Here is a 105,586-nt window from a genome sequence, read left to right as displayed (position 1 = left end):
TTTAATACTTTTGTGCAACTTGCGTTGCTAGCATCAAGGCACCCACACCTATCGGTTGTTCAAGTTGTTAAAGATCAGTTCCGCCGCGCCGTTACTTGCGTTTCGTCAGCAGCGAAGGGGGCGTATTATGTAGATTTAAATCGCCGCTGTCAAACAAAATCTAAAAATAATTCAAAAATTCAAAAAATATGACATTGAACTTATTTTGACACTACTGCTCATGCGTCAAAGAAACTGCCAGCATCTCGCCTATCTACCAAGCGAGTACGCCGCTATGGGACCACATGAGAGAAAAGACTTGGTGCGTCCTGACGGATTCGAACCATCGACCTCCACGATGTCAACGTGGCGCTCTAACCAACTGAGCTAAGGACGCACTGAAATAAGTTGGTTGCGGGGGCAGGACTTGAACCTGCGACCTTCGGGTTATGAGCCCGACGAGCTGCCAACTGCTCCACCCCGCGTCCGTATAGACACTGTCTTTAATACACAATTGCCAGGTGGTAATAACCTGGAGCGGCAGAAGAGTCTCGAACTCTCGACCTATACCTTGGCAAGGTATCGCTCTACCAACTGAGCTACTGCCGCTCTGTACCCTGCTAAAAACCGATGTTGGCGGAGTGGACGGGACTCGAACCCGCGACCCCCGGCGTGACAGGCCGGTATTCTAACCAACTGAACTACCACTCCAGTTTGCTAAAACTGTTCTGCCAGATACTTGGCGTCCCCACGGGGATTCGAACCCCGGTTACCGCCGTGAAAGGGCGGTGTCCTAGGCCTCTAGACGATGGGGACCCTGGACTATCATTTCCAACGTTGGTGGAGGTACGCGGGATCGAACCGCGGACCTCTTGCATGCCATGCAAGCGCTCTCCCAGCTGAGCTATACCCCCACAACCTCAACAATACTGGTGCCCAGGAAGGGACTCGAACCCCCACGGAGTTACCCGCTAGTACCTGAAACTAGTGCGTCTACCAATTCCGCCACCTGGGCACAGGTGCTGAGGGCGCGAATTATAGGGAATTGGCAAAATATTGCAATCAAAAAATATATATTTTTAACTAATGAAAATAAAAACGCCGTTGCAGCCACCTGCGCAAGCCCTGTAAGGCCAGAAAAAAGAGACGCATCGCATATCAATCGGCTGACAAATCTACAGCATGGGATAGGAACTCAAATGGATGAAAAAAAGCCCCTAGATTTCTCACGGGGCTTTCTAATCTCAAATTAATTTATGACAATAAAATTAATTAAATATCGACCCTTGCGCTTAAGGCGTTGGTTTCGATGAATGCACGGCGTGGCTCTACCAACTCACCCATCAGAGTAGTGAAGATTTCATCGGCAGCGATTGCATCGTCGATTTGGACCCGGAGCAGGCGGCGAACCTTCGGGTCCATCGTCGTTTCCCACAATTGACCGGGATTCATTTCGCCCAGACCTTTGTAGCGTTGCTTGCTAATACCACGTTCAACGTCGTTGAGTAGCCACTTCATGGCATCGCCGAAATTGCTGACCGGCTGCTTCTTTTCGCCGCGTGCCATGTAAGCCCCCGGACCAAACAGATCTGCCAAGGTTTCAGCCGTGCGACGGAGTTGAAGGTAATCGCCGGAAAGCAGCAGATCATCGTCAATCATGCCAACCTTCAAATTGCCATGGTGCATCTTTTCAACGCGCAGGGTCCAGCGTTCCTGAATATCGTCATATTTCGGAACGATGCGGATGTCTTTGTCCAAATGGCTGCTGACCAACTCGGCGCTGGTTCTGGCCGCTGCTTCAGAAGTCAGGTCGAGCTTGAGATTGTGCTGAACCAACGTTTTCAGAACTTCCGGATTGACCAGATGCGAGATGCGATCGATCACTGCTTCGGTCAACAACCAAGAACGGGCCAATTCCTCCAGGGCCGGGCCCACCATGGGTTCGGCATCGGCGCGCGGCGTCAGGCTGGCTTCATCCATCGCCATGCGCAGCAGGAACTGGTGGTATTCCTGATCGTCCTTCAGGTAACGCTCGGTCTTGCCGTGCTTGACCTTGTACAGTGGCGGCTGGGCGATATAGACATAGCCGCGCTCGATCAATTCCGGCATCTGGCGGTAGAGCAGCGTCAGTAGCAGGGTGCGGATGTGCGCACCATCAACGTCCGCGTCGGTCATGATGATGATGCGGTGGTAGCGCAGCTTCTCGATCTTGAACTCGTCCTTGCCGATGCCGGTGCCGAGGGCAGTGATCAGCGTGACGATCTGTTCGCTGGAAATCAGCTTGTCGAAACGGGCTTTCTCGACGTTCAACACCTTGCCGCGCAACGGCAGAATGGCCTGGAACTTGCGGTCACGACCCTGCTTGGCGGAACCGCCGGCGGAGTCGCCCTCGACGATGTACATTTCGCACTGGGCCGGGTCTTTTTCCTGGCAGTCAGCCAGCTTGCCGGGCAAACCGATACCGTCGAGAACCCCCTTGCGACGGGTCATTTCGCGAGCCCGACGCGCTGCTTCCCGGGCCCGGGAAGCTTCGACGATCTTGCCGGTAATGACCTTGGCGTCGGCCGGACGTTCCAGCAGGAAGTCAGCCAGCTTCTGGGCAACAACTTCCTCGACGGCCGGGCGGGCTTCGCTGGAAACCAGCTTCATCTTGGTCTGCGAGGCGAATTTCGGGTCCGGCATTTTGACCGACAGCACACAGGCCAGGCCTTCGCGCATGTCGTCGCCTGCGATCTCGACCTTGGCCTTCTTGGCAATCTCGTGCTCGTCGATGTACTTGTTGATGACCCGCGTCATCGCGGCACGCAAGCCGGTCAGGTGGGTACCGCCATCGGACTGCGGAATGTTGTTGGTGAAACAGAGTACCTGTTCCTGATAGGAATCGTTCCACTGCATCGCCACTTCGACACCGATGGTGACGCCGGTATCGCCGACCTTGGCTTCGCCGGCCGAATAGAAAATATTCGGGTGGAGAACGGATTTGGTGCGATTGATGTATTCGACAAAACTCTGCACACCGCCGGCAAAGGCGAAGAGCTCATCTTTGCCGCTGCGCTGGTCGACCAGACGGATGCTGACGCCGTTGTTCAGGAAGGACAGTTCGCGCAGACGCTTGGCGAGAATTTCGTAGTGAAATTCGACGTGACCGAAGATTTCCTCGTCAGCTGAAAAATGCACTTCAGTACCGCGCTTCTCGGTATCGCCGAGTATCTTCAACGGCGAGATTTCAAAGCCATCACGGACTTCAAGGCAGCGGTCGACCGGTACGCCACGCTGGAATTCCATGAAATGCTTCTTGCCGTCGCGACGAATGGTCAGGCGCAGCCATTTCGACAAGGCATTGACGCAGGAAACACCGACCCCGTGCAGACCGCCGGAGACCTTGTAGGAGTTCTGGTTGAACTTGCCACCGGCGTGCAACTCGGTCAGTGCGATTTCGGCGGCCGAACGCTTCGGTTCGTGCTTGTCGTCCATCTTGACGCCGGTCGGGATGCCCCGGCCGTTGTCAATGACGCTGATCGAATTATCAACGTGGATGGTTACGGTGATGTCGTCGCAATGACCGGCCAGCGCCTCGTCGATCGAGTTATCGACGACCTCGAATACAAGGTGGTGCAAGCCGGTGCCGTCGGAGGTATCGCCGATGTACATGCCCGGACGTTTGCGTACCGCCTCCAGACCTTCGAGAATCTGGATGCTGGCTTCGCCGTAAGCAGGCGATACGCCTTCCTGGCCGCTCATTTGCGTACTGTCTTCGCTCATTGAATGTTCCACGTGAAACTTGTCATTAAATCAGGGATCAAATCCGCATCGGCATGACAACGTACTTGAATCGCTCGTTGCCCGGTACGGTGATCAGAGCGCTCGAATTGGCGTCGTTGAAACTCCACTGAATTTCTTCGGTGTGGACGTTATTCAAGACGTCGAGCAGGTAGCCAACGTTGAAGCCAACGTCGATGGCATCGCCCTGATACTGAACTTCGATTTCTTCCAGCGCTTCTTCCTGCTCGGCATTGGCAGCAATCAGCTTCAGGCTATTGTCGCCCAGAACGACGCGCACACCGCGGAATTTTTCGTTGGTCAGAATGGCGGCACGGTTCATTGCCTGCATCAGGGTCTGCCGACCAACGGTCATGTGATTCTTCAGCGTCGCCGGAACCACGCGCTCGTAATCCGGGAACTTGCCATCGATCAACTTGGAAACCAGCACCACCGAACCGAAGGCGAAGCGCACCTGATTCGCGGCCAGCGTGATGCTGAGCGGCTCTTCGCTATCGACCAACAGACGGTTCAGTTCGAGCACGGTCTTGCGCGGCAGGATCATTTCCTGGCGCGGCAATTCAGCTTCGATTTCAACGCTGGCAAAAGCCAGGCGATGACCATCGGTCGCCACGGCACGCAATTCCTTACCTTCGACCAGCAGCAGCAAACCATTCAGGTAATAACGGACGTCCTGCGCGGCCATGCTGTACTGGGTCTTGCCGAGCAGTTGGCGAAAGGCCTTTTGCGAAATCTGGAACTGCTTGGTTTCGCCTTCGCTCATCGTCATGCGCGGGAAATCGTCGGCCGGCAAGGTCTGCAGGCTGAACCGACTCTTGCCGCCGCGCACTTGCAGGCGCTTGTCTTCGAGAATCAGGCTGACTTCGGTGGTGTCGGGCAACGAGCGCAGGATTTCCTGCAGCTTGCGGGCACCGACGGTAACGGCGCCGTCGCCTTCACCACCGGCACCATCGGTTGCCGTCGTTATCTGGATTTCAATGTCGGTCGCCAGCAGAGTGAGACGGTCACCCTTCTTTTCCAGCAGGACATTGGACAAGATAGGCAGGGTATGACGACGTTCAACAATCCCCGACACCGACTGCAATGGCGCCAGCAGTGTGTCTCTTTGGGTTTTAATAAGAATCATAAATTAAATTCCTTAATAGACTATATCGGGAACAGATCTGTGGATAACAATAAATTAACGTTTATTTTCAGACAATTATTTTGAAAATCTGGGTCTGCAAAAAGCTCTGAATTGCCTGTGGATGAAATCTGGACAATTTTCCCACAAACGACTAATGCCCAGTTAGCTCACATTCGCCTGACAAGTTGTGCACAGGCTTATCGACAGGCCTTATCCCTTCAATACTTGCAGCAATACGTGCAGGTCGTGATTCAGTTCGTTTTCCTTGGTGCGTAGCGAATCGATGGTTTTGACGGCATGAATCACCGTGGTGTGATCACGACCGCCGAAGGCATCACCAATTTCCGGAAAACTGTGTGACGTCACTTCGCGGCATAGCCACATCGCGACCTGGCGCGGCCGGGCGATGGCTCGCGTCCGCTTCTTGGAAAAGAGATCGGCAACCTTGATCTTGTAATAGTCGGCGACCGTTTTCTGGATGTTGTCCATGCCGACGTTGCGTACCGAGCCGATCAGATCCTTGAGGGCTTCCTTGGCCAGGTCGAGGGCGATAATCCGCCCATGGAAGGACGAATAAGCGAGGACCTTCTTCAGCGCGCCTTCCAGTTCGCGAACATTCGAACGCAAATGCTTGGCAATGAAAAAAGCGACTTCGTCGTCGAGTTGCAGTCCTTCGGCCTCCGCCTTCTTTTTCAGAATGGCGACCCGCATTTCCAGTTCCGGCGGTTCGATCTGGACGGTCAGACCCCAGTCGAAGCGGGTGACCAGACGGTCGTCCAGGCCGTTGATGTCTTTCGGATAGGTATCGCAGGTGATGATGATCTGCTTGCGGGCTTCGATCAGCGCATTGAACAGGAAGAAGAACTCTTCCTGCGAGCGGTTCTTGCCATTGAAGAACTGCACGTCGTCGAGCAGCAGGACATCCAGCGTCCGGTACATGCGCTTGAAGGTATCGAAGGATTTCTGCTGATAGGCGCGCACGACGTCGGAGTAATAGTCTTCCGCATGCACGTAGCGGACGATCTTTTCCGGGTTTTCCTTGAGGATGGTGTTGCCGATTGCGTGAATCAGGTGGGTCTTGCCGAGACCGGCACCGCCATAAATGAACAAGGGGTTGTAGGCACCCCCCGGATTGTTGGCGACCTGTACGGCGGCTGCCCGGGCCAGGTCATTGGCCTTGCCGACGACCAGATTGTCGAAAGTGAACGACGAGAAGAGCCGGGATTTCTCGTAATTGCTGCCCTTGCCGCGTCCTTTCTCCACAGTACCGCCCTGGGTGGCCGGTGTAGACGACGAAGCGGGGATTCCGGCCAGGATCGGGCGCGGTGCATCGGCGGTGGCGGCGCTGACCTTGCTGCTGCCGATGATCAGGTCGATGCTGATCGGCTCGGCAAAGAACGTACGGCTATATTCTTCAATCCGGCCGAGATAGCGGTCGCGAATCCATTTCAGGATGAAGCTGTTCGGTGCGATCAGGCGCAGACCTTCCTGCGGCGCATTTTCACCTTCGAGCCGCAGTGGCTTGATCCAGGTATTGAATTGCTGCGCGGGCAATTCCTGCTCAAAACGCAGTAGACAAGATTCCCAGAAACCGGCCATCGAAACCTACACTCCTTGCCGCATTGCCCAGGCGGCCTGGATTGCGGTTTTAACTATATGATTTATTTGTTATTTTTATAACAAAATCGGCGGCCGATTGGCCGCCTTGGGAAGGCCGTATTCTACTCGTCATCCACACGGTTATCCACAGCTTTGGCAAATAATTGATCTTGACAAGACAAGTGAAAACACGGTGTAATCACGTGTTTTTCTTAGCACATCAAGGGATTACCAACATGAAACGCACGTATCAACCGTCGGTCGTGCGCCGCAAGCGCACCCATGGCTTCCTGGTTCGTATGCGCACCAAGGGTGGCCGTGCAGTTATTGCTGCTCGCCGCGCCAAAGGTCGCAAACGTCTGGGCGTTTAACCCGGACGTTCGGCGGGGTGGCACAAACCTTCGCCAGACGCTATCGCCTGACAAAAACGGATGAGTTCTCATCCGTTTTTGGTTTTAGGAAGGCGATTCGCGGGAAATTGCTGATGCTGCATTATCAACCTCGGGCTGAAGGCTTTACGGAGCCAAGGCTCGGGTTGGTGGTCGGCAAAAAGCTGCTCAAAAAGGCAGTCGACCGCAACAGGGTCAAACGCATCGTCCGCGAGCAGTTTCGCTGTCTGCGCGAGAGCCTGCCGGCCTGTGACCTGATCGTTCGATTGGCAGTAAAACCGTCATCACTTGACGGTAAACTGCTGGCCGGCGATTTTGTCGCCCTGCTGGACAGACTGCGTCGGCCAAAACCGAAGCGGGATGAATGATGAAACGCATATTGATCGGCCTGTTTCGTGTCTATCAATATGCGATCAGTCCCTTTTTGGGGCGACGCTGCCGTTATTTTCCGAGTTGCTCGGAATATGCGGTGGAAGCAGTACAGAAACACGGTGCCATTAAAGGTGGCTGGCTTGGCGCCAAGCGCGTCTGCCGCTGTCATCCGTGGCATCCCGGCGGGTACGATCCCGTACCCTGATTCAAGAATATTTACGTAGGCCGTTCATGGACACTCGACGCCTGATACTGGTTTTGATCTTCACGTTCTCCAGCTTCATGCTGTGGGAAAACTGGCAGAAGTACAACCAGCCGAAGCCGGCCGCCGATACCGTAGCCGCCACTCAGGCCGCCGGTGCTGCGCCCAAGCCTTCCACTACCCTGCAGCCTGGTGCCGCGCCTGGAACGCCCGTCGTTCCGACAGGCGTTGCCGCCACTGCCGAAACCTTCGCGATCAGCACCGATCTGCTGAAGGCCACCATTTCGTCACAAGGTGGCGACCTGGTCGGTCTCGAATTGCTCAAGTACAAAGAGCACGACGACAAGGAAAAAACCTTCGTTCTGTTTGACGCCAAGCACCAATACATGGCGCAAAGCGGCCTGATCGGCGACGGCTTGCCCACCCACCGCTCGGTATTCAAGCGGGTTGCCGGGGCCACTACCCTGGCTGACGATGCCCAGGAATTGAAGGTTCGTCTGGAAGCCGAGGCGGCCAATGGCGTCAAGGTTGCCAAGATCCTGACCTTCAAGCGCGGCTCCTATGTCATCGACGTTGCCTGGGAAATTACCAATGGCAGCGACAAGCCGCTGGCACCGCATGCCTACTTTCAGTTGCAGCGTGACGATGTGGTCCCGGCCGGCGAAACCAAGATGGTGTCGACCTTTACCGGTCCAGCCGTCTATACCGAAGCCGACAAGTATCAGAAGGTCGACTTCAGCAATATCGCCGACAACAAGGCCAAGTTCGCCAAGACGGCCGACAACGGCTGGCTGGCCATGGTCCAGCACTATTTTGTCTCGGCCTGGGTACCGAAGGACAAGACGCCGCGCGAGTTCTACATGCGCAAGCTGGAAGGCAGCAACGCCTATCAGGCCGGCCTGATCGTTCCGGTCAACGAAATCGCGCCCGGTGCCAAGTCGGAGACCTCGGTCACCCTGTATGCCGGTCCGCAGGAACAGGCCGCGCTGAAGCAGATCGCGCCCGGTCTCGACCTGGTCGTCGATTATGGTTGGCTGACCGTTGTTGCCGCCCCGATTTTCTGGGCCCTGCAGGCAATTCACAGCCTGGTCGGCAACTGGGGCTGGGCCATCGTCGTCCTGACCATCATCCTGAAGGCGATCTTCTTCCCGCTCTCCGCCGCTTCCTACAAGTCGATGGCCAAGATGCGCGTCCTGACGCCGCGTCTGATGCAGCTGAAGGAGCGCTACGCCGACGACAAGCAGCGTCTGAATCAGGAAATGATGAAGATGTACCAGACCGAAAAGGTCAATCCGCTCGGTGGCTGCCTGCCGATCGTCGTCCAGATTCCGGTCTTCATCGCCCTCTACTGGGTGCTGCTGGGTGCCGTCGAAATGCGCGATGCACCGTGGATCTTGTGGATCAAGGATCTGGCTTCGGCTGACCCGTATTACATCCTGCCAGTGCTGATGATCATTTCGATGTTCATCCAGACCAAGCTCAACCCGACGCCGCCGGACCCGATCCAGGCCAAGGTCATGATGCTGATGCCGCTGATCTTCGGTGTGATGTTCCTGTGGTTCCCGGCTGGTCTGGTGCTGTACTGGGTGGTCAATAACGTACTGTCCATCGCCCAGCAGTGGCATATCACCCGGGCGATCGATGCCGGTAGCAAGGCTGCCAACGACGCCAAGGCCTAAAGTGTGAAGTCCGACACCATCGCTGCCATCGCCACGGCCCCCGGCCGTGGTGGTGTCGGCGTTATCCGCATCTCGGGCAGCAATTTGCTGCCCTTTTCTTTGGCGCTGACCGGCAAGACGCCGAAGCCGCGTTATGCCACCCTGGCCGACTTCAAGGCAGACGACGGCACGGCGATCGACAGTGGGCTGCTGCTCTACTTCCCCGATCCGCATTCCTTCACCGGCGAAGACGTACTCGAACTGCAGGGTCATGGCGGCCCCGTCGTCATGCAGATGCTGCTTGCCCGCTGTCTGGATCTCGGCGCCCGCCTGGCCGAACCCGGCGAATTCAGTCGCCGTGCCTTCTTGAACGGCAAGCTCGATCTGACCCAGGCCGAAGCCGTCGCCGATCTGATCGACGCCGCAACGACCAGCGCTGCCCGTTCGGCGGTTCGTTCGCTGCAGGGCGAGTTCTCAAAGGCCATCCACGGCCTGACCGACGAACTGATAAACCTGCGCATGCTGGTTGAAGCGACCCTCGATTTCCCCGAAGAAGACATCGATTTCCTCAAGGCGGCCAATGCCTTCGGCCGCCTCGAAAACCTGCAGATCCGGCTGGCCGAGGTCTTCGACCGGGCCGGTCAGGGCAAGCTGCTGCAAGCGGGCCTGCACGTCGTTCTGGCGGGGCAGCCCAATGTCGGCAAGTCCTCCCTGCTCAACCGACTGGCCGGCGACGATCTGGCCATCGTGACGCCGATTGCCGGTACGACGCGCGATGCCCTGCGGTCGACCATCCAGATTGAGGGAATTCCGCTGCATATCATCGATACCGCCGGTCTTCGGGAAACCGAGGACGAGGTCGAGAAAATAGGTATCGAGCGCAGCTGGCGCGAAATCGAACGTTCCGACGTCGTTCTGCTGCTGGTCGATGCCCGCAGCGGCGTCAGCGCTGCCGACCGCGAAATCCTCGAGCGGCTGCCGGAACGCCTGCAGCGCATCACCGTCTATAACAAGATCGATCTTTCCGGCGCCCAGGCCGAACGCCACGACGAACCGGAAACCACCGCCATTTCGTTGTCGGCCCGTTCCGGCGAAGGCATCGAATTGCTGCGCCAGGAGCTGCTGCGCATCGCCGGCTGGCATCAGGCAGAAGATGTCTTCATTGCCCGCGAACGTCACCTGCGGGCGCTGGCGACGGCCCAGGAGCATATCGCAGCAGCCCGCAGCGTCGTCGAAAGCGCCCTGCCCGCTCTCGAACTGTTTGCCGAAGAACTCCGGCTGGCCCAGCATGCCTTGGGCGAAATCACCGGCGAATTCACCGCCGACGATCTTCTGGGTGTGATTTTCAGCCGTTTTTGCATCGGCAAGTAGTCTTTCCCACTGGTCCACAAAGCCCGTTTTCCGTCGCCTTCAAAGCCTGTGCATAACTTGTCAGTGCTTTGGGGGTTAAAGCGGACTTTGTGGATTGTGGAAAAACTGTCCACATTTCATCCACAACTGATTCAGAGCTTTCTGAAGAGCCAAAATTTCATTTCAAGTGACTGAATATAAATTGAATATTTGACTTATCCACAGAACAGTTCCTGAGATAGTCTTCGTAGACTGTTTTTATATAGTTCTTATTAAAGAACAAAGGCAGCGACTTTCCGCTCCTTGAAAGCAGCCTTTCCCAACAACCCTTATTTTTCAGGCAAAACCTGGAGTTTTTAGAAAGCGCATTGCTGGCTCTGGTCCTGGCTGCTGTTCTGGCGGGTGCGATCGATGCGGTGCTCGTCGTCGGGGTCCTGATCGTCAATTTCGCCTGGGATACCGTTAGGCTTTGGTAATACTTTTTCCTGAACCGGTGCCAGGAAACTATTTCTAATAAAATTCAGCCACTTCGTTCGGGGAAGAATTCATGCGCATCACACTCGTTCATCCTGCCGGTTTCAATTTTGTCCCCGGCCAGCCGGACTTTTCAGTGCTGGCCAACCGGATGGCACCGATCGGCATCATGCAACTGGCGTCCTGGTTGGAGAAGTTCGGCCATAGCGTGCAACTGCACGACTGTCTCGGCCCTTATGCGCCACCAACGATTGCCGAAAATGCCGAAATCGTGCTCGCCACCGACCCGGAAATGGTCGGTTTTTCGGCGACGACTTCCGGCTTCATGGATGCGTTCGAGATTGCCGCCTATATTCGCCAGCGGCGGCCGGAGATCAAGATCACCTTCGGCAATGTTCACGTCTCGTCGATCGGGGCGCCGATCCTCGAACATTTCCCGGAAATCGACTATCTGGTGATCGGCGAAGGCGAAGGGGCCTTCCTCGACCTGGCCGACGGCAAGCCACTGAAAGAAATCGGCAACCTGATCTACCGTGACGAGACTGGCAAGATCCGCATCAACCCGCGCCGCGACCGCATTCTCGATCTCGACGAACTGCCCTTCCCGGCCTACGAAAAACTGGCCGGTTTTCCGCACGCTTACCATCTGCCACTGTTCGCCTACGAAAAGCGGCACGGGGCGACGATGATCACCTCGCGCGGTTGCCCCTATACCTGTTCCTTCTGCGACCGCACGGTGTTCGAGCGGCTCTACAAGACCAACTCGGCGCAATACACCTACGACCACATGAAGTACCTGCGGGATAACTTCGGGGTCTATCACATCAACATGTACGACGATCTGTTCACCGCCAAGAAGCAGCGGGTGATGGATCTGTGCCAACTGTTGATTGACAAGCCCCTTGGTATCCAGTGGAACTGTGCGATCCGCACTGGCCATACCTCGGACGAAATGCTCGCCAAGCTGAAGCAGGCCGGCGTGCTGATGGTCTCGATGGGCATTGAATCGGCCGATCCGGGGATGATGGAGCGCCACAAGGCCGGCGTCACGCTCGACGCGGTGCGCGACACGGTGCGCCAGATCCACGCCGCCGGCATGCGCGCCAAGGGCCTGTTCATTTTCGGTATGCCCGGCGAAACGCCGGAAACCGTCAAGGTGACCAGCGATTTCATCCTGTCGCTCGAACTCGACGAAATGAACATGACCAAGTTCAGCCCGTTGCATGGCGCGCCGATCTGGGACGAATGCGTTTCCGGAGTTTCCGGCGAGATGATCGAAGACTGGCGGCTGATGAACTGCCTGAATTTCGTCTTCCTGCCGCATGGCTTCAAGTCGCGCGAGGAAATGGATGCGCTGTACAATTGGCACGTCAAGCGCTTCTACAACAGCAAAGGCTATCACCGCCGCTTCGCCAAGCGCCTGTGGGCACACCGCTGGAGCCTGTGGCACGTCCTCAAGCACCTGCCGGAAACCATCGCCGCCGCCCGCTACTTCAGCGCCAACAAGGAGCAGCTTGAAAAGGCCAAGCGCGAATTCACGCTGCACCCGCGTCAGCCGGTCGGCCTGCAACCTTTCCTCAGCCCGGAACTGCAAGTCGATAACATTGTGTCGATGTCGCCGATCAAGCTCTCCCGCCGCGAAGTGATGAAAACGGTGCTGTCGGCCGTCGAAGAGGGATCCGCCTGTTGTACGCCGCCGGAATTGCAGGCAGCGGTATAATTTCGGCCCCGGGGGGTTTCAAAATGATAAACAAAAGCATTTTTGGCCATTTTTCACTGTTAACCGCAGCACTCGTGCTGGCATCGCTGGTCGGCTGCAAAGGCTCCGATAGCAAGCCGGATGATGGCAAACCGGCAGCAGCGGCCAAGCAAACCTTCCAGCGCAGCGGCTATGCCTGCTGCAATCTGCATTACGAAGGCGACTGGATCAGCGATTCGAACCTTGCCCAATTGGCTTTCATCCCGGCTGGCACGCCGATCAATGTCAAGAAGATCGACGGTTACCGGGCCTATGTCGAAGTCGATGGCAAGCCGATGCGCCTCGGCCACGACTATGGCCGGGCCCAGGAAACGACCGAACAGTGGGTCAGCAAGATCGTCGTCCTCGATGACCCGAAGGCCAGGATCGCCAAGTTCCCGCCGACCGTCCGCAAGGCGATCGAAGCCGGCAAGCTGATGAAGGGGATGACCAAGGAACAGGTCGTCATCGCGGTCGGGTATCCGCAGACCAATGAAAACCCGAATCTGGACGGTCCTTACTGGCGTTACTGGTGGTCGAGTTTCGGCCCCTATTACGTCTATTGGTCCGGCAACAAGGTCAGCAAGATCGACGGTCACTCGGAAACCGTCGGCTACATGACTTACAAAGGCAAATAATAATTCTTCGCCACCACAGAGAAACGAACAGGCTCTAACCCATGGAACAGCAAGCGAAGAAAATTGAACGCCAGACATGCGATGTGCTGGTCATTGGCGGCGGCCCGGCCGGGACGACCGTCGCGCCGCTGCTGGCCGAAAAAGGCTACAAGGTGGTGCTGCTCGAAAAGGCGCGCCACCCGCGTTTCCATATCGGCGAATCGCTGCTGCCGGCCAACCTGCCGCTGTTTGAGCGGCTGGGCATCGCCGACCAGGTGAAGGCGATCGGCATGGAAAAATGGGGCGCCGAATTCGTTTCGCCGCAGCACGACATGTCCCAGACCTTTCATTTCGCCGATGCCTGGGACAAGTCGATGCCTCACGCCTACCAGGTCAAGCGCGCCGAGTTCGACACCATCCTGATCCGTAATGCCGCGGACAAGGGCGTCGAGGTACATGAAAACTGCAAGGCCAAGGCGGTTGATTTCCAGGCCGACGACACGGCCGTGGTTAGCGCCCAGCATGACGACGGCCGCGAAGTCGAATGGCAGGCCCGTTTCGTGGTCGATGCCTCGGGGCGCGACACTTTCCTGGCCAACCGTTTCCAGATCAAGCACCGCAACCCGAAGCACAACAGTTCGGCGATCTACGGCCATTTCAGCGGCGCCAAGCGGCACGACGGCCAGGCCGAAGGCAATATCACCATTTTCTGGTTTGACCATGGCTGGTTCTGGTTCATCCCGATGATGAACGACGTCACCAGCATCGGCATGGTGACTTGGCCGTACTACATGAAGACGATCGGCGAGCGCAGCCTGGAGCAGTTCCTGCGCGATGGCATCGCGATGTGCCCGGGGCTGGCCGAACGCTTGAAGGACGCGAAACTGGAGACCAAGGTCGAGGCGACCGGCAATTTTTCGTATGTCTCCGAACGCAATCACGGCGCCAACTACCTGCTGCTCGGCGACGCCTACGCCTTCATCGATCCGGTGTTTTCGTCCGGCGTGATGCTGGCGATGAACAGCGGCGTGATCGGTGCCGAGGCGATCGATACCTGCCTGAAGACCCCGGCCAAGGCCGCCGCTGCGCTGAAGCGTTTTGATGCATTGATGAAGCACGGGCCGAAGGAGTTCTCCTGGTTCATCTACCGCGTTACCAACCCGATCATGCGCGACTTCTTCATGTACCCGAAGAACATTTTCCGGGTCAAGGAAGCGCTGCTCTCGGTGCTGGCCGGCGACATTTTCGGCAAGACGCCGATCTGGCGTTCGATTTGGATGTTCAAGGTGCTTTACTACCTGGCCAACATCTTTCAGCCGAAGCGCGCCTTCATGGGCTGGAAGCGTCGGAATTTCAACATCCGTCCGGTCGACGTGCCGCCGGTCTATAACGCCTAGTGAATCTCCAGCTTTTTTCCGATCTGCCGCTGGCCGATCTGCCCGATGCCGTAGCCGGCGGGGCGGATCGGGTGCTGGGCGGTGCCCGGCTCGGTCAGGCCAGCCCCGGGCTGGCCCCCGGTTGGCCGGTGCAGGCCATTGCCGCGCCGCTGCTCGGCAAGCCCGACGACAGCCTGCAGGAAATCTGGCGTTGCGATGCCGCCTGCGCGGCGGGCGAAAGCGAGGGCATCCGCTGGCGGCGGGCCGGTAATCTGCTGTACGGCGTGATCGAACTGGCGGAAGCCGATTTTTCGCCGACCCCGGCTGTTTCTGCCTTGCAGGCAGCCAGTGCCGAAGCCTACCGGCGCATTTTCCGGCTGCTCGATGCGCAGCGCCTGCCCAATCTGTGGCGGGTCTGGAATTATCTGGCCGGGATCAACCAGGAGGTCGACGGCCTGGAGCGCTATCGCCAGTTCAATATCGGCCGTCAGGACGCCTTCCTCGAATTCCGGCGCGGCGCCACCGGCAACGTACCGGCCGCCTGTGCCCTCGGTGTCGCCGAGGGGCCGCTGAGCATCGCTTTCATGGCCGGCGATACGCCGGCGGTGCCGGTCGAGAATCCGCGTCAGGTCAGCGCCTACAACTACCCGGCCGAATACGGTCCGCGCAGCCCGACCTTTTCGCGGGCGGCGCTGGTCTATCTGCCGGGTCAGGAAATCCTGTTCATTTCCGGCACGGCGAGCATCGTCGGGCACCGTACCGTGCATCCGGACGATGTTGTCGGCCAGTGTCGCGAGTCGCTGGCCAACGTTGCGGCTGTGGTCGCCGAGGCCAACCGGCTGGCGCGAACGACGGCCTACGGGCTGGACGAGTTGTCCTATCGGGTCTATGTCCGCCAGGCCGAGGATTTTCCGCTGGTGCGCGAAACGCTGGCCGGGCTGATCGGCGACACGGTCGAGATTGTCTATGTCCAGGCCGATATCTGCCGGCACGACCTGTTGCTGGAAATCGAGGCAATGGCCTCGCACACTCTGGAGACTTGCGCATGAATGCGGCCGGCAAAACCCTTCTGGCCGTACTGGCCGGCCTTGCCCTGATGCCAAACGCGGTACGCGCCGAGCAGCAGGAAAAGCCGCTCTGGGAAGTCGGGGCCGGGGTGGCTGCCTTCAGCTTTCCGGCCTATCGCGGTTCGGACCAGACCAACAACTTCCTGCTGCCGGTGCCGCTGGTCACCTATCACGGCGACTTCTTCAAGGCCGACCGGCACGGCATTCGCGGCAGTTTCTTCGATTCCGACCGGGTCGACCTGACGGTTAGCCTGGCCCTGTCGCCGCCGGCGAGCAGCGAGGATATCAAGGCCCGCAGCGGCATGAAGGACATCGAAGGCACCTTCGAAATTGGGCCGCAGATGGACTTCACCTTCTGGCGCTCGGAAAATCGGGCCCGCTTCGTCAAGTTGCTGATGCCGCTGCGCGCCGCCTTCACGGTCGAGAGCTCGCCCAAGGACATCGGCTGGGTGTTCCATCCCAAGCTGAACATGGACATCACCGACCTGCCCAACATGCCGGGCTGGAACCTCGGCCTGCTGGCCGGCCCGCTGTTCGGCGACAAGCGCCAGCACGCCTACTACTATTCGGTCGATCCGCAATACGCGACGGCCGGCCGCCCGGCCTACGAGGCCAAGGCCGGTTATGCTGGCATGCAGTACCTGGTCGGCCTGTCCAAGCGTTTTCCAAAATTCTGGGTCGGCAGTTTCGTCCGTTACGACAACCTGAGTGGTTCGACTTTCGAAGACAGCCCGCTGGTCCGCCAGAAGGACTATTTTGCGGCCGGCCTGGCCATTTCCTGGATCATCAGCGAGTCGTCCACCCGTGTGATGGTCAATGACTGAGTTGCGGCGGCCGGGCAATCCCTGGTGGATTGCCTACGAATATGGCGCCATGCTGCTCGGCCTCGGCACGCTGGCCCTGCTCTGCCTGAGCTGGTTGCCCTTCGCCCTGCTGCTTTACCCGCTGCTGCCGCGCCGGCTCGGCCAGGCGCTCGGCCGGGCGACGATTTCATTCGGCTTCCGCCTCTATTTACGCATCCTGACGCTGTTTTGCGGCTGCCGCTTCGACCTGTCGGCGCTCGACCAGCTGCGCGATGAGGGGCCGCTGATCCTCGCCGCCAACCACCCTTCGCTGCTCGACGCCGTGCTGATCGTTTCGCGGCTGCCCAATGTCGTCTGCGTCATGAAGGCGGCGCTGATGGACAACCTGCTGTTCGGCGCGGCGGCGCGGCTGGCCCGCTATATCCGCAACAATGCGCCGCTCGAAATGATCCTCGGGGCGCGTGAGGAACTGCAGGCCGGGGCGCAATTGCTGATTTTTCCCGAAGGGACGCGCACCGCCCATTTCCCGCTCGACCCCTGTTCGCCGAGCGTCGGCCTGATTGCCGGGCGCAGCAAGGTGCCGGTGCAGACGCTGCTGATCGAGTTTTCCACCCCTTACCTAGGCAAGGCCTGGCCGCTGTTTCGCCGGCCGACCCTGCCCCTGCACGTGCGCATCCGGCTCGGCCGGCGTTTTCCGCCCGCCGCCAATGCCCAGGCCCTGGCTGTCGAACTGGAAGCCTACCTGCGTCACGAGCTGGAAAATGCCCCACCCAATATGTCGACCGCAGCTGTTCTTGCCTGACCTCATTTGATGCCCGAAACCTCCGCCACCCACCTCGTTCTGATTCCCAGCTACAACCCGGGGCCGAAAGTGCTCGCCACGGTACGCGCGGCGCGGGCGCAATGGACGCCGGTCTGGGTCGTGGTCGATGGCAGTACCGACGGCAGCGCCGCCCAGTTGCAGGCGCTGGCCGCCGAGGATGCCGGCTTGCGGGTCATCGTGTTGCCGGAAAATCGCGGCAAGGGTGCCGCCGTGCTCGAAGGCATCACGCAGGCCGCCGCCGCCGGCTTCACGCATGCGCTGACCATGGATTCCGACGGCCAGCATCCGGCCGAGCTGATTCCGACCTTCATGGCCGCCTCGCAGGCGCAGCCGGCGACGATGGTGCTCGGCAAGCCGGTTTTCGCGGCCGATGCGCCGGCGCTGCGTGTCAATGGCCGCAAGGTGTCGAATGGCTGGGCCAACCTCGAAACGCTGTGGATAGGCATCGGTGATTCGCTGTACGGTTTCCGCGTCTATCCGATCGCCCCGCTGCGGGACATCATGCTGCGCAACCGTTTCATGCGCCGTTTCGATTTCGATCCGGAAGCGGTGGTCCGTCTGTGCTGGGCCGGCGTCAGGCCGCTCAACATCGACGCACCGGTGCGCTATTTCCGGGCCGATGAAGGCGGTGTATCGCACTTTCGCTACCTGCGCGACAATACGCTCTTAACCTGGATGCATACCCGGCTCTTTCTCGGCTTCCTGGTCCGCCTGCCAGTGCTGCTCTGGCGCCGCTTGCAATCAACCACCTGAATGCTGAAGACATGAGCGATTCCTCCAGCCGCGCCGCGGCCATCAAATCCGATCCCCGCCTGCAAGCCTATTTCGACGGCGAGGATGAGCGACGGGCGGCGACCCGTGCCATGTTCGACCAGGCGGCCGGCGGCTATGACCAGGCCGAGCGGATCACCGCCTTGGGCAGCGGCGCCTGGTACCGGCGCGACGTGCTGCGCCGCAACGGCTTGAGCAAGGGCATGACGCTGCTCGACGTCGCCGCCGGCACCGGCCTGGTGGCCGCCGAAGGGCAACGCCTGATCGGGCCGGAAGGCCGCCTGCTCGCCCTCGACCCGTCGCCCGGCATGCTCGCCGAGCTGCGCAAGAAGCTCGATGTCGAAACGATCGAGGCCTACGCCGAGTCGATTCCGCTGCCCGACAATCATGTCGATTTCGTCTCGATGGGCTACGCGCTGCGCCATGTCGGCGATCTCGACCTCGCCTTCGGCGAATATCACCGCGTGCTGTGCCCGGGCGGACGCGCCTGCATCATGGAAATCAGCCGGCCGCAGAGCCGCCTTGGCCGCCTGGCGCTGCGCGCCTACATCGGCGGGGTGGTCCCCTTCCTGGCCCGGCTGACGCGCAGCCAGGCCGACGTCAAGCTGCTCTGGGAGTACTACGGCGACACCATCGAGCTGGCCATCGAGCCGGAACGCATCCTCGACGCTATGCGCCGGGCCGGTTTCGTCGATGTCGAGTGCTCGGTCACTTTCGGCGTTTTCCGCGAATACCTCGGCCGCAAGGCCTGAGCATTTTTGCCCTTTTTCAGGTGTTGACCGCCGGAGTCCATAATTTTCGATGAATACCACCGAAATCTTCCTGATCGCGATGACGATCATCTTCACCGTGCCCTACCTGATCTGGCGGCTCGGCAAGACCGACTATTACGCGCCGCTGGTCGTCGTCCAGATCATCACCGGCATCCTGCTCGGGCCGGGCGTGCTCGGCCGCGCCTTCCCCGATTACTACAGCTTCGTCTTCACGCCGGCGGTGATCCAGTCGCTGAACGGCATTGCCTGGTGGGCGGTGATGCTGTTCGTGATGATTGCCGGCATCGAACTCGACCTTAAGAAAGCCTGGGCGCATCGTCGGGAAAGCTCGATCACCGCCGGCCTGGCACTCGGCATGCCGTTGCTCTTCGGCTGCGTAGCCGCCGGCGTGCTGCTGCTGAACGACGGCTGGATGGGGCCGCGGGCGCTGACCTGGCAATTCGTGCTCGGTGTCGGCATGGCCTGCGCGGTGACCGCGCTGCCGATCCTGATCCTGCTGATGGAAAAGCTCGAAGTACTGCGCCAGCCGATCGGTCAGCGCATCCTGCGCTACGCCAGCCTCGATGACATCGCGATCTGGGGCGTGCTGGCGCTGATCCTGATGGACTGGGAGCGGATCGGTCGCCAGGGCGCCTTCCTCGTTGCCTTCGCGGTCGCCGCTTGGCTGTTCCATCACCTGATGCAGCGTCTGGCCGAGCGCGACCGCTGGTACGTCGCCCTGATCTGGCTGGCCGTGGTCTCCTTCGGTGCCGACTGGGCCGGCCTGCACTTCATGGTCGGCGCCTTCCTGGCCGGGGCGAGCATGGAAGCCGAATGGTTCAATCAGGAAAAGATGGACCAACTGCGCCACCACGTGCTGCTCGTCATCATGCCGGTCTTCTTCCTGAGTACCGGCCTGCGCACCAACTGGGCGCTCGGCGGCGAAGCGGTCTTCGTCGGCGCCGCGCTGCTGCTGTTCGCCTCGATCACCGGCAAGCTGCTCGGCGTCCGGCTGGCCGGCCGCATCCTCAACTGGGCGCCGGGCGAAGCCAGCATCATCGGCTGGCTGCTACAGACCAAGGCGCTGATCATGATCATTTTCGCCAACATCCTGCTCGACAAGCAGATCATCACCAGCGAAGCCTTCACCGCGCTGCTGCTGATGGCGGTGGTCAGCACCATGCTGACGGTGCCGGTGGTGGCGCCGAAACTGGCGCGGCTGAAGGAACTGATCTTCCGCACCAGCTGAGGCTTTTGAGGGGCGCTTGCCGCCCCTATCCGGCAGTTGCCAGACAGGGCAAGCGGACCTTCAACCTAGAAGTGAAGGACAGCCGGAGCGCCAAGTGTGACCTGTCGCGCGAGGAAGACCGGTGAAGTGGCACAAACTCGGCTCAAGCCTGACAGTCGGACCAAATTGGGTTAGCTGTGTTTTCACTTGCCTTGGCCCCCATACAAAGAAATTGCTGTCTTCACGCCGAGCAAACTAGATTGCCCTTCAAGATTGGTGATCTCAGCCACGTAGTTGCCTGTTGCAAGCGGGAGCCAGCCGATAGTTCTTGTCTTTGCGTTTTTACCGTCGTGGGATGTTAGGCAAAGCGATACGAAGATGCGATCGATAACAATGGCGTGATCTGCTGCCTTTCGTACAACAACCCTAAATGGAATTGGCTGTCCTAAGCCTTTTCGCTGACCTTCTGGGATTGCGTCGTACCGAACATCACCTTGGCAGTGTTCGCTATATCTCTCGCCGACGATTTGGTCACTCAATCGCGCCTCAACCGATGGAAACTCAAATCTCACCGCTAAGGGGTAACTCTTCTCGACGGGTACCTCAAAAGATTTTGTGACCGATGCACCGGTGGTGCTGAGATCGATGTTCTGCCCCGAAAAAAGCGGCGGGAAGGCGCACAAACCTGTAATCCACATGGCATGGCCAAGGAAAGATTTTTGGCAGAGTGCGTAAGTAGTGGGTCCCATATGGCTAACGTGCTAGCGCAGCTTTTTGACGGTCGGCGGGAGCGGGATGTTATGCAATGCGTTTGATTGCATAAGCGATTGAGATCAGGATCAAGCAACCGATTGAAAGCCATGGAGTAAACCAAAGCGAAATTGCGAAGGCGCAATCGGTGGCAGCAATAACTCCAGGGCGAGAGCTAAGCTTCTTATGTTGTGAAAGAAGGTAATCACAAAGCCAAACGAGCGGTAACGCGATGGGTAGGAAAAACGACCACATTGCCCAAAATGTGGCGCCTACATCATGGATGTAGTTCGCGTAAATTATGGTGCTGCTAATTGCAAAAATAGCCCAAGCAGCGCAAACGGTGAGTAGGCGATTGCGCCTCAGAAAAATTGGCGGGACAGAGATTACGTCTGTATTCACGACAGGGGCTTAATTCATAACTTATTAAATAAGCCTCCCAAACCAGCAGGCTTTTCCGTCAATCAATAAATACGAAAATACGTTGAATCATTGGGATGGTCTGAAATTAGGCCTCCAAAACGACTGGTTTTTATCGCTATGACTCAGCCTCCCAAGTTGCTGGATCACCTTTGCGAGCGGATTCGTGGCCAGCACCACAGCATAAGGATCACCGATTTCTATGTCCAGTAGATAATGTGTTGCATTCTTTTCGACAGAAAGTGTCATTAGGTCGGGATGGGGCGGCTTTAAGGCAAAATTACATATAACAGGCGGTAGACCGCAGGTTTTGCTGATAAACCATGCCCGGCCCCCATTTTTTCCAACGAGGAGAGCGCGATGCCCTACACCCCGGATTTTGCCGAAACCGAACCTAGCCGCGCCGAGCTCGACGCGCAGGCCGGTCCGCTGCTGATCGAATTCGGGGCACCGTGGTGCGGCCATTGCCAGGCTGCGCAGCCGTTGCTGGCCGAGGTGCTGGCCGCTTACCCGGCGCTGCCTCACGTCAAGATCGAGGATGGGCCGGGGCGGCCCTTGGGGCGGTCGTTCCGGGTCAAGCTGTGGCCGACCCTGGTCCTGCTCAAGAACGGCAGTGAAATCGGCCGCCTGGTGCGGCCGGTGGCCAGCCGCGACATTGCGTTGCTGCTAGCGCAGGGCTGACAACCGCTTTTAGTAGCGGTAACGGTTCTTTTCGGCCTCGACCTGGCGCAGGTAGGCCTTTTCGCGGGCCAGGGCGCGTTCCGCTTCGTATTCCTTCTGGCGTTCGGCATTGGCCTTGGCTTGTTCTTCGCGTTCTGCCGCTCGCCGGGCGTCGGCCTCGGCTCGTTCGAGGTTACGGCTGACCTGGTTGCCGTAGGCGATATCGCGTTCCCGGTTGGCCCGCTCCATGGCTTCGTCGCGCTGCCGCTGGCGATCTGCCCGCTCGGCGGCAATCCGCTCCTCGGCCGCCTTGCGTGCTTCGGCTTCGGCCAGCCTGGCGTCGGTTTCGGCGGTCTTGGCCGCGGCAACAACGCGTTCGGCTTCGAGGCGGGCCGTTTCCTGCGCCGTCTGGTATTTCTTGTAGGTGATGCCGAAGAAGCCGACGATGCAGGCGATGACGATCAGCTTGACGAAGGGCCGGCCGGCCGGTTCGGCCTCGACTTCCTGGTCGCGAGCGGCCAGGCTGTCGTCGTAGCGCTGGCGGCGGCTCGGCTCGGACAGGGTGGTGAAGGCTTCGCGCAGCGCAATCATCCGGTTGGTCGCGTCCTCGTCGCCCTTGGCCGCCGATTCGGCATATTGGGCATGGAGACGCTTGTAGCCGGCGGCAATGGCGTCGGCGCTGGCGGACTGACTGACTTCGAGCAGGTCGTAGAGGGTGTTGGCCATGAAAGTTGAGGTCTGCAGGGCGGCCTTCAGCGGCGCCGGTATTGTGGGGCATCGGCCGGGTTCATGCTGTCGATGCTGTTGAAACCGCCTTTGACGTTGCGATCGCGGGCGTTGCGGTATTCCAGTTCGGAAAGCTGGCTCTGGTTGCGTTGATGCACCAGTTCGGCCTGCCGCTTCTGGCTGCGCTCGATCTGGTCGGCCGACTGGTCGACGCGACTGGCGCCGGCCATGCAGGGTGTGTCGGAAATCACCGTCTTGCCGCCCTGGCTGCATTTATAGGTTTCGGCCTGGGCGTGCAGGCAAAGGCCGAGCAAGGCGAGCAGAGCGAGGTGGTGCAGGCGGTTCATGTCTTTTCCGGGGCGTTGGGCGAACTGGAGGATTCTATGTGTTTTGGGTAGCAGCGCCAAAGGATAAGTGCCGGGCGTTCAGATCATCGCGCCGTTGATCGATATGACCTGCCCGGAAATGTAGGCGGCCCGCTCGGAGGCCAGGAAGGCGACGAGATCGGCGACTTCTTCCGGCTGGCCGGCGCGCTGCATCGGGACCAGCTTCTTGATCGCCTCGGCGTCGAAGCTGCCGTCGATCATCTCGGTGGCGATGATGCCGGGCGCCACGCTATTGACCGTGATGCCGCGGCTGGCCAGTTCGAGGGCCAGCGATTTGCCGGCCGCATGCAGGGCGCCCTTGGCCGCCGCGTAATTGACCTGGCCGCGGTTGCCGGTCAGGCCGGCGATCGAGGAAATATTGATGATGCGGCCCCAGCGGGTGCGGATCATCGGCAGGGTCAGCGGCTGGGTGACGTTGAAAAAACCGTGCAGCGAGACGTCGATCACGCTATGCCACTGTTCGGCGTTCATGCCGGGGAAGACGGCGTCGGCGTGGATGCCGGCGTTGTTGACCAGGATCTGGATCGTCCCGCTTTCGAGCAGCTTGTCCAGCGCGGCCGCTGTCGCGGCGCGCTCGGTGACGTCGAAGGCGACGGCTTCGGCGCTGCCGCCGGCGGCGACGATGGCGGCAACGACTGCGGCCGCCTTGTCGAGGCTGCGGTTGGCATGGACGATGACGTGATGACCGTCGGCGGCAAGGCGCTGGCAGATGGCGGCGCCGATGCCGCCGCTGCCGCCGGTGACGAGGGCGCGTTTCATGGGTTTTCCTTGGTCAGGGCGGCGGCGTCGAGGGCGGCGGCGTCGAGGACGACGGCGGCACGGCCGTCGAGCAGGCAGCGGCCGGCGTGGCTGAGCGAGAATTGGTAGAGGATGTGGTTGGCGTCGCCGGACAGCCGTTCGGCCTGAACCAGCAGTTCGCCGGGCAGGTCGTCGAGGCGGGCGACATGCAGGCTGACGCTGCGCACGCTGGTCAGGTAGCCCTGGCGCGGCGGCGCCTCGGCGCCGGCGAGCAGCGCGCCGTGGATGGCCATCGCCTGCGCGGCGTATTCGATGCCGTTGGCGGCGCCGAGCCGGCCGTCGGCACGCAGCGGGTTGGCCGGATCGGTGTGGCTGGTCGCCCGGCAGGAAATCGTGCTTTCCGACCAGTCGACCGCGGCATCGAGCAGGCACATGCTGCCCTGATGCGGAATGCGGGCGGCGATCCCGGCGTGGTCGAGCGACGGCGTCAGCATGTTTGCAGGTCGACGTTCAGTTGCATCGGCGGCAGGTAGTCGAGGCAGACGCGGCCGCTTTCACCGCGCGCCAGCAGTTGCAGCAAGGGCAGGCTGCGCAGGGCCGGGATGGCGTTGCGCAGCTCTTCCAGCGCCGGTTCGGCCAGCCGGGCAGCGCTTGCGTTGCTCGGGCTGACGGTGAGGCTGGCCAGCGAGCGGGCCGTGCGTTCTGGCGTCAGCAGCAGCGCGACGCCGCCGCAGTCCGGCGTGTCGCGCTTGGCGTGCAGCGGTTCCGGGTATTCGCTGTCGTAGGCGATGAGCAGGGTCGGCTGGCGGTCGATGACGACCTGGCCGAGCGCGTCGAGCAGGCCGGCGCCGAAGCTGGCATCGAAGCCGCAGATGACCTGGCAGGGCGCCATCGACTTGGTGGCGATGCCCCAGTAACCGGCGGCGGCGTTATGCACCGAATTGTGGAAACGGGTCGGCGAAATCTGGCGGTCGTCGGTTGCCAGTTGCTCGCATAGGGCGTGGCAGTTGTGGCCGTCGGCACCGGAGGCGGAAAAGACCGTGGCCAGCGTGCCGACATCGGCTTCGGCATGGGCGGCGGCTTCAAGGCCGATGGCCAGGGTCAGCTTGACGACGCGGCTGGCTCGCCGGCGTTCGGCCGGCGGCAGGATGGTCGGGGCTGGCAGCACCGACGGGGCGGCGGAGAACGGCTGCTCGCCGCGCAAAACGGCGCGGGCGCTCGGCCAGTCGGGCAGCCCCGGGGCGAGCAGGCCGATGCCTTCGATCCAGGCGCTGAGCGGGATGGGGGCCGAGGCGGTCATGGCGCCACTCCGAAAATGAGGCTGCAGTTGCTGCCGCCGAAACCGAAGGAATTGCTCAGGGCGCGGCGGACCGGTGCCGGGCGGCTGCTCAGTTGGTAGGCGAGCGGAATTGCCGGGTCGAGCGTGCTGGTGCCGGGGCTGCCGGGTAGCAGGTCGTGGCTCAGCGCCAGGGCGCAGACCACCGCTTCGACGGCGCCGGCCGCGCCGAGCGTGTGACCGGTGGCGCCCTTCGTCGAGCTGGCCGGGACCTGCTGACCAAAGAGCGCGCTGACCGCCTTGCCTTCGGCGGCGTCGTTGGCCGGTGTCGCTGTGCCGTGCAGGTTGATGTAATCGATGTCGGCCGCATTCAGGCCGGCCGAGTTCAGTGCGGCCTGCATAGCCATTCGGGCGCCAAGGCCTTCCGGGTGCGGCGAGGACATGTGGTAGGCGTCGCTCGATTCGCCGGTGCCGAGCAGCAGGATGCTGCCGCGGGTCGCTTGCTCGGCGCGTTCGAGCAGCGCGAAGGCGGCGCCCTCGCCGACCGAGATGCCGTCGCGGCTTTCATCGTAGGGCCGGCACGGCTGGCTGGAGGTCAGTTGCAGCGAGGCGAAGCCATAGAGCGTGGTCAGGCACAGCGTATCGACGCCGCCGACGATGGCCGCGTCGATGCTGCCGAGCGCCAGTTGGCGGGCAGCGGCGGCAAAGACCTTGGCGCTCGACGAACAGGCGGTGGAGACGGCCATCGCCGGCCCTTCGAGGCCGAAATAGTCGCGCGTGAATTCGGCCAGCGAAAAGGAGTTGTGCGTCGTCCGGTAGATGAAGTCGTCCGGTAGCGCGCCGCTGGCCGGATCGCGCCGGCGGTAGGCCAGTTCGGTCTGCAGGATGCCGGCCGTGCTGGTGCCAAGGAAGACGCCGACGCGGGACTTGCCGTAGCGGGCGACGGCGGCGCGGACGCGCTCGGCGAAGCCGTCGGCTTGCAGCCCGAGCTGGGCCAGCCGGTTGTTGCGGCAGTCGTAACGGGCCAGGCTTTTCGGCAATTTTTCGCCGTCGACCGCCGGCACTTCGCCGATCCAGGTGGCGAGTTCGACCGTCTCGAAATGACAGGGCTGCAGGCCGCTGCGCCCGTCGCGCAGCGCGGCCAACGTGGCGTCAAGCCCGTGGCCGAGGCAGGTGGTGGCGGTGTAGCTGGATAGGAGCAGCGGGGTCACGGTGGGCCTCGTATTCATCAGCCCGTCATTCTAACCGGAGGTGCCGCTAGCTGCTGCCTTCGGCCCGCGTCAGGCAGGTCCGGTAGCGGCCTTCGACGCGGCGGGCGAACCATTCGGTAGTCAGCTTGCGCTGGATTTTCGGGCTTTTCAGATCGATCTGCGGCATCGCCTGGCGTGGCAACGGGCGGCCGGCCTGCTGCTCGGCCAGCGCGAAGAGGCGGTTGAAGGTCGGGCTCTGGCCGAAGGCAGCGGTTTTTTCGAGGAGCAGATCGCGGCGCAGTTCGCGCTGGCTCAGGCGCAGCTTGCCGGCCAGTTGCTGCAGGGCGCTTTCGACACTGCTCGGCTGCTCGACCGGCTTGCCGCCGACATAGCGCAGCAGGTCGCCATCAAGCACCATCGCCTTGCCGCTGGCCCGGCCGAGGGCGGCCTGGAAGGCGGCATTGCGGCTGCTGTAGCGGCCGGCATTGAAATCGGCGAAGCGATAGACGACGTCGTCGTAGGGCGCCGGGTAGTCGAGCAGGATGGCGCTGCCGAAGTAGAGGCCGCCGCGCCGGGTGAACACTTCGTCGCGAATGCTGCGGTGGACCGGGTAGGGATAGGCTTTTTCGCGGGCGAATTCCTCGGCGAACGCGATGCTGACCTGCATCGGGCCGCCGGTGCGCACCGGGTTGTAGCCGGCGAACAGCGTCTTGCCGGCCGGCAGCTCGGCGATCATGTCCTCGAACAGGCTGTTCAGCTGCTTCTCGGTTTTCAGCGTGTCGATGCGCTGGCTGTAGCTGCGGCCGTCGGGCGAGCCTTTCAGCATGGCGGCGGAAATCAGCAGTTTGGGGATGCCGTATTTCTTGCCGCGCTGTTCCAGTTCGCGCCAGACGATGTCGGGCAGGCCGGGCACCACCGGGTCGGCCTGGAAAGTCGATTCCTGTTCGATGACGGCGATCGTCGCGCAATAGAGTTGCGGTGCATGCGGCAGGCCGAGGCTGGCATAGGCGGTGTGCAGGTCGCCGGCCCAGGTGCTGCGCTCCTTGACGCCGGCCGGCAGCAGCCGGCCGATCATCGCGCGGATCTCGCGCTCGCTCGGCGGCGGCGGCTTGGCGACGCTGCCTTCGGGCTTGACCGGGGGGGCGCCGGGAATCGGCTGCGCCAGGTCGGGCGGCAGGTTGCTGGCCGGTATGCCGGCCCCGCTGCCGTTATCGCGCCCGCCGGTGGCACAACCGGCGAGTAGAACGGCGCCCAGCAGCAGTGGCGACAGCCTGATCAAGCGCGGCACCAACTTAGAACAGATAGGGAATGAAGCGGCGCGTGCGCTGCATGTAGTCGGCGTAGGGCTGGCCGAAATAGGCCAGGCATTCGTTCTCGTCGGCCTTGGCGGTGAGGAGCAGGAGCAGCGAGGCGAGCGCCGCGAGCGCCGTGCCCGGCCATGACGGGGCCTGGAAATAGGCGCCCCAGGCCAGCGCCAGCAGCGAGGTGTACATCGGGTGGCGGATGTACTGGAAGATGCCGCCGGTGACCAGCGCCGTGGTCTTTTCGAAGGCGTACAGCGCGTCGTCGTCGCGCGCCTCGCTGGCCGCGCCTTGCCGGCGCAGCGCGTTGTGGCCGAGGACGACGAGCAGGATGCTGAGCAGCATCAGCATCCAGGAAACGCTCTGGTGGAGCGATGCCGGATTTTCGCCCCAGGGCCCGCGATTGAGCAGGACGAGGCCGAGGATCATTTCCCAGGCGAAGAAGCGGTAGAAGCCGTGGCGGCCGGGACGACGCAGCGATTTGCGCGACAGCCAGACGAGGGTCACTGTGCCGATGATGAACAGGGTCAGGTCGGAGAGGTCGGAAGTCATGAAGGCACCCGGCAAATCAACATGATATTGGCAAATGGCTTGCCGGCGCTCATCGGCATCGTTTCAACCTGGAAGCCGACGCTGCGCAGCAACTCGCACCATTCCGCCACCTTGCGGCAATAGAGTTTGGGCAGGCGATGGCCGCGGCTGAAGGTGACCGCGTGATCGACCCAGTTGCAGATGTGGTAGCGCAGGCCGCCGCCGGCATCGCCGACCCGGGTCAGGAACAGGCCGCCGGCCGGCAGCGCGGCGCGGATGCGCTTGATGACGTCCTTCTGGTGGGCGAAATCGATGTAATGCAGCGCGTCGAGGATGGTGACGACATCGGTCTGGCCGAAATCGACCTTGCACATGTCGCCCTGGCGGATGCTGACGACTGGGTGATCATTGCCGAAGGCGCGGGCGGCGCGGTCGACATCCTTCTGCATCAATTCGTAGCCGCGCAGTTCGAGCGGCTTCGGCGGTGGCGCCCAGTCGTTCGGCCAGTGGCCGTCGTCGTGCAGGCGGCGGGCGGCGAGCAGCCAGCCGAAGAGGCTGCCCTGGCCGCAGCCGAGGTCGAGAAAACGGCCTTCGGCCGGGAAGATGCCGCGCTTCAGCAGTTCGCGGAAGATGCAGTCGGAGGACAGCTTGCCGCGTGCGTAGTGGTAGGCGAAATGGCCGCCGTTGCGGAAGGGGCGGCTGGCTTCGTCGAGCAGGGTGGGCAGGAAACGGGAGGTCATGTCAGGGCAGCGCTTAGCGTGACGGGAGTTAGACGGTGTTCGGCGATGCTCTGCAGCAGCCGGGGCAGGACCGCAAGGATAACCGGCTCGCCGCCTGCAATGCGAGCGGCATTGCCATCGTGCATCAGCAGGATGTCGCCGGCGGCGAGGCCGTTGGCCAGGCGCCGGTAGACGGTGTACGGCTGGCTGCAGCGGGTGTCGTAGGGGCGGCGCGTCCAGGAGGCGAGCGCGAGATCGAGTTCGGCCAGTACCGGGGCGAGCAGCGGGTTGCGTAGGCCGGCGGTCGGCCGGAAAAAGCGCGGCGCCTGGCCGGTGATGTCAGCCAGCGTCGCCTGCGCGGCGGCGATATCGGCCTTCATCTTTCTCGGCCCGAAAGCGGCGAACATCCAGGAATGCGAATCGCCATGGTTTTCGACGCGGTGGCCGCGGTCGACGATCGCGCGGCAGAGCGCCGGGTATTGGCGGGCGATGCGGCCGATGCAGAAGAAGCTGGCCTTGGCGCCGGCCGCATCGAGCAGGTCGAGGACGCGCGGCGTGACGTCCGGGTCGGGGCCGTCATCGATGGTCAGCGCGATTTCCCGGCGGGCGATGGCGGCGGCGGGCAGCCGGTTCAGGTTGGGGCCGAGCAACGTCGTCCGCGGCAAGAGGCCGGCGCCGGTGATGATCGCCTGGTTGACCGCGATGGCGCCCAACGCCAACGGCCAGTCGGCCGGTGCGGCGAGCAGGCCGAGGCCGGCCGCGGCGTGGGTGGCGAGAGTCAATTGCAGGGCGGGAGTGGGTTTCCAGGGTTGCGGCATGGTCAGGCGGAGAGATAGCCACGGTCGAGAAAATGTTCCCACAATTGCTGCCAGACCGGCCAGTCATGGCCGCCCGGGACGGCGTGGCGGTCGGCTGCAGGGAAGCGCTCGGCGATCTGCCGCATGCCGCCGGCGAAGCGATCCTCACTGCCGTAGCCGACGAAGACCGGCAGCCCGCCCGGTGGCTGCTGCAGCCAGCGCCACATACGGAACTCGGGATCGGTCAGTTGTTCGGCCGTCGCCTGCCAGGCGTCGAGGCCGCCGGCGCGGGCGATGGCGTTGGTGGTCAGCCGGCTGCCCGGATAGGGGGCGAGCAGACACAGGCCATCGACGTAGCCCGGGGTGTCGGCGTTGTGGCACAGCGTCAGCAGGCCGCCGAGCGAGATGCCGCCGAGCCAGAGCTTGGCGTAGCGCCGGCGGGCCGGTTCGAGGATTTCGGACTGCAGGGCTGGCAAGGCGCTGCCCTCGGAAATGCGGCTCAAATCGAGGTCGACCGCAAGGATGTCGACAGTCAGCTTGCGTTTGGCGACGGCGCTGAAAAAACCGGCTTTTTCATAGTCCTCCGGCGTCATGTAGGCGCCGGGCAGCAGCACGATCAGCGTCGGGGCGCCGCTGCTCTGGCCGAGGGTACGCAGCGCCGGTTTCATCGGCGCGTTTCACGTGGAACGAAAATGGCTGCCAGCAGCAGCGCCAGGACGGCACCCGGCCCGACCGTGACGCCGACCGCGTGCAGCACCGGCACCTGTGACAGGCCGAGGGTGCCGAAGCCGATGGCGGTGGTCAGGTTGGCGATGGCCATCGAGGCCAGGGTTTCCGGATCGAGCTGCTGCCTTTCGGCCCCGTCGAAGAACAGCGCGTAATTGGAGCCGACGGCGACGATCAGCAGCATGCCGACCAGATGCAGCAGGTGCAGGCGTTCGCCGAGCAGGTTGAGGCCGGCGATGACGATCAGCACGGCGAGGACCAGCGGCAGCAGCACGGTGGCCAGGCGGCGGGCCGAGCGCAGCGTGATGGTGAGCAGTGCGACGATGGCGAGCAGGCCGGCCAGCGAGAGCAGCATCGCTTCGTGCAGGTAGTCGTTGTAGAGCTTGTTGAATTCGCCCTTCATGTCGATGAACAGCGCGTCGCTGCCGGCCAGTGCCTGGCGCACGGTAGTCGCGGCGATCTCCGGGGCATCCTCGCCGCTCGGCGGATGCAGCGGCAGCAGCACGCTCCAGCCGTCGGCGTGGTGGAGCAGCAGCGAATCGACGAGCAGCGCCAGGCTGCTGCCGTCGAGCGACTGACGGGTGACCTCGCCCTGGTTGCGGGCGGCGGCGACATCGGCGATGAAGCCGCCGAGCTTGCCGGCGGCGAGCGGCGAATCCTGCTGGGCGGCTTGCAGCCGCGACTGCAGAAGGTCGGCCGGCGGCAGGCTGGCGCGCCGTGCCTGCTGGGTGGCCAGGCTGGGCAGGAAGCGTGCCGGGCTGTCGTAGCCGCCAATGACGCCGTCGGCAATCAACCGGTCGAGCTTCTCCCCTGCCCGCTCGGCCGCCTGCAGCGCGGCTTCGCGCTCGGCCGCGCCGATCACCACCATATAGCGGGAATCGGGGGCGGCGATGTCGGCGCGGATTGCCATGTCGCGGGCGCCGTCCTCGGCGCTGACCGTACTCAGGGCCGACAGTTCGGGGTGCCACAGGCTGTGGCGATGCAGGTACAACTGGCCGACGGCGAGTGCGGCGAGCAGCAGGACCGGCCAGCGCCAGCCGGCCAGGGACTGCAGGTGCCGGTTCAGGGTCATGCCGAGCGGCGCCAGGTCGCGGCGCAGCGGCGTGTTGCCGGCCAGTTTGGGCAGTACGAAACGGGTGACCAGTGCCGCGGTCAGCACGCCGGATAGCGAATAGAGGCCGAGCTGGGCAAGGCCGGGAAAGCCGGAGAAAAGCAAGGCGCCGAAGCCGGCGACCGAGGTCTGCACGCCGAGCCGGATGGTCGGCCAGAAGCGCTGGCGCCAGGCATCGAGCCCAACCCGGCCGGACTGGACGAAATAGTAGATCGAGTAATCGACCGCCTCGCCGATCAGCGCCGAGCCGAAGCCGACGGTAATGCCGAAGACCGTTCCGTAAACCAGGCTGACGACGACGACGGCGGCCAGTGCGCCGCTCAGCACCGGGACCAGGCCGAGGCTGAGCAGGCGCAACGAGCGATAGACGAAGAACAGCACGCCGACGATGGCCAGCGTGCTGATCAGCGACAACCGGCCGACCTCGTCCTTGATCGTCGCCCTCGCCTTGACGGCGAACAGGCCGGGGCCGGACAGTTGCAGCCGTACATCGGTAAGGCCGGCCGCAGCGGCGGCTGCGGCGAACTCCCGGTGAATCAGCTCGATGCTCGCTTCCTGGCCATCGGTATCGGAACCGAGGGCGCGGGTCTGCACCAGCAGCATGGCGCGTTCGCCGTCGCGCGAGGCCCAGACGCCGTCGCGGCTGTTGGGCTGGGCGCCGGCATTGAGCTGGCTGACGATGGCGTAGAGTTCGCCGGTCGGGTCGCGGGCAAGCATCGGCTTCAGCATCATGCCGGCCGGCGAGGCGAGCAGGTCGATGCTGTTGGCGATGGCGTCGTGCAGGCCGGCGACGCTGAAGCGCTCCGCCGTCACCGCCGGACTGAGCAGGTAGCGGTGCTTGAACAGGAAGTCGCGGTCGGCCTGCAGGCCGTCGGCCTCGCCGTTCTGGACGACGACAAAATTGTCCGTTTTCAGCAGTCGACCGCGCAACTCGCGCGACAGCGCGGCGCGCTGGCCGGCTTCGCCACCTTCGATGGCGAGCATCAGCAGGCGCGAGACGGCGCCCTCCTTCAATTGGTCGACCAGCACCTTCTGCTCGGCCGTCGGGTGGGCCGGCAGGAAGAAGGACATGTCGGCCGAGAACCGCGCCTGCCAGACGATCGCCACCCCGGCCAGCATGGCCAGCAGCCAGAGCAGGAAGGTCCGGCCGGCGCTGCGCGTCATTTGGTTTCGATCGGTTCGATGCTCAGGATCGAGCGGTCGCCATCGGCCTGCAGGTATTCGATGCTGCGGATCTGGTTCTTGCTGCCGCTGACCGTGATGCGCTGGAGCAGTGTGGCGATTTTCTGGTCGCTTGGCAGCAGGGTGAGCACCCACTTGTCCTGGGTTCCGCTCAGGTGCAGCAGGTAGTTCTTTTCCAGCGCCGCCCGGTTGCCACTCAGTGTGCCGCGGATGCTGTCGACGAAAGCCAGGGCCTCCGGCTGGTTGCCGAGGTTGATGGTCAGCTTCTGCTTGTCGCGCTCGATGCTGAGCAGGTCCTTGTCGAGAATCAGGATCTCGGGCTTCGGCGTCAGGGTCCGTTTTTCCAGTTTGTCGGGGGCGGTGTAGGTCATTTCACCGGTCGACACGACCGGCTTGTCGAGCAGCGAGATGTATTTCTTCTCGACGAATTTGGCCTTGCCGCCCTTGTGGCGGGCCAGGTCGGCCATCAGCTGACCAACGTCGAAGGCGGCCCAGGCCGGCAGCGCGAGGCTGGTCAGCAGCAGGCAGGAGAAAAGTCGTTTGCTCATTTTTTCTGCCAGAAATCGAAGAAATTGAACCAGTTGTAGGGGGCGAGACGGCAAAAATGCGTCAGGCGTTCGGCGTAGCGGCGCTGCGCGGCCAGCATCGCGGCTTCGCGTTCGGCGCGCGGCGTTTCGGAGAAATCGGCGAGCGGCTCGAAATGGATTTGGTAGCGGTTGCCGCCGAGGTAGAGGCCGGTCATGAAGAAGACCGGCCGGCGCAGCATCGCCGCCATCCGCCACGGGCCGACAGGGAACGGCGCCATTTTGCCGAGAAATTCGCAGTCCACCGTGGCATCGTCGCCCAGGCTGCGGTCGGCCAGCATGCCGACGAGGTAGCCCTGCTCCAGTTTGTCGCGCGCTTCGAGCATCGATTCGAGGCGGCCGAGCGGGATGATGTCCTCGGTCGCCGCCGGGTTGATCGCTTCCAGTGTGCGATTGATCTTGCGGGCGTTTTCCTCGTACATCAGCATCGCCACCTTGAGCCCCGCCCTGCCCCGGCCGACGGCACGCAGTACTTCGAAGCTGCCGAGGTGGGCGCCGATGAGCAGCGCGCCGGGTTGGCGCGCCAGTGCGGCATGCAGCGCCTCGGCGCCGATCACCTCGATGTCGAACAGGTCGAAGCGGTCGTTGAGCAGGTAGATGCGGTCGTGGATGGTGCTGGCGAAGCTGAAAACGTGGCGGAAACCGTCGCCCCACTCGGCCCAGCGGTCAAGGGCGCGCTGCAGATAGGCGCGGCTGGCCCGCCGCGCCTTGGCGGCGAACAGCACGTAGTAAGCGGCGATGCCGTAGAGCACGATGCGGCCGATGCGGCGGCCGAGGGTCAGCGAAATCCACACCATCAATTTGAGAATAGCGAGGTTGCTGCGTTCCTGCTGGCGCATCCAGTCGGCGCCGGCCGGCTTTTCCCGGTTCATGCGGCGGGCGGCGTCAGGCTGCCGGAGGCGACGGCGCGCTCGGCGGCTTGCACGGTGAAGCCAATGCCGCCGCTCGCCTTGCGCTGCAGCGCGAAAAGCAGCGTTTCGCCAGGGCCGACCGGACTGAGGAATTTGGCATTGCCGATCTGCCAGGCGATGGCCGACTGGCCCAGCCATTGTTCGGCGAACAGGATGGCCTGGTCGAGCAGCACGACGCCGGGCACGATCGGCTGGCCGGGGAAATGACCGGCGAAAGCCGGATGGTCGACCGGCACGGTCCAGCGATATTCAGCGGTCGACATGCGTCACCTTCTCGGCGTACAGCGCCTGCAAATGATTGCGCGGCAGCTTGCCGGTGCTGTTGCGCGGCAGTTCGTCGAGCAGCACCAGCGGCCGGGGCAGGAAGATCGGGTCGATGCGCTGGCGCAGTTCGCCGACGATCTGTCGGCTGCTCAGGCCGGGGGCGACGACGAAAGCGCAGAGACGGGTGATGCCGTCCACACTCTCCTCGTCGGGCAGGAAGAAGGCGGCATCGACGACGCCGGCGATGGCGGTGATCTGGTGGTTCAGGTAGGCCAGCGAGGTGCGCTTGCCGGCGATGTTGATCAGGTCGGCATGCCGGCCGTGCAACAGGAAGCGGCCGTCGGCGCGGATCTCGATCAGGTCGGAGAGCGGCACGCGGCCCTCGACGTGGCCGCCGACGGCGAAGGTCGTCTCGTCCTGCTGTTCGAGTGCGACGCCGGGCAGCAGGTCCCAGGCGAGGTCGGCCGTGGTCCGTCGGCTGGCCAACTGGCCGCTTTCGGTCGAGCCGTAGACTTCGAGAAGCGGCGCCCGGCAGGCGGCTTCGGCGTCGCGCGCCAGTTGCGCCGAGAGCGGCGCGGTCGCCGAGAGCAGCAGGTCGACAGCGGGGAGCTCGAGGCCGGCGGCGAGCAGCGCCGACAGGTGGAAGGGCGTCGTCACCAGCAGGCGCGGCGCTGGCACGGCCGACAAGGCGGCGACGATGTCCTGCGGGTAGAAAGGCTTGCCGGACCAGAACGGCGAGTTGCCGTGCAGCGCGAGCAGCACCGTCGATTCGAAACCGTAGCTGTGCTGGGCCGGCACGGTGCCGACGATACTGTGCGGCTGCTGCAACAGGCCGAGGCGTTCGGCTTCGGCACGGCCGTTCAGCACCAGCTTGCCCCAGGTCTTGTCGTGGGCGACCGGACTGCCGGTCGAGCCGGAAGTGAACAGCCGGGCGGCGATCAGCTCGCCGGGGATGGCCGGGATTTTTGCCACTTGGGCGGCGTCGACCGCCGGCAGCACCGGAAAATCGAGGCGCGGCAGGTCGAGGCTGTCGAATTCGCCGTCGCTCAGGCAATAGACGTCCGGGCAGGCGGCCTCGATCTGGCGCAGCGTTTCGGCCGACTGCGAGGCCGGTTGCAGGCTGGTCTTGCCGCGCAGCAGGCCGGCTGCGAAACCGAGCGTGAAGCGGTAGCGGTCGTGGCAGACATTCAGTTGATGGCCGCCGGCCGGCAGCAAGGCGGCCAGCGCTTCGGCTTCGGCGATGAAGTCGCGGACGTGGACCGGGCCAGCGGCACGCCAGGCGAAGATGTCGTCGAGGCTGGCGTGCCCGAGCAGCGGCACGCCGTTCATGGGTGGTTGGCCAGCGTGTGGGCGCGGCGTTCCTGCATCGAGGCGCGGTAGCCACGGATGGTGTCGGCGACGCTGGAACGCTCATCGGCCGGCAGGAGCAGCAGGCGGGCCAGGTGTTCGAGGACGAACATCAGCGCGATCAACGGCGTGCTCAGCAGGTTGGCGAACACCGACCAGGCGGCGGCCGGGGCCAGCCAGAATAGCGCGCTGGAGACGACCACCGAACCGACGAAGAAGGCGGTCCACGCTACCGTCACCTGCCGCGTGTAGCGCCGCTTCACTTCCGAAATGGCGCCGCCGTGGGCAAGGCGGGCGAACTGGGTAACCAGCGCTTCCTGTTCGCCGAACAGCGTCCGCCCGAAGAGCAGGCCGAGTGCGAGATTGGTGCCGAGGTGCTGGATGTAGAAGAGCAGCGCGATGTTCTGGCGCAGGCCGGGCCAGGCCCAGGCGAGCAGGCCGAGCACGCTCAGACCGCCGGCGACCAGCCACAGCGGGTTGCCGAGCCGCCAGAGCAGCATGACGACGAGGACGACGACCGGGGCGGTGGCGAGGGCGACGGAAATATCGGCATTGCCCTCGCCGGCGCTGCCGAAGTGGGCGAGCACGGCCCAGGCCACGAGCAGCACCAGCAGGGCCAGTCCGCGCAGGAGAGCGGCCGGGCTGAAACTCATTTGGTGCGCTGGCTGGCGATGTGGGCGCTCAGGGTGCGCAGCGACGTGAAGATACGGACATTGTCCTCGTTGTCCGAGCGCAGCTGGAAGCCGTAGCGCTTGGAAATGACCAGGGCGATTTCCAGCACGTCGATCGAGTCCAGGCCCAGGCCGTCGCCGAACAGCGGTGCATCGGCTTCGATTTCGCTCGGTGCGACATCGAGATTGAGGGCCGCGACGATCAGTTCGGCGACTTCCGGCAACAGGGCGTCGACGATTTCCGGGGATGGGTTTTCAGACATGACAGGGATTCCGGGGATCAAGGGGCGACGGCGCGAAACGCGAGGACCGCGTTGCTGCCGCCAAAGGCAAAGGAGTTGGAGAGTGCGGCGCGCAAGGGCTGGCCGTGGCGGGCGGCGGTCACATGATCGACCCCGGCGCAGGCCGGGTCGAGCTCGGCGAGGTGGGCGGTGGGCGGAATGGCCTGCTCGCGCAGCGCCAGTACCGTGACGATGGCCTCGACCGCGCCGGCCGCCCCGAGCTGGTGGCCGTGCATCGACTTGGTGCCGCTGACCGCGAGGCGGCCGGCGGCGTCGCCGAAGACGGTTTTCAGGGCGGCGATCTCGACCGGGTCGCCCTCGGCGGTCGCCGTGCCGTGCGCGTTGACGTAGTCGATGTCGGCCGGGCTCAGGCCGCCGTCGGCCAGTGCCAGGTGCAGGGCGCGGACCTGCCCGGCCGCTTCTGGGCGGACCAGGTGGCTGTGGTCGCAGGTCGTGCCGTAGCCGATCAGTTCGCCGTGGATGCGGGCGCCGCGGGCGACAGCGTGCTCCCAGTCTTCGAGAACCAGGGCGGCTCCGCCCTCGCCCAGCACCAGGCCGTCGCGGTCGGCGCTGAACGGGCGGCAGGCGCGCGGCGCCGTTTTTTCATCGCCGCTGGCCAGGACGCGCAGGGCTTCCCAGGCGCGGGCGACGCCATAGGCCTGCGGCACGTCGGAACCGCCGGTCAGCATGACCGGGGCCTCGCCGCTGCGCACCCGGCGGAAGGCTTCGCCGATGGCGATGGCCGACGAGGCGCAGGCGACGGTGTGGCTCATGCTGACGCCGCCGAGGCCGAGCTGGATGGAGATGTGGGCGTTGGCCGCGTTGTTCATGCCTAGAATGACCGAGAGCGGCGAAATACGTTCGCGGCCCTTGATCCACAATTCCTTGTAGCCTTTTTCGTAGGCCAGCGTGCCGCCCAGCGCGGTGCCCCAGGAAACGCCCCAGCGCTCGCGGTTTTCGCCGTTTTCAGCCGGTTGACCGCAGGCCAGGCCGGCATCGGCCCAGGCGCTGAAGGCGGCGGCGGTGCCGAGCTGGGCGAAGCGGTCCATGGTGCCGGCCAGCGGCCGGCCGAGGCTGGCTTCGGCATCGAAGGCCGGGCAACTGACGAAGGGCATGGCCAGCGGTCGGGGAATGTCTTCAGTCTGCAGGAAACGGACGGCCGATTCGCCGGCCAGCAGACGGCCGAAGAAATCGGCGAGGTCGCCACCATAAGGACTGACCAGGCCCAGGCCAGTAATCGCCACCCGCCGCTGGCTCATGACTCAGGGCTGCTGGCTGCGCAGCCGGTCCATCAGCGACACCATCTCGCCAACGGTCCGGGGGCTTTTCAGGTCTTTGGACAGCTTGACGCCGAAACGGTCTTCGAACTCGAAGATCAGTTCGAGCATCATCAGCGAGTCGACACCGAGCTCGCCCAGCGGGGCCTCGGCAACGACTGTTTCCGGGGCGACGCCAAGGCGCTCTTCAAGGAATTCGCGAATCAGGCCGATGGAGTCCATAGGGGGCGGATTTTATCCGAAAGCCCATGTTTCCCAAAGATTTTCCCGCCGCGCAGCGGGCTGATCGAGAAGGCCGGACGATTTGATACCATGTTTGCCTTCGAGCGCTTTGCCGCGCCCTTCGTGGAGTTGCCCATTCAAGCCCCCTGGTACCGACAGCTCGTTGCACGGCTAGTGCTGCTGGCGCCGCTCAAGGCGGTGGGCACGATGCTGTTCATGGCCTTCTTTTTCTGGGCCTATTTCGCCATCCTGCGCAACCCGGTGACGCCGCCGACGGTGATGCCGCTGACCGCTGTTGATGAGTGGATCGCCTTTACGCCGGCCGCCTTTCCGGTCTATGCCTCGCTCTGGGTCTACGTCTCGCTGCCGCCGGCCTTGTTCAACAGCCGGCGTTCCCTGCTGCTGTTCGGCGCCTGGATCGGCGCCCTCTGCCTGTCCTGCCTGATCACCTTCTGGCTGTGGCCGACGGCGGTACCGGCCAGCCTGATCGACTGGGCGCAGTACCCGGAAATGGCGCTGATCAAGGGGCTGGATGCCTCGGGCAACGCCTGCCCGTCGCTGCACGTCGCTTCGGCTGTGTTCTCGGCAGTCTGGCTGGAGCGGCTGTTGCGCCGGGTCGGGGCGCCGCTGCTGCTGCGCGGCTCAAGCATCGCCTATTGCCTGGCCATCCTGTGGTCGACGGTGGCGATTCGCCAGCATGTCGTGCTCGATGTCGTGGCCGGTCTGATCGTCGGCCTGGCCTTCGCCTGGCCGTCGCTGCGCCAGGTGACGGCGGCGGCCGGCGAGGACGCGATCTGATTAACCGGTAACGCGGTTCAGGGCGGCCAGGAAAGTGGCGCCGTCCTGGAAGCCGACAATGCGCTGGCCCTTGATTTCGCGACCCTGGGCATCGAAAAAGATGATGCCGGGCGGGCCAAACAGGCCGAAACGGGCGAGTAGCGCCTTGTCGTCGGCGCTATTGGCCGTGACATCGGCCTTGAGCAGCTTGAAACCGGCCAGTTTGGCCTGCACGGCCGGATCGGTGAAGGTAAAACGCTCCATTTCCTTGCAGGAAACGCACCAGTCGGCGTAAAAATCGAGCATCACCGGCTGGCCGGCGGCGAGGACCTTCTGTTCCAGTTCGCCAAGCGAGGCGACCGGCTCGAAAGGCAGTTTGCTGCTGGCAGTGGTGACGGCACCCTGTCCGGCGCGCAGGCCGGCCAGCGGTTGCAGCGGGTCGCGGCTACCGGCCAGGGCACCGATCAGCAGCGCGGCGCCGGTCAGCAGCATGACGATGCCGATGCCTTTCCAGAAGCGCGGCCAGCCCTTGGCATGCGGCGGCAGCGGATCGAGGGCGTGCAGGTAGATCGCCGGAATAATGAGCAGCGCGGCCCAGGCCAGCATCTGGACGACGGCCGGAATGACCGGCGAGATCAGCCAGACGGCGGTGGCCAGCAACAGCACGCCGAAGCCCTTCTTGACCGCTTCCATCCACGGCCCGGTTTTCGGCAGCAGCGAGCCGCCGGCCAGGCCGACCGCGAGCAGCGGCATGCCCATGCCGATGGCCATCACGAAGAGCGCGGTGCCGCCAAGCACGGCGTCGCCGGTCTGGCCGATGTAGAGAAGTGCGCCGGCCAGCGGGGCGGCGACGCAGGGGCCGACGATCAGCGCCGATAGCGCGCCCATCGCGAAGACGCCGAGGCCGCGGCCGCCCTGCAGGTGGCCGGATTCTTCCGACAGCTTGCTTTGCAGTGCGATCGGCAGTTGCAGTTCGTAGAAGCCGAACATCGAGAAGGAGAGGACGACGAAAACCAGCGCGAAGCTGCCCAGCACCCACGGGTTCTGCAGCGCGGCGGAGACCAGCGTGCCGCTCAGGCCGGCGGCGACGCCGACCGCGGCATAGGTCAGCGCCATGCCCAGCACGTAGGCCAGCGAAAGCGCGAAGCCGCGGGCATGCGAGTTCTTGTGGCCCTGGCCGGCGATGATGCCGGACAGGATGGGAATCATCGGGAAGACGCAGGGGGTCAGCGACAGGCCGAGGCCGGCGATGAAGAAGAAGGCGAGATTGGCCCAGAAGCCGGCGTCCTTCAGCGTGCTGGCGATCTGGCCGCTTTCGTCGCCTTCGGCGGCCGCGGCGCCCAGGCTGGGCGTGCTGGCCGGATCGGGCAGGTCGACCGTCAGGGTCTGGGTTTGCGGCGGGTAGCAGACGCCGGCATCGGCGCAGCCCTGCGAAGTCAGGTTCAGCTTCAGCGCCAGCGGGCCGGAGGCGTTCCGTTCGACCGGCAGGCGGATGGCGACGCTCTTGTAATAGACCTCGACCTTGCCGAAATTGTCGTCGTTCTTCTCCTTGCCCTTGGGCAACACCGGCTGGCCGAGCGTCGTCGTCTCGCCGGCGACGGTGAAGCGGAACTTGTCGCGGTACAGGTAGTAGCCCTTGGCGATTTCGTAGCTGACTTCGACGGTCTGGCCGTCGAGCGCCTTCAGCGAAGGCTTGAAGGCGACGGCCGGATCGAGGAATTCCTCGGCGTGGGCGAGCGAGAGCAGCAGTGAAAGGAGGACGAACAGGAGGCGCATCATGATTGGAGTGTTTCCGCCGCCACCCAGTTCAGGTAGGCCGGCAAGCCGCGCGTGATGGGCAGCGCGATGATTTCGGGAACATCGTACGGGTGGCGCTGGGCGATGGCTGCCTGCAGCGCTGGATAGAGCGCGGCGGTGGACTTGATCAGCAGCGGGATTTCCGTCGCCGACTCGACCTTGCCCTGCCAGCGATAGATCGACTGGACGCGCGGCAGGATATTGACGCAGGCGGCGAGCCCGGCTTCGACCACGGCCAGCGCGATGGCGTTGGCCGTTTCTTCATCCGGGCAGTTGGTCAGAACGAGCAGGGTTTCGGGCAAGGCTTCCATCAGCGAATTCTACTTGAGCAGGCGGCGGCGGGTCAGGCGCAGCGCGATGGCGAAGGCTACGACGCTGGTCAGCAGCAGCGCCATGATGTGGATCAGGGCATTCGGCGGCACCTGCCCGGCGAGCAGCGGGCGGACCAGCGCGACGCCCTGGGCCAGCGGCAGCCAGCCGCCGATCAACGCCAGCCAGCTAGGTAGCTGGTCGGTCGGGAAGAAGACGCCGGAAATCAGTGTCATCGGCGTGATGAACAAGGTGAAGTAGTACATGAAGAAATCGTAGGACGGAGCCAGCGCATTCCAGATCAGGCCGAGCGCAGCAAAGGCTAGGCCGGTCAGGACGATGGCCGGCAGCGCCCACAGCGCGAGCGGGCCGTGGCTCAGGCCCATGACGCTGATGACGACGAGAATGGCGGCGCCCGAGAACAGCGACTTGGTGGCGGCCCAGAACAGTTCGCCGGCGACGACATCGGTCAGGCCGAGCGGCGTGTTGAGGATGGCATCCCAGGTTTTCTGCACATGCATGCGCGAAAACGATGAGTACAAGGCCTCGAAGGTCGCTGCGTTCATCGTCGAGGCACAGACGGTGCCGGCGGCGAGAAAGGCGACATAGGGCTGGCCGTCCAGCGTCGGCAGCAGCGCGCCGAGGCCGTAGCCGAGGCCGAGCATGTAGATCAGCGGGTCGGCCAGGTTGCCGAGGATCGATGGCAGCGCCAGCTTGCGCCAGACGAGGAAGTTGCGCTGCCAGACCGGAAACCAGCGAAAACTGTGCGAAGCAAGGGACATGCAGGCGGACCCGGAAGCGATTGGTGAGGCGGCCATTTTACTGCGTTCGGCCTGGCCCGGATTTTATTGCGGCGCACCATCGCGGCCCGTCCGCCGCCCCTGGCCGCACCAGTTGCAGGCATGCCCGGCCAGCCCTGGCTGGGTCGGGGTGATCATAAAACCATGTTTTTAAATAACTTGCGGCAGGCAATTGGCATTCGGCACGATTTTCGCTGCGGTGCACGACCAATCCCCCCGCGGTGCCGGACGGCCGCGCCCCAAGAGGACAAGACGATGGAAGAAAAGCTCGAAAAGGCCCAGCTGATGGCCCGTTTCAAACTGATGGTCAAACGCTCGCTGAGCCAGTCGGTCGACCTGGAGCGCCTTGAGCGCGAACCGGCCTATGCCCGGGAGCGGCTGGCCGAGATCGAGGAAGCCGCGCTCGACGAAGACCTGCTGGTCATGGTCCTCCGTCTGCGCGAACTGTTCGTGCCGCTCGTCCCGCTGCCGCTGGCCGAGCCGGAAGCGGTCAAGGAAACCCGCAATTACAAGATGGGCGCCCGGGCCTGGTAAAAGCGCCGGGCCGCCTCCGGCATTTTTGCCCGCCGGGGGCGGTCGACCGCAGGCATGCTCCGGAAAGCGCGGGAACAGGGGTCGGGATGTCAAAATACCGGCATGTCGCCGCCCGCCATCATTCTCTGCACGCTCAACGCCAAGTACATCCACGCCTCGCTCGGCCTGCGCTACCTGCTCGCCAACATGGCCCGCCACGGCAGCGCCGAGCTGCGAGCGGCGACGGTATTGCGCGAATTCACCATCGCCCGCCCGGCGCCGGCCATCGTCGAGGCGCTGCTCGGCGAACTGGGCGAGCCGGCCGATGGCCGGCCGCAGATCGTCGGCTTCGGCGTCTATATCTGGAATGTCGCGGCGACCACCGAAGTCGTCCGCTTGCTGAAGGCGGCCCGCCCGGCGCTGAAGATCGTGCTCGGCGGCCCCGAGGTCAGCCATGAGTGGGAAGAGCAGGAAATCGTTCGCCTGGCCGACCACCTGATCACCGGCTGGGGCGACGTTAGTTTCCCCAAGCTGTGCCGCGCCCTGCGCCATGGGCCGCCGCCGCTGATGAAGGTGATCCCTGGTGAACAGGCGGGCCTTGAGCAGGTCGAGCTGCCCTACGCCGAGTACAGCGCCGACGATCTGGCGCATCGCCTGCTCTACGTCGAAGCCTCGCGCGGCTGCCCGTTCAAGTGCGAGTTCTGTCTCAGCGCCCTCGACAAGACGGCCTGGGCTTTCGAGGAAGAGCGCTTCCTGGCGGCGCTGGACGATCTGTTCCAGCGTGGCGCCCGCAACTTCAAGTTCGTCGACCGCACCTTCAACCTGAAGATCGACAGCTCGCTGCGCATCCTGCAGTTTTTCCTCGACCGCCTGACGCCTGACCTCTTCCTGCATTTCGAAGTCGTGCCCGACCATCTGCCGGACCGCCTGAAGGCGATGATCGGCCGCTTCCCGCCCGGCGTGCTGCAGTTCGAGGTCGGCATCCAGACCTTCGACCCGGCCGTCCAGCAGCGCATTTCGCGCCGCCAGGACAACGACAAGACCTGCGCCAACCTCGACTGGCTCGTCAATCACAGCCACGCCCACCTGCATACCGACCTCATCTTCGGCTTGCCCGGCGAAACGCTGGCCAGCTTTGGCGAAGGCTTCGACCGGCTGTATGCGCTACGCCCGCACGAAATCCAGCTCGGCGTGCTGAAGCGCCTGCGCGGCACGCCGATTGCCCGGCACAGCGCGGCATTCGGCATGGTCTACGAGACGGCACCGCCCTATACCGTGCTGCAGACGGCGGCAGTGGACGGGCCCACCGTGCAGCGCTTTACCCGGCTGGCTCGCTATTGGGATCTGCTGGCCAATTCCGGCCGCTTCCCGCAGAGCTTGTCACTGGTACTGGCCGCGCCCTCGCCGTTCGCCGCCCTGCTCGCCCTCTCCGACTGGCTGTGGCAGACGACCGGGCTGACCAGCGGCCTGACGCCGGAAATGCTGGTCGACCGCCTGTTCGATTACCTGACCGGGGTGCGGGGGCTGGCCGCCGAGCAGGTTCGCCCGCTGCTGCTCGCTGATTACCTGGCCAGCGGCGCCCGCGCCAACCCGGCCTGTCTGCATGGCTTGCTGAAGGAGCGCGCCAAGCCGGTGCCACGCGCGGCCCGAGCACTGGCCGAACGCCAGGACCGGCATGGCGGGGTCGCTCGATGAGTGCCGACAGCCAGAAGATCCGCTTTTTCCGCCGGCAGATTCCGGCCTTTGAATGCGAGCCGGGCTGTCACGACTGTTGCGGCCCGGTCACCGCCTCCAGCGAGGAGATGGCGCGGCTGCCGGTGAAAAGCGCGGCAGCGCACGCGGCGGCGCTGGCCGAACTGAATTGCCCGCATCTCGGCGAGCACGGCTGCGAGGTCTATCTGGAGCGGCCGCTGATCTGCCGCCTGTTCGGGACAACGCCGCAACTGCCCTGCCCGCGCGGCCGGCGGCCGGAAACGCCGGTCGACCCGGCGATCGAGCAGCAGATCTACCGCTACTTCGCCGCCAAACGGCAGATCCTGGTCTGAGGCAGTTACTGGCGGTTTTTGCCATTTTGAGCCGGTCGACCGCCGGAATAACCGTTTAATCGCGCAGTTCGCGCCCGGTCAGCTTGATGAAGACGTCTTCCAGGTTGGAAGCGCGGTGCACGTAGCGCAGGCCGCTGGCTTCGGCCAGTCGGGCGAGTAGTTGTTGCGGCTCGCGGCAGTAGAAGAAGGCGGTTTCGCCGCTCGTCTCGACGCGTTCGGCCAGTTGCCGGTTGGCGGCGACGAAGCCGCTCAGATCATGGCTGCCTTCGTCGAAGACTTCGACGACCTGCGGTTCGATGTGCTCGGCGATCAACTGGCGCGGGCTGCCTTCGCTGATCTTGCGGCCATGATCGATGACGATCAGCCGGTCGCACAGGCGCTCCGCCTCGTCCATGAAATGGGTGGTCAGGATCAGCGTCTTGCCGGCCGACTTCAATTGTTTCAGGCGGTCCCAGATCAGGTGGCGGGCCTGCGGGTCGAGGCCGGTCGTCGGCTCGTCGAGGAAAATGATGTCCGGGTTGTTGACCAGCGCCCGGGCCAGCGTCAGCCGGCGCTTCATGCCGCCGGATAGCGTCGCGATGCGGGCGTCGGCCTTGCCGGTCAGGCCGGCGAATTCGAGCAATTGCGGAATGCGCGCCTTGACCTCGGCATCGGCCAGGCCGAAATAGCGGCCGAAGACGAGCAGATTTTCGCTGGCCGTGAAATCGGGGTCGAGATTGTCGAACTGCGGTACGACGCCGACCCGGGCCCGCGCCTGCTGCGCGGCGGCGGGAATGGCGTGGCCGTTCAGCGCGATCTCGCCGCTGTCCGGCGCCGTCAGGCCGAGGCAGAGGCGCAGCGTCGTCGTCTTGCCGGCCCCGTTCGGGCCGAGCAGGCCGAAACAGGTGCCGGGCTCGACGGCGAAGGAAAGGCCGGCCACCACCTCGGTGCCGGCGTAGACCTTGCGCAGGCCGCTGACGCTGAGTGCCGAATCGACGACCGGCATCAGTGCCATAGATTCAGAGGCTGGCACTAGTGCCGCCAGGCGCGGGTGATGATGTCGCGGATCAGGTGCAGGCGACGGTGGAAGAAGTGGTCGGCGCCGGGCACCATGATCACCGGCAGGTCGAGCGGCAGCGCCCAGGCATAGACATTGGCCGGCGGCACCAGCGTGTCGTCGGCGCCGTGGATGACGATGGTGTCGTGCGGCACGGCTTCGGTGTCGTACTGGCGGCTGCCTTCGACATGGCCGGCGGCGGTGCCGACCAGGACCAGGCGCTGGGCCGGATGGCCGGCTTCGACCAGGCGCTTGGCGGCGCGGGTCTGGCAGTAGGCGCCGAACGAGAAGCCGGCCAGCGCGACCGGCAGGTCGCCGCAGCGGCGCTTGGCTTCGTCGAGCACGGCAAGCAGGTCGTCGGTTTCGCCACGGCCTTCGTCATGTTCGCCTTCCGTACCGCCGACGCCGCGGAAATTCGGGCGGAAAGCGGCATAGCCGAGGCTGACGAAAGTGCGGGCCAGCGTGTAGGCGACCTTGTTGGTATTGGCGCCGCCGCCCATCGGGTGCGGGTGGGCGATCAGCGCGATGCCGCGCGGCGCGTCCGGGCGTTCCATGATGACGTCGATCTTGCCGACCGGGCCGTCGACGACGATTTTCTCTTCGGGGGCTTTCATGGTGTCAGAGCTTCAGGCGTTCGACGACGCGGCCGTTGAGCAGGTGTTCCTGGATGATTTCCTCGACGTCTTCCTTGTCGATGAAGGAATACCAGGTCTCTTCCGGATAGACGACCATCACCGGGCCCTGGTCGCAGCGGCCGAGGCAGCCGGCCTTGTTGATGCGGATGGCGCCGGCGCCGTTCTTCTTGAGGGCGCCGATGCGGTCCTTGGCGTAGGCGAACATCTCCGAGCCGCCGACGCTGTTGCAGCATTGCTCGCCGGCTTCGCGCTGGTTGGTGCAGACAAAGACGTGGTGTTGGAAGTAGCTCATCAGTTTCTCCTTTGCGGCCGGCAATTATAGGCGGTCCGGTTTCACGTGGAACGCCGGCGGTTACTCCAGCGCTTTTCGAGGCCGACGATCAGCGAGCTGAGCAGCGCAAAAGCGCCGATCTCCAGCCATTCCTGCCGGCCGATCGGTGCCGTCTGGAAGGCGGCGTTGAGCGGCGGCCAGTAGGTGAGCAGCAATTGCAGGACGAGCATGGCGGCCAGCCCGGCCCAGAACCAGCGGTTGGAAAATAGCCCGAGCTGCCAGAAGCCGCGGCTCAGCGAGCGGCAGTTGAAGAGGTAGAGCATTTCGACCATGACGAAGACGTTGACCGCGACGGTTCGCGCTTCGGCCAGCGTGTGGCCCTGCGCCAGTTCACGCAGGAAGAGGCCAAAGGCGCCGCCGAGCAGCAGCAGCGACACCAGCACGATGCGGCGGATCAGTGCGCCATCGAGCACCGGCGTCGCCTGCCGGCGTGGCGGCCGGTGCATGATGCCGCGCTCGATCGGCTCGAAGGCCAGGGTCAGGCCGAGCAGCACGGCGGTCGTCATGTTGATCCACAGGATCTGCAGCGGCGTGATCGGCAGCGTCGCCCCGAACAGGATGGCGGCGACGATGACCAGGCCTTCGCCGAAATTGGTCGGTAGCGTCCAGGTGATGAACTTGACCAGGTTGTCCCAGACGCCCCGCCCCTCTTCCGCCGCCGCTTCGATGCTGGCGAAATTGTCGTCAGTCAGTACCATCGCTGCGGCCTCCTTGGCCACTTCGGTGCCACTGAGGCCCATGGCGATGCCGATGTCGGCCTGCTTCAGCGCCGGTGCGTCATTGACGCCGTCGCCGGTCATTGCCACCACCTCGCCCCGGCTTTGCAGGGCGCGCACCAGGCGCAGCTTCTGTTCCGGCTCGACGCGGGCGAAGACGTCGGTATGCTGGGCGACCTCGGCCAGCTGCGCCTCGTCGAGTCCGGCCAGTTCGCGGCCGGTCAGCGCCCGCTCGGCCGGCAGACCGATCTGGCGGGCAATGGCCAGTGCGGTGACGGCATGGTCGCCGGTAATCATCTTGACCCGGATGCCGGCCGAGTGGCAGTTCCGGATCGCGCCGATCGCCGCCTTGCGCGGCGGGTCGATCATGCCGACCAGGCCGAGCAGGGTCAGCCCGTCGACCATGCCTGCGGTCAACGCCGAATTTTCGGCAAAAATGCGCCGGGCCAGCAGCAGGACGCGCATGCCCTGCCCGGCATAGGCTTCGGCGATGGCTTCGACCGCTGCCGCATCGAGCGCCACCGGCTGGCCACGCGCATCAAGCTGGTCGCGACAAAGCGGCAGCAGGCGTTCGAGGGCGCCCTTGACGTAGAGCAGCGGTTGGCCGTCACCCTGGTGGGCGGTTGCCATGTATTGCCGGCAGGCATCGAAAGGCAGTTCGTCGCGGCGCGGGAACAGCGCGCGCAGCGTGTGCTCGTCGAGCCCGCCCTTGCGGGCAGCGACCAGCAGCGCGGCTTCGGTCGGGTCGCCGGTGATCTGCCAGTGCGGGCCGTCGCGGCGCAGGCTGGCCTCGTTGCACAGCGCACCGGCGACCAGGCATTCGCGCAGGGCGCCGTCGATGCGGGCCGGCAAGCCGTCGTGCGTGATGGCGCCGTCCGGGGTGTAGCCGTGACCGCTGACGGCGTAGCCCAGGCCAGCCGTCCACAGCATGCGTACCGTCATCGCATTTTCGGTCAGCGTGCCGGTCTTGTCGGAACAGATGACGGTCGTGCTGCCCAGCGTTTCGACGGCCGCCAGGCGACGGATGATGGCGCGCCGTTTGGCCATGCGGGCGACGCCGATCGCCAGCGTCACGGTGACGGCAGCCGGCAGGCCTTCCGGGATGGCACCGACGGCCAGCGCCACCGCCGCCATGAACATGTCGAAGGCGGCTTCGCCGCGGGCCAGGCCGACGCCGAAGGTGAGCAGGGCCAGGCCGCCGATCGCCCAGAGCAGCCAGTTGGAAAAGGTCGCCATCTTGCGGGTCAGCGGTGTCGTCATTTCCGGAGCGCTGGCGATCAGGCCGGCGATGCGCCCGGTTTCGGTGGCGTCGCCGGTGGCGATGACCAGCCCGGCGCCCTGTCCGGCCACGACAGTGGTCCCGGCATAGGCCATGTTGGCGCGTTCGGCGAGCAGCGTGTCATCGGCCAGCGGGTCGGTGTGTTTGCCGACCGGCAGCGATTCGCCGGTCAGCATCGAGTCGTCGGTATGTAGTTCGCGCTGCTGGAACAGGCGGAGGTCGGCCGGAATGCGGTCGCCGGCGGCGAGAATGACGACATCGCCGGGAACCAGCCGGCTGGCGTCGAGCTGCTGCCGGTGGCCGCCCCGGCGCACGGTGACCGGTGTCGCGACACTGCGGGCCAGTGCGGCGAGCGCCCCTTCGGCCTTGGCTTCCTGCCAGTAGCCGATGCCGGCATTGACCAGCACGACGCCGAGAATGACGCTGGCGTCGGTCCATTCGCCGAGGCCGGCAGTGATGCTGCCGGCGGCAATCAGGACGAGGACCAGCGGCTGCAACAATTGATCGAGCAGGCGCCGCCAGGCCGGCTTGCCGGGCGTTTCCGTCATCAGGTTGGGGCCGTGCCGGGCCAGGCGCTCGGCGACCTCGCCGTCGCTCAAACCGGTCGAGCAATCGACGTTCAGTTGCTGCGCCGCCTGCTCGGCGCCCAGCGCATGCCAGGCTACGGTCGACGGCTGGTCAGCAGCAGAAACGGCAGGGTCATGAAGGGCCATAGCGTACCTACCAATCGGGTCAGGCCGTTGAAGTTCAGGAAGTGCCCCTGCCGCCAGGTGGCCAGTGCGGCCATCGAGTACGGGTTGGGCGGGGCGAGATTGACCAGCACGGTGGCCGCCATCAGCGCCAGGGCGGCCAGCATCAGGCGGGGCGTCGCCGGCAACGCGATGGCAATGGCGAGAAAGAGTGTCGCGACGAGCAAACCCATCTGGGCGCCGGGCGTTAGCCAGGCCAGCGCTTCGCCGGGATTGATCAGGATCGCCGAGGCCAGTGTGCGGACGACCAGGCCGAGGAGCAGGAAGAGCGGTACGACCAGGTAGGCCCATAGCGTCCGTGCCGTCAGCTGGCGAATGATGAGGCCGACGGCGACTGCATTGAAGGCGGTGATGCTGGCCTCGATCAGCATGAAACTCTCGGCGGCGAAAGGCACCGCGCCGACCAGGCCGAGCGTTTGGCGCAGGTCGCCGGCACCGAAAAGCAGGGTTTCCGGCGACAACGGCACGAGCAGCCAGAGACCGAGCAGGGTCAGGCCGAGTTCGGCGTGCGGTACCGGCGCAATCAGCCGGTGTTCCAGTGCCGCCAGGCGGGCGAAAACACGCGGCCCGACCGTCTGCGCCCAGAGTGCCCCAAGCAGCCCGCCCAGGCTGTTGCAGGCGAGATCGAGATTGGACGGGACGCGTGACGGTAGCCAGGTCTGCGCACTTTCCAGCCCGAAGCTGACCCCACCGGCGAGCAGCACGGCGAGGATCGGGGCGGTGAAGCGGCCGGGCAGCCGGTCGAGGGCAAGGGTCAGAAAAAAGCCGAGCGGCAGGTAGACCGCGACATTGGCGGCCAGGTCGAAGATGGTCCAGTAACGTGGCCAGCCGCCCTCGACGAAAGCAAACGGCGAAACGCCGCTATCGCGCCAGCCGGTAAACGGATGCAGGCTGCCGTAGATCACCAGCCCGCACCAGGCCAGCGCAAGGTAACGGGCGAGAAGGATGGGGCCGCGGCCGTGCTGGGTCATGAGCCCGATTTTATGGGCTATCGGCGAGGACGTCAGCCCTTATCTGCACTGCCTTTGGCGTGTCACGCCTAGTGCTGGTGCGGGTGCTCGGTCGTGTGCTGGGTTTCCGCCGCCGCCCGGTGATGCAGTACGGCGTGGATGTCGACCGGCGGCGTCGGCCGGCCGACCCATTGCGGCAACAGCGAACCGAGGAGCATGCCGAGCATGCTGACGGCGAGGCCGATCAGTTGCGGCGGCACCAACTGCCCTGCCCCGGCCAGCGCGTAGGCGTAGTCGCCGGTCCGCGCACCGCCGGTGCTGACCAATGCTTCGACCAGCAGCCAGGCGGACAGGCCGCCGATGATCGCGGCCAGGGCACCCTGCGTCGTCGCCCGTTTCCAGAAGGCGCCGAAGAAAAGCGGCACGAAGGCGCCGGCCAGCGTCACCTTGTAGGCGTTCTCGACCATCTTGAAGATGCTGGCGCTGGAGTACAGCGCGAAGCCGAGGACGATGCCGGCGAATATGACGATCGAGGCGCGCATCACCTTCAGGAACTGGTGGTCGCCCATGTGCGGGAAAAAGCCGCGGACGATGTTCTCGGAAAATGCGACCGACGGCGCCAGCAAGGTGGCCGACGAGCAGCTCATGATCGCCGACAGCACGGCGCCGAAGAAGATCGCCTGGGCGAAGACCGGGGTGTGTTGCAGGACCAGGGTCGGCAGCACCAGTTGCGAGTCGGTCTGCAGCAGGCCGTTGAACAGTTCGGGGTCGATCAGCGTCGCCGAGTAGGCGATGAACATCGGCACGAAGGTGAAGCAGAAATAGATCGAGGCACCAAGGATCGAGCCCCACAGCGCGATTTTTTGACTCTTGGCCGAGGTGATGCGCTGGAAGACGTCCTGCTGCGGAATCGAACCGAGCATCATGGTGATCCAGGCGCCCAGGAAGGTCAGCCACAGCCACGGGTCGGGCGGCGGGAAGAAATCGAGCTTGCCGGCCGCCGAGGCGTGGTTGATGACCAGTTCGACACCGCCGGTCAGGCCGGAAACGACGTAGCCGATGTACAGCATGCCGCCCATGATGACGCCCATCTGGACGAAATCGAGGATGGCGACCGAGAGCATGCCGCCGAAGGTGGTGTAGGTCAGTACGATGGCTGCACCGAGGATCATGCCGGCCGTCTGACTGACGTAGCCGGCGGTGACGACGTTGAAAACGAGGCCGAGCGCCTTGATCTGGGCCGACACCCAGCCGAGGTAGGAGGCGACGATGCAGAGCGTGGTCAGCACCTCGACCGTGCGGTTGTAGCGCAGCCGGAAATAGTCGCCGAGGGTCAGGATGTTGAGCTTGTAGAGCTTCCGCGAGAAGAAGACGCCGGCGATGATCAAGCACATCGACGAGCCGAAGGGGTCGGCGACGACGCCGGTCAGGCCCTCCTTGACGAAGGTTGCCGAAACGCCGAACACCGCTTCGGCGCCGAACCAGGTGGCGAAAACGGTGGCGGTGACGACCGGCAGCGGTAGATGGCGGCCGGCGACGGCGAAGTCCTTGGCGCTATGGACGCGGGTCGCGGCAAAGAGGCCGATGCCGATGGAAACGAGCAGATAGAGAACGACGAACCAGATCAGCATATGCGCGCGGTCGACCGGGGCAAGGGGTTGAAAACGCGGGAATTATAAGGTTATTGCGCGGCTGCGCTGCAGGCCGCGCGTCGATCAGAACGGTGGCGGACAGTGCAGGCTGAGCAGTGCTGCGGTCGACGGGTGCGGCAGGCATAAATCCATGGCATGCAGCAGCAGACGTTCGGCCCGCTCGGTGGCGGCGCCGCCATAGAGGTCGTCGCCGAGAATCGGGTGGCCGAGGCTGGCCATATGCACCCGCAACTGGTGCGAACGGCCGGTGACCGGGGCCAGTTCGACCCGCGTCGTGTCCTGCGCCGGGTTCCGTTCGAGGACACGATAGTGGGTCAGCGACGGCTTGCCGATTGCGAAATCGACCATCTGCCGGGGGCGGTTCGGCCAGTCGCAGATCAGCGGCAGATCGATCTCCCCGGCATCATTGCCCAGACAACCGGCGACGACGGCCAGATAACGCTTTTCCACCTGCCGCGTTTCGAACAGTTTGGACAGGCGCCGGTGCATTTCGGCGCCACGCGCCAGCAACAGCAGGCCGGAGGTCGACATGTCGAGGCGGTGGGCGATCAGCGCATCGGGAAACTCGGCCTGGACCCGCGCCACCAGGCAGTCATCCATGCCGGCGCCGCGGCCCGGTACCGAAAGCAGCCCGGCCGGCTTGTTGACCGCCAGCAGGTAATCATCCTGGTAGACCAGGTCGAGGCCGCTATGCGGCGGCGGGCAATAGGCGACCACGGCGGACCGGCTCAGGACTCGAAAACGACCAGATCGAGGTCGGCTGCGGCGCTGCGCAGCGGAATCAGCGCCTGATAGGCAGCCGACTGGTACCAGCCGTCAACCGAGGCCCGGTCGGGAAAGCGGATGACCACCGTGTCGCTGTGTGCGTGGCTGCCGGTAAGGACCTCCGTCAGCGTGCCGCGCAGCACCAGTTCGGCCTGCCATGGGGCCAGCGTGGCCGGCACGGCGCTGCGGTAGGCCGCCCATTTTTCGGCATCCTTGACGCTGATGTGGCCGATGACATAAGCGGCGTGGGGGGCTTCAGCCATGAAAATATCCTTCGCGTGCGGTCCGGGCTTGCGCCGGATGAGCCGTACAGGTATAACTGTACATATAAACAGTAGTCGAGTTTGGGGTGGGCGGGCGAAGCATTTCGTTCCCGGCGCCGGGCCGAAAGGATACGCACCGTGCCGCGGGGTGTCCAACGGCATAAGGACAAATTCCGGCTTCTGCAATTTCTATTCCATCTTTGGCCCCTGTGCCATAATCCCGTCAAATTTCCGAGGTATGCCCATGGACGACAACAAGGCAAAGGCGCTCGCCGCAGCGCTGCAACAGATTGAAAAGCAGTTCGGCAAAGGTTCCATCATGAAGATGGGCGACGCCGAAATCGACGAAGGTATCCAGGTCGTGTCGACCGGTTCCCTCGGTCTCGATATTGCTCTCGGCGTCGGCGGCCTGCCGCGCGGCCGTGTTGTCGAAATCTACGGTCCGGAATCCTCCGGCAAGACCACGCTCTGTCTGCAGGTCGTTGCCGAAATGCAGAAACTCGGCGGTACGGCCGCCTTCATCGATGCCGAACACGCCCTCGACCCGCAATACGCCCAGAAGCTCGGCGTCAATGTCGGCGAACTGCTCATTTCGCAGCCCGATACTGGCGAACAGGCGCTCGAAATCGCCGACATGCTGGTCCGTTCCGGCTCGGTCGACATCATCATCGTCGACTCGGTCGCCGCCCTCACCCCGCGCGCCGAAATCGAAGGCGAAATGGGCGACCAGATGGTCGGCCTGCACGCCCGCCTGATGAGCCAGGCCCTGCGCAAGCTGACCGCCAATATCAAGAAGACCAACACGCTGGTCATCTTCATCAACCAGATCCGGATGAAAATCGGCGTCATGTTCGGTTCGCCGGAAACGACGACCGGCGGCAACGCGCTGAAGTTCTACGCCTCCGTCCGCCTCGACATCCGCCGCATCGGCTCGATCAAGAAGGGCGACGAGGTGATCGGCAGCGAAACCAAGGTCAAGGTCGTCAAGAACAAGGTGTCTCCGCCGTTCCGCGAAGCCATCTTCGACATCCTGTACGGCGAAGGCATTTCCCGTCAGGGCGAAATCGTCGAAATGGGCGTCGCCCACAAGCTGGTCGACAAGTCCGGTGCCTGGTATGCCTACAAGGGCGAAAAGATCGGCCAAGGCAAGGACAATGCGCGCGAATTCCTGCGCAGCCACCCGGAAATCGCCCAGGAAATCGAAGCCGGCATCCGCGAGGCTGCCAGCACCAACGTCATCAAGCCGGTCAAGGCGGCGAAGACGGATGCCTGATCCGGCTGTTGCGTTGCGAGTTGCTGCTCTTCGACTGCTTACCCGGCGTGATCACAGCCGGGCCGAGTTGATGAGCAAGCTCGCCGCGCAAGCGGAGTCGGCCGAGCAGTTGGAGGCCGTGCTCGACGCCCTGCAGGCCGAACGCCTGCTCTCGGACAATCGCTTCGCCACCCAGCGCGTCGTCGCCCGTGCCGGGCGTTATGGCAATGCCCGGCTGAAACAGGAATTGCGCCAGAAGGGAGTCGGTGACGACGATATCGCCGCCGCCCTGCCCGAAGGCGGTGACGAAGCCGAACGCTGCCGGGCGGTGTGGGCGAGAAAATTCCGCGAATTGCCGCAGAGCGCGGAAGAGCGGGCCAAACAGATGCGTTTTTTGCAATATCGCGGCTTCTCCGGCGAGGCGATTCGCCGGGTAATGCGCGGAGCGGATGAATGAGCGACACCCAAGTTTCCACCCTCGCTGCCCTCAACCTGAAAAAGCGCTACAAGGCGCGGACCGTGGTCGAGGACGTCTCCTTCGAGGTCAAGAGCGGTGAAGTGGTCGGCCTGCTCGGCCCGAACGGGGCCGGCAAGACCACCTGTTTCTACATGATTGTCGGCCTGGTGCCGGCCGATGGTGGTGACGTCTATATCGACGATGCCAAGCTGACCCATCTGCCGATGCACAACCGGGCGCGCCAGGGCTTGTCCTACCTGCCGCAGGAAGCCTCTGTCTTCCGCAAGCTGAACGTCGAGGAAAATATCCGGGCGGTGCTCGAACTGCTCAAGCTGCCGGCCAAGGAGCTTGATGACCGGCTTGAGGGCTTGCTTGCAGAGCTGCACATCAACCATGTTCGGCACGTCAATGCGGCCGCCCTTTCCGGCGGTGAGCGGCGGCGGGTCGAAATCGCCCGCGCCCTGGCCACCAATCCGCGTTTCATCCTGCTCGACGAACCCTTTGCCGGGGTCGACCCGATTGCGGTGCTGGAAATCCAGAAAATCATTCGCTTCCTGAAGGAGCGCGGCATCGGCGTGCTGATCACCGATCACAACGTCCGTGAAACGCTGGGTATCTGCGACCACGCCTATATTATTAGTGCCGGGCGCGTATTGGCTGCTGGACGGCCGGACGAAATCGTCGATAATGAAAGCGTGCGTAAGGTTTATCTCGGCGAGCACTTCAAGCTCTGACCGATAAGCAGCGTCCAGATCCCATTTGATGAAGCCAGCACTCCAACTAAAACTATCCCAGCATCTGGCGCTGACGCCCCAGTTGCAGCAGTCGATCAAGCTGTTACAGCTGTCTACGGTCGAAATGCAGCAGGAACTTGAGCGTTACCTGCTCGAGAATCCGATGCTGGAACGCGACGACGACGGCGGCAACGAATCCTTTGCCTCAGCCCAGCAGTTCGATGCGCCGCGCACCGAGGAAGGTGAGCGGGAGCAGCGCGTCGAGCGCGAAGAGCGGGATGCGCGCGACGATCGCGAGCAGGATGTGCCGATGACGCCATCCGATGTGGACGATGACCGCTGGACCTCCGATGCCGGTACCTTTACCGGGGCCGGCCGCGATGAGGACGATGACAGCGATTCGCACGACGTGCATGCGGCAACAATCAGCCTGCGTGACCATCTCGGCTGGCAACTCGGCATGACCCAGCTCAGCGAACGTGACCGCAGCCTGGTCCGTTTCCTGATCGAAGCCCTCGATGATGACGGCTACCTGTCGACGCCGCTCGAAGAGCTGTGGGAAACCTTGCCGCCGGAATACGAAATCGAGCTGGAAGAGCTCGAAATCGCCCTCCACCATATCCAGAATTTCGACCCGATCGGTATCGGCGCCCGTAGCCCGAAGGAATGCCTGGCGCTGCAACTGAAGGCCTTGCCGGTGGATGCTGTGCGGGCGCTGGCCCTGGTCATCGTCGAAAAACACCTTGAATTGCTGGCGGCGCGCGATTTCACCAAAATCCGCCGGTTGACCGGCTGCGATGATGAAATCCTAAAGGCCGCCCAGGCTCTGATCGTCAGTCTCAACCCGCGGCCGGGCGCCCGCTTCGCGCAGATCGAGGCACGCTACATCACGCCGGACGTGATGGTGAAGAAGCTCAAGGGCAAATGGACCGCCTACATCAATCCGGATGCCTACCCGCGTCTGCGCATCAATCGTCTGTATGCGGAGATACTCGCCAAGCAGCGCCGGGGTAACGGTAATCTGTCCGGCCAGTTGCAGGAAGCACGTTGGCTGATCAAGAACGTGCAGCAGCGCTTCGAGACCATTCATCGCGTCACGCAAGCCATTGTCGACCGTCAACGCCAGTTTTTCGAGCATGGCGAAGTGGCGATGCGGCCGCTGGTCCTGCGCGAAATCGCCGACATTCTCGGCCTGCATGAATCCACAGTCTCGCGCGTCACCAGCCAGAAATACATGGCGACGCCGCGCGGCATTTTTGAATTGAAGTACTTTTTCGGCAGTCATGTCGCCACCGATACCGGTGGTGCCTGCTCTGCCACCGCCATCCGCGCCCTGATCAAGCAATTGATCGGAGCGGAGGATGGCAAGAAGCCCTTGTCGGATAGTCAAATATCCGAAATACTAGGCCAGCAGGGAATCGTTGTCGCACGACGCACGGTCGCTAAATACCGTGAATCGCTCAACATCCCGCCGGTCAATTTACGCAAGACCCTGTAGAGAGAGGAGAAAAGCATGAATCTGCAGATCGCTGGTCACCATATCGAAGTTACGCCGGCATTGCGCGAATACGTCGAAAACAAGCTCGACCCGGTTGTTCGCCATTTTGACAAAGTTACCGGCGTGAACGTCGTTCTGTCGGTTGAAAAGCTCAAGCAGAAGGGTGAAGTCACGCTTCACGTGCCGGGCAAGGACATTCACGTCGAAGAGTCCGGCGACGACCTTTACGCCGCCATCGACGCGCTATTTGACAAGCTCGATCGTCAGGTCCAGAAGTACAAGCAGAAGGTGCAGGATCATCACCGCGGTGACAAGCCGGCGCACTACGTGGCCGAATAAAGGCTGACAGGCCGCGACACTTTTGTCGCGGCCTTTGCTTTTCCAAACTTCCTTATGAACCCCCTAAACAACATTCTGTCTGCCTCGCAGGTGGTTCTCGACCTCGAAGCCAGCAGCAAGAAACGGGTCTTTGAACAAGCCGGCATGCTTTTCGAGAATCATCTCGGCATTGCCCGCGCGGTCGTTTTCGACAGCCTTTTCGCCCGTGAAAAACTTGGCTCCACCGGCCTCGGCCAGGGGATCGCCATTCCGCATGGCCGCATCAAGGGCCTGAAGCAGGCCGCCGGTGCCTTCATTCGATTGTCCTCCCCGGTGCCGTTCGATTCGCCGGATGGCCGGCCGGTCAATCTGCTGTTTATCCTGCTCGTTCCCGAACAGGCGACCGAGCAGCATTTGCAGATCCTCTCTGAGCTTGCCCAGCGCTTCGCCGAGCGCAGCTTCCGCGAGGCCCTCGTCGCCGCACCCGATGCGGTGAGCGTGGTTGCCCTCTTCCAGTCCTGATCCCTGCTCGTGCGCCATATCAGCCTCATCCAGCTTTACGAGGACAATCGCGAAAAGCTGCTGCTCAACTGGGTGCTTGGCCATCAGTCGGACCGCCGCATCGAGATCAAGCTGTCGAATAACTACGGCGCCGATGTCGTCGGCCATATCAACGTCATCCACCCGGAGCGTCTGCAGGTCATGGGCCAGGCGGAATACGACTGGGCGACGAAGATCGGCGAACGGCGCTTCGCCCAGATGTTCCAGGACCTGCTCGGCGCCCAGCCGCCGGCGGTAATCGTTGCCGATGGCCTGACGCCCCCGGAAATCCTGGTCGATGCCTGCAAGAACTTCAATACCCCGCTGATCTTCTCGCCCAAGCCCTGCTCGGCGGTGATCGACCTGTTGCGGATTTACCTGTCGGCCCGTCTGGCCGATACCGTCAATCTGCACGGTGTCTTCATGGATGTGCTGGGCATGGGCGTGCTGATTACCGGCGATTCCGGGGTCGGCAAATCCGAATTGGCCCTTGAGTTGATTTCCCGCGGCCATGGCCTGGTGGCTGACGATGTCGTTGAAATGGCGCGGATCGCGCCGACGACGATCGAAGGTCGTTGCCCCGGTATGTTGCGCGATTTTCTCGAGGTCCGCGGGTTGGGCCTGCTCAATATCCGGACCATCTTTGGCGAAACCGCCTCGCGCCGGAAGATGAAGCTGAAGCTGATCGTCCATTTGCAAAAAACGGTCGCTGGCAGTGATGCGCCGCGCCTGCCACTCGATGCGCAAACCCAGGAAGTGCTCGGGGTTCCGGTGCGCAAGGTACTGATCCCGGTAGCGGCTGGCCGTAACCTGGCGGTTCTGCTCGAAGCCGCGGTGCGCAATACTATTCTGCAATTGCGCGGCATCGACAGCATGCAGGATTTCATGGATCGTCAGCAGCGCATGATGCTTGACGATGACGCCTGATTGACCGATAGTTTGCCGGACATTCTTACAACCGGATTCGGGAGATTTAAGATGAAAAAGCTGATTGCCCTGCTTGCTGTCGTGATGTCGGCTTCCTCGGTTTACGCCGCCGATGACTGTGCAGCCCGTGCCGCCGAAAAGAAGCTGGCCGGCGCCGCCAAGAACAGTTTCATGAAGAAGTGCGAAGCCGATGCCAAGGGCCCGGAAGCAATGGCCTGTGAGTCCACAGCCAAGGAAAAGAAGCTGGCCGGCGCCGCCAAGAACAGCTTCATGAAGAAGTGTGTGGCTGACGCCCAGGCTGCTGCCAAGTAACAATCAGGCAGTCTGTTCTCGATAGGCCATCTGCGGATGGCCTATCGTCGTTTACAGGTATTCGAAATCCGCCGCGTCGGCTGCCGGATCGTTGCGCGAGGTACCGAAACAGATGTTGCCGCTACCTTCGAGCAGGATTTCATGGCGGCGCACCATTACTTCCTGCTTGCCGGTCAGGCAGACAAAGGTGCCGTTGGTGCTGGTGTCGACCAAAAAATAGCCGTCCTTGCGTTTCTCGATCCTGGCATGCAGCCGCGAGGCCTTGCGATCTTCGATCTGCAACTTGTTGCCGAGGTCGCGGCCGAGCGTCAGGACCGGCGTCTTGTCGTCGAGCAGATAGGCCTTGCCGCGGTAGCGCACACATAGACGTGGAACAGGCATGATGCTGAGCGAACTGATCTGGTCGACGGTGCTCTGACTGGTCCATTCGACAAGCCGCAGGGCCACCTGTTCGTCATTTTGCCGAATGGTACCGAGATTGGGCATCGGCCTGGAATTGATCGTGGTGTTCGCGGGCAGTTCAGCAACAAGGTGCGAGCTGGCCAGGATCTGGTCGCGGCGTGCCGCGCCGACGATCCGTGCCGCCGTGGTTACGACTTCGCCGCTCAACTGTCCATCACTGTCTTCGGTCAGGGTGCCGACATGCAGGCCAATCCGGATGGTCAGCTTCAAACCGGAGACCGGTGGCAGGTCGGCAATCCGCTGTTGCATGTCGATCGAGGCCTGGCAGGCTTCTTCCGCGGTTTCAAAGGCGGCCAGCAACTCGTCGCCGACCACCTGCACGGTCCGGCCGCGGTAGCCTTCGATGGAGCGGTTCATCCGCTTCAGGCAGCGTTCTACCGCGTGCATGGCTTCGGTATCGCCCAAGCGCTCAAAAAGGCGGGCGCTACCGGAGACATCGGCAAACATGACGACCAATTTGCGTTGCTGGCTGCTCATTGCGGACTATTCGTTCGTAAGATACTGGATTATAAGCGGATTATGCCTTCATTGCCTTATGACGAAAGGCTGATTGGAAAGGTGCCGCTGATTGGCATTTCCGGGCTGTCGAAGGCAATGTCGCCCTCCTCGACCGGGGTGTCCAGCGTCAGGTTCTGGAAATCGAAAAGTTTGGGGTCGGCCAGGTGCGAGGGCACGACGCTTTGCAGCGCCGTCAGGACCGACTCGGTGCGGCCGGGGAAACGGCGATCCCAGTCTTCCATCATTTCGCGGATTTTCTGGCGTTGCAGGTTTTCCTGGGAGCCGCAGAGGTTGCACGGAATGATCGGGAATTCCATGCCGCGGGCAAATTTGGCGATATCGCTTTCGGCGCAATAGGCGAGCGGCCGGATGACGATGTGGGCATGATCGTCGGTGACCAGCTTGGGCGGCATCGCCTTGATCTTGCCACCAAAGAGCAGGTTGAGAAACAAGGTATGGACCATGTCGTCGCGATGATGGCCCAGTGCAATTTTATTGGCGCCCAGTTCCTTGGCCGTCTTGTAGATAATGCCGCGGCGCAGACGTGAGCATAGCGAACAGGTGGTCTTGCCCTCGGGAATCTTGTCCTTGACGATCGAATAGGTATCGGCTTCGATGATCCGGTATTCGATGCCGAGCGAAGCGAAATAATTGGGCAGGATGTCGGCCGGAAAACCCGGCTGTTTCTGATCGAGATTCATCGCAATCAGACGGAATTTGACGGGGGCCCGCTGTTGCAGCGCCATCAGCATGGCGAGCAGGGTATAGGAGTCTTTACCGCCGGACACGCAGACCAGGATAGTGTCGCCATCCTCGATCATGTTGTAGTCGCCAATCGCCTTGCCGGTACGGCTTTCGAGGTTCTTGCGCAGTTTAAGCAGGGTGTTTGAATGAGTCATCTGGGCCGTCGCTGGTATCCGCGAGTCGATTGCTGCGGTGAACCGATAAAAATGGCAAGTTTACCTGATACGTTGTTTTGAAAGACGGTCATATTTCACCCTCAAATCAAATTTGCCAGCAATTGCCACAACAAAAGCTTAATTCCGGCTCGGGCCGCCGGCTAAAATCCCGTCTTTATGGAGCCACTATGAACCTGCCCCTCCCCTCGCCCGACGCCCAGGCGCATAGCCAGCGTCTGCTCGAATGCATTCGCCGGGAAATTGTGGCGCATGGAGGCTGGATCCCGTTTGCCCGCTACATGGAGCTGGCACTCTATGCCCCGGGGCTGGGCTACTACACGGCGGGGGCGCGGAAATTCGGGGCAGCCGGCGACTTCATCACCGCACCCGGCATGAGCGCACTCTTTGGCCAGGCGCTGGCCCGCCAGGTGGCGCAAGTGATGGCCGCCTCGGCACCGGTCATCCTTGAGGTGGGGGCCGGCTCCGGCCGCCTGGCGGCGGACCTGCTGCTCGAACTGGAGCGCCGGGCCTGCCTGCCCGAGCAATACCTGATCCTTGATCTGTCGGCCGACCTGCGCCAGCGTCAGCAGCAAACGCTGGCCGCTGAAGTGCCGCACCTGCTGCCTCGACTGCGCTGGTTGGATGCGCTGCCCGAGTCCTTTGCCGGCGTGGTGGTCGGCAATGAACTGCTCGATGCGATGCCGGCTGAAATTGTCGCCTGGCGGGAAAACGGCATCTTCGAGCGCGGCGTCGAACTGGATGCGGCTGGCAGCTTCGTCTGGGGCGAGCGGCCGGCTACCGGCGCCGTCCTGGCCGCGGCGCAGCAGATCGGTGAACAATGCCAGTTGCCACCCGGTTTCGAGAGCGAGATCAGCCTGGCGGCCCGGGCCTGGGCGGCGGAATGGGGGGGGCGCCTGAGTGCCGGGGCGCTGCTGCTGATCGACTACGGTTTCCCCCGCCGCGAGTTTTATCACCAGCAGCGGGCACGCGGTACCTTGATGTGCCACTACCGCCATCACGCCCATCCCGACCCCTTCTACCTGCCCGGTTTGCAGGATCTGACGGTGCACGTCGATTTTACGGCCATTATTGCGGCGGCCCATGGTGCCGGACTGGAGCTGCTGGGTTACACCAGCCAGGGGCAATTCCTGCTCAATTGCGGCATCCTCGACTTGCTGGGCGAGTTGCCGAACGATAGCGTGGATTACATTCGTGCCGCTGGCGCGGTCAATAAACTGCTGATGCCGCATGAAATGGGCGAGTTGTTCAAGGTGATCGCCATTGGCCGGGGGATCGACGAAGCCTTGTGCGGTTTTGCCAGCGGTGACCAAAGCCGCCGACTGTGAGGCTTATTGCCGCGTGACCTGTTCCCGGAACCGGTTGGGCAGGCCGAGGATGAGGCGGCCGAAGTCATCGAGCATGGCCTGGTCGAGGGCCTGGGGACGAATGGCATAGCTGATGCTGCCCAAACGCTCCAGGTTGCGGGCGTCCAGGATGATCAGCCCCCTGTCGAAGTCGGCGCGCCACCGGGTGTTGACACTGATTTCCGGCTGAATCTCGAAATCGGCGCGTTCGGTATAACGGCGCTCGTTCTTCGATTCCTTACAGTTGAAGCGCAAGCCGTAGTCGAACAGCAGGCTGCGAAAACGCTCGACCACCGGGCCGTCGCGTTGAATGTACAGGCTCTCGCCGCCAGCCAGACGATAGGTGCAACTGACTAGTTCGACGAGGGCCCCGGCCGCTTGCGACTGTGTCCGGTAATCAGCAAAGCCTTCCTGCCAGGCCAGCGCTCCGAGCACTTGCTCGTCGGCCAGCGGGTAGGTGCGCGGGATGGCCGGCTTGAGGATGTTCAGTTGCTGCACAAAGTCATGCAGGAAGAAAAACAGGCGTTTCAGGGCCCGATCGATGGTCGTGTTGCTGGCCGTGCGCTCGGCCTTGGCCGAATGCTGTTCGCGCTGGCGGAGTTCGGCCTGCTGACGCAACTGGCTGAGCAGACTGCCGCGCGGGTCGAACAGTTGGGTACTCTCTTCGGCCTCGCCTGCGCCATCCGGTTCCGGGCTGGTGGTCGTTTTTGTTGGAGCGATCGTCGGGAAGACCAGGCTCGGGTCGGCCAGCCCTGCCCCGGTGCTGGTTTGCTGCTCGTTGCGCGCCCGTTGTTCAGCGGCATCTAGATCAAAGGTTTCGATATCGGCGAGCAGTGAGGCTTCGATGGCCGCAATATCCTCGGCGATAGCGCTCTTCCGCTCGCGCTTGGCGCGAATGGCATCGATGATGGCCGAGGAAGGATCCGAATCTTTAGGATTGCTCATTGCTTTGTTAAAAATAGTGTCTACACTAAAAGTAATAGTGATTTCACTTTGGAGCAAGGACGATATGGACGTCGGAGCGGTAGGAAGTTTGAGTAGCGCCTTGTCACAGGCTCAGACCGGTGACGCAGTGAGTACCTTGGTGCTCAAAAAGGCAATGGCCCTGCAGGAACAGAACGCAATGCAGCTGTTGCAGGCTTTGCCGCAACAGCCGAACAATCCCCCTAATCTGGGGAATAGCGTAGACGTTAAGGCCTGAGTCCGTTTAACCAGGTTTGCAGCGTGGCCGCGACGAGCGGCCATTCTTTTTCGTGGGTCACAGCGTGCCCCATGTGACGGAATATATGAACCGGCAGACCGTAGGTATGGGCTGTCGCCTGAACCAGGAAAGCCGGTACCAGGACATCCAGTTCGGCACCAAGAATCAGCATCGGCGGGCGGTGCATGGCCGGCAGGTTGGGTAGGTTGAACATCGACATGTCCCACAGCGCGCGGTGCGACTCGGGTTGCATCCGGTCCAGCCAGGCGGCGAGCATGGTTTCGTCGATTTCGCCGGCAAACAGCGCCTCCCTGAGCACTTCGGTATCCGGATAGTTGCCGCTCATGATCCGGTTGATGTCCATGAAGAGCTGCGGCTTCTGGAACATCAGGTGAAACTGGGACGCGATCAGGCCTTGGGGCGGGACCGAGCAAATGAGGGCCGCACCCGGTACGTCGTGATGTTCAAGATATTTCTGAACGATGAAACCACCCATCGAATGGCCGATCAGGACCGGGGCCTCGCCCAGCCAGTTGGCCACCGTTGCGACGTCGGCGACGTAATCATTGATCGAGTGCCAGTCGATATGCTCGATGCCGTCGCTGCCGCCATGGCCGCGCAGTGACAGGGCATGGCAGGGATAGCCGGCTTCGGCCAGGAAGGGCATGAAGGTTTCCGTCCACATCCAGCCGCCGGCGAAGGCGCCGTGAATGAAAAGCAGCGGGGGAAGTTTGGTTTTTTTGGTCGGCAGGCACGAAAAGACTTCGAGACCTTCGATGATTTGAGTTTTGAGCATGGCAATCCGTTGGGGTGAAGCATGATTAAATGCGACTTTCACCCTGCAGTGCAAGGCAAAATGTTGAAGTGGATATTGACGCTGGTGGTGGCGATCTTCCTGCTGGGCATCATCAGCCCACATCTGGCGCGCTTCATTCGTTTCGGCCAGTTGCCGGGGGATGTCAGTTTCCGCTTTCGTGGCCGGCTCTATGCCTTCCCGTTCGCGACGATCATCCTCTGTTCCTTACTGCTCTGGCTGCTCTCCAGGCTCATTTAGGCATTGCTTGACGGCGCTGACCCGGGCGGCATGAATGCGCTCCGGGATGCTGCCCTTGTCGACGCAGGCGGCGGCGATTTTGCCGGCTTCCACCGCGTTGACCGCAGCCAGTGCGGCGAGCAGCCGGGCAGGACTGTGATAGCTGCGATCATGCCAGCCGAGGCGGCCGGTGTAGTCGCACAGGCAGGCGTCGAGTAGCTGCTGGAAGCGTTCCGGGCGACGCAGGGCATCGGTCTTCTCGAGCAGCGAAACAATGGTGCTGGCCCGCAACTCGGCGGCACGGTGGATGTTGCCGTGATAGCGGGCCGTCAGCAGCGCCAGGTCGCGGCAGTCATTCGGCACGCGCAGGCGGGCGCACAGTTGTTCGGTCAACTGGACGCTGCGTTCTTCGTGGCCGAGGTGGCGCGGCAGGATGTCGGCCGGCGTCGTTGCCTTGCCGAGATCGTGGGTCAGTGCGGCAAAGCGGACCGGCAGCGCAAAATTGCGCAGGGCTGACTGGTCGATGACCAGCATCGTATGGATGCCGGTATCGATTTCGGGATGGTAGTCGGCCCGCTGCGCCACGCCGAACAGCGCATCGACTTCCGGCAGCAGGCGGGCCAGCGCGCCACAGTCGCGGAGCACACCGAACATCCGCGAGGGCTGCACCTCCATCAGGCCTTTGGCCAGTTCCTGCCAGACCCGTTCGGCGACCAGGTGGTCGACTTCTCCACTGGCGACCATGGCACACATCAGGGCCTGGGTTTCGGGGGCAATCGAAAAATCGTGGAAACGGGCGGCGAAGCGGGCGATACGCAGGATGCGTACCGGGTCTTCGGCAAAGGCTGGGCCGACGTGGCGGAGGATTTTGGCCTGCAGATCCTGTTGACCGCCGAAGGGGTCGACCAGGCTGCCGTCGGCGGCTCTGGCCATCGCATTGATGGTCAGGTCGCGGCGGGCCAGATCCTCGTCCAGCGTGACTTCCGGTGCGGCATGAAAGCTGAAGCCATGGTAGCCGCGGCCGGTTTTGCGCTCGGTCCGGGCCAATGCGTATTCTTCGTGCGTTTTCGGGTGCAGGAACACCGGGAAGTCCTTGCCGACCGGGCGAAAGCCCTTGGCCAGCATGGCTTCCGGTGTGGCGCCGACGACGACGTAATCGTGGTCGGCGCTGGGCCGACCGAGCAGTTCGTCACGGACGGCGCCGCCGACGATGTAGATCTGCACGGTCGGGCCGGACTTAACGCCCGGCGCGGAAGCGGAAGCCGTCGAGCTTGCCCTTCGGCGTATTGAGCGCAATGTAGGTCGGGGCGATCGCTTCCAGCGCCGTCGGCTGCCAGTTGGCCGGCGGATTGCAGTTGCCTTCGCAGACGCTGTCGCGCTGCATCGAGCGCAGGTTGTCCGGCGACATCATCGGCTTCGGAGCCAGCCACATCAGGCCAGCCTGCAGGTAGGCCCAGCCTTCAGAAAGCGGCACGATGGTGGCTTTGCTGCCGGTCAGCTGGGCGGTGTAATCAACCAGTTCGCGCAGCGTGTAAACCTTGGGGCCGACCAGGTCATAGGCCTGACCGTAGGTGCTGGCGTCACCCAGACAGTCGACAAAGGCATCGGCCACGTCGGCCGCCCAGACCGGCTGGAAGCGGGCATGACCGAAGCCGAGGGGGAAGAACGGCAGTTTCTTCAGAACGCTGGCGAACATCGACAGGAAGGAGTCGCCGAGGCCGAAGATGACCGACGGACGGAAGACGGTGACATCAAGTTCGTTGCGGGCGGCGAGCACGATGGCTTCGCCGTCGCCCTTCGAGCACAGGTATTCGGACGGGCCTTTGGGGTCGGCATTCAGGGCGCTCATGTGCACCAGGCGGCGAACGCCGGCGGCCTTGCAGGCGGCGATGATCTTCTTCGGCAGTTCGACGTGCGCCTCGGCAAAGTCCTTGCTGTAGGGCAGCTTGACGTCACGGCTGTGCAGGATGCCGACCAGATTGATCACCGCATCCTGATCCTGCATCAGCGCGACCAGGGTTTCTTCGCAGTGGATATTCGCTTCCGGCATCTCGACATTCGGCTGAATGATCAGCGCCTTGGTGCGTTCGCGCCGACGGGTCGGGATGGTGACCTCAATGCCGCGTTGTGAGAGGCGATTGGCGATATAGGTACCGAGAAAACCGCTACCCCCCAGCAGCAAGACCTTTTTGATGTCCATGTGGAACCCCGGAAGCTTGATTCGAAAAACTTGAATTTTAAGGCAAATCGGCCTCTTTGGGCCATTTGCCGGCGCCGGCCTGCGCGGTGTCTGGCCCCTCAGGCGCTTTCGGTTCGCCGCAAAGCCTGTTCGGCTGCCGAGTTGAACAGCGACTCATTGCTGCTGAGCTGAGCGCGCCCGGCTTTGAGCATCTGTTCAAGAATGTTCGGGTGGATGGCCAGGGCGAATTGCCAGTCCGGGTTGGCGAGCAGCAGCATGCCGCTCTCCGGACTGATCTGGCAGAGCCGGCCGCAAATCGGCGGCTTGCCGTTCAGGGTGAGGCTGAGCCAGGTGCCGGGACGGACGGCGCTGCGCGGCCGGGATGCCTCGACTTGAGTGCCGCTCAGGTCGATGATCTTGAGCAGCAGATGGCCGGCCGTCAGTTCACTGACACCGGCTTTTGCCGCGGGGGGCACGGCGGGCGCCTCTTCGGCCGGGGCCGGCTGCGGCGCACCGGTGGCGCGCATGGCGGCGGTTTGCAGCGCAAAGCAGGTGTCGAGGAAAGCGCCCTGGGTTTCTTCCGGAAGACCGATGCGCGCCATGCCGGCATTCAGGCGTTGCAGCAAGGCCGGCAACATCTTGGCCAGTCGTTTGCGGTCATCGATCTCGGCTTTCGGCTCGATGCTCCACAGCAGGTTGGCGATCAGCGCCAGGCTTTCCTGCCAGTCGGTGCTTTGTTCGCCGCCTTCCATCCAGTTGACGACGAGGACCTTGAGCCAGTGCTGATGCAGGAAGCTGACGATACTGGCCGGGACTTCCGGGCGCAGGTAGCCGTCGATGACCTGGCGGGCGCGCCGTTCGGCCTGCTTGCGCCGGTCAAGCTGGTAGAGCAGTGGCAGATAGGCCTCGGCCGCCAGTTCGGCGGCCTTGTCGCGGTCGGCGATCAGGGCGTTCAATTCGCCGATCCGCGCGTTGAAGACCTGATTGTCGTTGCGGAACTCGGCGCGGGCGCGGCTCGCGATGGCCTGGATATCGACGCACAGCGGATGCCGGGAGGAGACTTCGTGGGCCAGGCCAAGGGCGGCCCGGGCCATCTTGTCGAGCAGCAGCCGGGCCGGGTGGTTTTCGGTGGTGAAGAAGGCGGCATCCAGCATGGCTGCCTTCAGGGTCGGGATCTGCAGGCTGGCGAGGGCCGACTTGATTGGGTCGGGCAGTGTCGGCGAGGCGAAAATCGCTTCGAAGATGCGGGCGATGGCGTCGATTGTGGCTGCTTCGGGGGCGCCATTGGGAATGCCCAGCCGATTCGAGTCCAGGGCTTGCGGTGCGGCGGACGGCGCTTGGTCGGCGGTGAACAGGCCGGGAATCAATGTTTCCAGCGAGGGACTGGTGGCCGTTGGCGAGAAGTCGCTGACCGGGGTTGGGCGAGCGGGCTTGTCCAGTTCATCGAGGCGGGCCAGCAGGCGTTCCAGCATGGCTTGGGAAAACAGGCTGGCCGCCGGGCCGGCGGCCGGCAGTGCCGTTTCGACGGCCGGGCCGAGCAGTTGTCTTTGCAGCAGTGCCGCCGGGTTCGGCGTGTTGACCGGTGACCCGCCGGCGCCCGCCGGCTCGGGGGCGCTCACTATGGCCGCCTGAGCTGCGCCAACCTTGTTGCCGGCCAGGAAATCGTTCAACGAGGCGTAAAGGACCGTCAGGTTCTTGGCAAAGTAGTCTTCCAGCCGGTCGATCCGCGCCAGTGTCTTGGCATGGTCTTCGCCCAGTTCGCTGCACAGATCGGTCAGGCCGAGGGCGATCCCCCTTGGGCCGACCGGATTGTCGGCGGTACTCAGATCGGGCCGGTCGAGCAGGGTCACGAAGCGCAGATAGACGCGCCACAGGTCGCCGCCGGTTCGTTCCATCAGGTGAGCCGAGAATTCGCCGAGGCGGATTTCGAGTTCGAGGTCGCTCTCGCCGACCAGAGAAATGCGTGAAGCGGTCAGCCCCTTGGCGTCCTCAAAACTGCTGCGCCGGCCGGTTGACACCATTTCGTCGAAATAGGCGCCGACCGTCTGCTGGAAGGCCTGTACCGCACGGGCCGAGACCGGCTCCGCTTCCTGGAGCAATTGGCCGAGCTGCTTCAGATACAGCATCCGGCAGTCGCGCAGGATCTGCAAGTCGTCAGCCGGGAGTTGGCTGGCGGGGCTGGAAGCGGGTGGGTTGGCCATGACAGGGGAGCGTGTGACTAAGGGGCTAAGGCAGGTCGGCATCCTTGGGGGCATCGGTGCTACGCGGGCCGATGACGCCAAGGCGGGCTTTCAGGGAATCGGGTTTGCCATTGAACAACGCCGAGTAATAGACGGCGTTGCTCATGACTTTCTTGACGTAATCGCGGGTTTCGCTGAACGGAATGGTTTCGGCGTAGATCGCCCCTTCCAGTGGCCGGTCAGCCCGCCATTTCTTGGCGCGGCCGGGGCCGGCGTTGTAGGCGGCCGAAGCGAGCACCGGATGGTTGTCGAGGTTTTCCATGACCAGCCGCATGTAGCTGGTGCCGAGCAGGACGTTGGTCTGGGTGTCGGTGACCTGGCTGTGGTTGTATTCGCGCAGGCCGATCTTCTTGGCGACCCACTTGGCGGTGGCCGGCATCAGCTGCATCAGGCCGGAGGCGCCGACATTGGATTTGGCGCTGGTGATGAAGCGGCTTTCCTGGCGCATCAGGCCGTACACCCAGGCATCGTCGAGCGACTGGTTGAGGGCGGCCGGGCGGACATGTTCGCCGTAGGGGGCGAGGTAGCGCAAGGTGTAGTCGTGCTCGTACTTGGTCCGTTCGGCGGTGTTGATGGCCCGGTCCCAGATCTGGTTGCGCTTGGCGAGGTCGGCGGCGGCCAGTAGTTCGCGGTCTTCCATGCCGCGCAGTGCCCAGTTCCACTCCTTGACTGCTTCGGTTCGCATGTCGAGGCGGAAGAAGGCCAGAGCGCGGCGGATGCCGGGATTGTCACGAGCTGCCTTTTGTTCCTCACTGGTTGGCGCCTTGGCTTTGGCCGGTGGCATGACGACGCGATCGAGTTCCTCGTCGGCCAGGTTGCCGTAGAAATTGGGCTGCCCGGCGATCTTTTCGAACAGCGCATCGGCATCGGTGGTGCGGCCGCCGGCTTTCTGGGCCCGGCCGAGCCAGTAGATCCATTCCGGCTTGCCGGCCAGTTCGGCAGGCATGGCCAGGATGGTGTCGCGGACAACACCCCATTCCTGAGCGCGCAGCGCGGCGCGCACTTTCCACTGGTAACCCTCGTCGGAGAGCTGCGCCTTGCCGGTATTGGCGTACCAGCTTACGGCTTCCGACAGGTGCTTCTTGGCGGCCTGCAGGCCGATCTGACTCCAGGCCCACTGTCTCTCGGATTCCTGCAGGCGGCTTTTCAGCTTTTCCAGCTCGTCCACCGCAGCCTTCGGGTCATTGGTGGCGATGCGCTGCACGGCAATGATCGCCAGTTCGCGGCCGGCTCGGTTGGTGTGCCAGTTGGCGGGCTGGCGGACGAGATAGCCCATCGCATTGTTGAGCGCGGCATCGAAGGCACGGCTGTCCGGCATCTGGCTGTCCGGCAGGTAGTTCAGCGTCGTCTTGGCCCAACTCGGGCGGTTGGCCTCGATCTGACGGCGGGCGCGCGTCCAGACATCGTCAACGCTCAGTCGCTGGCTGGCGATCAGGTTGTCGAAGACCGGTCGGCAGGCTTCAGGCGGTTCAAGCTGGCTCAGCCAGAGCTTCTCGGCTTCGTCGAGCACGCTCTTGTCATCGCGGGCGAGACGGGCCTGCTGGTTGTAGCAGGTGATCTCCGGCTCCGGGGCGAGCAGTTTCGGGTATTCACTCTCGATTTCGTTCCACGTGGAACGCTTGCCCAACCAGCGGATCCAGTCGGCTCGCAATTTCTCGGCGACGTAGCTTTTCTCGTAGCGTTCGAAGAAGCTGCGCAGGCTGGCCGAATCGCCCTGGTCCATCCACATGCGTAGCCGGTAGTTCTCGGCGTAAGGCGCCAGTTCGTGGTTGCCGAGCTGCGCCGTGGCGCGTTCCAGCTTGTTCCGGTCGCCGGTGCGGAAGGCGTCGCGGGCGGCGAGGAAGGCCGCATCGCGACCATCCTGAGCAAAGACGGGAAAGGCGAGCGAGAGGCCGAGGATGATGACGCGAAACTTCATGCTAGATTGGGCGGATGACTGAGCTGATCGAGGATAACACGGGCTGGCGACGGGCGTTGCGGCGCGAGATGGTGGCGCGTCGGGCGGCGCTCGACGATGCGGTGCATGCCGCCTTGTCGGCGCGTATCGTCGAGCATTTGCAGGTTGCCTTGGCGGTGCCGCGGATTGCCGCCTTTTGCTGGCCGATCAAGCATGAGCCGGATGTGCGGGCGATTGTCGCGCACTGGGCGGCCGCTGGTGCGCAGGCCGCCTTGCCGGTCGTCGTCGCCGAAAATACGGCGCTGGCTTTCCGTATTTGGGATAGCGGGACGACACTGGCGCCGGATCGTTACGGCATTCCGACCCCGGTCAGCGGTGAGTGGGTGATACCAGACCTGATTCTGTTGCCGCTCAACGGCTTCGATGCGGCCGGCTATCGCCTGGGGTATGGCGGCGGTTATTTCGACCGTACGCTGGCGGCGCTCTCCCCTCGCCCGCTGGCGGTCGGCGTCGGTTTCGAGATCAACCGGCTGGCCAGCATCCGGCCGGAAAGCCATGATCAGCGGCTGGACTGGATCGTCACCGAGGCCGGCGCCTTCAGGCTGTCTGCCGCCTGATGCCGTAGATGCCGAGCGCGAAGAGGCTGGCGCTCAGTCCGGCGAGGACCGCTTGCCGCAGGTCGTAGAGGCCGGTGCGCACGGCCAGTTCCAGCGTGTAGCCGTGGAGCAGTGCCAACAGGGTTGAGCCGATGGCGACGGCCAGCCAGGAGCGGCGCTGGCCGGCCGCTGCTTCCTTGCGCAGAAAGAGTTCGATGGCCAGGCCGCTGACGATGGATTGGGCGAGCATGGCGCCGATCAGGGACCAGATGCTCAGGCTGAAAGAATTCATGCGGCGCGACAGGCCTTGAGGAAACGTTCGAGGGCCGCCTCGAGAGTCTGGCGCGGGCAGCCGAAATTCAGCCGCAACCAGCCCGGCGCCCCGAAATCGGCGCCGTCGGAAAGGCCGAGACCGTGTGCTTCGAAGTGGGCGGCCGGTTGGGCGAGGCCGAGGCCGCGTACGTCGATCCAGGCCAGGTAGGTCGCTTCGATGTGGTTCATTTTTACCTTGCTGACCGTGTCGACCGCAGCCCTCACCAGGTCGCGGTTGCCGATCAGGTAGGCGATCAGCTCGCGGTGCCAGTCGGTGCAGTCGCGGTAGGCGGCTTCGCAGGCGGCGAGGCCGAGCACATTGGCGTGCGGCACGATGCCGTCCATTGCGCGCAAGAAACGGCGGCGCAGCCCGGGATCGGGAATGACCGCGAAGGCGCAGCCGAGGCCGGGAATGTTGAAGGTCTTCGACGGCGCCATCAGCGTGATGCTGCGCTTGGCCGCATCCGGCGACAGGCTGGCGAAGGGAATATGGCGTTGGTCAGCGTCGAGAATCAGGCCGCAGTGGATTTCGTCGGAACAGACAACCAGCTCGTTGGCGGCGGCAAACGTCGCCAGGTCGAGCAGTTCCGCCCTGCTCCAGCAGCGGCCGACCGGGTTGTGCGGGTGGCAGAGCAGGAACAGGCGGGTGGCTGCGGTCGATGCCTGCTGCAGGGCAATTTTGTCCCATTGCCAGCAGCCGTCGACGTTGGCCAGTTCGACCCGGTTCAGCTGGCGGCCGGACAGCCGCGGGGCCGACAGAAAGGGCGGGTAGATCGGCGTCGCCGTCAGCACGTCGCCGTCGACCGCCCGGCAGGCGATGTTCAGGCCGCTGACCAGGCCCGGCAGCCAGACGATCCAATCGCGCTCAATCGCCCAGTCGTACTCACTTTTGAGGTGAGTGAGCACTGACTCTTCCAGCGACGACCAGGGGTGGCCGTAGCCAAAAACCCCCTGCTCGATACGCTGGTGCAGGGCCGCGATGACCGGCGGCGGCGCGGCGAAATCCATGTCCGCCACCCACAGCGGCAGGATGTCGCGACCGGCGTACTTGCCCCATTTGATGGAGTCGGTATCGCGCCGGTCGATCGGCTGGTCGAAGCGGCTCAAACTTCGAGGTGCTGATAAAGGGCGGTGGACAGATAGCGTTCGCCGAACGACGGAATGACGACGACGATCAGCTTGCCGGCGTTTTCCGGGCGCTTGGCCAGTTCGAGCGCGGCCCAGGTCGCGGCACCGGAAGAAATGCCGACCAGCAAGCCCTCTTCCGTCGCCATGCGGCGAGCGATGGCGAAGGCATCGTCGTTCTTGACGCGGATCACTTCGTCGTAGATGTGGGTATTCAGCACACCCGGCACAAAGCCGGCGCCGATGCCCTGGATCGGGTGCGGCCCCTTGGCGCCGCCGGACAGCACCGGCGAGGCATCGGGTTCGACGGCGACGATCTGGACGCCCGGCTTGCGGGCCTTCAGTACTTCGCCAACCCCGGTTACGGTACCGCCGGTGCCGACGCCGGCGACGAAGATGTCGACCTGGCCATCGGTGTCGCGCCAGATCTCCTCGGCGGTAGTGCTGCGGTGCACGGCCGGATTGGCCGGATTTTCAAACTGCTGCGGGATGAAGTATTTCGGGTCAGCCTCGGCCAGCGCTTTGGCCTTGGCGATCGCACCGCCCATGCCGTCCGGGCCCGGGGTCAGGATCAGTTCAGCGCCATAGGCCTTGAGCAGCAGCTTGCGCTCGCGGCTCATCGTTTCCGGCATGGTGAAGGCGCACTTGATACCGCGCGCTGCACAGACCATGGCCAGGCCGATGCCGGTATTGCCGGAGGTCGGCTCCAGCACGACGGTATCCGGCCCGATCTTGCCGGCTGCCTGGGCGGCGTCGAGCATGGCAACCGCGATGCGATCCTTGACGCTGTGCCCGGGATTGAAGAATTCGAGTTTGGCGACGACGGTGGCGCCGGCGCCCTCGGTGACGCGGTTGAGCTTGACCAGCGGCGTGTTGCCGACCAGTTCGGTAACGTTGTTGGCGATTTTCATGGCGGCTCCTGATGAAGATCAGGAATTGTAGGCGACTCCGTGCTTGCTGTGGGTAGGTCTGCACTCGCTTTGCGGCGCGCCGAACAGCGCACCCCGCCCGAGATCGATCGCGGCCGCCCTGGCCCGGGCCAGATCGGCCACCGTATCGATGCCGGCCAGTTCGCGCGCATTGCCGCTCAGGCCACTGGCGGATTCGCTGCTGGCGAGCTGGATGATCTCCGGCTGCAGTTCGCCGACGGCGACCAGATCGGTCGCCGAGTCCGGCTGGCGCAGGGCCAGCCGGTAGCCGCGTCGGCGGTAGTTGCCGAGCGCGGCGAGCCGGTGCGGGTCGCTGCCGAGCTGGCCGGCGGCAAACTCGAGCACGATATCCTCCGGGGCCAGGCCGCAGCGTTTCAGGATGGCCTCGTAGACCAGTCCGTGCTGGTTCGGCACGGCCAGCAGGTGGCGCGGATGGATGGCCAGTTGCAGGTAGCCGCCGGCGTAGCGGCGCTGGGCCAGGAAATTGAGGGCATGCAGGGTGCGGCACAGGCGGTCGAAATGGATGATCGCTGCGGCGCTTTCGCAGGCAGCATAGGCGGCCTCGGCGCTGACCGGCGTGCCGTCCTCCTGGCGGGCGGCCAGCGTCGCCCGGTGGCCAACGATGCGTTCCTGCGCCAGATCGACGATCGGCTCGAACAGCGATCCCAGGCGCAAGCCGCGGTGCCAGGCCGCGGCCCGTTCGCCTGCCGGGTAGAGGCTGCTGTCGCCGGAACTGTCGGCGGTATTGAAATAACGGATCAGGTCGCCCAGCGGCATCATCTTCCCCTGGCGCTTCAGATGAAAAAGGCGGGTCCTGCGGTCGACGCCGCAGAAAAGGCAATTTTGCGCATGAAAAAACTCCGGTCAAGCTGCGCTAGAAAGCGCGATGACCGGAGCCTAGGGAGCGTGCTTTATTTCGAAAAAGAATTGATTCTTACAAAGATATAAGCAAACCCGATTAGCCGAGGAAGAGCTTGTAGACCGGGTTGTCGCTCTCGTCCCAGTGGGCGTAGCCGAGCTTGGTCAGGAAATTCCGGAACTCGCTCATCTCGCCCGGCGGCACCTGCATGCCGACCAGCACGCGGCCGTAGTCGGCACCGTGGTTGCGGTAATGGAACAGGCTGATGTTCCAGCCAGCACTCATCTGGGTCAGGAAATTCATCAGCGCGCCCGGCCGCTCCGGGAATTCGAAGCGGTAGAGCAGTTCGCGCAGGCCGCCGTTTTGTTCCGCTTCGCAGGCGGCTGGCGCATGGCCGCCGACCATGTGCCGGATGTGGTTCTTGGCCATCTCGTCGTCGGTCAGGTCGAGCGTCGGGTAGCCGTGTTTCTGCAGGCTATCGACCAGCTTCAGCGATTCCTTGCGGTCGACCACCTGGACACCGACAAAAACATGGGCCTCGCTGGCGGTGTGGTAGCGGTAGTTGAATTCGGTAACGTTGCGCTTGCCGATCAGGCCGAGGAATTTCTTGTAGGCTCCCGGCTTCTCGGGCAGCGTCACGGCGAACACCGCTTCGCGCTGCTCGCCGAATTCGGCGCGCTCGGCGACGAAGCGCAGGCGATCGAAGTTCATGTTGGCGCCGGAAGTCACCGCGACCAGGTTTTTGTCCTTCAGCTTGTGCTGGCGGGCGTACTCCTTGGCACCGGCGACGGCCAGCGCGCCCGAGGGTTCGAGGATGGAGCGGGTGTCCTCGAAGACGTCCTTGATCGCGGCGCAGATGGCGTCGGAGTCGACCAGGATGACTTCGTCGAGATATTCCTTGCACAGCCGGAAGGTTTCCTCGCCGACCAGCTTGACGGCGGTGCCGTCGGCGAACAGGCCGACCTGGTCGAGGCGCACCCGCTTGCCGGCGGCCAGCGACTGTTTCATCGCATCGGCGTCGAAAGTCTCGACGCCGATCACCTTGACGTCCGGGCGCAGGCGCTTGATGTAGGCGGCCACCCCGGCCGCCAGGCCACCGCCGCCGATAGCGCAGAACACGGCATGGATCGGACCGTTGTGCCGCGAGTGCTGGCGCAGGATTTCCATCGCCACGGTGCCCTGCCCGGCGATCACTTCCGGATCGTCGAAAGGATGGACGAAGGTCAGCTTCTCGGATTTTTCCAGTTCCAGCGCGTGGGCGTAGGAATCGTCGAAAGAGTCGCCGAATAGCACGACTTCGCCGCCGCGGCGCTTGACCGCGTCGATCTTGATGCCCGGCGTCGAGGTCGGCATGACGATGACCGCCCGGCAGCCGACTTTGGCCGCCGATAGCGCGACACCTTGGGCGTGGTTGCCGGCCGAGGCGCAGATGACGCCGCGCTTCAGCTTTTCGGCCGACAGGCTGGCGATCTTGTTGTAGGCGCCGCGTAGCTTGAAGGAGAACACCGGCTGCATGTCTTCGCGCTTGAGAATAATCTTGTTGCCGACCCGAGCGGAAAGGTTGCCAGCCAGTTCGAGCGGCGTTTCGATCGCCACGTCGTAAACCTGTGCGTTGAGAACTTTTTCGAGATAATCGGGGTGCATGGCGCGATTCTTAAGGGCAAAAGGGGGATTCTACGGGTGGAGTGGCTAAACGTCACGGCGGAAAACGGGCTTTGGGGCTTGCTGGCTGCCAGTTTCCTGTCGGCCACGGTGCTGCCCGGCGGCTCCGAAGCCCTGCTCTGGGGTTTTCTGAAGCTGCATCCCGGCCAATACGGGGTGGCCCTGCTCCTCGTCACCGTTGGCAATACGGCGGGCGGCATGACCTCCTGGTGGTGCGGCCGCTACCTGCCCCGCTGGCAAAGGCTGGAGCGCTTGCCGCACAAGGAAAAACTCGAACGCTGGGGCAGCCCGGCCCTGCTGCTGGCCTGGGCGCCGCTGATTGGGGACGCGTTGTGTCTGGCTGCCGGCTGGCTGCGGCTGCACTGGTTGCCATGCTGCCTGTTCATGGCCATCGGCAAATTTGCCCGTTACTGGCTGGTCGCCCAGTCGGCGATGAATTAACTGCAGCAGAGATAGCCGCACTCTTTGGTCGCACCCGGCTGAACCTTTGCCTAGCCGGCACAGTCTATCTCTGCCGACGTGTTGCGCTGCAATACGCTAAAATTTATCTTTTGACGGACCCCGGCTGCTTCCATGACTGCCCGCCTGCGCGAAATCCCTTACAACTACACTTCGTTTTCCGATCGTGAGATCGTTATCCGCCTGCTCGGCGCCGACAACTGGGCCGTGCTCGACGAGCTCCGCAGCGAGCGCGTCACCGGCCGTTCGGCGCGCATGCTCTACGAGGTGCTGGGCGACATCTGGGTCGTGCAGCGCAACCCCTACCTGGAAGACGACCTGCTGGCCAACCGCGAGCGCCGCGATGCCCTGGTCAATGCCCTGCACCACCGCCTTTCCGAAGTGGAAAAGCGCCGCGAGGCAACGGAAAGCGAAGGGCCGGAACGCGCCGCCAAGGTCAAGCGCCTGGTCGATGCGGCACGCGATGCGGTGAACCGTTTTGCCGAACGCTTCGGCGAAACGCACGACCTGCGCCGCAAGGTCCAGAAAATTCTCGGCAAGCACACGCGTAAGGACAACATCGCTTTCGATGGCCTGGCCCGTGTCTCGCATGTCACCGACGCCACCGACTGGCGCGTTGAATACCCCTTCGTCGTCCTCTATCCGGATACCGAAGAGGAAATCGGCCATCTCGTCCGCGGTTGTATCGAGGCCGGTCTGACCATCATCCCGCGCGGCGGCGGCACCGGCTACACCGGCGGCGCCGTGCCGCTGACGCCGCACTCGGCGGTGATCAATACCGAAAAGCTGATCGACATCGGCCCGGTCGAAGAAATCGTACTGCCCGGCCATACGGCACCTTACGCAACCATCCGCACCGGTGCCGGCGTCGTCACCGAGCGGGTCGCCGAAGCCGCCTCGGCGGCCGGCCGCGTCTTCGCCGTCGACCCGACGTCGGCCAGCGCTTCCTGCATCGGCGGCAACATCGCGATGAATGCCGGCGGCAAGAAGGCCGTGTTGTGGGGCACTGCGCTCGACAACCTGGCCTGGTGGAAGATGGTCGATCCGGACGGCAACTGGCTAGAAGTCGAACGCCTGAACCACAACTACGGCAAGATCCACGAGCAGGAGAAGGTCGAGTTCCGCCTGAAGCGTTTCGATCCGAGCGGCAAGAAACTGCTCGGCGAGGAAATCCTCAGTATCGCCGGCGCCGCCTGCCGCAAGGTTGGCCTCGGCAAGGACGTCACCGACAAGTTCCTCGGCGGCGTGCCCGGCGTCCAGAAGGAAGGCACCGACGGCCTGATCGTCGCCGCCCGCTGGGTGCTGCACAAGATGCCGCCGGTGGTGCGCACGGTCTGCCTCGAATTCTTCGGCCAGGTCCGCGAAGCGGTCCCCGCCATCGTCGAAATCACCGACTATTTCAAGCCGGGCGGTGCCGGTCTGGCGGCCGGCGTGCAGTTGGCCGGCCTCGAGCATCTCGACGAGCGCTATGTCAAGGCGGTCGGCTACGCGACCAAGGCCAAGCGCCACGGCCGGCCGAAAATGGTGCTGCTCGGCGACCTCGTCGGTCACGACGAAAATGCCGTGATGGCGGCTGCTTCCGAAGTTGTCCGCATGTGCAACCTGCGGGCGGCGGAAGGCTTCATTGCGGTCAACGCCGAAACACGCAAGAAATTCTGGCTCGACCGCTCGCGGACGGCGGCCATTTCGCGTCACACCAACGCCTTCAAGGTCAATGAAGACGTCGTCATCCCGCTGCCGCGGATGGGCGACTATTGCGATGGCATCGAACGCATCAACATCGAGCTGTCCACGCAGAACAAGCTGGCCCTGTGCGACGCAGTCAGCGAGTTCCTCAAGGGCGATCTGCCCCTGCACCGCGGCGATACGACGATTGACAGCGAGGTCTTGATCGGCGACCGCCGGCAGGCCGCACTCGATTACGTCAACGCGGTTCGGTTGCGCTGGGAATGGCTGCTCGAGAATCTCGACCTGCCGCTGGCCGAGGCCGAGTCGCGCTTTGCGTCCTACGGCGTGCAGGCCGGTGAGCTGACCAACAAGGCGGCCAACCCGAAACTGTTCCACCGGCTGCAGGACTATTCGGTGCGCACTTCCTGGAAGCAGGAACTGCATGCCCGCTTGATCAAGATTTTCGACGGCGGGGTCTATCGCCCGATCGTCGAGCGCATCGAAGCCATCCACAAGGAAGTGCTGCGCGGCCGCGTCTTTGTCGCGCTACACATGCACGCCGGCGACGGCAACGTGCATACCAACATCCCGGTCAATTCCGACAACTACGAGATGTTGCAGACGGCCAACAAGGCGGTCGAGCGCATCATGCATCTCGCCCGCTCGCTGGATGGCGTCATTTCCGGCGAACACGGCATCGGCATCACCAAGCTGGAGTTCCTCAGCGAAGCTGAACTGGCCCCCTTCCGCGCCTACAAGCAGAAGGTCGATCCGGAAGGCCGCTTCAACAAGGGCAAGCTGATGCCCCATGGCGATCTGGGCAACGCCTATACGCCCTCCTTCAGCCTGCTCGGTACCGAATCGCTGATCATGGAACAGTCGGAAATCGGCAAGATTTCCGATATGGTCAAGGATTGCCTGCGTTGTGGCAAATGCAAGCCGGTCTGCTCGACCCATGTGCCGCGCGCCAACCTGCTCTACTCGCCGCGCAACAAGATTCTCGCCACCTCGCTGCTGGTCGAGGCCTTCCTCTACGAAGAACAGACCCGGCGCGGCATTTCGCTGAAGCATTTCGACGAATTCAACGACGTCGCCGACCACTGCACGGTCTGCCATCGTTGCGTCAAACCCTGTCCGGTCGACATCGATTTCGGCGATGTTTCCGTCGCCATGCGCAATTTCCTGCGCAAGCAGGAGAAGAAGCGCTTCAGTCCGGGTACGGCGGCGGCGATGACCTACCTGAACCTGAAGGATCCGGCGACCATCAAGCTGATGCGCGGCGTCATGATGGACTTCGGCTTCAAGGCGCAGCGCCTGGCCTACAAGGCCGTCAAGAGGCTCGGCCTAGTCCGCGAAACGCGAGTGCATCCGCCGGCGACGGTCGGCGCGCCGACCGTCAAGACGCAGATCATCCACTTCCTGAACCGGCCGATGCCGGGCAATCTGCCCAAGCGGACCTCGCGCGCCCTGCTCGATATCGAGGACGACAAGGTCATCCCGGTTATCCGCAATCCCAAGAAGACGACCGAAGAATCCGATGCCGTTTTCTACTTCCCGGGTTGCGGTTCGGAACGGCTCTTCTCGCAGGTCGGTCTGGCCACCCAGGCCATGCTCTACGAGATCGGCGCGACGACCGTGCTGCCGCCGGGCTACCTGTGCTGCGGCTATCCGCAGAACGCTTCCGGGGATGAAGACAAGGGCCAGAAGATCACCACCGACAACCGCGTGCTCTTCCACCGCGTCGCCAACACGCTGAACTATCTCGACATCAAAACGGTGATCGTCTCCTGCGGTACCTGCATGGATCAACTGCAGAAGTACCAGTTCGAGAAGATCTTCCCCGGTTGCCGCCTGCTCGATATCCACGAGTACCTGATGGAAAAGGGCGTCAAGCTCAACGGGGTTGAGGGTACCCGCTACATGTATCACGATCCCTGCCACACGCCGATCAAGGCCTACGCGCCGCTCGCGGTGACCAAGACGCTGATGGGCCAGGACGTGCTGCTGACCGACCGCTGCTGCGGCGATGCCGGTTCCTTTGCCTACTCCCGGCCGGATATCGCGACCCAGGTCAAGTTCCGCAAGCAGGAAGACATCGAGACCCAAGCCGCCGCGCTGCGGGCCGATGGCTTCAAGGGCGACGTCAAGATTTTGACTTCCTGCCCGGCCTGTTTGCAGGGCCTGTCGCGCTACGAGGACGACGCCGATACCAAGGCCGACTACATCGTGGTCGAGATGGCCAAGTATCTGCTCGGTGAAAATTGGGCGGCGCAGTATGTTGACCGCGCCAATAACGGCGGGATCGAGCGCGTTTTGCTCTGATCTCGGCTGTATTTACCCGCCGGCCGTGAATTACTTGCTGGATTCACGGCCGCGGTTGCGCTATTAAGGTTCCGGTGTAATGCTAGAAAAAAATGACCGGAGCTTTGAACGTGGGAAATGGCGCCAATTCCAAATCATGTGAACTTTGTCTTTCAAGCGGCGGCACGGTGCTTTGGGAGTCACCGGTCTGCCGTGTGGTGCGGGTTGCGGACCCCAACTACCCGGGGTTTTGCCGGGTCATCTGGACGGCCCACGTCCGCGAGATGACCGACCTTGATGCCGGCGAGCGGCGCAGCCTGATGGACGTCGTGTTCGCCGTCGAGGGCGTGATCAGAACGCTGTTCGCACCGGACAAGATCAATCTAGCCAGTTTCGGCAATGTCGTGCCGCATGTGCACTGGCACGTCATTCCGCGCTGGCAGGAAGACCGCCATTTCCCCGAGCCGATCTGGGGCGCCGTGCATCGCGAAGGCCGCCCGGCAGCGCCGACGGTTGACGATGCCACGCTGGCTGACGCACTTTCCCGGGCGCTCGGTGGCAGTGTGCAGTAGGGAAATGTCATGAACGATAACTTCCGGGCAAGCGAACTGTCGATTCGCGATTTGCAAACCGGGGCTAACCTGCTGGCCCAACTGCCGCTGGCCAATCCGCTGGCGGCTGAGCAACAGTTGATCCGCCTGCTGGATAGCCTGCTGGTGGAGCCGCCGGATCCCGGCGTGTTGTTTGCGTTGCTGGAACAGGCACGGGTGCCGATGTGTTTCGTCGAAGAAGAAATGGCCCGGCGCTATCACAACAAGCCGCTCACGCTGAGCGATGACGAAGAGGCCTCTTTCGAGCAGGTGGTCGCAGTCTGGCGCAAGACCAGCAAGGCCTATGCGCTGTGCGCGCGCCTGGAGGAGCCGGACGCCGCCAACACGCAGTATGCGTCATTGATGGCGACCATCCTGCACCGCTGCCTTTACTACACGGGGATGATCATCCTCGAGCATTATCGGGCCCGTCGCGAGTTGCCGGCCGGCATCTGGATGGAATTGCATGGCTATTACGAAACTGCCGAAGAGTGGGGTGTTGCCTGTTTGCCCGTCGAAGACGTGCTGGAAAACAACTTGCAGGCGACGCACTGTGCCGCAGCCTATGCCACGCTGTTGCTGATTGATCTGGCCAGTCCGTACAGCAATAGCGTGCGCAACCTGAACCTGATTCGACGATGGGCCGGCCTGTGGGCGCCGCTAATTTCACTGCACCGACTCGACGACGAGCCGAATATTCCGCCCTACATCGTCGAATTGATGAAGGATGCGCCCTTGCATCCATGCGCGCTGGCCGACGAACCGGGCAGTGATGCCCGCCGTCTCGACACGACGCGTCTGGGCTTGCAGATCAATCACATGCTCAGCCAGTTGCACCAGCGCATCACGCCGTCCCAACTCGGTCTGGGGGAAGAAACCTCCAGCCATGTCATCCAGTTGCTCGAGCACCTGTCCCGCCCGTGGAGCCAATTGGCCTCGCCCCGCCGCTTCCGGCGCTTTCCGACGACCGGGATCGCCCGGGTGGTGGTCGGGCTGGAGGCGATCCATTTCTATGTTACCGGGCATGAGTTCGTTCAACCGGATTCGGCTAGTGCCTATTCGCGGGGCGATTTCGACCAGCTATTTACCTTCCGCGACCGGGCCGAGCCTGGTCAGGCATTGAGTATCAAGCCCAGTGTCAGCTTTCCAGTCGACGAATGGTCGGTCATCAACCATTCCGCCAATGGCTTTCGCCTGGCCCGCAACGGTGCCGGCCAAAAACTGGCGCACGGGCAGTTGATGGCGGTCTGTCCGCACGATGGTGAGCATTTCCTGCTCGTTCAAGCCAGTTGGCTGATGCAGGAAGAGAGCGGTGGCCTGATCGTCGGCGTCGCCAGCCTGCCGGGCATGCCGACCGGGATCGGGGTGCGCTATGCGGCGAGCAGTGCTGCCGCCGGTGAGCATTTCGTGCGGGCTTTTCTGTTGCCCGCTGTGCCGGCGATTCACGAAGCCGGCTCGATCGTCATCCCGGTCGGGATGTACCAGGCCAGTCGGGTCCTCGATGTTTTTAACGGGGAGGCACACTGGCAGGTCCGACTGAAGCACATCCTGCAGCGCGGGCTGGATTTCGACCGGGTCACCTACGATCCTCTTTGACCTATCTTGCCGCCAGACTGGAACGAGTGCGCTAAACTAGCGCCCTTACCCTGGAGGAAGTTATGGCTGGTATTGAGCGGGATACGCCGATTCCGAGCGAAATCAAACTGCATCAGAAATCGCGCGTGCTGGAGATTTCCTACGAGAGTGGTGAAAGTTTCAAGTTGGATTTCGAATACTTGCGTGTGTACACTCCCTCGGCCGAAGCGCGCGGGCATGGCCCTGGTCAGGAAACGCTGCAGACCGGCAAGCGGAATGTCGAGATTGAACGCGTCGAGCCTGTCGGTACCTATGCACTACGTTTCGTCTTCTCCGATGGTCACGACAGCGGCCTGTATTCGTGGGACCTGCTTTATAACCTTGGCGTCCACCACGATGAGCTGTGGCAGGCCTATCTTGAGCAGATTGAAGGGCAAGGCCTGTCGCGGGACATAGATACGACCTCACGCCCGGCTGCCGGCGGTAGCTGTGGACATCATCATTGATACCATGAACAACGATAAAACCCATTTTGGCTTTGAAACGGTCGCCGAGCAGGAAAAAGCACGGCGTGTTGCCGATGTTTTTGACTCGGTTGCCAGTCGCTATGACCTGATGAACGACTTGATGTCGGGAGGCATGCATCGCCTCTGGAAGGCCTTTACCATTCAGCGCAGCGGCGTCCGCGAAGGCTCCCGCGTACTCGATGTGGCCGGTGGTACCGGCGACCTGTCGCTGGCTTTTGCCAAGCGAGTCGGCAAAAGCGGCGAGGTCTGGCTTACCGATATCAACAATGCAATGCTGGCCCGCGGGCGTGATCGCTTGCTCGACAAAGGCTACATGGTTCCGGCTGCGCAGTGCGATGCCGAGAAGCTGCCTTTCCCGGACGATTACTTTGATTGTGTCACCGTCGCCTTCGGCTTGCGCAACATGACCCACAAAGACGGCGCGCTGGCCGAAATGTATCGTGTTCTGCGCCCGGGCGGGCGGCTGCTGGTGCTGGAGTTTTCCAAAGTCTGGAAGCCGCTGGCGCCGGTTTACGACTTCTATTCCTTCCAGGTCATTCCGCGGGTCGGCAAGCTGGTCACCAACGATTCCGACAGCTATCGCTATCTTTCCGAATCGATTCGCGTGCACCCGAGCCAGGAAGAACTGAAGGGCATGATGGAAGACGTCGGTTTTGAAAAAGTCGAATTTTTCAACATGGCATTCGGGGTGGTCGCCCTGCATCGTGGGTATAAATTCTGAACTCATGCTGTCCGCCGAGCATCACTATTGGTGATTGTCGATGATGTCATCGTTTGAACGTCTCCTGTCCCGCCTTCTGAATCACCTTATTCAGAATGAGGCGTGGGCTTCGGAGCGTCTGCGTCTGTTTGATGGCAAGCAGACCCTGATCCGTATGGGGGCGCTGGATATCTATCTGGTTGTTGATAGTCGGGGCTTCTTTGCTGCCGGTTCGTCAAAAGAACCGGTCGCAGTCACGGTGAATCTGCCAGCGGATACGCCCGCCAAGCTTCTGCTTGATAAAGATGCGGTGTTTCAAGCTGCCAGATTGTCCGGTTCCATCGACTTTGCGGAGACTCTGGCTTTTGTCTTTCGCAATTTGCGCTGGGATATCGAAGCAGATTTGGCGGCGCATGTCGGGGATATCCCGGCATACCGTGTTGAAAAACTCCGTCAAAAATTTCTTTCGGGAAGTAGGGAGTCGGCCAGCAAAGCCACCCAAAACATCGTCGAATATTTAACGGAAGATTCCAGTTCGCTGCCTGCGCCGCGCGAGGTTGCAGCCTTCATCCGTGAAGTCGATGTCTTGCGTGATGCGGTCGCTCGATTCGAGAAAAGACTGGATCGATTTTGATAGCAACAACGACAGGCAAATAAAAAGGGCAGCCTAGGCTGCCCTTTTTGCATCCGTGAAACGGATTCAGTGAACCGACTTGCGCAGGCGCTGGATAGCCTGAAGCTGTGCAATGGCCTGAGCCAGTTCAGCTTCTGCAGCAGCGTAGTCGATTTCAGCCTGCCGATTGGAAAGTGCTTCTTCGGCCCGCTTCTTGGCTTCAAGTGCCTTGGCTTCATCCAGATCATGCGCCCGGATGGCCGTATCGGCCAGCACGGTAATCATGTCAGGCTGAACTTCCAGCATGCCACCGGATACATATACCAGCTCAAATTCGCTTTGATCCTGCACCTTGAGACGAATGGTGCCCGGCTTGATGCGGGTAAGCAAAGGCGTATGGTGCGGCAGAATGCCGAGCTCCCCGGCCTCACCGGGAAACACCGCCATTTCGACCAGACCGGAGAAGATGGACTCCTCGGCGCTGACGACATCACAATGAACAGTCATAACCATCGCTGGCTCCTATGCTGAGGCTGCATTACTGCAGCGTCTTGGCCTTTTCGATGACTTCCTCGATACCGCCGACCATGTAGAACGCTTGTTCCGGCAGGTGATCGTATTCACCGGCACAAATGCCCTTGAAGCCCTTGATCGTGTCCTTGAGGGAAACGAACTTGCCCGGCGAGCCGGTGAAGACTTCAGCCACATGGAACGGCTGCGAAAGGAAACGCTGAATCTTGCGAGCGCGGGAAACGGCGAGCTTGTCTTCCGGAGACAGTTCGTCCATACCCAGAATCGCGATGATGTCGCGCAGTTCCTTGTAGCGTTGCAGATTCATCTGCACGGCACGGGCAACCGAGTAGTGCTCTTCACCAACGACTTGCGGATCGAGCTGGCGGGAAGTGGAGTCGAGCGGATCGACAGCCGGGTAGATACCCAGCGAGGCGATGTCACGCGACAGCACGACCGTGGAGTCCAAGTGCAGGAAGGTGGTAGCCGGAGACGGGTCGGTCAAGTCATCAGCAGGTACGTAAACGGCCTGAATCGAGGTGATCGAGCCGACCTTGGTCGAGGTAATACGCTCTTGCAGACGGCCCATTTCTTCAGCCAGCGTCGGCTGATAGCCCACGGCGGAAGGCATACGGCCGAGCAGTGCGGAAACTTCCGTACCAGCCAGGGTGTAGCGGTAGATGTTGTCGACGAAGAACAGGATGTCGCGGCCATCGTCACGGAAACGCTCGGCCATGGTCAGGCCGGTCAGCGCGACGCGCAGACGGTTGCCCGGCGGCTCGTTCATCTGACCGAACACCATCGCGACCTTGTCGAGAACGTTGGAGTCCTTCATTTCGTGATAGAAGTCGTTCCCTTCACGGGTACGCTCACCGACACCAGCAAACACGGACAAGCCGGCGTGCTGTTTGGCGATGTTGTTGATCAACTCCATCATGTTGACGGTCTTGCCGACGCCGGCGCCACCGAACAGACCGACCTTGCCGCCCTTGGCGAACGGGCAGATCAGGTCGATAACCTTGATGCCGGTTTCCAGCAGATCGATGGAAGAGGACAGTTCGTCGAACTTCGGAGCCGGTGCGTGGATCTCGCGCAGCTCGTTGCTGTCGATCGGACCCGCCTCGTCAATTGGACGGCCGAGCACGTCCATGATGCGACCCAGCGTACCCATACCGACCGGCACGGAGATACCAGCACCGGTGTTATTTACTTTCATGCCGCGGCGCAGGCCGTCGGATGAACCCATGGCGATGGTGCGAACCACGCCGTCACCCAGTTGTTGCTGAACTTCAAAGGTCAGGCCTTCTTCGGCCATGCCATTGACTTCGGCAGCATCCAGCTTGAGCGCGTCGTACACCTTCGGCATGGCATCGCGCGGGAAGTGGATGTCCACAACGGCGCCGATGCACTGAACGATGGAACCTTGACTCATATTCAAATCCCCAATAATTAAAAGCTTCGCGCTTGCGTCAGACGGCGGCTGCACCGCTTACGATTTCCGAGAGTTCCTTGGTAATCGCGGCCTGACGGGCCTTGTTATAGACCAGCTTCAATTCACCGATAACGTTCTTGGCGTTGTCGGATGCAGACTTCATGGCGACCATCCGGGCAGATTGCTCGGAGGCCATGTTTTCAGCCACAGCCTGATAAATCAAAGCTTCTACATAACGGATCAGCAGATCGTCGATAACGGCCTTGGCTTCGGGTTCGTAGACATAATCCCAGCTCGAATTCGACTTGGTGGTCGACCCGACCGCATCGTCGGAAAGGGGAAGAATCTGCTCGAACACCGGTTCCTGCTTCATCGTGTTGATGAAGCGGGTATAGCCAATGTACAGCGCGTCGATCTCGCCATTCATGTAGGCGTCGAGTTGAACCTTGACCGGCCCGATGAGTTTTTCCAGATGCGGCGTGTCGCCAAGGCCCGTCACGTGAGAGACGATCTTAGCGCCTGCGCGTTGCATGAAGCCGAAGCCCTTGTTGCCGATGCAGGTAGCCTGAAACTTTTTGCCCTGAGCATCGAACTCCTTCATCTTGATCACCGCGAGGCGCAAGAGGTTGGAGTTCAAACCACCGCACAGCCCCTTGTCCGACGTGACGAGAATCATGCCAAGATTGGCCTGTTCACGCTTGGTCAGAAACGGGTGCTTGTACTCGGTCAGGGCGTGCGACAGATTGCCTGCAACGCGCCGGATTTTCTCACCATAAGGACGGGCAGCACGCATCCGTTCCTGCGCTTTGCGCATTTTGGATGCGGCCACCATTTCCATGGCCTTGGTGATCTTTCGCGTACCTTCTACGCTCTTGATCTTGTTGCGAATTTCCTTGCCGCTAGCCATGCAATTCTCCTAGCCGATTAGGCCCAGCTGCTCTTGAACGCGGAGATGCCGGCGGCGAGCGCCTTTTCGGTCTCACCGTCGAGGTCTGCCTTGGACTCCATGGTATTCATGACGTCGGCGCAGTTCGCCTTCAGGTAGCCGATCATGGCCTTTTCGCATTCCAGGGCACGCTTGACTTCGACATCATCGAAATAACCCTTGTCAGCTGCGTACAGCGTGACGGCCATCTCGGAGATGCTCATCGGAGAGTATTGCGCCTGCTTCATCAGTTCGGTCACCAGACGGCCACGTTCCAGCTGCTTGCGGGTTGCTTCGTCGAGGTCGGAAGCAAACTGGGCAAATGCAGCGAGTTCGCGGTACTGGGCCAGGGCCAGACGGACCCCGCCGCCGAGCTTCTTGATCAGCTTGGTCTGGGCAGCGCCACCGACGCGGGACACGGAGATACCGGCGTTGATTGCAGGGCGGATACCGGCATTGAACAGGTCGGTTTCCAGGAAGATCTGACCGTCGGTAATCGAAATTACGTTGGTCGGAACGAAAGCGGATACGTCACCGGCTTGGGTTTCGATGACCGGCAGTGCCGTCAGCGAACCGCTCTTGCCGGTTACTTCGCCGTTGGTGAACTTCTCAACCCAGGCTTCGGAAACGCGAGCAGCACGTTCGAGGAGGCGGGAGTGGAGATAGAAAACGTCGCCCGGGTAGGCTTCACGACCTGGCGGACGGCGCAGCAGCAGGGAAACCTGACGGTAGCCCCAAGCCTGTTTGGTCAAATCGTCATAAACGATCAGTGCGTCTTGACCACGGTCGCGGAAGTATTCACCCATCGTGCAACCGGCGTAAGGAGCCAGGTACTGCAGTGCAGCGGATTCGGAAGCGGAGGCGGCGACGATGATGGTGTATTCCATCGCGCCGTGCTCTTCCAGCTTGCGAACGACGTTGGCGATAGTGGAGGCCTTCTGGCCGATAGCGACATAAACGCAGAAGAGGTTCTTGCCCTTCTGGTTGATGATGGCATCGACGGCAACGGCGGTTTTGCCGGTCTGGCGGTCGCCAATGATCAGCTCGCGCTGGCCGCGACCAACCGGAACCATGGAGTCGACACACTTCAGACCGGTTTGTACCGGCTGGGAAACGGACTTACGCCAAATAACGCCGGGCGCAACCTTTTCCAGCTTGTCGGTCAGCTTGGCGTTGATCGGGCCCTTGCCGTCAATCGGCTGGCCGAGCGTATTGACGACGCGGCCGAGCAGTTCCGGGCCAACCGGCACTTCCAGAATGCGACCGGTCGTCTTGACCACGGCGCCTTCGGAAATATGCTCGTATTCACCGAGGATAACGGCGCCGACGGAGTCGCGCTCGAGGTTGAGTGCCATGCCGAAGGTGTTGCCGGGGAATTCCAGCATTTCGCCTTGCATGACGTCTTGCAAACCATGCACGCGGACGATACCGTCAGTGACGGAGACCACGGTGCCCTGCGTGCGCACTTCCGATGCGCCTTGCAGGTTCTGGATTTTGCTCTTGATCAGTTCAGAAATTTCGGAAGGATTCAACTGCATGAAATTCTCCTAGTTGTTCAGCGCCACGGCCATCGAGTCGAGTTTGCCGCGGACTGAAGCATCCAGCACCTGGTCACCGACAGCGACACGAACGCCGCCGATCAGGCTCGGGTCGATTACGACGCGGGCAGTCAGGCGGGTTGCAAAGCGGGGCTCTAGCTGTTGCAGCAGGCTGGCCACTTGGGTGTCGTCAATGGGAAATGCCGAATACACCACCGCCTCCTTGACCCCTTCGTCCTGGCTCTTAGCCATTTCGAAAAGCCGGGAAATCTCCGGCAGGAGCGCGAGACGCCGGTTTTCTGCGAGGGTACGAATGAAGTTGCCGAAGATCGGATCGCTGTCCTGGGACAGAGAAATGAAGAGTTCGGCAACCTGCTCAACGGAGAGCCGGGGATTGCTCATGACCGAGGCCATGTCCCCGTCCTGGGCGACCAGTGCCAGGCGCTCAAGGCGCGCGGACCAGGCAGCCTGCGCCCCGCTTTCCTGGGCCATGCGATACACGGCTTCGGCATAGGGGCGGGCGATGGTGACAGATTCAGCCATAAGCTTTACAGATCCTGTTTGATCGTAGCCAGAATATCGGCATGAGCCTGGGCATTAATCTCGCGACGCAGAATTTTTTCTGCACCGGAAACCACCAGGGCAGAGACTTGTTCGCGCAGTTGTTCCTTGGCGCGTACAGCTTCCTGGTCGATTTCTGCCTTGGCGCCGGCGACGATGCGGTCAGCTTCGGTCTTCGCCGTTGCCTTCGCTTCTTCGATCACCTGGGCAGCGCGCTTTTCAGCTTGTGCCAGGAGTTCGGCAGCCTTTTCCTTGCCTTCACGGAGAGCTTCCGTGGAGCGCTTGGTGGCCAGTTCGAGATCATGCTTGCCGCGTTCAGCAGCAGCCAGTCCATCCGCGATCTTCTTCGCACGCTCGTCGAGCGCCTTCACAATGGGGGGCCACACGAATTGCATCGTGAACCACGCCAGAATGAAGAACACAACGAGCTGTGCAAACAACGTTGCGTTCAGATTCACGGTATTAGTCCTCTAAAGAGTTGATCGGTGAGGACCGATTAAACCAGCTTGAACGGGTTGGCGAAGGCAAACATCATGGCGATACCGACGCCAATCAGGAAGGCGGCGTCGATCAGACCGGCCAGCAGGAACATCTTGGTTTGCAGAGCGTTCATCAGCTCAGGCTGGCGGGCAGAGGCTTCAATGTACTTGCCACCCATCAGACCGATACCGATACAGGCACCGATAGCGCCCAGACCAATGATCAGGCCGGCAGCCAGAGCAACAAAACCGAGAACGTGTTCCATGACAACTCCTTGCTAAGTTAAAAAGTAAAAACTACTAAAGTTACAACGAAATCAGTGTGCTTCGTGAGCCTGGCCGACATAGACCAGGGTCAGCATCATGAAAATGAAAGCCTGCAGGGCAACGATCAGGATGTGGAAGATTGCCCAGATCGAACCGGCCACGATGTGACCGAGGAACAGGGAGACGCCCGTGGCGCTTGCCGTCCAGGCCGCACCCATCAGGGCGATCAGCATGAAGACTAGTTCGCCCGCATACATGTTGCCGAACAGCCGCATACCGTGGGAGACGGTCTTGGCGAGGAATTCGATCATCTGCATGGCGAAATTGACCGGGTAGAGCAGCGGGTGGCTACCGAACGGTGCGGTGAAGAGTTCATGCACCCAGCCGCCCATCCCCTTGATCTTGATGTTGTAGTACACACAGATCAAAAGAACGCCCGTCGACATGCCGAGCGTGCCGTTCAGGTCGGCAGTCGGGACGACGCGCAGATAGGCGTGGTGGTCACCGGTGATCGTTTGCCAGATGGTCGGCAGCAGGTCGACCGGCAGGAAGTCCATCGAGTTCATCAGGAAGATCCAGATGAAGACGGTCAGCGCGAGTGGGCCGACGAACTTGCGGGATTCGGCGCTATGGACGATGCCCTTGGCCTGGTCGTTGACCATTTCGAGAACGATTTCGACCGCGGCCTGCATGCGACCCGGAACACCGGAGGTGACGCTCTTGGCGACGCGCCACATGACGAACAGACCCAGTACGCCCATCAGGACGGAAAAGATCATGGTGTCGATGTTGATGACGCTGAAATCGATTACATCCTTCTGCGCATGACCGGTGGAGTTCCATTGCGTCAGATGGTGAACGATATATTCGCCGGCGGTCGGCGCGTTTGCTGCTGCTTCTTCGTGGCCTGCTGTAGACATAATCAGGGTTTCTTCCAAAACGCTATAAAACCTGCATGCAAAACAATCGCGAAGCCGATCAGCAAGCTGGGCCAGTGCATCTCGGGATACCCCTTGACGGCGATTGCCAAAAATCCAATGGTGGCAGCTATCTTGAGGAACTCACCGATGAAGAAATTCGCTGCGAACGATGCGTCCGGGCGATTTGTCACCATCGTCAACCGGATGGCAAAGAATAGGTTGGGTAATATGCAGGCCAAAGCCGCTAACCCCACCGAGACAAGCCCCCGCGTCCCTACGATTGCACCGGCCCCGATTGCTGTTATGAGTGCTGCACCAAATTGCAGAATAATTGCTCTGTACATGGTGCTATTCAATCGTTGACCGGCTGTGCCACACGGATATAAATGATACAAGACTTGGCTTGGCCGAGTCAATGAAATTGAGGGTTTTCCACAATGTCGGCCCCCCCGGAAGCGGGTTAACGTATGCGGTTGAGGATGCCATCGAGTTGCTCCAGATCGCTGAATTCGATGGTCACTTTGCCGGCGCCCTTCTTGTTGCTGCGGATGGCGACGCTGGCCCCGAGGCTGTCCGAAATCTCTTCCTGCAGGCGCAGCAGGTCACGGTCGACGGCATGGGCCGGTGCCGCTTTCGGTGGATTGAGGATCTGCTGGACGAGGCGCTCGGCTTCGCGCACCGACAAGCCCTTCTGAATGATGCGCTGGGCCAGGGCCAGTTGTTGCGTGCCGGGGATCGGCAGCAGGGCGCGGGCATGGCCCATGTCGATCTTGCCGGCCATCAGCAATTCCTGGACGCCGGCGGTCAACTGCAATAAACGGAGCAAATTGGTCGCCGCCGGGCGCGAGCGACCGACGGCGTCGGCGGCCTGCTGGTGGGTCAGGCCGAATTCGTCGATCAGGCGCTGCAGGCCTTGGGCTTCTTCCAGCGGATTGAGGTTCTCGCGCTGGATGTTTTCGATCAGCGCCATGGCCAGCGCCTGTTCGTCCGGAATGCTACGGATCAGCACCGGGACTTCGTTCAGGCCGGCCAGTTGCGAGGCACGCCAGCGCCGTTCGCCGGCGACGATTTCATAGCGCTCGGCACCGGGCGTGGCATCGACGGCACGAACCAGGATCGGCTGCATGACGCCCTGGGTCTTGATCGAAGCGGCCAGTTCGGCCAGCGATTCCTGATCCATGTGGGTGCGCGGCTGGTACTTGCCGGGGCGCAGGCGTTCGACCGGCAGGTTGCGCTGCTCGTCGCCCTGCGGCTTGTCGCTGCCGGAAAGCAGGGCGTCGAGGCCGCGGCCGAGTCCTTTCATCTTGATCATGGGGCGACCCTTTCGAGAATTTCCTTGGCGAGCGCGCTGTAGGCTTGCGCGCCTTTCGAGCTTTTATCAAAGGCGATGACCGGCTTGCCGTAGGACGGTGCTTCGGCGAGACGGACATTGCGCGGCACGATGGTCTTGTAGACCTTGCTGCCGAAGTGGTTTTCCAGTTCGTTCGAGACCTGCTGGGTCAGTGTGCTTTGCGCGTTGTACATGGTGCGCAGCAGGCCTTCGATTTCGAGGCGGGAATTGAGGTGGGAGCGCACCTTGCGTAGCGTTTCGACGAGGTCGGAGAGGCCTTCCAGTGCGTAGTACTCGCACTGCATCGGGATCAGCACCGAATCGGCGGCGACCAGGCCGTTCACCGTCAGCATGTTGAGCGCCGGCGGGCAGTCGATCAGAATGAAGTCGTAGGTGGCGTGGCCGGCCTGCAAGGCATTCTTCAGCCGGTATTCGCGTTCGCCGAGTTCGATCAACTCGACCTCGGCGCCGGCCAGCTCGCGGTTGGCGGGCAGCACGTCGAAGCCGAACTCGGTCTGGATGCAGACTTCAGTCAGCGTTGCGGCGCCGATCAAAAGTTGATAAACGGTGGGCAGCGCTTCCTTCTTGGTGATGCCCGAACCGGTCGTCGCATTGCCCTGCGGATCGAGGTCGATCATCAGGACACGCTGGCCTTCGGCGGCGAGCGAGGCGGCGAGATTGACCGCTGTCGTCGTCTTGCCGACGCCGCCCTTCTGGTTGGTGATGGCGAGTACTTTCATGACCCGGCTTTCAAAATGATCAAATGTCGTTCGGCATCCAGCCCCGGCACGGTGAGCGGAATGATCGCCTCCACCGTGATGTCGGCCGGCAGGGCTTGCAGTTCTTGGTCCGGGCGGACTCCCTTCATGGCCAGCCAGCGGCCGCCCGGCGCCAGCAGGTGGCGGGTCAGGCTGATGAAGAGGCCAATCTCGGCAAAGGCGCGCGAGCTGATCTGGGCGTATTGGCCGCGCATTTCCTCGACGCGGGCATGGTGGGCGCTGACGTTCTTCAGGCCGAGCTCGATCGCCGCCTGCTGCAGGAAGGTCGCCTTCTTTTGCACGGTATCGACCATGCTGACTGCCAGTTCCGGGCGGGCGATGGCCAGCGGAATGCCGGGCAGGCCACCACCGCTGCCGACATCGAGCAACGCGCCGGGACCGACATGCGGCAGGATGGCCAGGGAATCGAGCAGGTGGTGCGAAATGGCCTGTTCCGGATCGCGCAGCGCGGTCAGGTTGTAGGTCCGGTTCCACTTGAGCAGCAGGTCGCGGAAAGCGAGCAGCTGTTGCTGCGCGGCGTCGGGCAGGTCGAGGCCGAGGGCGGCGAGCCCCTCGCTGAGCGTGATCGGCTTCATGCGGCGTGCGACAGACTGTGGCGTTTCAGATGGATCAGCAGCAGCGAGATCGCGGCCGGCGTGATGCCCTGGATGCGCGAGGCCTGGCCGATGGTCTGCGGCTTGTGCAGGGCCAGTTTCTGCTTGACCTCGTTGGACAGGCCGGCCACCTTGGCGTAGTCGAGATCGACTGGCAGCGCGGTGTTTTCGTAGGAACTCGACTTGGCGACTTCTTCGGCCTGGCGGTCGATGTAGCCTTGGTATTTGGCCGAGATTTCCAGTTGTTCGACGACTAGCGGGTCGGTCTGGGCATCACCGGCGCCGGGCAGGGTCAGCAATTCGGCGTAAGACACCTCTGGCCGGCGCAGCAGTTCGAACAGGTTGTATTCGTGTTCGATGGCCTTGCCGAGGACGCGAACTGCATCTTCGGCGGGCAGGATTTTTGGATTGACCCAGGTCGATTTCAGGCGTTCCTGCTCGCCGGCGATGGCGTCGCGCTTTTGGCAGAAGGCCGCCCAGCGGACGTCATCGATCAGGCCGAGCGCCCTGCCCTGTTCGGTCAGACGCAAATCGGCATTGTCTTCGCGCAGGCTGAGGCGATATTCGGCGCGGCTGGTGAACATCCGGTAAGGATCGGAAACGCCGCGCGTGATCAGGTCGTCGACCAGCACGCCGAGATAGGCCTCGTTGCGCTTCGGGCACCAGCCCTCCTCGCCGCGCATGGAACGGACGGCATTGATACCAGCGAGCAGGCCCTGCGCCGCCGCTTCTTCGTAGCCGGTGGTGCCGTTGATCTGGCCGGCGAAGAAGAGGCCGTTGATCGCCTTGCTCTCCAGCGTGTCCTTGAGGCCACGCGGATCGTAGAAATCGTACTCGATGGCATAGCCGGGGCGCAGGATGTGCACGTTTTCCATGCCGCGGATCGAACGGACCAGCGCCAGCTGGATGTCGAAGGGCAGGCTGGTCGACACGCCGTTCGGGTAGATCTCGTGCGTGGTCAGGCCTTCCGGTTCGAGGAAGACGTTGTGACGGTCCTTGTCGGCGAAGCGGTGGATCTTGTCTTCGATCGACGGGCAGTAGCGCGGGCCGACGCCTTCGATGACGCCGGTGTACATCGGCGAACGGTCGAGGCCGCTGCGGATGATGTCGTGGGTTTTTTCGTTGGTTTCGGTGATCCAGCACGGCAACTGGCGCGGATGCTGGGCGGCGCTGCCGAGGAAGGAGAAGACAGGCAGCGGATTGTCCGAATGCTGTTCTTCCATCACCGAGAAATCGATGGTCTTGCCGTCGAGGCGCGGCGGCGTGCCGGTTTTCAGGCGGCCCTGTGGCAGTTGCAGTTCCTTCAGGCGGCTGGCCAGCGACACCGATGGTGGATCGCCCATGCGGCCGCCGGTGTAGTTCTCCAGCCCGACGTGGATCTTGCCGTTGAGGAAGGTGCCGGCGGTCAACACGACACTGGGGGCCAAAAAGCGGATGCCCAGTTGCGTCACCGCGCCGCAGACCTTGTCGCCTTCGACGATCAGGTCGTCGCAGGCTTCGGCGAAGATGGTCAGGTTGGGCTGGTTTTCCAGACGCGAGCGGATTGCCTGCTTGTACAGCACGCGGTCGGCCTGGGCGCGGGTGGCGCGGACCGCCGGGCCTTTCGAGGCGTTGAGGATGCGGAACTGGATGCCCGACTCGTCGGTCGCCGCCGCCATCGCGCCGCCCAGCGCATCGACTTCACGCACCAGGTGGCCCTTGCCGATGCCGCCGATCGACGGGTTGCAGCTCATTGCACCGAGCGTATCCAGGTTGTGGGTCAGCAATAGCGTGTTCGCACCCGCCCGCGCTGCGGCGAGCGCAGCTTCGGTACCGGCGTGACCGCCGCCGACGACGATGACATCGAAACGGGTGGGATAGAGCATGGCCTGATCTGAAAAGGGGATTGCTGCAGCGCAGTATCGGACCGCGGATTTTACGGGCGAACAGCCGGTTTAGACAAGGATTTCCGGAGGCTGGATTAAAAAATAATTCGCCAAATCAATTGCTTGCGATGGTGAGGAATCTCGTCTTAAGCCTCCCCCGGTGAGCCTGCCGGGCGAAAGCAGATCCTTGCATCCATGCGCGGCGGTCAAGGTCTGGGTTGTCTGCGCTGCCATCCCTCCTTTTTCGAGCTGCTAGCCCGGCCCGTCATCGATTGCAGCGCATCGTCGATGCCTTGCTCAGCATGACGAACTCAAGTAACTTGCCGGAAATGAGCAATAGCCCTCTCGATAACGATGAGATGCTGCTGGTTCTCCAGCAGTCTCTGACCAAAAAACGTGTGCTGATCGTTGATCGCCATTCCCCGGCTCGGGACTCGCTGCGCCTGATGCTGGGCGCGCTGGGCGTGACGGCGGTGCATGGCGCCGGCAATTCGGCAGAGGTGATCCGCCAGGTCAAGAGCAATCGTTTCGACGTCATTTTGTCCGACTTCGTGCTCGACGATGGGCGCGACGGGCAGCAATTGCTGGAAGAACTGCGCCACGCCCATCTGATTCCGCTGTCGACGGTTTATTTGATCATCACCAGCGAACGGGGCTACACCAATGTCGTGGCGCTGGCCGAGCTGGCGCCGGATGACTACCTGATCAAGCCGTTCACCGCCGAGCAGTTGCAGGCGCGGCTGATCAAGGCGATCTACAAGAAACACGTGCTGCGCAAGATCTACGAGCAGATCGAGCGCGGCGCGCTGCAGGAAGCGATTGCCGCCTGCGACCGGGTGATCCAGCAACAACCCCTCTACATGTACGACGCGCTGCGCTTCAAGGGCGAACTGCTGCATACGCTGGGCCGGACCAACGAGGCCGAGGAAGTCTTTCGCCGCGTCCTCGAAGGCCGCGTCGTGCCTTGGGCGAAGATGGGGCTGGCCACGGCGTTGCGCGACCGCGGCGCGCTCGACGAAGCCGAGCAACTGGCCGAGCAGGTGACGGCGGAAGCGCCGAACTACCTGTCGGCCTACGATTTTCTCGCCTCGGTGCATGAGGCCAAGGGCAAACTGCAGGCGGCGCAGCAGGTGCTGCAACGGGCGGCCGATGCTTCGCCGCACAATACGCTGCGCCAGCGCCTGGTCGGTGACACGGCGGCCCGCAACAAGGATTTCCTGGCGGCGGAAAAGGCCTACGGCAAGGTCATCGACCGCAATCGCGGTTCCAGCCTGCGCTCGGTGGATGATTTCGCCAATTTGTCGCGGGTGCTGGTCGAACGCGGCGATACCACCGCCTCGCGCAAGATCGCCACCGAAATGAAGCGCGAATGGCGCGGCGACAAGCAGGCCGAACTGGCGGCGCTGGTCACCGAGAGCCTCTGCCTCGATCTGGAAGGGGCGCCGGAAAAGGCGCGGGCCCTGGTCGACCAAGCGCTCGAACTGCAGCAGCAGGTCGAGGCCGAGGGGGCCGACAAGGGCAAGCATGTCTCGCAACGGCTGGCCATCGATCTGGCCCACGCCTGCTACGCCAGCGGCAAGCCGGAGGCGGGGCAGAAGATCATGCGCCAGGTGGCGGCCGAGAATCATGAAGACCCGCATCTGATCGAGCACATCACCAGCGTTTTCGAGAAAACCGGCCAGCCGGATGCCGGCAAGGCGCTGCTTGACCAGGTCAACAAGCAGATCATCGACCTCAACAACAAGGGCGTGCTGGCGGCGCGCAATGGCGATCTGGAAGGCTCGGTGCAATTGCTGATCCAGGCTGCCGAACAGGTGCCCAATCTGCAATTCCTGGTCAATGCCGCCAAGGCGATTTTTACCTTGATGGACCAGAAGGGCTGGGATGCCGAACTGGCGGCGCGGGCCCTGGATTATCTGGTACGCGCCCAGCGCAAGGATCGCAAGAGCCCGAAAGTCGCCTCGGCGCGCGAACTGTATGTCGCCGTCGCCAAACGGCACGGCATCGCGCCGGAACTGCTGTAGCGCCCGAACAGGCCGCCAGCAACATTCTGAAACCATTTGCCCGGCGGCATGGTTCATCCTTTTTTGTAGACGGACGTTATTCGAAGGAGCAGAGTCATTGCCATATGGCAGTGCGTGCCGAATAGTCAGGAGTTCGTCATGTCCCGTTCGATGCGTTTTTTCCTTGCCGTGCTCGCCGTGCTGAGCACGACGCTGGCGCTGGCCGATCCGCCGGCCCGGGTGGGCCGGCTGGCCTTGGTTGAAAATGGGGTCAATTTTCGCGTTGACCGCAGCGATGCTGGCGGTCCGGCCAGTATCAACTGGCCGATCAGCAGCGGGGCCGAAATAGATACCGAACGCCGTGGCCGGGCTGAAATCTGGGTCGGTTCCACAGCCTTTCGGCTGGCCGGCAGCAGTGAACTGCACTTCCCGGTGGTTGATGATCGGCAGATCAGCGCGCAATTGCTGCGCGGTACGCTGACGGTCAGCATTCTCGAGCGTGAGCAGAGTGACGACGTCACGGTGCAGACGCCGGAAGGGCGCGTCACCTTTGCTGGGCCTGGCCGCTACCGGATCGATGTCCAGGGCGACCATACCGAACTGACCGCGCAGGCCGGGCGGGCCAGCTTCTATGATGGCGAGCGCCGCCAACCGGTGGAGGCTGGCGAGAAGGCCAGCTTTTACGGCGGAGGCCGGACGCAGATCGAAAACGATGAAGGGCAGGATGCCTTCGATCGCTGGGTCGCCATCCGGGAAAATGCCGTGCTGGCCAATGCCGGGCAGCGTTACGTTTCGCCGGCGATGACCGGTTACCAGGATCTCGATACCTATGGCGACTGGCAATCGCTGCCTGATTACGGCGCAGTCTGGTATCCGCGCGCCGTGGCCGACGACTGGGCGCCCTACCGCTACGGCCGCTGGGTGTGGATTGCACCGTGGGGCTGGACCTGGGTAGACCGTGCACCGTGGGGCTTTGCGCCATTTCATTACGGGCGCTGGGTGCAGGTCCGCGGCCGTTGGGGCTGGGTGCCCGGCAGCTATGTCGCACGCCCGGTCTATGCGCCAGCCTTGGTTGCCTGGATCGGCAACCCGGGCTGGAGCATCAGTTTCAGTTTTGGCAGCGCGCCGGCCGTCGGCTGGTTCCCGCTGGCGCCGCGCGAAGTCTATGTCCCGAGCTTTCGCGCCTCACCGACTTACGTGCGCCAGATCAACGTGACCCATATCCACGATGTGAAGATTGTCGACCGCGCCTTGCGCGACGGGCCGCCCAGACGCTACGCCTACCGCGATCTGCCGCGCGCGGTGACCGTCGTGCCGGCTCAGCATCTGCGTGAAGGGCGACCGATCACGCCCCGCGAACTGGGCCGTCACGACCAGCGTGAACTGGCGCGGGCGCCGCAGGCCAGAGCCGTCCCTGACAGCACCTGGCTGCCTCGGCCGCCGCGCGAGGAGCGTCGAGAAGTCCCCGGCGGGCGGGCCAACCGCGATGGGGCGCCGCTGATGCGGCCGCCGGCCAACGAGCGACAGCCGGACGGCCGTCGTGACGACCAGCAGCGCATGGAAATGCAGCAGCGTGAGGCACAGCAAAAGCAGGAAATGCAGCGCCGGGACGCTGAACAGCAGGAAGGCCGGCGCCGCGACCAGCAGCGCATGGAAGTACAGCAGCGCGAAGCGCAGCAAAAGCAGGAAATGCAGCGTCGGGACGCCGAGCAGCAGGACGGCCGGCGCCGCGAGCAGCAGCGTATGGAAATGCAACAGCGCGAAGCGCAGCAAAAGCAGGAAATGCAGCGTCGGGACGCCGAGCAGCAGGAAGGCCGACGCCGCGAGCAGCAGCGCATGGAAGTACAGCAGCGCGAAGCGCAGCAAAAGCAGGAAATGCAGCGTCGGGACGCCGAGCAGCAGGACGGCCGACGCCGCGAGCAGCAGCGCATGGAAGTACAGCAGCGCGAAGCGCAGCAAAAGCAGGAAATGCAGCGCCGGGACGCCGAGCAGCAGGACGGCCGACGCCGCGAGCAGCAGCGCATGGAAGTGCAACAGCGCGAGGCGCAGCAAAAGCAGGAAATGCAGCGTCGGGACGCCGAGCAGGAAGGCCGGCGCCGTGAGCAGCAGCGCATGGAAGTGCAACAGCGCGAGGCACAGCAAAAGCAGGAGATGCAGCGCCGGGACGCCGAGCAGCAGGAAGGCCGGCGCCGCGAGCAGCAGCGCATGGAAGTGCAACAGCGCGAGGTGCAGCAAAAGCAGGAAATGCAGCGTCGGGAAGCCGAGCAGGAAGGCCGGCGCCGTGAGCAGCAGCGCATGGAAGTGCAGCAGCGCGAGGCGCAGCAAAAGCAGGAAATGCAGCGTCAGGAAGCGCAGCAGCAAGAGGCCCGACGCCGTGATCAGCAGCGCATGGAAATGCAACAGCGGGAGACGCAACAAAGACAGGAGATGCAACGCCAGGAACAGCGTCCTCCCGAGTCGCGCGGCGGCAATCGCGAGGGCGGCGAGCGCGGCCCGCGCTAGACCGGGTTTTTCGGGGCCAGTGAGGAAAGCGGGGCGACCGCTGCGGTCGACCCGGTTAAGAGGCCATTTTTCAGGCCGGCAACACCGCGTTCAGCGCTGCTTGTTGCCCAGTCCGAGGTAAGCCTCGATGACGCGCGGGTCGGCCGCCAGTTCCTGGCTCGGCCCGGCCAGCGACACTTCGCCGGTTTCCAGCACATAGCCGTAGTCGGCGATCTGCAGCGCGGCACGGGCGTTCTGCTCGACGAGCAGGATGGCGACGCCGGTCTTCTTCAGTTCGCCGATGATGCGGAAGATTTCCTTGATGATCAGTGGTGCCAGGCCGAGGCTCGGTTCGTCGAGCATCAGCAGTTTCGGCTTGGCCATCAGGGCGCGGCCCATGGCCAGCATCTGGCGCTCGCCGCCGGACAGCGTGCCGGCCAGCTGGCTGCGACGCTCTTCGAGGCGCGGGAACAGTTCGAAGACTTCGTCCATCGTTTCCATCTGGTCGCGGTGGCCGGTCCGGTAACGGTCGAAGGCGCCGAGCAGCAGGTTGTCCTCGACGCTCATTTCGGCGAACAGCTCGCGCTTTTCCGGGACCAGCGTCATTCCGTGGCGGACCAGGGCTTCGACTTCACGGTCGCGACCCTGCCGGTGACCCATGTAGACGATTTCGCCATCGGCCGGCAGCAGGCCCATCAGCGCCGCGAGCAGGGTCGTCTTGCCGGCGCCGTTGGGGCCGATGACGGTGACGATGTCGCCGCGGCGGATGGTCAGGCTGACTTCGTGCAGCGCCTCGACCTTGCCGTAGGCGACGCGCAGGTTTTTGACGTCGAGGATGACTTCGTGGTCATGCAGGTGGGGAGGGGTGATGTTCATGCTTATTCCACGCCGCCGAGATAGGCTTCAAGAACTTTCGGATCGCGCTGCACTTCTTCCGGCACGCCTTCGGCGATTTTTTCGCCGAATTCCATGACGACGACGCGGTCGGCCAGGCCCATGACGAAATCCATGTCGTGCTCGACGAGCAGGATGCCCATGCCTTCGCTGCGCAGCTTCTTCAGCAGCTCGGCCAGTGCCTGCTTTTCCTTGTAGCGCAGGCCGGCCGCCGGTTCATCGAGCAGCAGCAGGCAGGGGTCGGAAGCCAGGGCACGGGCGATTTCGACGATGCGTTGCTGGCCGAGGGCGAGGCTGCCGGCAGCCTCGAACATGTGCTCCTTCAAACCGACCCGCTCGATCTGGCGCGCTGCTTCGGCGAGCAGCCGGTTTTCCTCGGCGCGGTCGAGGCGCAGCGCGGCGGCCAGCACGCCCTTGCTGCCGCGCAGGTGGGCACCGATGGCGACGTTTTCGAGGACCGACATCTGGCCGAGCAGACGGACGTGCTGGAAGCTGCGGCTCATGCCGCGGCGGGCGACGTCGCGCGAGACGAGGCCGGCGGTCGACGTGCCGAGAAAGGCGATTTTGCCCTCGCTCGCCGGGTTGACCGCCGAAATGCAGTTGAACATCGTGCTCTTGCCGGCGCCGTTCGGGCCGATCAGCGCCATCACCTCGCCGGCCCGCACGCTCAGCGACATGTTGTTGTTGGCGACCAGGCCGCCGAAGCGCTTGGTCACTTCGCTGGCTTCGAGCAGCACGCGGCCGGCCTCGCTGGCCGGTCGTTTCGGCAGCGCCGCTGCCTGCGGCATGGCGCGCTGCAAGCTACGTTCCGGCAACAGCCGGAGGATCACCGGCCACAGGCCATCGCGCGCCTTCTGCAGGATCAGCACCATCGCGATGCCGAACACGATGATCTCGAAATTGCCGCTCTGGCCGAGGATCTGCGGCAGCCAGTCCTGCAGCCACTGCTTCAGGATGGTGATCAGGCCGGCGCCGAGCACGGCGCCCCAGACGTGGCCGACACCGCCGACCACGGCCATGAACAGGTATTCGATGCCCTGGGTGATCGAGAACGGCGTTGGATTGACGAAGCGCTGCAGGTGGGCATAGAGCCAGCCGGAAATGCTGGCCAGCAGCGCGGCGATCAGGAAGATGACGATCTTCGTGCGCGGCGTATTGACGCCCATCGCCTCGGCCATCACCGCCCCGCCCTTGAGCGCCCGGATGGCGCGCCCTTGGCGCGAATCGAGCAGGTTGCGGATGCTGACGATGGCGAGCAGCACGACCAGCCAGATCAGGTAATAGAACTCGCGGCCCGACTTCAGCTCCCAGCCGAACAGCGAGACGGCCGGGATACCGGTGATGCCGGTATGGCCGCCGAGGAACTCGACATTGCCGAACAGGAAATACAGGCTGATACCCCAGGCGATGGTGCCGAGCGGCAGGTAATGGCCGCCCATGCGCAGCGTGATGAAGCCGAGGAAAAGCGCGACGGCGGCGGTGACGGCAAGGCCGATCAGCAGCGTGGTCCACGGCGAGAAGCCGTGCGTCGTCGTCAGCCAGGCCGTGGTGTAGGCGCCGAGGCCGACGAAGGCCGCCTGGCCGAAGGAAGTCAGGCCGCCGACGCCAGTCAGCAGCACGAGGCCGACGGCGACGATGGCGTAGAGGCCGATGTAGTTGAGCAGCGTGACGTGGAACTCGGGCAGCACGAGCGGACCGATGCCGAGCAGCACGATGAAGATGGCGAGCGGGAGGTGGCGCATCACTCGGTCGCCTCCGAAAGATTGTTCATAATTGAAGATTCTGTCTGTCGGCGACAAGCGCGCTGCGCCGTACTCGCATCCCCGCAGCACGGGGCCCCTGCTCGGTAGCGCATCACTCTTCCTCCTCCTCGATATGCTTGGAGGTCAGCGAGCGCCAGAGCAGGACCGGGATGATCAGCGTGAACACGATGACTTCCTTGAAGGCACTGGCATAGAACGACGAATAGGATTCGAGCAGGCCGACCAGCACGGCGCCGAGCGCGGCGACCGGGTAGGAAGCGAGGCCGCCGATGATGGCGCCGACGAAGCCCTTGAGGCCGATCAGGAAGCCGGAGTCGTAGTAAATGGTGGTGATCGGCGCGATCAAGATGCCGGAGAAGGCGCCGATGGCGGCGGCCAGCGTCAGGCACAGCTTGCCGGCGAGGACCGGTGGAATACCCATCAGGCGGGCGCCGGTGCGATTCATCGCGGTGGCGCGCAGCGCCTTGCCGTAGATGGTCCGTTCGAAGAAGAAGTAGAGGCCGATGATCAGCGAGGCGGAAGCGACGACGACGAGGATGGTCTGGCCCTGCAGCGGGGCGCCGGCCAGTTCGAAGCTGAGTTCGGTGAAGGGCGGCGTGCGCGAGCCCTCAGCGCCGAAGAAGAGCAGGCCGAGGCCGATCATCGCGACGTGGATGGCGACCGAGACGATGAGCAGGACGAGTACCGAGGCGCCGGCCAGCGGCTGGTAGGCGACGCGGTAGATCATCGGCCCGAGCGGCACGACGAGCAGCATCGAAATGACGACCTGCGCCGCCAGCGGCAACTGCGTCGGCGGCATCGCGAAGAGACCGGCGGCGGCGAGCAGCGGCAGGCCGATATTGAAGATCAGCAGCGGCGGCAGCTTGGCGAAACGCCCCTCGCGGACCAGACGGATGCCGTCGAGCACAGCCACCGTGCAACCCAGCGCCAGCAGCAGCCAGACCGTACCCGGTACCTTGCCGGCCTGCAGGCTGGCCAGCGTCAGCGCGCCGTAGGCGACGAATTCGCCCTGGGGAATGAAGATGACGCGGGTGACGGTGAAAACCAGCACCAGCGCGAGGGCCAGCAGCGCATAAATGGCACCATTGGTGATGCCATCCTGGCCGAGCAGCAGGAGAATTTGGAGGTCCATAGATTACCGGTAACGGCAGCGCCGGCCGCCCCGCAAACCGTGCATCAGGCACGGCCGGGGGCGGATTGGGGAGCGGCGCGAGGCAGCTGAATTACTTGATGAGTTTCCAGGTGTTGTTTTCGATGGTGACCATGACGCGGGCGCGCTGGTCAAAACCCTGGTGATCGTTGGCCGACATGTTGAAGATGCCATGCGCGGCCGGCAGGTTCTTGGTGCTTTCGATGGCATCGCGCAAGGCCTTGCGGAATTCCTTGGTGCCCGGCTGGGCCTTCTTCAGGGCGACCGGGATGGCGTTCTGCAGCAGCACGCCGGCATCCCAGGCGTGGCCGCCGAAGGAACTGACGCTGCCCTTGCCATGGGCGGCTTCGTACTTGGTGACGTATTCCAGCGCCGATTTCTTGACCGGGTTGTCGTTCGGCAACTGGGCGGCGACGACCATCGGGCCGACCGGCAGGAAGGCGCCTTCGACATCCTTGCCGCCGACGCGCAGGAAATCGTTGTTGGCGACGCCGTGCGTTTGATAGATCAGGCCCTTGTAGCCTTTTTCCTTCAGGGCCTTCTGCGGCAGGGCGGCCGGGGTACCGGCGCCGCCGATCAGGATGGCGTCCGGCTTGGCGGCCATCACCTTGAGAATCTGGCCGGTCACCGAGGTGTCGTTGCGCTGGTAGCGCTCGCTGGCGACGACCTTCAGCTTGCGGGCTTCGGCGATCTTGGCGAATTCCTTGAACCAGCCTTCGCCGTAGGCGTCGGCAAAGCCGATGAAGGCGACGTTCTGAACGCCCTTGTCGGTCATGTGCTGGACGATGGCGGTCGCCATGTGGGCGTCGTTCTGGGCCGTCTTGAAAACCCACTGGCGCTTGGCGTCCATCGGTTCGACGACGATCGCCGAGCCGGCCATCGAAATCAGCGGCGTTTCGTTGTCGACCGCGACATCCATCATGGCCAGCGAATTCGGGGTGGTGGTCGAGCCGATCATCACATCGACCTTGTTCTCGCCGATCAGCTTCTTGATGTTCTTGGTCGCCGCGGTCGGGTCGGTCGCATCGTCGAGCACGATGTAATTGACCTTCTGGCCGCCGATCGTCGTCGGCAGCAGGGCGATCGTATTTTTCTCCGGGATGCCGAGCGAGGCGGCCGGGCCGGTGGCCGACACGGAAACGCCAACGTTGATGTCGGCCAGCGCAGCGGTCGATACGGTGGCGAGAACGGCGAGGGTCAGTTTCTTGAGCATGGTCTTATCCCGGAAAAAGAAACACAAAAAGGTAAAAAATCGAAGGGCGGAAGTCTACCACGCGCCGCCCCGGGCGCTGCCCCGGGCGGTTGCGTCAATACTGCCGGCGAAGTTTAGCGGGCCAGTTTCCAGCCGCCTTCGCGAATGCTGACCATGACGCGGGCGCGCTGGTCGAAGCCGAGATGGTCGGTCGGGCTCATGTTGAAGACGCCATGCGCCGCCGCGACGTTGCGGCTGCCTTCCAGCGCATCGCGCAGCGCCAGGCGGAATTCGCGGCTGCCCGGGGCGCCTTTTTTCAGCGCCTCGGGGGCGGCACTGGCGAGCAGCAGGCCGGCGTCCCAGGCATAGCCGCCGAAGGCATTGAC

107 protein-coding genes and 7 tRNA genes (1 of these 114 only partly in view) are annotated in these 105,586 nt (G+C 62.9%); 41 read left to right on the top strand and 73 right to left on the bottom strand.

Going from position 1 to position 105,586, the window contains the following annotated elements; genetic code table 11:
• Positions 1 to 192: hypothetical protein (locus GH663_RS21045; protein WP_211371044.1), on the top strand; the 192-nt coding region annotated here is incomplete at its 5' end.
• 107 nt (positions 193 to 299) lie between these two features.
• On the opposite strand, the gene GH663_RS03330 is transcribed toward GH663_RS21045, so the two are convergent.
• The 10 genes from GH663_RS03330 to dnaA form a co-directional block, all read right to left on the bottom strand.
• Positions 300 to 376, bottom strand: a tRNA-Val gene (locus GH663_RS03330).
• 12 nt (positions 377 to 388) lie between these two features.
• Positions 389 to 464 (bottom strand) — tRNA-Met (locus tag GH663_RS03325).
• A 48-nt stretch (positions 465 to 512) separates the two neighbouring features.
• Positions 513 to 588: transfer RNA gene (locus tag GH663_RS03320), tRNA-Gly, on the bottom strand.
• Between the two features lie 25 nt (positions 589 to 613).
• Positions 614 to 690, bottom strand: a tRNA-Asp gene (locus GH663_RS03315).
• A gap of 29 nt (positions 691 to 719) precedes the next feature.
• Positions 720 to 795: transfer RNA gene (locus GH663_RS03310), tRNA-Glu, on the bottom strand.
• A 22-nt stretch (positions 796 to 817) separates the two neighbouring features.
• Positions 818 to 893 (bottom strand) — tRNA-Ala (locus tag GH663_RS03305).
• Between the two features lie 16 nt (positions 894 to 909).
• Positions 910 to 994: transfer RNA gene (locus GH663_RS03300), tRNA-Leu, on the bottom strand.
• A 257-nt stretch (positions 995 to 1,251) separates the two neighbouring features.
• Positions 1,252 to 3,741 (bottom strand): DNA topoisomerase (ATP-hydrolyzing) subunit B, encoded by a 2,490-nt coding sequence (gyrB, locus tag GH663_RS03295; protein WP_153130264.1) that lies wholly within the window; start codon positions 3,739 to 3,741, stop codon positions 1,252 to 1,254.
• Positions 3,742 to 3,778: 37 nt separating this feature from the next.
• Complete coding sequence (gene dnaN, locus GH663_RS03290) at positions 3,779 to 4,885, bottom strand: DNA polymerase III subunit beta (RefSeq protein ID WP_153130263.1); 1,107 nt, start codon at positions 4,883 to 4,885, stop codon at positions 3,779 to 3,781.
• Between the two features lie 210 nt (positions 4,886 to 5,095).
• Positions 5,096 to 6,484, bottom strand: a complete 1,389-nt coding sequence (dnaA, locus tag GH663_RS03285; RefSeq protein ID WP_153130262.1) for a chromosomal replication initiator protein DnaA — start codon at positions 6,482 to 6,484, stop codon at positions 5,096 to 5,098.
• 236 nt (positions 6,485 to 6,720) lie between these two features.
• On the opposite strand from dnaA, the gene rpmH reads away from it, so the two are divergent.
• From rpmH to GH663_RS03215, 14 genes are all read left to right on the top strand, one after another.
• The gene (rpmH, locus tag GH663_RS03280) at positions 6,721 to 6,855 is read left to right on the top strand and encodes a 50S ribosomal protein L34 (protein WP_083518461.1); all 135 of its coding nucleotides are present in this window, start codon (positions 6,721 to 6,723) and stop codon (positions 6,853 to 6,855) included.
• A 17-nt stretch (positions 6,856 to 6,872) separates the two neighbouring features.
• Positions 6,873 to 7,241, top strand: a complete 369-nt coding sequence (rnpA, locus tag GH663_RS03275) for a ribonuclease P protein component (protein ID WP_066885563.1) — start codon at positions 6,873 to 6,875, stop codon at positions 7,239 to 7,241.
• Positions 7,241 to 7,450: a membrane protein insertion efficiency factor YidD gene (gene yidD, locus GH663_RS03270; protein ID WP_083518489.1), complete on the top strand. Its 210-nt coding sequence runs from the start codon at positions 7,241 to 7,243 to the stop codon at positions 7,448 to 7,450. The genes rnpA and yidD overlap by 1 nt, the downstream gene beginning before the upstream one ends.
• A 26-nt stretch (positions 7,451 to 7,476) precedes the next feature.
• Positions 7,477 to 9,126, top strand: coding sequence for a membrane protein insertase YidC (yidC, locus tag GH663_RS03265; protein WP_153130261.1), 1,650 nt, complete (start codon positions 7,477 to 7,479; stop codon positions 9,124 to 9,126).
• A gap of 3 nt (positions 9,127 to 9,129) precedes the next feature.
• The gene (mnmE, locus tag GH663_RS03260) at positions 9,130 to 10,476 is read left to right on the top strand and encodes a tRNA uridine-5-carboxymethylaminomethyl(34) synthesis GTPase MnmE (RefSeq protein ID WP_153130260.1); all 1,347 of its coding nucleotides are present in this window, start codon (positions 9,130 to 9,132) and stop codon (positions 10,474 to 10,476) included.
• A gap of 526 nt (positions 10,477 to 11,002) precedes the next feature.
• A complete protein-coding gene (locus GH663_RS03255) occupies positions 11,003 to 12,649 on the top strand; it encodes a B12-binding domain-containing radical SAM protein (protein WP_153130259.1) in 1,647 nt (548 codons plus the stop codon).
• 74 nt (positions 12,650 to 12,723) lie between these two features.
• Positions 12,724 to 13,305: a hypothetical protein gene (locus GH663_RS03250; RefSeq protein ID WP_153130258.1), complete on the top strand. Its 582-nt coding sequence runs from the start codon at positions 12,724 to 12,726 to the stop codon at positions 13,303 to 13,305.
• Positions 13,306 to 13,346: 41 nt separating this feature from the next.
• Entirely contained in the window at positions 13,347 to 14,681 is a 1,335-nt protein-coding gene (locus GH663_RS03245) for an NAD(P)/FAD-dependent oxidoreductase (RefSeq protein WP_153130257.1), read from the top strand.
• The gene (locus tag GH663_RS03240) at positions 14,681 to 15,709 is read left to right on the top strand and encodes a chorismate transformation FkbO/Hyg5 family protein (RefSeq protein WP_246181485.1); all 1,029 of its coding nucleotides are present in this window, start codon (positions 14,681 to 14,683) and stop codon (positions 15,707 to 15,709) included. Before GH663_RS03245 ends, GH663_RS03240 begins: the two co-directional genes overlap by 1 nt.
• Entirely contained in the window at positions 15,706 to 16,551 is an 846-nt protein-coding gene (locus tag GH663_RS03235) for a MipA/OmpV family protein (RefSeq protein WP_153130256.1), read from the top strand. The genes GH663_RS03240 and GH663_RS03235 overlap by 4 nt, the downstream gene beginning before the upstream one ends.
• Positions 16,544 to 17,332, top strand: coding sequence for a lysophospholipid acyltransferase family protein (locus GH663_RS03230; protein ID WP_153130255.1), 789 nt, complete (start codon positions 16,544 to 16,546; stop codon positions 17,330 to 17,332). Before GH663_RS03235 ends, GH663_RS03230 begins: the two co-directional genes overlap by 8 nt.
• 9 nt (positions 17,333 to 17,341) lie before the next feature.
• A complete protein-coding gene (locus GH663_RS03225; RefSeq protein ID WP_153130254.1) occupies positions 17,342 to 18,106 on the top strand; it encodes a glycosyltransferase family 2 protein in 765 nt (254 codons plus the stop codon).
• An 11-nt stretch (positions 18,107 to 18,117) separates the two neighbouring features.
• Positions 18,118 to 18,876 (top strand): class I SAM-dependent methyltransferase, encoded by a 759-nt coding sequence (locus GH663_RS03220; protein ID WP_153130253.1) that lies wholly within the window; start codon positions 18,118 to 18,120, stop codon positions 18,874 to 18,876.
• A gap of 49 nt (positions 18,877 to 18,925) precedes the next feature.
• On the top strand, positions 18,926 to 20,125 hold the full coding sequence (locus GH663_RS03215) for a cation:proton antiporter (protein ID WP_153130252.1): 1,200 nt from the start codon (positions 18,926 to 18,928) through the stop codon (positions 20,123 to 20,125).
• 182 nt (positions 20,126 to 20,307) lie between these two features.
• Here GH663_RS03215 and GH663_RS03210 read toward each other — a convergent pair whose 3' ends face one another.
• Positions 20,308 to 20,853 carry a DUF5625 family protein gene (locus tag GH663_RS03210; protein WP_153130251.1) on the bottom strand — a complete coding sequence of 182 codons (546 nt, stop codon included), beginning with the start codon at positions 20,851 to 20,853 and terminating at the stop codon, positions 20,308 to 20,310.
• Positions 20,854 to 21,634: 781 nt separating this feature from the next.
• Here GH663_RS03210 and GH663_RS03205 point away from each other — a divergent pair.
• The gene (locus GH663_RS03205; protein WP_153130250.1) at positions 21,635 to 21,955 is read left to right on the top strand and encodes a thioredoxin family protein; all 321 of its coding nucleotides are present in this window, start codon (positions 21,635 to 21,637) and stop codon (positions 21,953 to 21,955) included.
• Between the two features lie 9 nt (positions 21,956 to 21,964).
• Here the strand turns inward: GH663_RS03205 and GH663_RS03200 are convergent, their stop codons facing one another.
• The 20 genes from GH663_RS03200 to GH663_RS03115 all read right to left on the bottom strand — a co-directional run bounded on the left by GH663_RS03200 (position 21,965) and on the right by GH663_RS03115 (position 38,174).
• Positions 21,965 to 22,660 (bottom strand): DnaJ domain-containing protein, encoded by a 696-nt coding sequence (locus tag GH663_RS03200; RefSeq protein WP_170291324.1) that lies wholly within the window; start codon positions 22,658 to 22,660, stop codon positions 21,965 to 21,967.
• A 26-nt stretch (positions 22,661 to 22,686) separates the two neighbouring features.
• Positions 22,687 to 23,007, bottom strand: coding sequence for a DUF4124 domain-containing protein (locus tag GH663_RS20950; protein ID WP_170291323.1), 321 nt, complete (start codon positions 23,005 to 23,007; stop codon positions 22,687 to 22,689).
• 78 nt (positions 23,008 to 23,085) lie between these two features.
• Positions 23,086 to 23,805 (bottom strand): 3-oxoacyl-ACP reductase FabG, encoded by a 720-nt coding sequence (gene fabG, locus GH663_RS03195; RefSeq protein WP_153130248.1) that lies wholly within the window; start codon positions 23,803 to 23,805, stop codon positions 23,086 to 23,088.
• Positions 23,802 to 24,278, bottom strand: a complete 477-nt coding sequence (locus GH663_RS03190; protein ID WP_153130247.1) for a hotdog family protein — start codon at positions 24,276 to 24,278, stop codon at positions 23,802 to 23,804. Before GH663_RS03190 ends, fabG begins: the two co-directional genes overlap by 4 nt.
• Positions 24,272 to 25,084: a beta-ketoacyl synthase chain length factor gene (locus GH663_RS03185; RefSeq protein WP_153130246.1), complete on the bottom strand. Its 813-nt coding sequence runs from the start codon at positions 25,082 to 25,084 to the stop codon at positions 24,272 to 24,274. The genes GH663_RS03190 and GH663_RS03185 overlap by 7 nt, the downstream gene beginning before the upstream one ends.
• Positions 25,081 to 26,271 (bottom strand): beta-ketoacyl-[acyl-carrier-protein] synthase family protein, encoded by a 1,191-nt coding sequence (locus GH663_RS03180; RefSeq protein ID WP_153130245.1) that lies wholly within the window; start codon positions 26,269 to 26,271, stop codon positions 25,081 to 25,083. The genes GH663_RS03185 and GH663_RS03180 overlap by 4 nt, the downstream gene beginning before the upstream one ends.
• Positions 26,272 to 26,317: 46 nt before the next feature.
• Complete coding sequence (locus GH663_RS03175; protein ID WP_439329145.1) at positions 26,318 to 27,529, bottom strand: DUF1615 domain-containing protein; 1,212 nt, start codon at positions 27,527 to 27,529, stop codon at positions 26,318 to 26,320.
• 13 nt (positions 27,530 to 27,542) lie between these two features.
• Positions 27,543 to 28,103, bottom strand: a complete 561-nt coding sequence (locus GH663_RS03170) for a methyltransferase family protein (RefSeq protein ID WP_153130243.1) — start codon at positions 28,101 to 28,103, stop codon at positions 27,543 to 27,545.
• Positions 28,100 to 28,822: a class I SAM-dependent methyltransferase gene (locus GH663_RS03165; RefSeq protein WP_153130242.1), complete on the bottom strand. Its 723-nt coding sequence runs from the start codon at positions 28,820 to 28,822 to the stop codon at positions 28,100 to 28,102. Before GH663_RS03165 ends, GH663_RS03170 begins: the two co-directional genes overlap by 4 nt.
• Positions 28,819 to 29,583, bottom strand: a complete 765-nt coding sequence (locus GH663_RS03160) for a polysaccharide deacetylase family protein (protein WP_246181484.1) — start codon at positions 29,581 to 29,583, stop codon at positions 28,819 to 28,821. Before GH663_RS03160 ends, GH663_RS03165 begins: the two co-directional genes overlap by 4 nt.
• 38 nt (positions 29,584 to 29,621) lie before the next feature.
• A complete protein-coding gene (locus GH663_RS03155; protein ID WP_153130240.1) occupies positions 29,622 to 30,266 on the bottom strand; it encodes an alpha/beta fold hydrolase in 645 nt (214 codons plus the stop codon).
• A complete protein-coding gene (locus tag GH663_RS03150; RefSeq protein WP_153130239.1) occupies positions 30,263 to 32,599 on the bottom strand; it encodes an MMPL family transporter in 2,337 nt (778 codons plus the stop codon). The genes GH663_RS03155 and GH663_RS03150 overlap by 4 nt, the downstream gene beginning before the upstream one ends.
• Positions 32,596 to 33,165, bottom strand: coding sequence for a LolA family protein (locus tag GH663_RS03145; RefSeq protein WP_153130238.1), 570 nt, complete (start codon positions 33,163 to 33,165; stop codon positions 32,596 to 32,598). The genes GH663_RS03150 and GH663_RS03145 overlap by 4 nt, the downstream gene beginning before the upstream one ends.
• Entirely contained in the window at positions 33,162 to 34,073 is a 912-nt protein-coding gene (locus GH663_RS03140) for a lysophospholipid acyltransferase family protein (RefSeq protein ID WP_170291322.1), read from the bottom strand. The genes GH663_RS03145 and GH663_RS03140 overlap by 4 nt, the downstream gene beginning before the upstream one ends.
• Complete coding sequence (locus GH663_RS20945; RefSeq protein WP_170291321.1) at positions 34,070 to 34,375, bottom strand: 3-hydroxyacyl-ACP dehydratase FabZ family protein; 306 nt, start codon at positions 34,373 to 34,375, stop codon at positions 34,070 to 34,072. Before GH663_RS20945 ends, GH663_RS03140 begins: the two co-directional genes overlap by 4 nt.
• The gene (locus GH663_RS03135) at positions 34,362 to 35,705 is read right to left on the bottom strand and encodes an AMP-binding protein (RefSeq protein WP_170291320.1); all 1,344 of its coding nucleotides are present in this window, start codon (positions 35,703 to 35,705) and stop codon (positions 34,362 to 34,364) included. Before GH663_RS03135 ends, GH663_RS20945 begins: the two co-directional genes overlap by 14 nt.
• Positions 35,702 to 36,376 (bottom strand): COG4648 family protein, encoded by a 675-nt coding sequence (locus tag GH663_RS03130; RefSeq protein WP_153130237.1) that lies wholly within the window; start codon positions 36,374 to 36,376, stop codon positions 35,702 to 35,704. Before GH663_RS03130 ends, GH663_RS03135 begins: the two co-directional genes overlap by 4 nt.
• Entirely contained in the window at positions 36,373 to 36,657 is a 285-nt protein-coding gene (locus GH663_RS03125) for a phosphopantetheine-binding protein (protein ID WP_153130236.1), read from the bottom strand. The genes GH663_RS03130 and GH663_RS03125 overlap by 4 nt, the downstream gene beginning before the upstream one ends.
• Before the next feature lie 17 nt (positions 36,658 to 36,674).
• Positions 36,675 to 37,934, bottom strand: a complete 1,260-nt coding sequence (locus GH663_RS03120; protein ID WP_153130235.1) for a beta-ketoacyl-[acyl-carrier-protein] synthase family protein — start codon at positions 37,932 to 37,934, stop codon at positions 36,675 to 36,677.
• Positions 37,935 to 37,937: 3 nt separating this feature from the next.
• Entirely contained in the window at positions 37,938 to 38,174 is a 237-nt protein-coding gene (locus tag GH663_RS03115) for an acyl carrier protein (RefSeq protein ID WP_066885651.1), read from the bottom strand.
• Positions 38,175 to 38,264: 90 nt separating this feature from the next.
• Between GH663_RS03115 and GH663_RS03110 the strand changes: the two genes are divergently transcribed.
• Positions 38,265 to 38,972, top strand: coding sequence for a phosphatase PAP2 family protein (locus tag GH663_RS03110; RefSeq protein WP_066885654.1), 708 nt, complete (start codon positions 38,265 to 38,267; stop codon positions 38,970 to 38,972).
• On the opposite strand, the gene GH663_RS03105 is transcribed toward GH663_RS03110, so the two are convergent.
• The 3 genes from GH663_RS03105 to GH663_RS03095 are packed head-to-tail and all read right to left on the bottom strand — an operon-like array spanning position 38,973 to position 41,839.
• Entirely contained in the window at positions 38,973 to 40,730 is a 1,758-nt protein-coding gene (locus GH663_RS03105) for a protein-disulfide reductase DsbD (RefSeq protein WP_153130234.1), read from the bottom strand. It lies immediately after the preceding gene.
• Positions 40,727 to 41,059 carry a divalent-cation tolerance protein CutA gene (gene cutA, locus GH663_RS03100; protein ID WP_066885657.1) on the bottom strand — a complete coding sequence of 111 codons (333 nt, stop codon included), beginning with the start codon at positions 41,057 to 41,059 and terminating at the stop codon, positions 40,727 to 40,729. Before cutA ends, GH663_RS03105 begins: the two co-directional genes overlap by 4 nt.
• 9 nt (positions 41,060 to 41,068) lie before the next feature.
• Complete coding sequence (locus GH663_RS03095; protein ID WP_153130233.1) at positions 41,069 to 41,839, bottom strand: ABC transporter permease; 771 nt, start codon at positions 41,837 to 41,839, stop codon at positions 41,069 to 41,071.
• 273 nt (positions 41,840 to 42,112) lie between these two features.
• On the opposite strand from GH663_RS03095, the gene GH663_RS03090 reads away from it, so the two are divergent.
• The 3 genes from GH663_RS03090 to GH663_RS03080 all read left to right on the top strand — a co-directional run bounded on the left by GH663_RS03090 (position 42,113) and on the right by GH663_RS03080 (position 44,415).
• Positions 42,113 to 42,391, top strand: coding sequence for a hypothetical protein (locus GH663_RS03090; RefSeq protein WP_153130232.1), 279 nt, complete (start codon positions 42,113 to 42,115; stop codon positions 42,389 to 42,391).
• A 102-nt stretch (positions 42,392 to 42,493) separates the two neighbouring features.
• On the top strand, positions 42,494 to 44,065 hold the full coding sequence (locus tag GH663_RS03085; protein ID WP_153130231.1) for a B12-binding domain-containing radical SAM protein: 1,572 nt from the start codon (positions 42,494 to 42,496) through the stop codon (positions 44,063 to 44,065).
• On the top strand, positions 44,062 to 44,415 hold the full coding sequence (locus GH663_RS03080) for a YkgJ family cysteine cluster protein (RefSeq protein ID WP_153130230.1): 354 nt from the start codon (positions 44,062 to 44,064) through the stop codon (positions 44,413 to 44,415). Before GH663_RS03085 ends, GH663_RS03080 begins: the two co-directional genes overlap by 4 nt.
• Before the next feature lie 55 nt (positions 44,416 to 44,470).
• Here the strand turns inward: GH663_RS03080 and GH663_RS03075 are convergent, their stop codons facing one another.
• From GH663_RS03075 to GH663_RS03040, 8 genes are all read right to left on the bottom strand, one after another.
• Positions 44,471 to 45,409, bottom strand: a complete 939-nt coding sequence (locus tag GH663_RS03075) for an ATP-binding cassette domain-containing protein (protein WP_170291319.1) — start codon at positions 45,407 to 45,409, stop codon at positions 44,471 to 44,473.
• 17 nt (positions 45,410 to 45,426) lie between these two features.
• Positions 45,427 to 46,065, bottom strand: coding sequence for an alpha/beta hydrolase (locus tag GH663_RS03070; RefSeq protein WP_153130229.1), 639 nt, complete (start codon positions 46,063 to 46,065; stop codon positions 45,427 to 45,429).
• Between the two features lie 4 nt (positions 46,066 to 46,069).
• Positions 46,070 to 46,378: a (2Fe-2S) ferredoxin domain-containing protein gene (locus GH663_RS03065; protein ID WP_066885681.1), complete on the bottom strand. Its 309-nt coding sequence runs from the start codon at positions 46,376 to 46,378 to the stop codon at positions 46,070 to 46,072.
• A 41-nt stretch (positions 46,379 to 46,419) separates the two neighbouring features.
• Positions 46,420 to 49,125 carry a cation-translocating P-type ATPase gene (locus GH663_RS03060; RefSeq protein ID WP_153130228.1) on the bottom strand — a complete coding sequence of 902 codons (2,706 nt, stop codon included), beginning with the start codon at positions 49,123 to 49,125 and terminating at the stop codon, positions 46,420 to 46,422.
• Positions 49,074 to 50,132 carry a VanZ family protein gene (locus GH663_RS03055; protein ID WP_153130227.1) on the bottom strand — a complete coding sequence of 353 codons (1,059 nt, stop codon included), beginning with the start codon at positions 50,130 to 50,132 and terminating at the stop codon, positions 49,074 to 49,076. Before GH663_RS03055 ends, GH663_RS03060 begins: the two co-directional genes overlap by 52 nt.
• 68 nt (positions 50,133 to 50,200) lie before the next feature.
• Entirely contained in the window at positions 50,201 to 51,742 is a 1,542-nt protein-coding gene (locus GH663_RS03050) for a high affinity choline transporter 1 (protein ID WP_153130226.1), read from the bottom strand.
• Positions 51,743 to 51,826: 84 nt separating this feature from the next.
• Positions 51,827 to 52,480, bottom strand: a complete 654-nt coding sequence (locus tag GH663_RS03045; RefSeq protein ID WP_153130225.1) for an RluA family pseudouridine synthase — start codon at positions 52,478 to 52,480, stop codon at positions 51,827 to 51,829.
• Between the two features lie 11 nt (positions 52,481 to 52,491).
• Positions 52,492 to 52,791, bottom strand: coding sequence for a DUF1330 domain-containing protein (locus GH663_RS03040; RefSeq protein ID WP_153130224.1), 300 nt, complete (start codon positions 52,789 to 52,791; stop codon positions 52,492 to 52,494).
• A 244-nt stretch (positions 52,792 to 53,035) separates the two neighbouring features.
• On the opposite strand from GH663_RS03040, the gene recA reads away from it, so the two are divergent.
• The 8 genes from recA to GH663_RS03000 are packed head-to-tail and all read left to right on the top strand — an operon-like array spanning position 53,036 to position 58,829.
• Positions 53,036 to 54,064 (top strand): recombinase RecA, encoded by a 1,029-nt coding sequence (gene recA / locus GH663_RS03035; protein WP_066885698.1) that lies wholly within the window; start codon positions 53,036 to 53,038, stop codon positions 54,062 to 54,064.
• Positions 54,057 to 54,500, top strand: a complete 444-nt coding sequence (gene recX / locus GH663_RS03030; protein ID WP_153130223.1) for a recombination regulator RecX — start codon at positions 54,057 to 54,059, stop codon at positions 54,498 to 54,500. Before recA ends, recX begins: the two co-directional genes overlap by 8 nt.
• Positions 54,497 to 55,234 carry an LPS export ABC transporter ATP-binding protein gene (gene lptB, locus GH663_RS03025; protein WP_066885703.1) on the top strand — a complete coding sequence of 246 codons (738 nt, stop codon included), beginning with the start codon at positions 54,497 to 54,499 and terminating at the stop codon, positions 55,232 to 55,234. Before recX ends, lptB begins: the two co-directional genes overlap by 4 nt.
• 28 nt (positions 55,235 to 55,262) lie before the next feature.
• Positions 55,263 to 56,732: an RNA polymerase factor sigma-54 gene (locus GH663_RS03020; RefSeq protein ID WP_153130222.1), complete on the top strand. Its 1,470-nt coding sequence runs from the start codon at positions 55,263 to 55,265 to the stop codon at positions 56,730 to 56,732.
• A gap of 15 nt (positions 56,733 to 56,747) precedes the next feature.
• Positions 56,748 to 57,071: a ribosome hibernation-promoting factor, HPF/YfiA family gene (hpf, locus tag GH663_RS03015; RefSeq protein WP_066885709.1), complete on the top strand. Its 324-nt coding sequence runs from the start codon at positions 56,748 to 56,750 to the stop codon at positions 57,069 to 57,071.
• Positions 57,072 to 57,125: 54 nt separating this feature from the next.
• Positions 57,126 to 57,572: a PTS IIA-like nitrogen regulatory protein PtsN gene (gene ptsN / locus GH663_RS03010; RefSeq protein ID WP_153130221.1), complete on the top strand. Its 447-nt coding sequence runs from the start codon at positions 57,126 to 57,128 to the stop codon at positions 57,570 to 57,572.
• 9 nt (positions 57,573 to 57,581) lie between these two features.
• Positions 57,582 to 58,517: an HPr(Ser) kinase/phosphatase gene (gene hprK / locus GH663_RS03005; RefSeq protein WP_153130220.1), complete on the top strand. Its 936-nt coding sequence runs from the start codon at positions 57,582 to 57,584 to the stop codon at positions 58,515 to 58,517.
• A gap of 51 nt (positions 58,518 to 58,568) precedes the next feature.
• Positions 58,569 to 58,829: a hypothetical protein gene (locus GH663_RS03000; RefSeq protein WP_153130219.1), complete on the top strand. Its 261-nt coding sequence runs from the start codon at positions 58,569 to 58,571 to the stop codon at positions 58,827 to 58,829.
• 51 nt (positions 58,830 to 58,880) lie between these two features.
• On the opposite strand, the gene GH663_RS02995 is transcribed toward GH663_RS03000, so the two are convergent.
• Entirely contained in the window at positions 58,881 to 59,768 is an 888-nt protein-coding gene (locus GH663_RS02995; RefSeq protein ID WP_153130218.1) for an adenylate/guanylate cyclase domain-containing protein, read from the bottom strand.
• Positions 59,769 to 59,824: 56 nt separating this feature from the next.
• Positions 59,825 to 60,688 carry a tRNA 2-thiocytidine(32) synthetase TtcA gene (gene ttcA, locus GH663_RS02990; protein WP_153130217.1) on the bottom strand — a complete coding sequence of 288 codons (864 nt, stop codon included), beginning with the start codon at positions 60,686 to 60,688 and terminating at the stop codon, positions 59,825 to 59,827.
• A 188-nt stretch (positions 60,689 to 60,876) separates the two neighbouring features.
• Between ttcA and GH663_RS02985 the strand changes: the two genes are divergently transcribed.
• Complete coding sequence (locus GH663_RS02985) at positions 60,877 to 62,034, top strand: class I SAM-dependent methyltransferase (RefSeq protein WP_153130216.1); 1,158 nt, start codon at positions 60,877 to 60,879, stop codon at positions 62,032 to 62,034.
• Between the two features lie 3 nt (positions 62,035 to 62,037).
• On the opposite strand, the gene GH663_RS02980 is transcribed toward GH663_RS02985, so the two are convergent.
• Entirely contained in the window at positions 62,038 to 62,997 is a 960-nt protein-coding gene (locus GH663_RS02980) for a hypothetical protein (protein ID WP_153130215.1), read from the bottom strand.
• Between GH663_RS02980 and GH663_RS21405 the strand changes: the two genes are divergently transcribed.
• Positions 62,897 to 63,253, top strand: a complete 357-nt coding sequence (locus GH663_RS21405; RefSeq protein ID WP_343029821.1) for a YjfB family protein — start codon at positions 62,897 to 62,899, stop codon at positions 63,251 to 63,253. The two genes, GH663_RS02980 and GH663_RS21405, sit on opposite strands and share 101 nt — an antisense overlap.
• On the opposite strand, the gene GH663_RS02970 is transcribed toward GH663_RS21405, so the two are convergent.
• A complete protein-coding gene (locus GH663_RS02970; RefSeq protein WP_153130214.1) occupies positions 63,243 to 64,049 on the bottom strand; it encodes an alpha/beta hydrolase in 807 nt (268 codons plus the stop codon). The two genes, GH663_RS21405 and GH663_RS02970, sit on opposite strands and share 11 nt — an antisense overlap.
• A gap of 60 nt (positions 64,050 to 64,109) precedes the next feature.
• Between GH663_RS02970 and GH663_RS02965 the strand changes: the two genes are divergently transcribed.
• The gene (locus GH663_RS02965) at positions 64,110 to 64,307 is read left to right on the top strand and encodes a DUF2905 domain-containing protein (RefSeq protein ID WP_153130213.1); all 198 of its coding nucleotides are present in this window, start codon (positions 64,110 to 64,112) and stop codon (positions 64,305 to 64,307) included.
• On the opposite strand, the gene GH663_RS02960 is transcribed toward GH663_RS02965, so the two are convergent.
• The 4 genes from GH663_RS02960 to GH663_RS02945 form a co-directional block, all read right to left on the bottom strand.
• A complete protein-coding gene (locus tag GH663_RS02960) occupies positions 64,275 to 65,510 on the bottom strand; it encodes a multifunctional CCA addition/repair protein (protein ID WP_153130212.1) in 1,236 nt (411 codons plus the stop codon). The two genes, GH663_RS02965 and GH663_RS02960, sit on opposite strands and share 33 nt — an antisense overlap.
• A 13-nt stretch (positions 65,511 to 65,523) precedes the next feature.
• Positions 65,524 to 66,486 carry a complex I NDUFA9 subunit family protein gene (locus GH663_RS02955; protein WP_153130211.1) on the bottom strand — a complete coding sequence of 321 codons (963 nt, stop codon included), beginning with the start codon at positions 66,484 to 66,486 and terminating at the stop codon, positions 65,524 to 65,526.
• Positions 66,487 to 66,584: 98 nt separating this feature from the next.
• Complete coding sequence (locus GH663_RS02950; protein ID WP_170291318.1) at positions 66,585 to 68,666, bottom strand: DUF1631 family protein; 2,082 nt, start codon at positions 68,664 to 68,666, stop codon at positions 66,585 to 66,587.
• A 25-nt stretch (positions 68,667 to 68,691) separates the two neighbouring features.
• A complete protein-coding gene (locus GH663_RS02945) occupies positions 68,692 to 70,623 on the bottom strand; it encodes a lytic transglycosylase domain-containing protein (protein ID WP_153130209.1) in 1,932 nt (643 codons plus the stop codon).
• A gap of 14 nt (positions 70,624 to 70,637) precedes the next feature.
• Between GH663_RS02945 and GH663_RS02940 the strand changes: the two genes are divergently transcribed.
• Entirely contained in the window at positions 70,638 to 71,219 is a 582-nt protein-coding gene (locus GH663_RS02940; RefSeq protein WP_153130208.1) for a 5-formyltetrahydrofolate cyclo-ligase, read from the top strand.
• Here the strand turns inward: GH663_RS02940 and GH663_RS02935 are convergent.
• The 5 genes from GH663_RS02935 to ilvA form a co-directional block, all read right to left on the bottom strand.
• Positions 71,200 to 71,490 (bottom strand): hypothetical protein, encoded by a 291-nt coding sequence (locus GH663_RS02935; protein ID WP_153130207.1) that lies wholly within the window; start codon positions 71,488 to 71,490, stop codon positions 71,200 to 71,202. The genes GH663_RS02940 and GH663_RS02935 overlap by 20 nt on opposite strands.
• A complete protein-coding gene (locus GH663_RS02930) occupies positions 71,487 to 72,617 on the bottom strand; it encodes a MalY/PatB family protein (protein ID WP_153130206.1) in 1,131 nt (376 codons plus the stop codon). Before GH663_RS02930 ends, GH663_RS02935 begins: the two co-directional genes overlap by 4 nt.
• A complete protein-coding gene (gene cysK, locus GH663_RS02925; RefSeq protein ID WP_153130205.1) occupies positions 72,614 to 73,546 on the bottom strand; it encodes a cysteine synthase A in 933 nt (310 codons plus the stop codon). The genes GH663_RS02930 and cysK overlap by 4 nt, the downstream gene beginning before the upstream one ends.
• An 18-nt stretch (positions 73,547 to 73,564) precedes the next feature.
• Positions 73,565 to 74,341: an EAL domain-containing protein gene (locus GH663_RS02920; RefSeq protein WP_170291317.1), complete on the bottom strand. Its 777-nt coding sequence runs from the start codon at positions 74,339 to 74,341 to the stop codon at positions 73,565 to 73,567.
• Positions 74,342 to 74,522: 181 nt separating this feature from the next.
• A complete protein-coding gene (gene ilvA, locus GH663_RS02915) occupies positions 74,523 to 76,067 on the bottom strand; it encodes a threonine ammonia-lyase, biosynthetic (protein WP_066885767.1) in 1,545 nt (514 codons plus the stop codon).
• A 36-nt stretch (positions 76,068 to 76,103) separates the two neighbouring features.
• Here ilvA and GH663_RS02910 point away from each other — a divergent pair, with 36 nt between their 5' ends.
• From GH663_RS02910 to GH663_RS02880, 7 genes are all read left to right on the top strand, one after another.
• Positions 76,104 to 76,526, top strand: coding sequence for a YqaA family protein (locus GH663_RS02910; protein ID WP_153130203.1), 423 nt, complete (start codon positions 76,104 to 76,106; stop codon positions 76,524 to 76,526).
• 132 nt (positions 76,527 to 76,658) lie between these two features.
• The gene (locus GH663_RS02905; protein WP_153130202.1) at positions 76,659 to 80,534 is read left to right on the top strand and encodes a DUF3683 domain-containing protein; all 3,876 of its coding nucleotides are present in this window, start codon (positions 76,659 to 76,661) and stop codon (positions 80,532 to 80,534) included.
• A gap of 92 nt (positions 80,535 to 80,626) precedes the next feature.
• Entirely contained in the window at positions 80,627 to 81,085 is a 459-nt protein-coding gene (locus GH663_RS02900; protein ID WP_153130201.1) for an HIT family protein, read from the top strand.
• Between the two features lie 9 nt (positions 81,086 to 81,094).
• A complete protein-coding gene (locus GH663_RS02895; protein WP_153130200.1) occupies positions 81,095 to 82,699 on the top strand; it encodes a cyclic-di-GMP receptor FimW-related protein in 1,605 nt (534 codons plus the stop codon).
• Positions 82,700 to 82,761: 62 nt separating this feature from the next.
• Positions 82,762 to 83,184, top strand: a complete 423-nt coding sequence (locus GH663_RS02890) for a gamma-butyrobetaine hydroxylase family protein (RefSeq protein WP_153130199.1) — start codon at positions 82,762 to 82,764, stop codon at positions 83,182 to 83,184.
• Positions 83,185 to 83,188: 4 nt separating this feature from the next.
• The gene (gene ubiE, locus GH663_RS02885) at positions 83,189 to 83,926 is read left to right on the top strand and encodes a bifunctional demethylmenaquinone methyltransferase/2-methoxy-6-polyprenyl-1,4-benzoquinol methylase UbiE (RefSeq protein ID WP_153130198.1); all 738 of its coding nucleotides are present in this window, start codon (positions 83,189 to 83,191) and stop codon (positions 83,924 to 83,926) included.
• Positions 83,927 to 83,966: 40 nt separating this feature from the next.
• Positions 83,967 to 84,539: a ubiquinone biosynthesis accessory factor UbiJ gene (locus tag GH663_RS02880; protein ID WP_153130197.1), complete on the top strand. Its 573-nt coding sequence runs from the start codon at positions 83,967 to 83,969 to the stop codon at positions 84,537 to 84,539.
• Positions 84,540 to 84,605: 66 nt separating this feature from the next.
• Here GH663_RS02880 and GH663_RS02875 read toward each other — a convergent pair whose 3' ends face one another.
• The 13 genes from GH663_RS02875 to mnmG form a co-directional block, all read right to left on the bottom strand.
• On the bottom strand, positions 84,606 to 85,031 hold the full coding sequence (locus tag GH663_RS02875) for a F0F1 ATP synthase subunit epsilon (RefSeq protein WP_153130196.1): 426 nt from the start codon (positions 85,029 to 85,031) through the stop codon (positions 84,606 to 84,608).
• 25 nt (positions 85,032 to 85,056) lie between these two features.
• Positions 85,057 to 86,460, bottom strand: a complete 1,404-nt coding sequence (atpD, locus tag GH663_RS02870) for a F0F1 ATP synthase subunit beta (protein WP_066885793.1) — start codon at positions 86,458 to 86,460, stop codon at positions 85,057 to 85,059.
• 37 nt (positions 86,461 to 86,497) lie between these two features.
• The gene (gene atpG / locus GH663_RS02865; protein WP_153130195.1) at positions 86,498 to 87,367 is read right to left on the bottom strand and encodes a F0F1 ATP synthase subunit gamma; all 870 of its coding nucleotides are present in this window, start codon (positions 87,365 to 87,367) and stop codon (positions 86,498 to 86,500) included.
• A 17-nt stretch (positions 87,368 to 87,384) separates the two neighbouring features.
• Positions 87,385 to 88,923 carry a F0F1 ATP synthase subunit alpha gene (gene atpA / locus GH663_RS02860; RefSeq protein WP_153130194.1) on the bottom strand — a complete coding sequence of 513 codons (1,539 nt, stop codon included), beginning with the start codon at positions 88,921 to 88,923 and terminating at the stop codon, positions 87,385 to 87,387.
• Positions 88,924 to 88,932: 9 nt separating this feature from the next.
• Positions 88,933 to 89,466 carry a F0F1 ATP synthase subunit delta gene (locus tag GH663_RS02855; protein WP_153130193.1) on the bottom strand — a complete coding sequence of 178 codons (534 nt, stop codon included), beginning with the start codon at positions 89,464 to 89,466 and terminating at the stop codon, positions 88,933 to 88,935.
• A 5-nt stretch (positions 89,467 to 89,471) separates the two neighbouring features.
• Complete coding sequence (locus GH663_RS02850) at positions 89,472 to 89,942, bottom strand: F0F1 ATP synthase subunit B (protein ID WP_066885804.1); 471 nt, start codon at positions 89,940 to 89,942, stop codon at positions 89,472 to 89,474.
• A gap of 38 nt (positions 89,943 to 89,980) precedes the next feature.
• Positions 89,981 to 90,229: a F0F1 ATP synthase subunit C gene (atpE, locus tag GH663_RS02845; protein WP_027457100.1), complete on the bottom strand. Its 249-nt coding sequence runs from the start codon at positions 90,227 to 90,229 to the stop codon at positions 89,981 to 89,983.
• A gap of 51 nt (positions 90,230 to 90,280) precedes the next feature.
• Positions 90,281 to 91,150 (bottom strand): F0F1 ATP synthase subunit A, encoded by an 870-nt coding sequence (gene atpB, locus GH663_RS02840; RefSeq protein WP_153130192.1) that lies wholly within the window; start codon positions 91,148 to 91,150, stop codon positions 90,281 to 90,283.
• A gap of 2 nt (positions 91,151 to 91,152) precedes the next feature.
• Positions 91,153 to 91,494, bottom strand: a complete 342-nt coding sequence (locus GH663_RS02835) for an ATP synthase subunit I (protein ID WP_153130191.1) — start codon at positions 91,492 to 91,494, stop codon at positions 91,153 to 91,155.
• 116 nt (positions 91,495 to 91,610) lie between these two features.
• Positions 91,611 to 92,462: a ParB/RepB/Spo0J family partition protein gene (locus GH663_RS02830; RefSeq protein WP_153130190.1), complete on the bottom strand. Its 852-nt coding sequence runs from the start codon at positions 92,460 to 92,462 to the stop codon at positions 91,611 to 91,613.
• Positions 92,459 to 93,220: a ParA family protein gene (locus GH663_RS02825; protein ID WP_153130189.1), complete on the bottom strand. Its 762-nt coding sequence runs from the start codon at positions 93,218 to 93,220 to the stop codon at positions 92,459 to 92,461. Before GH663_RS02825 ends, GH663_RS02830 begins: the two co-directional genes overlap by 4 nt.
• Entirely contained in the window at positions 93,217 to 93,834 is a 618-nt protein-coding gene (rsmG, locus tag GH663_RS02820; RefSeq protein WP_153130188.1) for a 16S rRNA (guanine(527)-N(7))-methyltransferase RsmG, read from the bottom strand. The genes GH663_RS02825 and rsmG overlap by 4 nt, the downstream gene beginning before the upstream one ends.
• On the bottom strand, positions 93,831 to 95,717 hold the full coding sequence (gene mnmG, locus GH663_RS02815) for a tRNA uridine-5-carboxymethylaminomethyl(34) synthesis enzyme MnmG (protein WP_153130187.1): 1,887 nt from the start codon (positions 95,715 to 95,717) through the stop codon (positions 93,831 to 93,833). The genes rsmG and mnmG overlap by 4 nt, the downstream gene beginning before the upstream one ends.
• 329 nt (positions 95,718 to 96,046) lie before the next feature.
• Here mnmG and GH663_RS02810 point away from each other — a divergent pair, with 329 nt between their 5' ends.
• Together GH663_RS02810 and GH663_RS02805 are read left to right on the top strand one after the other, a co-directional pair.
• Entirely contained in the window at positions 96,047 to 97,741 is a 1,695-nt protein-coding gene (locus tag GH663_RS02810; protein WP_246181482.1) for a response regulator, read from the top strand.
• Between the two features lie 138 nt (positions 97,742 to 97,879).
• The gene (locus tag GH663_RS02805; RefSeq protein WP_153130185.1) at positions 97,880 to 100,222 is read left to right on the top strand and encodes a DUF6600 domain-containing protein; all 2,343 of its coding nucleotides are present in this window, start codon (positions 97,880 to 97,882) and stop codon (positions 100,220 to 100,222) included.
• 90 nt (positions 100,223 to 100,312) lie between these two features.
• Here the strand turns inward: GH663_RS02805 and GH663_RS02800 are convergent, their stop codons facing one another.
• From GH663_RS02800 to GH663_RS02780, 5 genes are all read right to left on the bottom strand, one after another.
• On the bottom strand, positions 100,313 to 101,077 hold the full coding sequence (locus GH663_RS02800) for an ABC transporter ATP-binding protein (RefSeq protein WP_153130184.1): 765 nt from the start codon (positions 101,075 to 101,077) through the stop codon (positions 100,313 to 100,315).
• 2 nt (positions 101,078 to 101,079) lie between these two features.
• Complete coding sequence (locus GH663_RS02795; protein WP_153130183.1) at positions 101,080 to 102,837, bottom strand: branched-chain amino acid ABC transporter ATP-binding protein/permease; 1,758 nt, start codon at positions 102,835 to 102,837, stop codon at positions 101,080 to 101,082.
• A gap of 112 nt (positions 102,838 to 102,949) precedes the next feature.
• A complete protein-coding gene (locus tag GH663_RS02790; protein WP_066885842.1) occupies positions 102,950 to 103,990 on the bottom strand; it encodes a branched-chain amino acid ABC transporter permease in 1,041 nt (346 codons plus the stop codon).
• 91 nt (positions 103,991 to 104,081) lie between these two features.
• Positions 104,082 to 105,221, bottom strand: a complete 1,140-nt coding sequence (locus tag GH663_RS02785) for an ABC transporter substrate-binding protein (RefSeq protein WP_153130182.1) — start codon at positions 105,219 to 105,221, stop codon at positions 104,082 to 104,084.
• Between the two features lie 113 nt (positions 105,222 to 105,334).
• Positions 105,335 to 105,586, bottom strand: partial view of an ABC transporter substrate-binding protein gene (locus GH663_RS02780; protein WP_246181481.1) — the end only. Its footprint extends 873 nt past the window's final position; only the last 252 of its 1,125 coding nucleotides appear in the window; the start codon falls outside the window, past its right edge; its stop codon occupies positions 105,335 to 105,337.

It is taken from the genome of Dechloromonas hortensis (genome assembly GCF_009469765.1).
Taxonomy (GTDB): domain Bacteria; phylum Pseudomonadota; class Gammaproteobacteria; order Burkholderiales; family Rhodocyclaceae; genus Azonexus; species Azonexus hortensis.
The sequence above is the reverse complement of the archived record's forward strand: the minus strand, read 5'-3'. Positions and strand labels throughout refer to the sequence as shown.

Coding starts and splice junctions, on each gene's coding strand:
- gyrB (WP_153130264.1), bottom strand. CDS start 3,741: ATGAGCGAAGACAGTACGCAAATGAGCGGCCAGGAAGGCGTATCGCCT.
- dnaN (WP_153130263.1), bottom strand. CDS start 4,885: ATGATTCTTATTAAAACCCAAAGAGACACACTGCTGGCGCCATTGCAG.
- dnaA (WP_153130262.1), bottom strand. CDS start 6,484: ATGGCCGGTTTCTGGGAATCTTGTCTACTGCGTTTTGAGCAGGAATTG.
- rpmH (WP_083518461.1), top strand. CDS start 6,721: ATGAAACGCACGTATCAACCGTCGGTCGTGCGCCGCAAGCGCACCCAT.
- yidD (WP_083518489.1), top strand. CDS start 7,241: ATGAAACGCATATTGATCGGCCTGTTTCGTGTCTATCAATATGCGATC.
- yidC (WP_153130261.1), top strand. CDS start 7,477: ATGGACACTCGACGCCTGATACTGGTTTTGATCTTCACGTTCTCCAGC.
- GH663_RS03255 (WP_153130259.1), top strand. CDS start 11,003: ATGCGCATCACACTCGTTCATCCTGCCGGTTTCAATTTTGTCCCCGGC.
- GH663_RS03245 (WP_153130257.1), top strand. CDS start 13,347: ATGGAACAGCAAGCGAAGAAAATTGAACGCCAGACATGCGATGTGCTG.
- GH663_RS03235 (WP_153130256.1), top strand. CDS start 15,706: ATGAATGCGGCCGGCAAAACCCTTCTGGCCGTACTGGCCGGCCTTGCC.
- GH663_RS03230 (WP_153130255.1), top strand. CDS start 16,544: ATGACTGAGTTGCGGCGGCCGGGCAATCCCTGGTGGATTGCCTACGAA.
- GH663_RS03225 (WP_153130254.1), top strand. CDS start 17,342: ATGCCCGAAACCTCCGCCACCCACCTCGTTCTGATTCCCAGCTACAAC.
- GH663_RS03220 (WP_153130253.1), top strand. CDS start 18,118: ATGAGCGATTCCTCCAGCCGCGCCGCGGCCATCAAATCCGATCCCCGC.
- GH663_RS03215 (WP_153130252.1), top strand. CDS start 18,926: ATGAATACCACCGAAATCTTCCTGATCGCGATGACGATCATCTTCACC.
- GH663_RS03210 (WP_153130251.1), bottom strand. CDS start 20,853: ATGGGACCCACTACTTACGCACTCTGCCAAAAATCTTTCCTTGGCCAT.
- GH663_RS03205 (WP_153130250.1), top strand. CDS start 21,635: ATGCCCTACACCCCGGATTTTGCCGAAACCGAACCTAGCCGCGCCGAG.
- GH663_RS03200 (WP_170291324.1), bottom strand. CDS start 22,660: ATGGCCAACACCCTCTACGACCTGCTCGAAGTCAGTCAGTCCGCCAGC.
- GH663_RS20950 (WP_170291323.1), bottom strand. CDS start 23,007: ATGAACCGCCTGCACCACCTCGCTCTGCTCGCCTTGCTCGGCCTTTGC.
- fabG (WP_153130248.1), bottom strand. CDS start 23,805: ATGAAACGCGCCCTCGTCACCGGCGGCAGCGGCGGCATCGGCGCCGCC.
- GH663_RS03190 (WP_153130247.1), bottom strand. CDS start 24,278: ATGCTGACGCCGTCGCTCGACCACGCCGGGATCGCCGCCCGCATTCCG.
- GH663_RS03185 (WP_153130246.1), bottom strand. CDS start 25,084: ATGACCGCCTCGGCCCCCATCCCGCTCAGCGCCTGGATCGAAGGCATC.
- GH663_RS03170 (WP_153130243.1), bottom strand. CDS start 28,103: ATGACTTCCGACCTCTCCGACCTGACCCTGTTCATCATCGGCACAGTG.
- GH663_RS03165 (WP_153130242.1), bottom strand. CDS start 28,822: ATGACCTCCCGTTTCCTGCCCACCCTGCTCGACGAAGCCAGCCGCCCC.
- GH663_RS03155 (WP_153130240.1), bottom strand. CDS start 30,266: ATGAAACCGGCGCTGCGTACCCTCGGCCAGAGCAGCGGCGCCCCGACG.
- GH663_RS03150 (WP_153130239.1), bottom strand. CDS start 32,599: ATGACGCGCAGCGCCGGCCGGACCTTCCTGCTCTGGCTGCTGGCCATG.
- GH663_RS03145 (WP_153130238.1), bottom strand. CDS start 33,165: ATGAGCAAACGACTTTTCTCCTGCCTGCTGCTGACCAGCCTCGCGCTG.
- GH663_RS03140 (WP_170291322.1), bottom strand. CDS start 34,073: ATGAACCGGGAAAAGCCGGCCGGCGCCGACTGGATGCGCCAGCAGGAA.
- GH663_RS20945 (WP_170291321.1), bottom strand. CDS start 34,375: ATGTCGACCGCTGAATATCGCTGGACCGTGCCGGTCGACCATCCGGCT.
- GH663_RS03135 (WP_170291320.1), bottom strand. CDS start 35,705: ATGAACGGCGTGCCGCTGCTCGGGCACGCCAGCCTCGACGACATCTTC.
- GH663_RS03130 (WP_153130237.1), bottom strand. CDS start 36,376: ATGAGTTTCAGCCCGGCCGCTCTCCTGCGCGGACTGGCCCTGCTGGTG.
- GH663_RS03125 (WP_153130236.1), bottom strand. CDS start 36,657: ATGTCTGAAAACCCATCCCCGGAAATCGTCGACGCCCTGTTGCCGGAA.
- GH663_RS03120 (WP_153130235.1), bottom strand. CDS start 37,934: ATGAGCCAGCGGCGGGTGGCGATTACTGGCCTGGGCCTGGTCAGTCCT.
- GH663_RS03115 (WP_066885651.1), bottom strand. CDS start 38,174: ATGGACTCCATCGGCCTGATTCGCGAATTCCTTGAAGAGCGCCTTGGC.
- GH663_RS03110 (WP_066885654.1), top strand. CDS start 38,265: ATGTTTGCCTTCGAGCGCTTTGCCGCGCCCTTCGTGGAGTTGCCCATT.
- GH663_RS03105 (WP_153130234.1), bottom strand. CDS start 40,730: ATGATGCGCCTCCTGTTCGTCCTCCTTTCACTGCTGCTCTCGCTCGCC.
- cutA (WP_066885657.1), bottom strand. CDS start 41,059: ATGGAAGCCTTGCCCGAAACCCTGCTCGTTCTGACCAACTGCCCGGAT.
- GH663_RS03095 (WP_153130233.1), bottom strand. CDS start 41,839: ATGTCCCTTGCTTCGCACAGTTTTCGCTGGTTTCCGGTCTGGCAGCGC.
- GH663_RS03090 (WP_153130232.1), top strand. CDS start 42,113: ATGGAAGAAAAGCTCGAAAAGGCCCAGCTGATGGCCCGTTTCAAACTG.
- GH663_RS03085 (WP_153130231.1), top strand. CDS start 42,494: ATGTCGCCGCCCGCCATCATTCTCTGCACGCTCAACGCCAAGTACATC.
- GH663_RS03080 (WP_153130230.1), top strand. CDS start 44,062: ATGAGTGCCGACAGCCAGAAGATCCGCTTTTTCCGCCGGCAGATTCCG.
- GH663_RS03075 (WP_170291319.1), bottom strand. CDS start 45,409: ATGGCACTGATGCCGGTCGTCGATTCGGCACTCAGCGTCAGCGGCCTG.
- GH663_RS03070 (WP_153130229.1), bottom strand. CDS start 46,065: ATGAAAGCCCCCGAAGAGAAAATCGTCGTCGACGGCCCGGTCGGCAAG.
- GH663_RS03065 (WP_066885681.1), bottom strand. CDS start 46,378: ATGAGCTACTTCCAACACCACGTCTTTGTCTGCACCAACCAGCGCGAA.
- GH663_RS03060 (WP_153130228.1), bottom strand. CDS start 49,125: ATGGCCCTTCATGACCCTGCCGTTTCTGCTGCTGACCAGCCGTCGACC.
- GH663_RS03055 (WP_153130227.1), bottom strand. CDS start 50,132: ATGACCCAGCACGGCCGCGGCCCCATCCTTCTCGCCCGTTACCTTGCG.
- GH663_RS03050 (WP_153130226.1), bottom strand. CDS start 51,742: ATGCTGATCTGGTTCGTCGTTCTCTATCTGCTCGTTTCCATCGGCATC.
- GH663_RS03040 (WP_153130224.1), bottom strand. CDS start 52,791: ATGGCTGAAGCCCCCCACGCCGCTTATGTCATCGGCCACATCAGCGTC.
- recA (WP_066885698.1), top strand. CDS start 53,036: ATGGACGACAACAAGGCAAAGGCGCTCGCCGCAGCGCTGCAACAGATT.
- recX (WP_153130223.1), top strand. CDS start 54,057: ATGCCTGATCCGGCTGTTGCGTTGCGAGTTGCTGCTCTTCGACTGCTT.
- lptB (WP_066885703.1), top strand. CDS start 54,497: ATGAGCGACACCCAAGTTTCCACCCTCGCTGCCCTCAACCTGAAAAAG.
- GH663_RS03020 (WP_153130222.1), top strand. CDS start 55,263: ATGAAGCCAGCACTCCAACTAAAACTATCCCAGCATCTGGCGCTGACG.
- hpf (WP_066885709.1), top strand. CDS start 56,748: ATGAATCTGCAGATCGCTGGTCACCATATCGAAGTTACGCCGGCATTG.
- ptsN (WP_153130221.1), top strand. CDS start 57,126: ATGAACCCCCTAAACAACATTCTGTCTGCCTCGCAGGTGGTTCTCGAC.
- GH663_RS03000 (WP_153130219.1), top strand. CDS start 58,569: ATGAAAAAGCTGATTGCCCTGCTTGCTGTCGTGATGTCGGCTTCCTCG.
- GH663_RS02995 (WP_153130218.1), bottom strand. CDS start 59,768: ATGAGCAGCCAGCAACGCAAATTGGTCGTCATGTTTGCCGATGTCTCC.
- ttcA (WP_153130217.1), bottom strand. CDS start 60,688: ATGACTCATTCAAACACCCTGCTTAAACTGCGCAAGAACCTCGAAAGC.
- GH663_RS02985 (WP_153130216.1), top strand. CDS start 60,877: ATGAACCTGCCCCTCCCCTCGCCCGACGCCCAGGCGCATAGCCAGCGT.
- GH663_RS21405 (WP_343029821.1), top strand. CDS start 62,897: ATGGCCGCAATATCCTCGGCGATAGCGCTCTTCCGCTCGCGCTTGGCG.
- GH663_RS02980 (WP_153130215.1), bottom strand. CDS start 62,997: ATGAGCAATCCTAAAGATTCGGATCCTTCCTCGGCCATCATCGATGCC.
- GH663_RS02970 (WP_153130214.1), bottom strand. CDS start 64,049: ATGCTCAAAACTCAAATCATCGAAGGTCTCGAAGTCTTTTCGTGCCTG.
- GH663_RS02965 (WP_153130213.1), top strand. CDS start 64,110: ATGTTGAAGTGGATATTGACGCTGGTGGTGGCGATCTTCCTGCTGGGC.
- GH663_RS02955 (WP_153130211.1), bottom strand. CDS start 66,486: ATGGACATCAAAAAGGTCTTGCTGCTGGGGGGTAGCGGTTTTCTCGGT.
- GH663_RS02950 (WP_170291318.1), bottom strand. CDS start 68,666: ATGGCCAACCCACCCGCTTCCAGCCCCGCCAGCCAACTCCCGGCTGAC.
- GH663_RS02945 (WP_153130209.1), bottom strand. CDS start 70,623: ATGAAGTTTCGCGTCATCATCCTCGGCCTCTCGCTCGCCTTTCCCGTC.
- GH663_RS02940 (WP_153130208.1), top strand. CDS start 70,638: ATGACTGAGCTGATCGAGGATAACACGGGCTGGCGACGGGCGTTGCGG.
- GH663_RS02935 (WP_153130207.1), bottom strand. CDS start 71,490: ATGAATTCTTTCAGCCTGAGCATCTGGTCCCTGATCGGCGCCATGCTC.
- cysK (WP_153130205.1), bottom strand. CDS start 73,546: ATGAAAATCGCCAACAACGTTACCGAACTGGTCGGCAACACGCCGCTG.
- GH663_RS02920 (WP_170291317.1), bottom strand. CDS start 74,341: ATGCCGCTGGGCGACCTGATCCGTTATTTCAATACCGCCGACAGTTCC.
- ilvA (WP_066885767.1), bottom strand. CDS start 76,067: ATGCACCCCGATTATCTCGAAAAAGTTCTCAACGCACAGGTTTACGAC.
- GH663_RS02905 (WP_153130202.1), top strand. CDS start 76,659: ATGACTGCCCGCCTGCGCGAAATCCCTTACAACTACACTTCGTTTTCC.
- GH663_RS02900 (WP_153130201.1), top strand. CDS start 80,627: ATGACCGGAGCTTTGAACGTGGGAAATGGCGCCAATTCCAAATCATGT.
- GH663_RS02895 (WP_153130200.1), top strand. CDS start 81,095: ATGAACGATAACTTCCGGGCAAGCGAACTGTCGATTCGCGATTTGCAA.
- GH663_RS02890 (WP_153130199.1), top strand. CDS start 82,762: ATGGCTGGTATTGAGCGGGATACGCCGATTCCGAGCGAAATCAAACTG.
- ubiE (WP_153130198.1), top strand. CDS start 83,189: ATGAACAACGATAAAACCCATTTTGGCTTTGAAACGGTCGCCGAGCAG.
- GH663_RS02880 (WP_153130197.1), top strand. CDS start 83,967: ATGATGTCATCGTTTGAACGTCTCCTGTCCCGCCTTCTGAATCACCTT.
- GH663_RS02875 (WP_153130196.1), bottom strand. CDS start 85,031: ATGGTTATGACTGTTCATTGTGATGTCGTCAGCGCCGAGGAGTCCATC.
- atpD (WP_066885793.1), bottom strand. CDS start 86,460: ATGAGTCAAGGTTCCATCGTTCAGTGCATCGGCGCCGTTGTGGACATC.
- atpG (WP_153130195.1), bottom strand. CDS start 87,367: ATGGCTAGCGGCAAGGAAATTCGCAACAAGATCAAGAGCGTAGAAGGT.
- atpA (WP_153130194.1), bottom strand. CDS start 88,923: ATGCAGTTGAATCCTTCCGAAATTTCTGAACTGATCAAGAGCAAAATC.
- GH663_RS02855 (WP_153130193.1), bottom strand. CDS start 89,466: ATGGCTGAATCTGTCACCATCGCCCGCCCCTATGCCGAAGCCGTGTAT.
- atpE (WP_027457100.1), bottom strand. CDS start 90,229: ATGGAACACGTTCTCGGTTTTGTTGCTCTGGCTGCCGGCCTGATCATT.
- atpB (WP_153130192.1), bottom strand. CDS start 91,150: ATGTCTACAGCAGGCCACGAAGAAGCAGCAGCAAACGCGCCGACCGCC.
- GH663_RS02835 (WP_153130191.1), bottom strand. CDS start 91,494: ATGTACAGAGCAATTATTCTGCAATTTGGTGCAGCACTCATAACAGCA.
- GH663_RS02830 (WP_153130190.1), bottom strand. CDS start 92,462: ATGATCAAGATGAAAGGACTCGGCCGCGGCCTCGACGCCCTGCTTTCC.
- GH663_RS02825 (WP_153130189.1), bottom strand. CDS start 93,220: ATGAAAGTACTCGCCATCACCAACCAGAAGGGCGGCGTCGGCAAGACG.
- rsmG (WP_153130188.1), bottom strand. CDS start 93,834: ATGAAGCCGATCACGCTCAGCGAGGGGCTCGCCGCCCTCGGCCTCGAC.
- mnmG (WP_153130187.1), bottom strand. CDS start 95,717: ATGCTCTATCCCACCCGTTTCGATGTCATCGTCGTCGGCGGCGGTCAC.
- GH663_RS02810 (WP_246181482.1), top strand. CDS start 96,047: ATGAGCAATAGCCCTCTCGATAACGATGAGATGCTGCTGGTTCTCCAG.
- GH663_RS02805 (WP_153130185.1), top strand. CDS start 97,880: ATGTCCCGTTCGATGCGTTTTTTCCTTGCCGTGCTCGCCGTGCTGAGC.
- GH663_RS02800 (WP_153130184.1), bottom strand. CDS start 101,077: ATGAACATCACCCCTCCCCACCTGCATGACCACGAAGTCATCCTCGAC.
- GH663_RS02795 (WP_153130183.1), bottom strand. CDS start 102,837: ATGCGCCACCTCCCGCTCGCCATCTTCATCGTGCTGCTCGGCATCGGT.
- GH663_RS02790 (WP_066885842.1), bottom strand. CDS start 103,990: ATGGACCTCCAAATTCTCCTGCTGCTCGGCCAGGATGGCATCACCAAT.
- GH663_RS02785 (WP_153130182.1), bottom strand. CDS start 105,221: ATGCTCAAGAAACTGACCCTCGCCGTTCTCGCCACCGTATCGACCGCT.